The 115343-nt window shown below is 35.5% G+C and carries 102 protein-coding genes, 2 tRNA genes, 1 other RNA gene and 16 pseudogenes (2 of these 121 only partly in view); 63 read left to right on the plus strand and 58 right to left on the minus strand.

Features of this window, described 5'->3' with window-relative positions; genetic code table 11:
* From ABWU67_RS04345 to ABWU67_RS04355, 3 genes and pseudogenes are all read right to left on the minus strand, one after another.
* Window positions 1-567, minus strand: the 5' portion of a protein-coding gene (locus ABWU67_RS04345; RefSeq protein WP_353281764.1) for a hypothetical protein. 57 nt of this gene lie to the left of the window's left edge; 567 of the gene's 624 nt are visible here — the first part of the coding sequence; it begins with the start codon at window positions 565-567; its stop codon lies off the left edge, out of view.
* A 15-nt stretch (window positions 568-582) separates the two neighbouring features.
* Window positions 583-1441: pseudogene (locus tag ABWU67_RS04350) on the minus strand (IS630 family transposase).
* A complete protein-coding gene (locus ABWU67_RS04355; protein ID WP_353281766.1) occupies window positions 1414-2262 on the minus strand; it encodes a hypothetical protein in 849 nt (282 codons plus the stop codon). Before ABWU67_RS04355 ends, ABWU67_RS04350 begins: the two are co-directional and overlap by 28 nt.
* Before the next feature lie 50 nt (window positions 2263-2312).
* On the opposite strand from ABWU67_RS04355, the pseudogene ABWU67_RS04360 reads away from it, so the two are divergent.
* Both ABWU67_RS04360 and ABWU67_RS04365 read left to right on the plus strand, forming a co-directional pair.
* Window positions 2313-3171, plus strand: a pseudogene (locus tag ABWU67_RS04360) (IS630 family transposase).
* A gap of 139 nt (window positions 3172-3310) precedes the next feature.
* Window positions 3311-3460, plus strand: a complete 150-nt coding sequence (locus ABWU67_RS04365) for a hypothetical protein (RefSeq protein ID WP_353281768.1) — start codon at window positions 3311-3313, stop codon at window positions 3458-3460.
* 505 nt (window positions 3461-3965) lie between these two features.
* Here ABWU67_RS04365 and ABWU67_RS04370 read toward each other — a convergent pair.
* Entirely contained in the window at window positions 3966-5969 is a 2004-nt protein-coding gene (locus ABWU67_RS04370) for a heme lyase CcmF/NrfE family subunit (RefSeq protein ID WP_353281770.1), read from the minus strand.
* Window positions 5970-5991: 22 nt separating this feature from the next.
* Here ABWU67_RS04370 and ABWU67_RS04375 point away from each other — a divergent pair, with 22 nt between their 5' ends.
* The 8 genes and pseudogenes from ABWU67_RS04375 to ABWU67_RS04410 all read left to right on the plus strand — a co-directional run.
* Window positions 5992-6180 (plus strand): hypothetical protein, encoded by a 189-nt coding sequence (locus ABWU67_RS04375; protein ID WP_022626229.1) that lies wholly within the window; start codon window positions 5992-5994, stop codon window positions 6178-6180.
* Between the two features lie 80 nt (window positions 6181-6260).
* Entirely contained in the window at window positions 6261-7502 is a 1242-nt protein-coding gene (locus ABWU67_RS04380) for a hypothetical protein (RefSeq protein WP_353281771.1), read from the plus strand.
* Window positions 7503-7728: 226 nt separating this feature from the next.
* Window positions 7729-9054: a dihydroorotase gene (locus ABWU67_RS04385; RefSeq protein WP_022626228.1), complete on the plus strand. Its 1326-nt coding sequence runs from the start codon at window positions 7729-7731 to the stop codon at window positions 9052-9054.
* Window positions 9055-9356: 302 nt separating this feature from the next.
* Window positions 9357-10541: a dicarboxylate/amino acid:cation symporter gene (locus ABWU67_RS04390; RefSeq protein WP_010082165.1), complete on the plus strand. Its 1185-nt coding sequence runs from the start codon at window positions 9357-9359 to the stop codon at window positions 10539-10541.
* Window positions 10542-10544: 3 nt separating this feature from the next.
* Window positions 10545-11141, plus strand: coding sequence for an orotate phosphoribosyltransferase (gene pyrE / locus ABWU67_RS04395; RefSeq protein WP_006279657.1), 597 nt, complete (start codon window positions 10545-10547; stop codon window positions 11139-11141).
* Between the two features lie 105 nt (window positions 11142-11246).
* On the plus strand, window positions 11247-13076 hold the full coding sequence (gene typA, locus ABWU67_RS04400; RefSeq protein WP_010962447.1) for a translational GTPase TypA: 1830 nt from the start codon (window positions 11247-11249) through the stop codon (window positions 13074-13076).
* 122 nt (window positions 13077-13198) lie between these two features.
* Window positions 13199-14057: pseudogene (locus ABWU67_RS04405) on the plus strand (IS630 family transposase).
* Between the two features lie 33 nt (window positions 14058-14090).
* Window positions 14091-14336 (plus strand): annotated as a pseudogene (locus ABWU67_RS04410) (PD-(D/E)XK nuclease family transposase); the annotation flags it as partial.
* Window positions 14337-15324: 988 nt separating this feature from the next.
* Here the strand turns inward: ABWU67_RS04410 and ABWU67_RS04415 are convergent.
* From ABWU67_RS04415 to ABWU67_RS04435, 5 genes and pseudogenes are all read right to left on the minus strand, one after another.
* Window positions 15325-16183: pseudogene (locus ABWU67_RS04415) on the minus strand (IS630 family transposase).
* A 320-nt stretch (window positions 16184-16503) separates the two neighbouring features.
* Entirely contained in the window at window positions 16504-16629 is a 126-nt protein-coding gene (locus ABWU67_RS04420; RefSeq protein ID WP_264374313.1) for a hypothetical protein, read from the minus strand.
* A 59-nt stretch (window positions 16630-16688) separates the two neighbouring features.
* Entirely contained in the window at window positions 16689-16823 is a 135-nt protein-coding gene (locus ABWU67_RS04425) for a hypothetical protein (protein WP_007548509.1), read from the minus strand.
* Window positions 16820-16954, minus strand: coding sequence for an IS3 family transposase (locus ABWU67_RS04430; protein ID WP_007548354.1), 135 nt, complete (start codon window positions 16952-16954; stop codon window positions 16820-16822). The genes ABWU67_RS04425 and ABWU67_RS04430 overlap by 4 nt, the downstream gene beginning before the upstream one ends.
* A gap of 105 nt (window positions 16955-17059) precedes the next feature.
* Complete coding sequence (locus ABWU67_RS04435; protein ID WP_010082280.1) at window positions 17060-17770, minus strand: class II aldolase/adducin family protein; 711 nt, start codon at window positions 17768-17770, stop codon at window positions 17060-17062.
* Between the two features lie 280 nt (window positions 17771-18050).
* On the opposite strand from ABWU67_RS04435, the gene ABWU67_RS04440 reads away from it, so the two are divergent.
* Entirely contained in the window at window positions 18051-18674 is a 624-nt protein-coding gene (locus ABWU67_RS04440; RefSeq protein WP_353281773.1) for a hypothetical protein, read from the plus strand.
* Here the strand turns inward: ABWU67_RS04440 and tsaB are convergent.
* The 3 genes from tsaB to ABWU67_RS04455 all read right to left on the minus strand — a co-directional run bounded on the left by tsaB (window position 18669) and on the right by ABWU67_RS04455 (window position 21492).
* On the minus strand, window positions 18669-19244 hold the full coding sequence (gene tsaB / locus ABWU67_RS04445; protein ID WP_010962437.1) for a tRNA (adenosine(37)-N6)-threonylcarbamoyltransferase complex dimerization subunit type 1 TsaB: 576 nt from the start codon (window positions 19242-19244) through the stop codon (window positions 18669-18671). The genes ABWU67_RS04440 and tsaB overlap by 6 nt on opposite strands.
* Complete coding sequence (locus ABWU67_RS04450; protein ID WP_341821728.1) at window positions 19244-20374, minus strand: cation:dicarboxylate symporter family transporter; 1131 nt, start codon at window positions 20372-20374, stop codon at window positions 19244-19246. The genes tsaB and ABWU67_RS04450 overlap by 1 nt, the downstream gene beginning before the upstream one ends.
* 128 nt (window positions 20375-20502) lie before the next feature.
* Window positions 20503-21492, minus strand: a complete 990-nt coding sequence (locus ABWU67_RS04455; protein WP_006280119.1) for a ribonucleotide-diphosphate reductase subunit beta — start codon at window positions 21490-21492, stop codon at window positions 20503-20505.
* A gap of 131 nt (window positions 21493-21623) precedes the next feature.
* Here ABWU67_RS04455 and ABWU67_RS04460 point away from each other — a divergent pair, with 131 nt between their 5' ends.
* On the plus strand, window positions 21624-21962 hold the full coding sequence (locus tag ABWU67_RS04460; protein WP_006279908.1) for an outer membrane protein assembly factor BamE: 339 nt from the start codon (window positions 21624-21626) through the stop codon (window positions 21960-21962).
* A 697-nt stretch (window positions 21963-22659) separates the two neighbouring features.
* Here ABWU67_RS04460 and ABWU67_RS04465 read toward each other — a convergent pair.
* Window positions 22660-23280: a hypothetical protein gene (locus ABWU67_RS04465; RefSeq protein ID WP_022626225.1), complete on the minus strand. Its 621-nt coding sequence runs from the start codon at window positions 23278-23280 to the stop codon at window positions 22660-22662.
* A 172-nt stretch (window positions 23281-23452) separates the two neighbouring features.
* On the opposite strand from ABWU67_RS04465, the gene ABWU67_RS04470 reads away from it, so the two are divergent.
* The 4 genes from ABWU67_RS04470 (at window position 23453) to ABWU67_RS04485 (ending at window position 25750) form a co-directional block, all read left to right on the plus strand.
* On the plus strand, window positions 23453-24484 hold the full coding sequence (locus ABWU67_RS04470) for a YhcG family protein (RefSeq protein ID WP_038199734.1): 1032 nt from the start codon (window positions 23453-23455) through the stop codon (window positions 24482-24484).
* Window positions 24484-24624 carry a hypothetical protein gene (locus ABWU67_RS04475; RefSeq protein WP_007548500.1) on the plus strand — a complete coding sequence of 47 codons (141 nt, stop codon included), beginning with the start codon at window positions 24484-24486 and terminating at the stop codon, window positions 24622-24624. The genes ABWU67_RS04470 and ABWU67_RS04475 overlap by 1 nt, the downstream gene beginning before the upstream one ends.
* Window positions 24625-24690: 66 nt before the next feature.
* The gene (gene recO / locus ABWU67_RS04480) at window positions 24691-25413 is read left to right on the plus strand and encodes a DNA repair protein RecO (RefSeq protein ID WP_353281776.1); all 723 of its coding nucleotides are present in this window, start codon (window positions 24691-24693) and stop codon (window positions 25411-25413) included.
* A gap of 202 nt (window positions 25414-25615) precedes the next feature.
* Entirely contained in the window at window positions 25616-25750 is a 135-nt protein-coding gene (locus ABWU67_RS04485; protein WP_264374152.1) for a hypothetical protein, read from the plus strand.
* A gap of 122 nt (window positions 25751-25872) precedes the next feature.
* On the opposite strand, the gene ABWU67_RS04490 is transcribed toward ABWU67_RS04485, so the two are convergent.
* The 9 genes and pseudogenes from ABWU67_RS04490 to ABWU67_RS04530 all read right to left on the minus strand — a co-directional run bounded on the left by ABWU67_RS04490 (window position 25873) and on the right by ABWU67_RS04530 (window position 38238).
* Entirely contained in the window at window positions 25873-27255 is a 1383-nt protein-coding gene (locus tag ABWU67_RS04490) for a PleD family two-component system response regulator (protein WP_264705753.1), read from the minus strand.
* Window positions 27227-27523 carry a hypothetical protein gene (locus tag ABWU67_RS04495; protein ID WP_209472739.1) on the minus strand — a complete coding sequence of 99 codons (297 nt, stop codon included), beginning with the start codon at window positions 27521-27523 and terminating at the stop codon, window positions 27227-27229. Before ABWU67_RS04495 ends, ABWU67_RS04490 begins: the two co-directional genes overlap by 29 nt.
* A gap of 4 nt (window positions 27524-27527) precedes the next feature.
* On the minus strand, window positions 27528-32252 hold the full coding sequence (locus ABWU67_RS04500; RefSeq protein ID WP_353281779.1) for an NAD-glutamate dehydrogenase: 4725 nt from the start codon (window positions 32250-32252) through the stop codon (window positions 27528-27530).
* Between the two features lie 27 nt (window positions 32253-32279).
* Window positions 32280-33461, minus strand: a pseudogene (locus tag ABWU67_RS04505) (AAA family ATPase); the annotation flags it as partial.
* On the minus strand, window positions 33433-33612 hold the full coding sequence (locus ABWU67_RS04510; protein ID WP_353282242.1) for a hypothetical protein: 180 nt from the start codon (window positions 33610-33612) through the stop codon (window positions 33433-33435). The gene ABWU67_RS04510 and the pseudogene ABWU67_RS04505, both read right to left, overlap by 29 nt.
* A pseudogene (locus ABWU67_RS04515) lies at window positions 33609-34467 on the minus strand (IS630 family transposase). Before ABWU67_RS04515 ends, ABWU67_RS04510 begins: the two are co-directional and overlap by 4 nt.
* A 60-nt stretch (window positions 34468-34527) precedes the next feature.
* Window positions 34528-35433, minus strand: coding sequence for an IS110 family transposase (locus ABWU67_RS04520; protein WP_353281687.1), 906 nt, complete (start codon window positions 35431-35433; stop codon window positions 34528-34530).
* 403 nt (window positions 35434-35836) lie between these two features.
* On the minus strand, window positions 35837-36574 hold the full coding sequence (locus tag ABWU67_RS04525) for a hypothetical protein (protein ID WP_209473121.1): 738 nt from the start codon (window positions 36572-36574) through the stop codon (window positions 35837-35839).
* 527 nt (window positions 36575-37101) lie between these two features.
* Window positions 37102-38238 carry a cysteine desulfurase family protein gene (locus ABWU67_RS04530; protein WP_264373998.1) on the minus strand — a complete coding sequence of 379 codons (1137 nt, stop codon included), beginning with the start codon at window positions 38236-38238 and terminating at the stop codon, window positions 37102-37104.
* A 155-nt stretch (window positions 38239-38393) separates the two neighbouring features.
* On the opposite strand from ABWU67_RS04530, the gene ABWU67_RS04535 reads away from it, so the two are divergent.
* On the plus strand, window positions 38394-39092 hold the full coding sequence (locus ABWU67_RS04535) for an alpha/beta hydrolase (RefSeq protein WP_209473125.1): 699 nt from the start codon (window positions 38394-38396) through the stop codon (window positions 39090-39092).
* Window positions 39093-39330: 238 nt separating this feature from the next.
* On the opposite strand, the gene ABWU67_RS04545 is transcribed toward ABWU67_RS04535, so the two are convergent.
* Window positions 39331-40005, minus strand: coding sequence for an ABC transporter ATP-binding protein (locus ABWU67_RS04545; RefSeq protein ID WP_341821783.1), 675 nt, complete (start codon window positions 40003-40005; stop codon window positions 39331-39333).
* Between the two features lie 39 nt (window positions 40006-40044).
* Entirely contained in the window at window positions 40045-40506 is a 462-nt protein-coding gene (locus ABWU67_RS04550) for a HesB/IscA family protein (RefSeq protein WP_010081891.1), read from the minus strand.
* Between the two features lie 47 nt (window positions 40507-40553).
* On the opposite strand from ABWU67_RS04550, the gene ABWU67_RS04555 reads away from it, so the two are divergent.
* The 3 genes and pseudogenes from ABWU67_RS04555 (at window position 40554) to tnpC (ending at window position 44390) form a co-directional block, all read left to right on the plus strand.
* Complete coding sequence (locus ABWU67_RS04555; RefSeq protein WP_341821786.1) at window positions 40554-41753, plus strand: deoxyguanosinetriphosphate triphosphohydrolase; 1200 nt, start codon at window positions 40554-40556, stop codon at window positions 41751-41753.
* A complete protein-coding gene (gene ribD, locus ABWU67_RS04560) occupies window positions 41753-42835 on the plus strand; it encodes a bifunctional diaminohydroxyphosphoribosylaminopyrimidine deaminase/5-amino-6-(5-phosphoribosylamino)uracil reductase RibD (protein WP_353281783.1) in 1083 nt (360 codons plus the stop codon). Before ABWU67_RS04555 ends, ribD begins: the two co-directional genes overlap by 1 nt.
* A gap of 112 nt (window positions 42836-42947) precedes the next feature.
* Window positions 42948-44390 (plus strand): annotated as a pseudogene (tnpC, locus tag ABWU67_RS04565) (IS66 family transposase).
* A gap of 155 nt (window positions 44391-44545) precedes the next feature.
* On the opposite strand, the gene rpe reads toward tnpC, so the two are convergent.
* Together rpe and ABWU67_RS04575 are read right to left on the minus strand one after the other, a co-directional pair.
* Window positions 44546-45223 carry a ribulose-phosphate 3-epimerase gene (gene rpe, locus ABWU67_RS04570; RefSeq protein ID WP_038198978.1) on the minus strand — a complete coding sequence of 226 codons (678 nt, stop codon included), beginning with the start codon at window positions 45221-45223 and terminating at the stop codon, window positions 44546-44548.
* Between the two features lie 94 nt (window positions 45224-45317).
* Entirely contained in the window at window positions 45318-45746 is a 429-nt protein-coding gene (locus ABWU67_RS04575; protein ID WP_341815061.1) for a zinc-ribbon domain-containing protein, read from the minus strand.
* A 73-nt stretch (window positions 45747-45819) separates the two neighbouring features.
* Between ABWU67_RS04575 and dapD the strand changes: the two genes are divergently transcribed.
* Window positions 45820-46650: a 2,3,4,5-tetrahydropyridine-2,6-dicarboxylate N-succinyltransferase gene (dapD, locus tag ABWU67_RS04580; RefSeq protein WP_264339475.1), complete on the plus strand. Its 831-nt coding sequence runs from the start codon at window positions 45820-45822 to the stop codon at window positions 46648-46650.
* Between the two features lie 28 nt (window positions 46651-46678).
* On the opposite strand, the pseudogene ABWU67_RS04585 reads toward dapD, so the two are convergent.
* The 3 genes and pseudogenes from ABWU67_RS04585 to ABWU67_RS04595 form a co-directional block, all read right to left on the minus strand.
* Window positions 46679-47537, minus strand: a pseudogene (locus tag ABWU67_RS04585) (IS630 family transposase).
* A gap of 72 nt (window positions 47538-47609) precedes the next feature.
* A complete protein-coding gene (locus tag ABWU67_RS04590) occupies window positions 47610-47894 on the minus strand; it encodes a DUF2610 domain-containing protein (protein WP_010962783.1) in 285 nt (94 codons plus the stop codon).
* Window positions 47895-48266 carry a hypothetical protein gene (locus ABWU67_RS04595; RefSeq protein ID WP_353281786.1) on the minus strand — a complete coding sequence of 124 codons (372 nt, stop codon included), beginning with the start codon at window positions 48264-48266 and terminating at the stop codon, window positions 47895-47897. It abuts the gene before it with no gap.
* A gap of 101 nt (window positions 48267-48367) precedes the next feature.
* Here ABWU67_RS04595 and ABWU67_RS04600 point away from each other — a divergent pair, with 101 nt between their 5' ends.
* Both ABWU67_RS04600 and ABWU67_RS04605 read left to right on the plus strand, forming a co-directional pair.
* On the plus strand, window positions 48368-49417 hold the full coding sequence (locus tag ABWU67_RS04600; RefSeq protein ID WP_264329519.1) for a class I SAM-dependent methyltransferase: 1050 nt from the start codon (window positions 48368-48370) through the stop codon (window positions 49415-49417).
* Window positions 49418-49781: 364 nt separating this feature from the next.
* A pseudogene (locus ABWU67_RS04605) lies at window positions 49782-50640 on the plus strand (IS630 family transposase).
* Between the two features lie 5 nt (window positions 50641-50645).
* On the opposite strand, the pseudogene terL reads toward ABWU67_RS04605, so the two are convergent.
* From terL to ABWU67_RS04620, 3 genes and pseudogenes are all read right to left on the minus strand, one after another.
* Window positions 50646-52088, minus strand: a pseudogene (gene terL / locus ABWU67_RS04610) (phage terminase large subunit); the annotation flags it as partial.
* A gap of 853 nt (window positions 52089-52941) precedes the next feature.
* Window positions 52942-54516 (minus strand): penicillin-binding transpeptidase domain-containing protein, encoded by a 1575-nt coding sequence (locus ABWU67_RS04615; RefSeq protein ID WP_353281788.1) that lies wholly within the window; start codon window positions 54514-54516, stop codon window positions 52942-52944.
* On the minus strand, window positions 54471-55310 hold the full coding sequence (locus ABWU67_RS04620; protein WP_010962787.1) for a polysaccharide deacetylase family protein: 840 nt from the start codon (window positions 55308-55310) through the stop codon (window positions 54471-54473). The genes ABWU67_RS04615 and ABWU67_RS04620 overlap by 46 nt, the downstream gene beginning before the upstream one ends.
* A gap of 122 nt (window positions 55311-55432) precedes the next feature.
* Between ABWU67_RS04620 and ABWU67_RS04625 the strand changes: the two genes are divergently transcribed.
* From ABWU67_RS04625 to ABWU67_RS04640, 4 genes are all read left to right on the plus strand, one after another.
* Window positions 55433-56941: a YifB family Mg chelatase-like AAA ATPase gene (locus ABWU67_RS04625; RefSeq protein ID WP_341821790.1), complete on the plus strand. Its 1509-nt coding sequence runs from the start codon at window positions 55433-55435 to the stop codon at window positions 56939-56941.
* Between the two features lie 85 nt (window positions 56942-57026).
* The gene (locus ABWU67_RS04630; RefSeq protein ID WP_353281790.1) at window positions 57027-57545 is read left to right on the plus strand and encodes a hypothetical protein; all 519 of its coding nucleotides are present in this window, start codon (window positions 57027-57029) and stop codon (window positions 57543-57545) included.
* Window positions 57546-57790: 245 nt separating this feature from the next.
* Window positions 57791-58987, plus strand: coding sequence for a cell division protein FtsZ (gene ftsZ / locus ABWU67_RS04635; RefSeq protein WP_010962790.1), 1197 nt, complete (start codon window positions 57791-57793; stop codon window positions 58985-58987).
* A complete protein-coding gene (locus tag ABWU67_RS04640) occupies window positions 58987-59385 on the plus strand; it encodes an EVE domain-containing protein (protein WP_007549395.1) in 399 nt (132 codons plus the stop codon). The genes ftsZ and ABWU67_RS04640 overlap by 1 nt, the downstream gene beginning before the upstream one ends.
* A gap of 33 nt (window positions 59386-59418) precedes the next feature.
* Here ABWU67_RS04640 and ABWU67_RS04645 read toward each other — a convergent pair whose 3' ends face one another.
* Entirely contained in the window at window positions 59419-59598 is a 180-nt protein-coding gene (locus tag ABWU67_RS04645) for a hypothetical protein (protein ID WP_022626337.1), read from the minus strand.
* Between the two features lie 15 nt (window positions 59599-59613).
* Window positions 59614-59745, minus strand: coding sequence for a hypothetical protein (locus ABWU67_RS07260; RefSeq protein ID WP_255322244.1), 132 nt, complete (start codon window positions 59743-59745; stop codon window positions 59614-59616).
* 24 nt (window positions 59746-59769) lie between these two features.
* Between ABWU67_RS07260 and ybeY the strand changes: the two genes are divergently transcribed.
* On the plus strand, window positions 59770-60222 hold the full coding sequence (ybeY, locus tag ABWU67_RS04655; protein WP_010082473.1) for an rRNA maturation RNase YbeY: 453 nt from the start codon (window positions 59770-59772) through the stop codon (window positions 60220-60222).
* Window positions 60223-60308: 86 nt separating this feature from the next.
* Window positions 60309-61097, plus strand: coding sequence for a succinate dehydrogenase iron-sulfur subunit (locus tag ABWU67_RS04660; protein ID WP_010082472.1), 789 nt, complete (start codon window positions 60309-60311; stop codon window positions 61095-61097).
* A gap of 3 nt (window positions 61098-61100) precedes the next feature.
* Here the strand turns inward: ABWU67_RS04660 and ABWU67_RS04665 are convergent, their stop codons facing one another.
* From ABWU67_RS04665 to ABWU67_RS04680, 4 genes are read right to left on the minus strand one after another with little or no spacing between them, the layout of a single operon-like run.
* The gene (locus ABWU67_RS04665; protein ID WP_341821792.1) at window positions 61101-62237 is read right to left on the minus strand and encodes a hypothetical protein; all 1137 of its coding nucleotides are present in this window, start codon (window positions 62235-62237) and stop codon (window positions 61101-61103) included.
* 42 nt (window positions 62238-62279) lie between these two features.
* Window positions 62280-63059, minus strand: a complete 780-nt coding sequence (locus ABWU67_RS04670; protein ID WP_006280097.1) for a GNAT family N-acetyltransferase — start codon at window positions 63057-63059, stop codon at window positions 62280-62282.
* A complete protein-coding gene (locus ABWU67_RS04675) occupies window positions 63049-63531 on the minus strand; it encodes a phosphatidylglycerophosphatase A (protein ID WP_353281793.1) in 483 nt (160 codons plus the stop codon). The genes ABWU67_RS04670 and ABWU67_RS04675 overlap by 11 nt, the downstream gene beginning before the upstream one ends.
* A gap of 19 nt (window positions 63532-63550) precedes the next feature.
* Window positions 63551-64534 (minus strand): NAD(P)H-dependent glycerol-3-phosphate dehydrogenase, encoded by a 984-nt coding sequence (locus ABWU67_RS04680; protein WP_010962796.1) that lies wholly within the window; start codon window positions 64532-64534, stop codon window positions 63551-63553.
* Between the two features lie 325 nt (window positions 64535-64859).
* Here ABWU67_RS04680 and ABWU67_RS04685 point away from each other — a divergent pair, with 325 nt between their 5' ends.
* Window positions 64860-65630, plus strand: coding sequence for a response regulator transcription factor (locus ABWU67_RS04685; RefSeq protein WP_353281794.1), 771 nt, complete (start codon window positions 64860-64862; stop codon window positions 65628-65630).
* 51 nt (window positions 65631-65681) lie between these two features.
* Here the strand turns inward: ABWU67_RS04685 and rnpB are convergent.
* The 4 genes and pseudogenes from rnpB to ABWU67_RS04705 all read right to left on the minus strand — a co-directional run bounded on the left by rnpB (window position 65682) and on the right by ABWU67_RS04705 (window position 69267).
* Window positions 65682-66031, minus strand: an RNA gene (gene rnpB, locus ABWU67_RS04690) — RNase P RNA component class A.
* A gap of 157 nt (window positions 66032-66188) precedes the next feature.
* A complete protein-coding gene (locus ABWU67_RS04695; protein ID WP_353281796.1) occupies window positions 66189-66611 on the minus strand; it encodes a hypothetical protein in 423 nt (140 codons plus the stop codon).
* Window positions 66608-67466: pseudogene (locus tag ABWU67_RS04700) on the minus strand (IS630 family transposase). The gene ABWU67_RS04695 and the pseudogene ABWU67_RS04700 overlap by 4 nt, the downstream one beginning before the upstream one ends.
* Window positions 67467-67500: 34 nt before the next feature.
* Window positions 67501-69267: a hypothetical protein gene (locus ABWU67_RS04705; RefSeq protein ID WP_353281798.1), complete on the minus strand. Its 1767-nt coding sequence runs from the start codon at window positions 69265-69267 to the stop codon at window positions 67501-67503.
* A gap of 224 nt (window positions 69268-69491) precedes the next feature.
* Between ABWU67_RS04705 and nuoE the strand changes: the two genes are divergently transcribed.
* The 3 genes from nuoE (at window position 69492) to ABWU67_RS04720 (ending at window position 71716) form a co-directional block, all read left to right on the plus strand.
* The gene (gene nuoE, locus ABWU67_RS04710) at window positions 69492-69992 is read left to right on the plus strand and encodes an NADH-quinone oxidoreductase subunit NuoE (protein ID WP_010962799.1); all 501 of its coding nucleotides are present in this window, start codon (window positions 69492-69494) and stop codon (window positions 69990-69992) included.
* Entirely contained in the window at window positions 69993-71207 is a 1215-nt protein-coding gene (tgt, locus tag ABWU67_RS04715) for a tRNA guanosine(34) transglycosylase Tgt (protein WP_010082445.1), read from the plus strand.
* 191 nt (window positions 71208-71398) lie between these two features.
* Window positions 71399-71716: a hypothetical protein gene (locus tag ABWU67_RS04720; RefSeq protein ID WP_010082444.1), complete on the plus strand. Its 318-nt coding sequence runs from the start codon at window positions 71399-71401 to the stop codon at window positions 71714-71716.
* Window positions 71717-71722: 6 nt separating this feature from the next.
* Here the strand turns inward: ABWU67_RS04720 and ABWU67_RS04725 are convergent, their stop codons facing one another.
* Window positions 71723-72994 carry a M16 family metallopeptidase gene (locus ABWU67_RS04725; protein ID WP_010962800.1) on the minus strand — a complete coding sequence of 424 codons (1272 nt, stop codon included), beginning with the start codon at window positions 72992-72994 and terminating at the stop codon, window positions 71723-71725.
* Complete coding sequence (locus tag ABWU67_RS04730; protein ID WP_010082437.1) at window positions 72991-73611, minus strand: superoxide dismutase; 621 nt, start codon at window positions 73609-73611, stop codon at window positions 72991-72993. Before ABWU67_RS04730 ends, ABWU67_RS04725 begins: the two co-directional genes overlap by 4 nt.
* A gap of 936 nt (window positions 73612-74547) precedes the next feature.
* On the opposite strand from ABWU67_RS04730, the gene ABWU67_RS04735 reads away from it, so the two are divergent.
* The 6 genes and pseudogenes from ABWU67_RS04735 (at window position 74548) to ABWU67_RS04760 (ending at window position 82501) form a co-directional block, all read left to right on the plus strand.
* Complete coding sequence (locus tag ABWU67_RS04735) at window positions 74548-75954, plus strand: cytochrome ubiquinol oxidase subunit I (RefSeq protein WP_006280502.1); 1407 nt, start codon at window positions 74548-74550, stop codon at window positions 75952-75954.
* The gene (gene cydB / locus ABWU67_RS04740) at window positions 75947-76969 is read left to right on the plus strand and encodes a cytochrome d ubiquinol oxidase subunit II (RefSeq protein WP_010962802.1); all 1023 of its coding nucleotides are present in this window, start codon (window positions 75947-75949) and stop codon (window positions 76967-76969) included. Before ABWU67_RS04735 ends, cydB begins: the two co-directional genes overlap by 8 nt.
* 250 nt (window positions 76970-77219) lie before the next feature.
* Window positions 77220-78104: a GTPase Era gene (era, locus tag ABWU67_RS04745; RefSeq protein WP_010082484.1), complete on the plus strand. Its 885-nt coding sequence runs from the start codon at window positions 77220-77222 to the stop codon at window positions 78102-78104.
* Window positions 78097-78918 (plus strand): 3'-5' exonuclease, encoded by an 822-nt coding sequence (locus tag ABWU67_RS04750; protein ID WP_006279435.1) that lies wholly within the window; start codon window positions 78097-78099, stop codon window positions 78916-78918. The genes era and ABWU67_RS04750 overlap by 8 nt, the downstream gene beginning before the upstream one ends.
* Before the next feature lie 207 nt (window positions 78919-79125).
* A complete protein-coding gene (locus ABWU67_RS04755; RefSeq protein WP_010962806.1) occupies window positions 79126-81105 on the plus strand; it encodes a porin in 1980 nt (659 codons plus the stop codon).
* A 537-nt stretch (window positions 81106-81642) separates the two neighbouring features.
* Window positions 81643-82501: pseudogene (locus tag ABWU67_RS04760) on the plus strand (IS630 family transposase).
* A gap of 55 nt (window positions 82502-82556) precedes the next feature.
* On the opposite strand, the gene ABWU67_RS04765 reads toward ABWU67_RS04760, so the two are convergent.
* Window positions 82557-83389, minus strand: a protein-coding gene (locus ABWU67_RS04765; protein WP_353281801.1) for an IS5-like element ISWpi1 family transposase whose coding sequence is annotated in 2 segments (ribosomal slippage) — window positions 82557-83020 and window positions 83020-83389 — 834 coding nt in all. Because the reading frame shifts where the segments join, the coding sequence is not laid out codon by codon here.
* A gap of 58 nt (window positions 83390-83447) precedes the next feature.
* On the opposite strand from ABWU67_RS04765, the pseudogene ABWU67_RS04770 reads away from it, so the two are divergent.
* Window positions 83448-83735, plus strand: a pseudogene (locus ABWU67_RS04770) (phage BR0599 family protein); the annotation flags it as partial.
* Between the two features lie 31 nt (window positions 83736-83766).
* Window positions 83767-83853 (plus strand) — tRNA-Ser (locus ABWU67_RS04775).
* 106 nt (window positions 83854-83959) lie between these two features.
* Here ABWU67_RS04775 and ABWU67_RS04780 read toward each other — a convergent pair.
* The 3 genes from ABWU67_RS04780 to ABWU67_RS04790 all read right to left on the minus strand — a co-directional run bounded on the left by ABWU67_RS04780 (window position 83960) and on the right by ABWU67_RS04790 (window position 84886).
* Window positions 83960-84211: a hypothetical protein gene (locus tag ABWU67_RS04780; protein ID WP_022626339.1), complete on the minus strand. Its 252-nt coding sequence runs from the start codon at window positions 84209-84211 to the stop codon at window positions 83960-83962.
* Window positions 84181-84330 carry a hypothetical protein gene (locus tag ABWU67_RS04785; protein WP_285520262.1) on the minus strand — a complete coding sequence of 50 codons (150 nt, stop codon included), beginning with the start codon at window positions 84328-84330 and terminating at the stop codon, window positions 84181-84183. Before ABWU67_RS04785 ends, ABWU67_RS04780 begins: the two co-directional genes overlap by 31 nt.
* A 262-nt stretch (window positions 84331-84592) precedes the next feature.
* On the minus strand, window positions 84593-84886 hold the full coding sequence (locus tag ABWU67_RS04790) for a transposase (protein ID WP_080717625.1): 294 nt from the start codon (window positions 84884-84886) through the stop codon (window positions 84593-84595).
* Between the two features lie 359 nt (window positions 84887-85245).
* Here ABWU67_RS04790 and ABWU67_RS04795 point away from each other — a divergent pair, with 359 nt between their 5' ends.
* Genes ABWU67_RS04795 through ABWU67_RS04805 form a run of 3 tightly spaced genes read left to right on the plus strand, consistent with a single transcriptional unit; the run spans window position 85246 to window position 88653 of the window.
* On the plus strand, window positions 85246-86355 hold the full coding sequence (locus ABWU67_RS04795) for a PQQ-binding-like beta-propeller repeat protein (RefSeq protein ID WP_264707350.1): 1110 nt from the start codon (window positions 85246-85248) through the stop codon (window positions 86353-86355).
* Window positions 86348-87727: a dihydrolipoyl dehydrogenase gene (lpdA, locus tag ABWU67_RS04800; RefSeq protein WP_341821815.1), complete on the plus strand. Its 1380-nt coding sequence runs from the start codon at window positions 86348-86350 to the stop codon at window positions 87725-87727. The genes ABWU67_RS04795 and lpdA overlap by 8 nt, the downstream gene beginning before the upstream one ends.
* Before the next feature lie 2 nt (window positions 87728-87729).
* Complete coding sequence (locus ABWU67_RS04805; RefSeq protein WP_341821814.1) at window positions 87730-88653, plus strand: tyrosine recombinase XerC; 924 nt, start codon at window positions 87730-87732, stop codon at window positions 88651-88653.
* Here the strand turns inward: ABWU67_RS04805 and ABWU67_RS04810 are convergent.
* Entirely contained in the window at window positions 88598-89041 is a 444-nt protein-coding gene (locus ABWU67_RS04810) for a hypothetical protein (RefSeq protein WP_353281803.1), read from the minus strand. The genes ABWU67_RS04805 and ABWU67_RS04810 overlap by 56 nt on opposite strands.
* Before the next feature lie 50 nt (window positions 89042-89091).
* Between ABWU67_RS04810 and ABWU67_RS04815 the strand changes: the two are divergent.
* A pseudogene (locus ABWU67_RS04815) lies at window positions 89092-89950 on the plus strand (IS630 family transposase).
* Window positions 89951-89975: 25 nt separating this feature from the next.
* On the opposite strand, the gene ABWU67_RS04820 reads toward ABWU67_RS04815, so the two are convergent.
* The 6 genes from ABWU67_RS04820 to grxC form a co-directional block, all read right to left on the minus strand.
* Complete coding sequence (locus ABWU67_RS04820; protein ID WP_353282233.1) at window positions 89976-91127, minus strand: ankyrin repeat domain-containing protein; 1152 nt, start codon at window positions 91125-91127, stop codon at window positions 89976-89978.
* 183 nt (window positions 91128-91310) lie between these two features.
* Window positions 91311-92258, minus strand: coding sequence for a thioredoxin-disulfide reductase (gene trxB, locus ABWU67_RS04825; RefSeq protein ID WP_264329504.1), 948 nt, complete (start codon window positions 92256-92258; stop codon window positions 91311-91313).
* The gene (locus tag ABWU67_RS04830; protein WP_012673206.1) at window positions 92245-92844 is read right to left on the minus strand and encodes a peroxiredoxin; all 600 of its coding nucleotides are present in this window, start codon (window positions 92842-92844) and stop codon (window positions 92245-92247) included. The genes trxB and ABWU67_RS04830 overlap by 14 nt, the downstream gene beginning before the upstream one ends.
* Window positions 92845-93565: 721 nt before the next feature.
* Entirely contained in the window at window positions 93566-93697 is a 132-nt protein-coding gene (locus ABWU67_RS04835) for a hypothetical protein (RefSeq protein WP_353281805.1), read from the minus strand.
* Between the two features lie 125 nt (window positions 93698-93822).
* Window positions 93823-94695, minus strand: coding sequence for a hypothetical protein (locus ABWU67_RS04840; RefSeq protein ID WP_353281807.1), 873 nt, complete (start codon window positions 94693-94695; stop codon window positions 93823-93825).
* 115 nt (window positions 94696-94810) lie between these two features.
* The gene (gene grxC / locus ABWU67_RS04845) at window positions 94811-95149 is read right to left on the minus strand and encodes a glutaredoxin 3 (protein WP_007550037.1); all 339 of its coding nucleotides are present in this window, start codon (window positions 95147-95149) and stop codon (window positions 94811-94813) included.
* 68 nt (window positions 95150-95217) lie between these two features.
* On the opposite strand from grxC, the gene ribF reads away from it, so the two are divergent.
* Genes ribF through ABWU67_RS04865 form a run of 4 tightly spaced genes read left to right on the plus strand, consistent with a single transcriptional unit; the run spans window position 95218 to window position 99299 of the window.
* Window positions 95218-96150: a riboflavin biosynthesis protein RibF gene (gene ribF / locus ABWU67_RS04850; protein ID WP_353281809.1), complete on the plus strand. Its 933-nt coding sequence runs from the start codon at window positions 95218-95220 to the stop codon at window positions 96148-96150.
* Window positions 96147-96623, plus strand: coding sequence for a signal peptidase II (lspA, locus tag ABWU67_RS04855; protein WP_006279329.1), 477 nt, complete (start codon window positions 96147-96149; stop codon window positions 96621-96623). Before ribF ends, lspA begins: the two co-directional genes overlap by 4 nt.
* A 29-nt stretch (window positions 96624-96652) precedes the next feature.
* Window positions 96653-97993 (plus strand): M16 family metallopeptidase, encoded by a 1341-nt coding sequence (locus ABWU67_RS04860; protein WP_353281811.1) that lies wholly within the window; start codon window positions 96653-96655, stop codon window positions 97991-97993.
* Entirely contained in the window at window positions 97980-99299 is a 1320-nt protein-coding gene (locus tag ABWU67_RS04865) for a M16 family metallopeptidase (RefSeq protein ID WP_353281813.1), read from the plus strand. The genes ABWU67_RS04860 and ABWU67_RS04865 overlap by 14 nt, the downstream gene beginning before the upstream one ends.
* Here ABWU67_RS04865 and purN read toward each other — a convergent pair.
* Complete coding sequence (purN, locus tag ABWU67_RS04870) at window positions 99293-99859, minus strand: phosphoribosylglycinamide formyltransferase (RefSeq protein ID WP_341821810.1); 567 nt, start codon at window positions 99857-99859, stop codon at window positions 99293-99295. The genes ABWU67_RS04865 and purN overlap by 7 nt on opposite strands.
* Before the next feature lie 304 nt (window positions 99860-100163).
* On the opposite strand from purN, the gene ABWU67_RS04875 reads away from it, so the two are divergent.
* Window positions 100164-100580, plus strand: a complete 417-nt coding sequence (locus ABWU67_RS04875) for a hypothetical protein (RefSeq protein WP_006279382.1) — start codon at window positions 100164-100166, stop codon at window positions 100578-100580.
* On the opposite strand, the gene ABWU67_RS04880 is transcribed toward ABWU67_RS04875, so the two are convergent.
* Entirely contained in the window at window positions 100573-101103 is a 531-nt protein-coding gene (locus tag ABWU67_RS04880) for a Na+/H+ antiporter subunit E (protein WP_006280659.1), read from the minus strand. The two genes, ABWU67_RS04875 and ABWU67_RS04880, sit on opposite strands and share 8 nt — an antisense overlap.
* 158 nt (window positions 101104-101261) lie before the next feature.
* On the opposite strand from ABWU67_RS04880, the pseudogene ABWU67_RS04885 reads away from it, so the two are divergent.
* The 12 genes and pseudogenes from ABWU67_RS04885 to dapA all read left to right on the plus strand — a co-directional run bounded on the left by ABWU67_RS04885 (window position 101262) and on the right by dapA (window position 112235).
* A pseudogene (locus ABWU67_RS04885) lies at window positions 101262-102120 on the plus strand (IS630 family transposase).
* A 15-nt stretch (window positions 102121-102135) separates the two neighbouring features.
* Window positions 102136-102660: an ankyrin repeat domain-containing protein gene (locus ABWU67_RS07265; protein ID WP_410541760.1), complete on the plus strand. Its 525-nt coding sequence runs from the start codon at window positions 102136-102138 to the stop codon at window positions 102658-102660.
* Entirely contained in the window at window positions 102602-103678 is a 1077-nt protein-coding gene (locus ABWU67_RS04890) for an ankyrin repeat domain-containing protein (RefSeq protein ID WP_410529976.1), read from the plus strand. The genes ABWU67_RS07265 and ABWU67_RS04890 overlap by 59 nt, the downstream gene beginning before the upstream one ends.
* A 120-nt stretch (window positions 103679-103798) precedes the next feature.
* Entirely contained in the window at window positions 103799-104248 is a 450-nt protein-coding gene (gene smpB, locus ABWU67_RS04895) for an SsrA-binding protein SmpB (protein ID WP_007548863.1), read from the plus strand.
* Between the two features lie 6 nt (window positions 104249-104254).
* Complete coding sequence (gene lgt / locus ABWU67_RS04900) at window positions 104255-105046, plus strand: prolipoprotein diacylglyceryl transferase (RefSeq protein ID WP_010962823.1); 792 nt, start codon at window positions 104255-104257, stop codon at window positions 105044-105046.
* Window positions 105047-105736: 690 nt separating this feature from the next.
* On the plus strand, window positions 105737-107482 hold the full coding sequence (locus ABWU67_RS04905) for a type I secretion system permease/ATPase (protein ID WP_015589192.1): 1746 nt from the start codon (window positions 105737-105739) through the stop codon (window positions 107480-107482).
* 361 nt (window positions 107483-107843) lie between these two features.
* Entirely contained in the window at window positions 107844-109283 is a 1440-nt protein-coding gene (locus ABWU67_RS04910; RefSeq protein WP_015589193.1) for a hypothetical protein, read from the plus strand.
* Window positions 109284-109287: 4 nt separating this feature from the next.
* Window positions 109288-109896 carry a hypothetical protein gene (locus tag ABWU67_RS04915; RefSeq protein WP_065094800.1) on the plus strand — a complete coding sequence of 203 codons (609 nt, stop codon included), beginning with the start codon at window positions 109288-109290 and terminating at the stop codon, window positions 109894-109896.
* Window positions 109897-109900: 4 nt separating this feature from the next.
* Complete coding sequence (locus ABWU67_RS04920) at window positions 109901-110707, plus strand: hypothetical protein (protein WP_353282234.1); 807 nt, start codon at window positions 109901-109903, stop codon at window positions 110705-110707.
* A 13-nt stretch (window positions 110708-110720) separates the two neighbouring features.
* Window positions 110721-110794: transfer RNA gene (locus ABWU67_RS04925), tRNA-Arg, on the plus strand.
* Window positions 110795-110861: 67 nt separating this feature from the next.
* The gene (gene ssb / locus ABWU67_RS04930; RefSeq protein WP_155969077.1) at window positions 110862-111344 is read left to right on the plus strand and encodes a single-stranded DNA-binding protein; all 483 of its coding nucleotides are present in this window, start codon (window positions 110862-110864) and stop codon (window positions 111342-111344) included.
* A gap of 9 nt (window positions 111345-111353) precedes the next feature.
* A complete protein-coding gene (gene dapA, locus ABWU67_RS04935; protein WP_353281816.1) occupies window positions 111354-112235 on the plus strand; it encodes a 4-hydroxy-tetrahydrodipicolinate synthase in 882 nt (293 codons plus the stop codon).
* 38 nt (window positions 112236-112273) lie between these two features.
* On the opposite strand, the gene ligA is transcribed toward dapA, so the two are convergent.
* Entirely contained in the window at window positions 112274-114262 is a 1989-nt protein-coding gene (ligA, locus tag ABWU67_RS04940) for an NAD-dependent DNA ligase LigA (RefSeq protein ID WP_341821807.1), read from the minus strand.
* 214 nt (window positions 114263-114476) lie between these two features.
* On the opposite strand from ligA, the gene gltX reads away from it, so the two are divergent.
* On the plus strand, window positions 114477-115343 hold the 5' portion of the coding sequence (gene gltX, locus ABWU67_RS04945; RefSeq protein ID WP_015589198.1) for a glutamate--tRNA ligase. 456 nt of this gene lie beyond the right edge of the window; only the first 867 of its 1323 coding nucleotides appear in the window; its start codon is at window positions 114477-114479; its stop codon lies off the right edge, out of view.

Here is a 115343-nt window from a genome sequence, read left to right on the forward strand (position 1 = left end):
GTTAGGTACACTGCCATATCTTTCAAAACTTTCATGCTCTATAGCTTCCTCAACACTTTTTCCTCCTAAAAGACAGTTTTCCCCTAAACTTTTTCCCCTATTTTTTAACTCATTAAGCCTTGCTCTGTTTTCCCCATCAATCTCCACTTTTATTTTATTGCTGCCTTTCTCACTAGGACTTAGATAAATACTTATCTCTCCTACCTCAGTAGTAAAAGACATTTCAATACCACCTTTTGAGAAATCCATGTAATTTCTTTTTCCCCCTATTTCTTCTACATTTTCAACTCTTACTATACTTTCTCCAATTTTGAGTATGCCAACTCTTAAATTTAAGTCTTTGGCTTTTTCATTGTTTAGGATTTCTGCAACTTCAACAATACTATCTTGCGAGTACTCTATACAAAAATATCTATTATCCTTGTCTACTCCTAATACATTTTGAGTCTGCTTGCTTTTGTTTACAATACTTTCATATGCTAAACCTTTTAGCTTGCTTTCAATTTCCTTACATTTCTCAGAAAGACCATCATCAAATCCATTACAAGTAACTATAGCATTTCTCATAATAGTCCGAATAGGTCATAGGAAGGCAGAATCAACAGCACGACGAAAGGATTCGAATAGAGGAATGTTTTTCCTGGCTCTGTTTTTTATAGCAAACCAATGATGCTCAATTTTGTTAAAATCTGGAGAATAAGGCGGCAGATACAAAATTTCTGCACCGACTCCTTTAGCGAGCTTGATAAGCTTATCAGACTTATGAAAAGTAGCATTATCAAGAATGACAGTTTGTCCAGGTTCTAAGATCGGTGCCAAAAATTGCTCAAACCATCCATTAAAAATATCCATATTACAGTGGCCTTCAAATGTTAATGGAGCAACTATCTTTCTTCTACTTAAGGCTGCAACCATGCTGATTCGTTGAGTTTTTTTTCCAGATTTTAGGGCATAAAATCGCTGTCCTTTCTGGCAATACCCATATGGATAGTCCTCCGTGTTATCAATCCCAGACTCATCTATATACACTAAGTTTTCTGGTTCTTTTGTTGCTATAATTTTTAAGAATTCAGCACGTTTTTCTTCGTTCCTTTCCTTGTATCCATATGTCTTTTTTTGCGCGTAAATCCAATTTTTCTGAGAGCTCGGTGGATCGTTTCGATACTAACGTTGCCCCAAAGTTTAGCCATTTCCGACAGAGTTTTTCTACCGTGTTTTTTAGCAAATTCGATAAACTTATTCCAGTCGATAATTTTCTGATTGTAACCTCCATTACCGAGTTTTTTGACTGAAAGTCGCCTGTTTCTTTTTTTCTTTGCTTCCACTCCCACAAAGTAGTTCGTCCAATTTTAAATCTTGCTGCCACTGCTTCTCTGCTTTCCCCTTCGTCTAGTGCTTCCATTGCTTTTTTTCTTAAATCATAACTATATGCTGCCGGCATCCAACCTCCTTATCGCCATCTATCCTTAATCTTATCATATCCGGACTTCTGTGGAAAGAGCTATATTTAGCTACTATGCACTTAATACTTTCTGGAGTATTTTTTATATCTTTTTGTTCATTTTGTTCTGTTATACCTCTCACCTCCCCACAGCATTTATCAATCAGATCCTGTTTACTTTGAGTTAACGACATTTTTAGTTTCATAAAAAGTGAGTCTTTTAGAAAAGGATTATCATCTTCTAGGTCCCGATCATTTTCTGAATCCAAATCATCTGTTAACTCCATTGAATCAAGATTACCTGAACTATAGTACGAACCCTTTTTTGAGTCCGAACTATCTTCTGAGTTCCCATCACTATCTGACCAATTGTCAACTTTCAGAAATTCTGAGCTTTTCTGTTCACCTTCAAAAGTCTGATTACTACCACCAGCGCCCTTTGTCAAATTTTCTTTATTTTCACAAGAACCACCTAAAGAATAGCCTTGACCCTCTTCTTGATCTGAAGCACTTAATTTACTATAAGTTGCTTGACTATAACCATTGAAGTTATAACCTAAACCATTACTACCATGCTGTAAAGGATCGCTTTCAAAAGTTTGTGGATTATCACTTTCACCTAACAAACCACCATTTGTTGGATTACATACATTTTCTGTATATTTTTGATTATTTTGTGCTTCTATTTTCCTCTTCTTGTACAACGGTTCAAACTGATCAATTTCAATCGATCGTACTCGTTTCCTTGAAGGAAAGTCCTCTGGAATCTGATCCTCATCGTCAGAATTGTGACCTGAATCACAAATTATAGCTCTTTCCACAGAAGTCCGGATATGATAAGATTAAGGATAGATGGCGATAAGGAGGTTGGATGCCGGCAGCATATAGTTATGATTTAAGAAAAAAAGCAATGGAAGCACTAGACGAAGGGGAAAGCAGAGAAGCAGTGGCAGCAAGATTTAAAATTGGACGAACTACTTTGTGGGAGTGGAAGCAAAGAAAAAAAGAAACAGGCGACTTTCAGTCAAAAAACTCGGTAATGGAGGTTACAATCAGAAAATTATCGACTGGAATAAGTTTATCGAATTTGCTAAAAAACACGGTAGAAAAACTCTGTCGGAAATGGCTAAACTTTGGGGCAACGTTAGTATCGAAACGATCCACCGAGCTCTCAGAAAAATTGGATTTACGCGCAAAAAAAGACATATGGATACAAGGAAAGGAACGAAGAAAAACGTGCTGAATTCTTAAAAATTATAGCAACAAAAGAACCAGAAAACTTAGTGTATATAGATGAGTCTGGGATTGATAACACGGAGGACTATCCATATGGGTATTGCCAGAAAGGACAGCGATTTTATGCCCTAAAATCTGGAAAAAAAACTCAACGAATCAGCATGGTTGCAGCCTTAAGTAGAAGAAAGATAGTTGCTCCATTAACATTTGAAGGCCACTGTAATATGGATATTTTTAATGGATGGTTTGAGCAATTTTTGGCACCGATCTTAGAACCTGGACAAACTGTCATTCTTGATAATGCTACTTTTCATAAGTCTGATAAGCTTATCAAGCTCGCTAAAGGAGTCGGTGCAGAAATTTTGTATCTGCCGCCTTATTCTCCAGATTTTAACAAAATTGAGCATCATTGGTTTGCTATAAAAAACAGAGCCAGGAAAAACATTCCTCTATTCGAATCCTTTCGTCGTGCTGTTGATTCTGCCTTCCTATGACCTATTCGGACTATTATGAGAAATGATATACATGATCATTGCAGGTAGAATTATGCTCTTGACTAATCAAGAAAAGCTGAATTAGATTGCTAAAAACAATATTATAGCTCTTTTTACAATAATCCGAACAGACCGTAATATGCTACTGGCCTGCTATAGCCATAAACACATATCTTATCGCATTCGGACTATTATAAGAAAGGCTATATCTAGCTGTACTGAATCAGTACTTTCAAAAATTTGTGGATTATTACTCACGTCTGGCAAATCACCTGATAAACCAGTCTGATGATTATTTTCACCTACCCAACCATCAGTTGGTGTTGGAATGCATATTCCTGTATATCTTTGGCTATCAAGAGAATCATTAGTTAATTGTACTGCTGTATAAGTTGTCCGGTCATCCTCATCATCGGAACTAATACCTGAATCATGGCCATCACCTTCTTCAATCTTTTGAGTTTCTATATCGTGTTCATTTATTTCGCTCGACGAATCATAGTTGGAAGGGTTATACTGTTGATTAGGACGTTTAAAAATTTGACGCCAATCGCTGTAAGGCTCCTAAAATCGAAAGGAGTGCGTATAACTTTTTCCTTGCCTGATACCCCACCATTCATATTGTATAACCATTACTCACTAATCCCTTAGTGAATATCGTAATATATAGGTCTGTCAATAAAAAAATATAACTTTCTTTGGTTCTAACCTTTGCAAATCAGTATCTATAGCTCGGTAATTTCTCATACGTTGCACTCTGGACCTAGGAGCGTTGTTAATAAAATCCACGACAGCTAGACAATCCTTGCTCGTCCACTAAAAGGAAAAGCAGCAAGGAGCGAACCAAAAGCGATAAGAAAGGATCCAAGCCAGATTATAGACATTCCAGGTTTATAGTGCACTTTGGCTGCGATTTTGCTCTTACTCTTATCAATCTCTCCAATTACAACATAAATATCAGAAAGCAAATTGTGGTAGATACTGCTTTCAACATTTTTCTGACCTTCCGCAAGGTAAAATCTATATTCAGGAGTTACTTCACCTAATATCTTATTATTCAGCAAATTCCTGATATCCATTGTACCCCTCACTGCATGGAAATTTTTTTCTTTTATTAGCTCAATATTGCGTAAAGTAACTTTAAATTTATTGACTGTTATGCTATCCCCTATTTTTAAGTAATTTTCTTTTTTCTCCTGCCAACCAACTGAATAAGCTATACCAAGCACTAGAATTGCCACTCCAGCATGAGCAAGCATCATTGCATAGTAGGACTTAGAAACTCTTCTTGCTAATAAAATTGATTCACCAAATGCTACCTTAAATAAACGAATTCTTTTACTGTATGCTTCTAAAACAAAGATTAATAATGCTATGGAGATAGTAATTGATAGCACAATTATTAGCTCCATGTGAAAGATAAACGGCAAAATAGCTGCAGCACTGCAGAATGAAAATCTATATTCACGGAATATTGGCAATAGACTATTTCCCTGCCAACTGCAGTATTGCCCGATCATGGTGAGCACTAGAATAGCTAGTGCAATAGAGTTAAATAAAGAATTGTAATATGGTGCTCCAACTGAAATTAATTCACCGGTTAAATACTCAAGCACTGTAGGGTATAAAGTGCCAACGAACACGATGAAAAAGGCAGTGATGAATAATAAATTGTTCATCAGTATCATCGTAAAGCGTGAAAAGAATCTTCTACCCTCTGTCACTTGAGTAGCAAGTTTCTTTCTGGATTCCAGTGTCAAGCATTGGAATGACATCGCAGGCGTGTGATTTTTTCTCGTAAATACTACAAATATTACTAAGCTACTGACTGTAATTACACCAAGTAGAGCTAATATATATAGTCCATATCTTGGGTCATCTGCAAACGTGTGCACTGAGGTAAGTATTCCTGAGCGGACTAGAAATGTTCCAGTCACACTCAATATAAAAGTTGTAAGCGTAAGTAAAATAGCAAAGTTCCTTAAAACATTGAAATTCCGTACCACGAGCAACAAATGTGTCAGCGCTACTGCAATTAGCCACGGCATCAAAGAAACGTTTTCCACTGGATCCCAAAACCAAAATCCACCCCACCCAAGTTCGCGATATGCCCACCAGCTACCCAAGCTGATGCCCAAAGTGAGCAGCGACCAAGAAATAAGTACCCAAGGCCTGACAATTTTAGCCCAAACATTTCCTTCAGTATTTAAAATTAATCCAGCTATAGAGAGCGAAAAAGGAACGCTAAATCCAAGGTACCCCAAATATAATATCGGTGGATGAATAGCAAGGCCTATATCCTGCAATATCGGATTAAAACCCAATCCATCTGTTTCAATGCCTGGCATTTTAGTGAAGGGGCTGGATTCAATTAAAGTGAACAGCAAAAAACAAAAGCAAATCAGCCCATGAGTGATAAGAGATATTTTTTTTAATTTACTACCATTAGTTTGTTCTGGTGTCATTCCAGTGCTTGACACTGGAATCCAGTTTTTATTACACTGCCATTTGATGTACTCATTTGCAATTAAATTGTCTGGATCCCAGTGTCTGGGCACTGGGATGACAGAAGAAGAGACTGGGATGACAGAGGGGGAAACTGGGATGACAGAAGGTATATAAATATCCATTAGTAATAAATACATGACAAGCACTAAGGTCCAAAGCAACATGGACCCTTCTTTGTTTCCCCAAACACCACAAATCTTGTAGATCAAAGGTTTTGTTGTGTGTGAGTGGTAGTATACGTTTTCAAGTGAAAAATCATTTGTAATGTGGCAGTAGATCAAAATAGCCATTGACGCTGATACACAAAAAAATATGGCAGTGGTAATAAACCGACAAGAACTAAGCGGTAAAAACAAATATGTCAAAGACAATAAGCAGGCTAGCAATAGCAATATATTCCCAAGTTCAGGCATAAAAAATTATAGTTTTTATATAAACAATATTACTGATGACAAGTTAGAAGTTAAAGTGTTAATTGATGCTAGCATAATGCTCCCGTAGTTAGCTGTGCTAGTATTAATTAAAAATTAAATATTAAATCTTTATACTTTTATAGATAGCGTTAATATTGAGGTAACATTGTGGGTACAACTAAGATTAGTAAATTTCCATTCAATATAAAAGGTAAAGTGGCAAAACAACATGCCGAACCAATAATCGAAAAAAATCTCTATACTATTTTAGGATTCAAAGATATAGAAGATTTTGAAAATAAGACAAGTAAACTTGTTAATAAAAAAGTTTGGCAATCATTTGTTGACTGCTTTGCAAAAGAAATAGATTATGCAGCAACCGAAGAAGTTGTAAAAAACATCGTTTGTAACATTGCAAAGAGTGATCAAGGTAATGCTTTTACCAAAACTGAACATCTCATATTAAATGAAAAGCAAGATAATAAAAAGAGAGAAAAAGCGATTAGAAAAGCTATTAGTATTTTGAGAAAAATCAATCCAGAAAAAGCCTTTAATGAACTTTCAGTAATAAAAAAACAAGCTGAAGATTTTTTACAAACCGATTTTTGTAAAGCACAGAGTAAATCACTTCAAGGATTTGCTCCCTCTGGTGGACAGCTCTTTGCGGAAACTCTGAAATATATAGAAACACTAGAAAGATTATCCGAAGTAAAAAAAGAAGGGCTAGTTAGAGATTTCTTGTTAAATCATGTTAGTTTATTGAATAAAAAGTATCCTAAATCACAAGGTAAAAGGGAAGATGCTATAACAATACTATCAAGTGATGAGTTGAAGAATTTTTACAATAAAGGTGTAAAAGAAGGAATGTTACAACCAATGGCATCTTACAAAGGATGCAGAAACCTGTATGACAAAATGAACCAGATAAAAAATGAATCCAAAAGTATAATTAAAAGAGAAGAACGGGAAGAAAATTTAAAGAAAATAGATAAGTCGATAATCAGCGCAATTAATGACATAAAAAAACATAGAGAAGCAATCCTTAACTGTAAAGACTTTCAAAATTCTTACATAAAAGAGAAAAAAGAACATCCATTTAGAGGCAACGCATGTCAAAAAATGATTGATATATATCAAGAGAGAGTTGTTGGATATCAGGAGAAAATTCGTCAAAACTTAAACCAAATAAAAGCGATATTAAAAAGTGCGCCGCAAGAAATGGATGATGTGGAAGAATTCGAGGAAATAATTGATGATATACATGAAGCAAAGCAGTGTGATGAAATTTTTGATTCAGCTTTAATTTGTTTATCGAACATACAGAATGAGCTAGATATTCAGCTGGAAAATCCTTCAACAGAACTCAGAGCTTCACACATTAACGTTAAAACTGAGCTAACTAGGTTATAAGAACCAAATCTTTAGGATAATGAAAGCACTTTATAGCCTTTCTTATAATAGTCCGAATGCGATAAGATATGTGTTTATGGCTATAGCAGGCCAGTAGCATATTACGGTCTGTTCGGATTATTGTAAAAAGAGCTATAATTCAAGACAGCTCTTAGTCTGTGTTTTAATTTGGTTGTGTTTTATTAAAAAAACTTTAGATTTATTTTATAATCGATACTCAAATATAATGACTCAAACTTGGGATTTGTTGCAAACAGGGCAAAAGGAAGGCTATAAAATTGCGTATACTAATGCTCGTATTATCGACCCGGAAACTAAACTTGATATAAAAGGTTCATTATTGACTGAAGGGGATAAAATTGTTGACTTTGGTGAATCATTATTTTCAACAAGTGGAGTTGATGAAACAATAGACTGTAAAGGGCTTGTTCTAATGCCAGGCCTTATTGACATTCACGTACATTTTCGTGAACCAGGCCAGGAACATAAAGAAACTATATATACAGGCAGCAAATCTGCAGCTGCGGGGGGAGTTACAACTGTAGTTTGTCAGCCAAACACTGTTCCAGCAATTGATAGCGTTATTTTGGCTAAATATTTGAAATATAGAGCACTTGAAACTTCACATGTAAACGTTGAATTTTACGCTAAAATCACCACTTCGGAAGAACACCTGACTGAAATGGCACTTTTAAAGGAAGCAGGTGCGGTTGGGTTCACCGATGATGGCATGCCAGTTATGAACCCAATGATTATGAGACAGGCGCTGCTTTATTCAAGTATGCTGAATGTTCCTATTGCTCAACATGCAGAAGATTTAAATTTATCTGCTGGTGGCGCAATCAACGAAGGTAAAATTTCTGAAGAATTGGGAGTAAAGGGGATCTTGAGTGCGTCAGAATCGGTTATGGTAAATCGTGATATACTGCTAATGAAGGATATGGAAAATGTGCACTACCATATTCTACATGTCTCTTCAAAAGATTCACTTGATGCTATTAAACGTGCAAAAGATTTGGGATTAAATGTTACGTGCGAAGTAACCCCTCATCACTTCACTTTGACTGAAGATATAGTAAAACAACATGGAGCAATTGCAAAAATGAATCCGCCGCTTCGCACTGAAGAAGATCGTTTAGCTATGGTTGAAGGTTTAAAGACAGGTGTGATTGATTGCATTGCAACTGATCACGCTCCGCATGATCGTAGTTCTAAAGATCTACCACTTGAAAATGCTGCATTTGGTATTGTTGGTCTTGAAACAATGCTGCCCCTTTCACTTGAACTCTATCACAGTGGGCAAATGGGTCTACTTGATGTGCTTGCAAAATTGACATATAAGCCTGCAGATATAATACACATACCACGTGGTCGTATACAAAAAAACCTTGCTGCAGACTTAATTTTAGTTGACCTCAATCATGAATGGGAAATTAAAACTGACAACTTTGCTAGTAAATCAAAGAATTCTCCTTTCGATGGTCGCAAAGTAAAAGGACACGTAGTACGTACTGTTGTGTCCGGCAAAACTATATACTCGCAGAAGAGTTAGTTATCATATCTTATCTATTCCAATTTGTTATCACCAGAATGGGCTAAGTGCACCTAAATTTAAATTAAGAAATCTTACACTGTCTCCGAATAAACAAATCCTCTTATCTTTCCCTAATCTGTAAAGTTATAGCTCTTTTTACAATAATCCGAACAGACCGTAATATGCTACTGGCCTGCTATAGCCATAAACACATATCTTATCGCATTCGGACTATTATAAGAAAGGCTATATTTTGTCTATCAATCTGATTCCAAAACAGCAAAATTATTGTATAATGTTACTTTGAAGTTTTATTTTCAATGCACAAGTTTGCAATACTTTTTTCTATACTGCTTGCAATAGTTGCTTACTACCTAAACAATGAAATCATATTTGAAATAGCAAAGCTATTTAGTGATATCTTTATCAGCTTGCTCAAATTAATAAGCTTACCTCTGGTTTTTTTATCCATAGTTTCCACAATTTCCGGGCTCAAAGACTCAATTGAAATCAAAGTCTTAGTTAAGAAAACACTATTTTATACTCTGCTTACAACTATTATAGCTGCGTTTGTTGCATTATCGTTTTATTTGTTAATAGATCCAGCAAGAAAAAATTTCATAAGTAATACAATAGGGAGTATTAACAGCAATAACCACAGTTATTTTTCATATTTAAAATCACTCATTCCTTCTAATTTTGTGCAAGTTTTTCTTGAAAATAATATGATTGGTAGCATATTAATCGCTTTTTTGATGGGTGGAGCTATTGTTTCACTTTCAAAAGAAAAGCAGGATATATTATATCAAGTATTCTCTGCACTTTTTGATACGCTACTTAAAATTGCTCAAGGGTTATTAAAATTTATTCCGCTTGCTGTTTGGTCTTTTATTACATGTTTTTTGCATGAATTAAAAGGCGGTAGTGAGTTCTACAATCTTTTATGGTATTTTGTTTGCATAATGTCTGCAAATTTTGTGCAGGCATTTCTGATTTTACCGCTATTTATGTGGTATAAAGGCATATCACCAATTCAAACGCTGAAAGGGGTTATGCCAGCACTCACACTTGCGTTTTTTTCTAAATCATCCAGTGCAACATTGCCAACAACTATAGAATGTGTGCAGAACAAGCTAAAGGTGCCAAAGAAATTATCGTCTTTTATTTTACCAATATGCACAACAATTAACATGAATGCATGTGCTGCATTTATACTAATCACTGTAATGTTTGTTGCAGAAATGAACGGATACGTATTTTCCTTAAGCGAAATGTTGATATGGATTTTTTTAGCTACAGGGGCTGCAATTGGTAACGCTGGAGTGCCGATGGGGTGCTATTTTATGGCAACCAGTTATCTCATGTCGATGAATGTTCCTCTGCATATTATGGGACTGATTTTGCCTATTTATACAATCATCGATATGTTTGAAACTGCAATAAATGTGTGGTCTGATGTTTGTATCACTCAGATAATTAATAAAGAATGTAATAGTGAAACTTAAAAAATGATATTAGACGAAAATAACCTAATAATAAAAGAATTTAAAGAAGCAGAAGCAATTTTGCATGGGCATTTTGTTTTATCATCCGGGCTGCATAGTGACACATACATACAGTGTGCGAAGATTTTTGAAAATCCAAGCAGAGCCATGAAAGTTTGCGCATTATTAGCAGATAAAATAAAAAAAGAATTAAATAGCTCCATAGATTTAATATTATCTCCTGCAATTGGTGGAATAATTGTGGGTTATGAGATTGGCAGGCAGCTTGGAATAAAGACAATGTTTTGCGAGCGCGTTAATGGTAAGTTTGAATTACGCCGTGGATTTAAGATCAAAAAGGGTGAGAAAATATTGCTCATTGAAGATGTAATAACCACAGGTAAATCTTCACTTGAAGCAGTGGAATGTGCAGAAGGGGAAGGAGGTAAAGTTGTTGCTGAAGCTTCTTTGATAAAGAGAAATAGTGAAACGAAACTGCCTTTTCCTGTCATATCTTTGATTGAACTGAACATCAAAAACTACAGCGAGGAAGAACTTCCAAGTGAATTAAAACAACTACCCATAACAAAACCTGGGAGTAGGGAATATTTAACAAAGTAATCCTATAATATCTTGGAAACACAGCATTTATACACAGCTTTAGTTATTTACTCCAAGTGTATTTTATGTATACTTATTACTAAATTAATTTTGAAATGATAGAAAATGAACGAATTTAAATCGATCCGAAATATAGCAATAATCGCACACGTTGACCACGGTAAAACTACTTTACTTGATAACATGTTAAAACAAAGTGGCACATTCCGCGAGAATCAAGAAGTTCAAGAACGAGTGATGGATAGTGGTGATCAAGAGCGTGAACGCGGAATTACAATACTTGCAAAATGTACATCAATAATGTGGGGCGATGAAAAGATCAATATTATTGACACGCCAGGGCACGCGGACTTTGGTGGGGAAGTGGAAAGGGTATTGTGCATGGCAGATGGTGTGTTGCTGCTGGTTGACGCTGCAGAAGGTCCCATGCCACAAACAAAATTTGTGCTCTCAAAAGCACTAAAAGCAAATTTGAAGCCAATTGTGATAATCAATAAGGTCGACCGACCAGATAGCAGAATTGATGAAGTATTAAATGAAATATATGAGTTATTTTTTAACCTTGATGCAACCAACGAGCAGCTAGATTTTCCAGTGTTGTATGCTTCAGGTAGAAATGGCTGGTGTGCTAAGGAGCTTTCTGATGAAAGAAAAGATTTAAGCCCATTATTTTCAACGGTTATAGATTATATAAAACCTTCTGTTTATAATCAAAATGCACCTTTTGCTATGTTGGTCACTCTACTTGAGTCTGATAAGTTTCTTGGCAGAATATTGACAGGAAAGGTTTATCAGGGCATTGCAAAAGTCAATTCAGATCTTAAGGTGCTTGACCTCGATGGCAAAGTAATTGAACGAGGAAGATTAACTAAGTTGCTCTCATTTTCTGGCTTGAAACGCATTCCAGTAGAACAAGCTGTGGCAGGAGACATAATTGCAATTGCAGGGCTTGAGGAAGCTTCAGTTTCAGACACTATAGCAGCACCAGAGGTTACAACTGCAGTAAGCTCAACTCCAGTTGATCCGCCGACAATGGCGATTACTCTGAGTGTTAATGATTCACCTTTTGCTGGGCAAGAAGGTACAAAGCTTACCTCAACTGCTATAAAGGATCGCTTATACGCGGAGGCAGAAACAAATGTTGCAATTACTGTGACTTTAGCACCAAGCGGTGAAGCATTTGAAGTAGGTGGGCGTGGTGAGTTACAGCTTGGAGTGTTAATTGAAAATATGAGGAGAGAAGGTTTTGAGCTTTCGGTATCACGCCCTCGCGTGTTATTTAAAGAAGAAGGCGGTAAAAAACTTGAACCTATAGAGGAAGTAGTAATTGATGTAGATGATGAATATAGTGGAATCATCATGGAAAAACTCAGCTTCCGTAAAGGTGAAGTAACTGACATGAGACCTTCTGGTAATGGCAGGACAAGATTAACGTTTTTAGTGCCATCAAGAGGATTAATCGGTTATCAAGGAGAGTTTTTAACTGATTCTCGTGGCACAGGCATAATTAACCGTTTATTTCACAGTTATGCTCCACATAGAGGTCCAATTTCTGGAAGGCGCAATGGAGTTTTAATTTCTACAGATAAGGGTGAGGCTGTGGCATATGCAATTTTCAATTTGCAAGACAGGGGAATTATGTTTATTAAGCCACAGGATAAGGTATATTGTGGCATGGTTGTCGGCCAGCATAGCCGTGACAATGATTTGGAGATAAATGTGTTAAAGGGTAAGCAATTAACAAACGTAAGAGCTTCAGGTAGTGATGAAGCTATAAAGCTCACTCCACCAAAGATAATGACACTGGAGGATATGATAGCGTATATAGATGATGATGAATTGGTGGAAGTAACTCCAAAATCTATACGTTTACGCAAGAAATTCCTTGATCCAAATGAACGTAAGCGTGCAGGAAGGGCAAAGAATAAGGAGTAATCAGAGGTTGAACATTTGCGAAAAATAGTGTATAATTATTCGTCTCCTAATTGTATTTATAGCTCTTTCCACAGAAGTCCGGATATGATAAGATTAAGGATAGATGGCGATAAGGAGGTTGGATGCCGGCAGCATATAGTTATGATTTAAGAAAAAAAGCAATGGAAGCACTAGACGAAGGGGAAAGCAGAGAAGCAGTGGCAGCAAGATTTAAAATTGGACGAACTACTTTGTGGGAGTGGAAGCAAAGAAAAAAAGAAACAGGCGACTTTCAGTCAAAAAACTCGGTAATGGAGGTTACAATCAGAAAATTATCGACTGGAATAAGTTTATCGAATTTGCTAAAAAACACGGTAGAAAAACTCTGTCGGAAATGGCTAAACTTTGGGGCAACGTTAGTATCGAAACGATCCACCGAGCTCTCAGAAAAATTGGATTTACGCGCAAAAAAAGACATATGGATACAAGGAAAGGAACGAAGAAAAACGTGCTGAATTCTTAAAAATTATAGCAACAAAAGAACCAGAAAACTTAGTGTATATAGATGAGTCTGGGATTGATAACACGGAGGACTATCCATATGGGTATTGCCAGAAAGGACAGCGATTTTATGCCCTAAAATCTGGAAAAAAAACTCAACGAATCAGCATGGTTGCAGCCTTAAGTAGAAGAAAGATAGTTGCTCCATTAACATTTGAAGGCCACTGTAATATGGATATTTTTAATGGATGGTTTGAGCAATTTTTGGCACCGATCTTAGAACCTGGACAAACTGTCATTCTTGATAATGCTACTTTTCATAAGTCTGATAAGCTTATCAAGCTCGCTAAAGGAGTCGGTGCAGAAATTTTGTATCTGCCGCCTTATTCTCCAGATTTTAACAAAATTGAGCATCATTGGTTTGCTATAAAAAACAGAGCCAGGAAAAACATTCCTCTATTCGAATCCTTTCGTCGTGCTGTTGATTCTGCCTTCCTATGACCTATTCGGACTATTATGAGAAATGCTATAATTATGGCCTTTTCGAAATTTCTCGATCCAAAAAACAATTTCGCGTTCAAGAGAATATTTGGCACTGAGAAAAATAAAGATATTCTCATTCACTTTCTCAATGATATATTGGGCTTCGCTGGCAAAGATGAAATAGAAGAAATAGAATTTCTCAGCACTATCATGGATGCTGAGATTGCCTCTAAAAAACAAAGTATTGTTGATGTTTTCTGTACTGATTCTGCTGGAACCCAGCTAATTATTGAAATGGTGCGACCTGAAAGTCTTCGGTCATATTGTTTAAAAGGAGAGGAATTCCTTCAGAAAGAAACTAAAAGAGTTCTAAAACTTATTAAACCAGATGTTTTGCCATCTGAGTCTATGCATCAGTGCGAATCGGGTAACCGGTTGGTGCCAAGCGATGCGGACAATGAACCTCCTCTTGAAAAAGAAGATGCTCAATCGTGAAAGGAGCATAAACTACAAGCATCATGTGGTTGGAGAGCTAGGCTTAGTGGTATGGTGAACGTAAGTGAAGCTTCATAAGTATCGTAACGATTAAAGAGCTAAAGATGCTGATAAGCTCCGACCAAAAGGTAATGTGACATTTTTCATTTCTGGATGTACGCAAATCACCGGTATAGAGAAGTCACCTAACCCACTGTTGTATGACAGAAGGAACAGGGTAAGCCTGTATTTCCGCCTATATGGCAAGCAAACCGCAAGGAACGCTGATGAAAATGCAGGTAAAGGATAATGGAGAAAGCGAATGCCATTTTGTAACGAAATGTATAGAATTTGTAACATTAATTCGCGTGAAAACGAGCAGATTTCCATTTGGTCCCTCGTGACAAGAAACTTTGTTAACCACTTGAGGTAGAGAAGCAGATGACCTTACCCACAGAAATGATGAAGAAATTAGGAATATTTTTTACAAAAAGGACAATACTAACAAAAGAACTTTATTCTATTTAAAATATAAAGTTACAATAAATTTTCCTGTCATCTCCAAATAAATTACATTAACTTAGTATTGTATATTGTTAATAACTTAAATAATACAACCATTTTCAGCAACAAAAACCAAAGGTCTTGAGATACAAGATATTTGTATGGTTACTATGATAGTTCCTTTTTTAAGAAAGTTTTAAATTTCATACCTAACAATAAACAACTTTAGGTTTAAATTTATGAAATCAGTTGTTATATACATCAGCAAATACGAATTTATAGCATTTCTCATAATAGTCCGAATAGGTCATAGGAAGGCAGAATCAACAGCACGACGAAAGGATTCGAATAGAGGAATGTTTTTCCTGGCTCTGTTTTTTATAGCAAACCAATGATGCTCAATTTTGTTAAAATCTGGAGAATAAGGCGGCAGATACAAAATTTCTGCACCGACTCCTTTAGCGAGCTTGATAAGCTTATCAGACTTATGAAAAGTAGCATTATCAAGAATGACAGTTTGTCCAGGTTCTAAGATCGGTGCCAAAAATTGCTCAAACCATCCATTAAAAATATCCATATTACAGTGGCCTTCAAATGTTAATGGAGCAACTATCTTTCTTCTACTTAAGGCTGCAACCATGCTGATTCGTTGAGTTTTTTTTCCAGATTTTAGGGCATAAAATCGCTGTCCTTTCTGGCAATACCCATATGGATAGTCCTCCGTGTTATCAATCCCAGACTCATCTATATACACTAAGTTTTCTGGTTCTTTTGTTGCTATAATTTTTAAGAATTCAGCACGTTTTTCTTCGTTCCTTTCCTTGTATCCATATGTCTTTTTTTGCGCGTAAATCCAATTTTTCTGAGAGCTCGGTGGATCGTTTCGATACTAACGTTGCCCCAAAGTTTAGCCATTTCCGACAGAGTTTTTCTACCGTGTTTTTTAGCAAATTCGATAAACTTATTCCAGTCGATAATTTTCTGATTGTAACCTCCATTACCGAGTTTTTTGACTGAAAGTCGCCTGTTTCTTTTTTTCTTTGCTTCCACTCCCACAAAGTAGTTCGTCCAATTTTAAATCTTGCTGCCACTGCTTCTCTGCTTTCCCCTTCGTCTAGTGCTTCCATTGCTTTTTTTCTTAAATCATAACTATATGCTGCCGGCATCCAACCTCCTTATCGCCATCTATCCTTAATCTTATCATATCCGGACTTCTGTGGAAAGAGCTATAATTATCATGTTACTCATTAACCACCATGCGTGAATATAGGTCAATTATTGCCGCCAACAACCTTCTTTAGTTTTTATGTAGGTAATCCCAAACTTTATTTGGCTGATCAGTAGTAAAATTTTGATCCAATGTGTTCGGAGCCACAACTCGGTTGCTTATTTGCTGTTTTTTATTTTTGAACCTTCGTCTAAACTTGGCTTTAATGCCATTTTCTTGCATAACACTTTGTACTGTTTTAATTTTTGCCTAAAGCTTTTAATTCAGCGTGAATTTTAGGGGCTCCATATCTGCATTTAGAAGCTTGATTATTTTTTGAATATCTGCTAGAAGCCCTTCTTTTGCTAATTCTTTACTGCTTTTTTCCTTAGCAACCCATACCACCAGTACAAAACCCTACATAGTTCCTGTGTTTTATAGCAATTTCTATATAAAAGAATACTTTACTCTTTTTCTTTGCCCAGGGCTTTTTTTAAGATGTCTCTTTCTCTTATTAGCTCTTTTTTTAGATCAAATCTTTCTTTGTCATAAGGAGCCTTTGCCTGGAAATGCGTATGCTCCAGACATTTTTCCATCATATTTTCTTACTTAACATACTGCCATCTATACCTAGATCTTTTGCTATTTTTGTACTTGCTTGACCTGTTTCTTTAACCAGCTTAACAGCTTCTAATTTGAATTCTGCTGTATATTCTCTTCTATTTGTCATATTTTGAAAAAACGTTTTATTTTACTCCAAAAACGTCTTAACTTTCTCTCTACTTTTTCTGGGTAAGGTCACTACTTGGATGACAGATAGTAGTGCGAAAGTCTCTTACAACTTACTTTTAATTAGTCTAACCCATGCGTGCCAATCCCTCTCACCAAGATTGCTTTCAAAAGATAGGAGATCCTTTACAGCTTTTGAGCAAATTTCTTCACTTGGAATTGATAACTCCTTATTCATTGCTAACGTTAAACATTGAGTTTTGCACGCTTGTTCTAAATGATACGAGTAAAACATTGCTTCTTGTATAGTCCGACCACACGTTATAGATCCATGATTACGCATTAACATGACAAAATTTTCTTTCAGATCAGCTATTAACCTCTTTCCTTCTGTATCGCTAAGTGCTAGGGAATTATAATTATGGTAAGAGATTTTATTGTAAAAGTGCAGTGCCCATTGACTTATAGGAAGCAGCCCATCTTTGAGAGAAGAAACCGCTACAATAGAAGGTGTATGCAAGTGAAAAATTGCTTGAATATCTTTCCTTGCTTGATAAACAAAACCATGAATTATATAGCCAGTTCTATTATATTGATATTCTTTGCCTTCAATTACATCTCCATCAAATGATACTTTCATTAACGAACGTTCATCTACTTCATCAAAACGCATACCAAACGGATAAATATAAAACGACTTTTGATCTTCAGAACGCACTGAAAGGTGAGTATATGTATGATCATCGAACTTAAGGTAGGACAAAATCTGATAGGCATAGACTAGATCCCTTTTTACTCTGCTCTTTGTTAACAACACAATCCTCTGTTAGAATCTTCTGAAGGTTTATACACGAAAAGAGACTTGTAGTAAACTAATAAGTCTATGCCACTCTGTCTTGCTTTCTGAATACCAAACACTTTTGTGTTGTAGCTTGCTTAAAAATAGTTATCGTTATTATAGAGTTTATATACAGAATTTATGTTTTTAAATTACATAATATCTTAACTACAAAAATAATTTTCTATATAATATTTCATATGTTTTAAAGCTTCATTTTTATGTTATTATAAATGTAAGTTTCAAGATTGAAAATAATATGGTAAATATTAACACAAAAAAACAGCCAGCAGGATTTTTCATATATCTCTCTGGTCTTTCGGGAAGTGGTAAACTTTCCACAGCAATAGAATTATCTAATATGATAAACGCATTAATTGTAAATAGTAAGTTCTATAACAATGTTCAAGCTTGCTCTATATACGATGGTGTCTTTGAACGTGATCAAATACCTAAAGAAGTTCAAGATAGAATATATGGCATTATGCAAATTATGCTTCAGGTAATAGAAAATTATCCGATTCACTCAAAAAATTACATATTTATTGATGAGTTGATGGAAAATAATGACCAGAACATGAGGATGTATGATTCAATAGTAAGGCTTAGTAAAAAAATGAACACAGAAATCCTTCCTGTGGTACTTAGGTGTGATCTACCGACATTACAAAAGCGTATTGCATTAAAAAGGCAAAGAAAAAATAGGAAGGTGATTAATCTAAATAGCATTGTAGAGAAATTTAGGACTGACGATTTATTTATACCACCAAGTGCCATAGAGATAGAAAATTCAGATATGAGTATAGAAGAAGTAGCTCAAGAGATAGTAAACCAGATGCACAAGCTTAGTAACATTGCATGTACGCGAAAGAATAGTCTATAATGATTTCATATACTGAGGCTCATTTAAATATAGAGCTTCAACTTCATTTAATTTTTGCTTGTTCTCTAATCTATAACGGACTAATAGCCCTGCATGGCTAGCATTTAAATTGCAATCCATATGTGTACTGCTTGTAGCGTGACACTGGGATCCAGGTGCAGATAGTGGCAATAAATTGAAATCAAATAACTGCGTATAAAACCCTTGAGCATTTTTGACTATAGCTCTGATATTTTTTTTGTTATTCGTACAAAGCAAAGATATTGCGTAGGCTTGAACTTCCAGCGCACTAACTCCGTATAATGGCTTATTTGTAGCAAGATTTATACCTTGTGCAGCTGATATACCAACTCTAATTCCAGTGAAACTTCCTGGTCCAACTACTACCACTAAATGATCTATTTTATCATAATTATAGTTGTGCTTATCAAACAAAGTATTCAGAATTTGAAAAAATGATTCTGCATGATTGTTGCTGGCGGAATTGTGCTCTACAAAACAGTTACCATCATAATCAACTATTGCTATTGAACTACCAATACCTACAGTATCAATCGCTAAAATAGACATTACTTAAGCTTATCATAGAGTTTTGTAAACATTATAGCAAAGGCACCATTACCCATAACGTTTGCTGAAGTGATTATTGGATCAAACACTATATACAGTGCTGTGATTAACGAAAGCATTTCTGGAGAAAATTTGAGGTATTTCTCAAGAATAGGTAGCATTACCATAATTCCTCCTGCCGGAACTGCCACGATAGCAAACTTAAATAACAAAAAATAGAGAAGGAAAGTTACATAGTCTGTTGTGCACAATGAATAACCGGAGGCAATTATCATTGATAATATTATAATAAAAAAGCAATCACCTACTAAATGAAAGCTAGCAGTTATTGGCACAACAGACGATGCTATGTCAGGTTGCTTTACATTTTTTTTGCTTCCTTCAAGAGTAAGCGGCATAGTTGCATTACTAGACATTGTGCTCATTGCAGTAATAAATGCCGGTATCATATTGCCTATACTAGCTATCCAGCTTGTGATCTTGAATGAATTTGCTGCTCCATATAAGAGGAAAACATAAAGGTAGGTTGCAGATGCTATAATAATGAAAATTATTGAGTAATCCTTAAATATTATAGATAAAACTTGATCATGCTGCATTTTTAAAGCAAGCCCAAGTACAAATATTGGAATAATCGGCGTCAAAAACGTCTTCAAAATAAAGAGAGTTAAATCTAACATTTTGTTCGAAAGCTCTCTGCTTTTTTTGGGTAGCAGTGTGGACACTACTATGCTGGACACAAATCCACAAGCAAGGGCATAAAAATTAGAAAGCAATGCAGGCAGTCTAAACGACCATAAGGGAACAATTGTTTCTTCATACGTTATATCTTGTATTGAATAAGTGTTTTGTATGATAAAATGCCCAACAGAATAAGCTATTAAACTTGAAGCCAGATTCGATAAGAAGATCATTATAATAAGTAACAATATGAACTTTATAGCTGACTGCTTAAGATTGTTAACACTGCTAAAGATTAACGCAAAAATAATAAAAGGCATTATAAATAGCAAAACCTCTTTTATACTAAGGCTCGTTGAGTACAAGAAGGTTTTTACTTCCATTGGAGCTAAATGACCAAAGAATGCAGCTGAAGTGATGACCGTGAGTAAGATTAATAGTTGTAGCACGTTCTTATATACCAATGTCCTATGGACATATATATGGTAAGTTAGTTGTTAAGTAAAGCAAAACTGTCTAAACTGCACAGCAAATGGTGTAATGAAAGTGGAATGACAAAAAAGAGTGAAATTAGCATTCACTTATTATTCGTGTCATTTTCAGTAAAAGCTTCTTCCCACGTGCCTTGAGTTGCTGCGCGGCTATACTCTGTTACTCTATTTTCAAAGAAATTCGTATGTTCAACGCCATTTAGTATTTCATCAAGCCACGGAATAGGATTATCATTGACATCATATATGGACTCAAGACCTAATTGCATTAACCGTCTGTTTGCTACGTAGCGTATGTAATTGCGCACTTCTTCTGCGGATAGTCCTTCAACATCTCCTAAATCAAAGGCAAGCTTTATGAATTCGTCCTCAAGTTCAACGATGGTGCGACATGCAGAATATAATTCCTCTTTAAACTCGTTGTCCCAAATTTCATTATTCTCTTTAATAAATGTATTAAATAACATGATAATTGAATTGGTGTGCAAAGTTTCATCACGTGCTGACCAGGCGATTATCTGCCCCATTCCTTTCATTTTTCCAAAACGTTGGAAATTGAGCAAAATTGCAAATGATGCAAATAACTGCAACCCTTCAGTGAATGCACCAAACACTGCTAGAGTTTTAGCTACATGTTTTTTATCGTGTTTTTTGCTTTCCTCGAATTCCAACATATATTCATATTTCTTTCTCATAGCATCATACTTTAAAAATGCTTGATACTCACTTTCTGGCATGCCAATTGTGTCTAAAAGATAAGAATAAGCTGCAATGTGTATGGTTTCCATATTGGAAAAGCTTGCAAGCATCATGCATATTTCTGTTGGCTTAAATATATTTGAATAATGCCTCATGTAGCAGTTATTTACTTCAATGTCTGCCTGAGTAAAAAATCTAAAGATCTGGGTTAGTAGATTTTTTTCTACACTTGAAAGTTTAGTTTTCCAATCCTTCACGTCATCAGCGAGCGGAACTTCTTCAGGTATCCAATGGATTCTTTGTTGCTGCAGCCACGCATCATACGCCCAAGGGTAATTAAAAGGTTTGTATATTGGATCTGCTTCTAACAATGACATAAGACACCTATTATTTTCTAAAGTAAATATTATATTAAGTGATATTGAGAATCAGTCAATTTAACTTTTTTGAAATTTGACGGCAGATAATTTATTAGTGTATTATAGCTTCAAGTAATTTATCAACAGAAATGCGAGTATTAATATCTTTTATTTTATTATTTACAGTGAGCTGCACTCACACTATTCACAATCACGGAGCTCCTGGCATTAGTGTTGAATTGTGGAGCAAGATAAAAGTAGGTGACGATAAAGAAAAAGTGGTTCACACTTTAGGATCACCAACATTAGTATCAAAGTTCGATGACAATGTTTGGTACTATGTCTCATATAAAATTAAACAAGCCAATTTTTTAGGAAAAAGGAAGTATAGTAGTAAGTCTCTGCAAATTTCATTCGACCAGGACGGTAAAGTTGAAGATACAAAAGAAACTGACATCTTAGAGAGATCTTTGGCTGTTTCTGATTGAAAGTTTGCTCAGATCTTCCTACGTCATACCGCGGTTCATTCCATAACTGTACGAACATTGCGATTTGGGCCTACCAGAAGGGTGTCATGAAAGTAGCTGACACTAGTTCCTTTATGACGGCAGTGCCCAGACTACTTGGATCCAGGAAACTTAATTGCAAGTAATGCATTGGGTTTGGTAAGTATGGGTTTTGCGTTATAGAATGAAGCACTTTTGGTGAATTTGTAAAGAAAACTGGATCCCAGTGGGCTTTGTTGCATCGCTAGCTATGATGGATTAAAGATAAAAAAGATATGGAATATCAGTAGCTTATTATTCTGGTATTTATAACAAGAACGGTCAATGAATACCTAAATTTGAGTAAAAGAAATTTCACTACCATTTACCAATCCGGCTAAAATTCAAGAATTTCAATGCTTTAGCTATTTTCAATAGAATTAAATTTATTAATATAAATAACAAATTACTATTCTTAAATTTGATCAGATTGATTGCAAAAAAACAAGATTTTCAATAGGTTGCTTATAATCCTAACTATAGTTAGCCTTTCATAAGTAGCGATGCAACAAAGCCATCCCAGTGTCAAGCACTGGGATGACACCATTTGTTGTAAACTCACTTTTACTCTATGGTTATACTACCTTGCTGCTATCCTGAACAGATACAGTGGGCTTATTAAATTATAGAATTACTTTAGCTATAGAATAAAATCTAGTGTTACTTCACGCCAAATGTGGTGGTGCTGAGTAGGCAAGCCGGTCAATGGGCTACATTTATATACTGCACGCATTGCATTATCTGCTATCGACCTGAAAAGTGGATTATTTCGATAGGAATCACTGTCTGCTACATCCGCCATAATTATCTCGCCTTGACTGGATAACAATAAGTTAATTTTTATATTAAAATTTTCTTTGTAAGCTATGCTTTCAGGAATGCTCCAGCATTTTGTGAGCTTGTCTCTTATAGAGTTAATAATTTCTGTTACAACTAATTCATCCTTTTTGCTCTCAACGCTTTTTTCGTTTCCTATTTCATTTTTTGCCCCTCTAACATCCCTTCTTAGTTTTTTCTCTACACTTTTTTTTCTTTTTGGAATTGGAATGAATTCTTTACCCTCGTTAATAATGACTTCTTCTTGCATTTCGATAATTTGCCTCGGTTGTGCTACAACAGTGTGCTCAACTATTTCTTTTTTCCTTTGTGGTATAGGAACAGCTAACGTATCATTCGTTTGGGCTTTTGTTGAAGATAACGAAAAAAGCAAAAAACAACATAAAGACAAAAAAAGAATATAATTCGAATAGAAAAAACGCATATGTTAAGCAGCTTGTTTTACTGGTTTAAAGCTAATATTGCACGTAAAGTCAATATATTTTAGTTGATGGACGAGTTTGAAGTCAATAAGGAATCCCTTCAAAGCTGAAGGCAAGCGGAAGATTGTCTTCTCGACAGACAAAGGAATTGTATAATGGATTAAAAGGAACCGTATGACAAAAATTATAGCAAAAGAATATACAGAATTTTTAGAGCAATTGAAGGATCATATTGCAACAAACCGTTATAAAGCAGCACTTGCAGTAAATAGTAAGCTTATTTTGCTTTACCACCATATTGGTACAGAGATCCTAAAACGCCAAAAAGAACATACCTGGGGAGCTAAGGTAATTGATCAATTAAGTAAGGATTTGAGAAGTACATTTCCAGAAATGAAAGGCTTTAGCATGAGAAATCTGAAGTATATGCGTAAGTTTGCCGAAGAATATCCTGATGTTGAATTTGTGCAGGAGCCTCTTGCACAATTAACTTGGTATCACAATATCACTCTTTTGGAAAAAATAGAAAGTCATGAAATAAGATTATTTTATGTAAAAAAAGCTATTGAACATGGCTGGTCACGTAACATTATGGTGATGCAGATAGAACTTGGACTACATAAACGTCAAGGAAAAGCAATAACTAATTTTAAAGAAAAATTACCATCTCCACAATCCGATCTAGCACATTACACATTAAAAGATCCGTATATTTTTGATTTTTTAAGTATAGGTAAGGATGCTCATGAAAGAGAAGTAGAAAAAGGACTCGTAGGGCATATGGAAAAATTTCTGTTAGAACTCGGTGAAGGATTTGCATTTGTTGGTAGACAATTTCATTTAGATGTTGGTAATAAAGACTTTTATATTGATTTATTATTCTATCATTTAAAGTTACGTTGCTTCGTAGTGATTGAACTAAAAGATAAGGATTTTAAGCCGGAATATGCTGGTAAAATGAATTTTTATCTTTCTGCAGTTGATGATTTACTGAAGCACTCGACAGATCAACCTTCTATAGGGTTAATCTTATGTAAATCTAAAGACGATGTACTTGCTAAATATACACTCCGAGACATGAACAAGCCAATAGGGCTAGCAGAATATCGAATAACTGAAAATCTACCAGAGAACATAAAAACAGCTTTACCGACGATAGAAGAATTAGAAGCTGAATTATCCAAAATTTCAGACGAGGAAAAGTAATGTTACTAAAATCATTCAAACAATTATTTAGCAAACCAAAAGCTCAGTATGAAATGCATCAGGCTCAGGAAGAAGAGTGGCAGCCAATAACTTACTCTCTCATAGCCTTGAAACTTTGGAAGCAAACAGTAACGGAGTAAGTGATTTTTATGGATTACACGCTCTAGGTGCACTATCCTATATATCATACGGTCAATACACTCTAAATGAGATGGAAAGATGAAGGCATCATTATAGCTGCTAAAAAATACGGCGATAAAAACTTAATTCTTTCTCTGTTTACAAAAAATCATGGAAAGCGCAGGGGATTAACTAAGCTAACAAACAATAGCAATTATAAGTTTCAGATAAGTAATCTATTACATGCAGAATGGAGTGCTAAGTTACCTGAAAATCTAGGTTTTTTTAAGTGCGAATTAATCGAATCTCCATTCCATCATTTCTTTCAAGATAGGTTAAAAAGCATTACTATTGTTTCTTTCTCCTCTATTTTAGAAAAAGTGCTTCCAGAAAGTGAACCCTGTGCCATGCTGTATGACAATTTTCGATATTTCATCGATGTAATTAAACACAACAATCAGTCTTGGCAAAGCCATTATCTTAACTTAGAGCTTCTGCTTCTTACGCAATTGGGATTCAAGTTAGACTTATCCAAATGCGCTGTAACAGGTGTTAAGGAAAATTTACAATTTATTTCTCCAAAAACTGGTAGAGCAGTGTCAAAAAAAGTAGGAGATTATTATGCAGATAAACTCCTACCTTTTCCACAAATGTTACATGATGTATACAATAATAACCTACAAAACAGCTACTCATTCCAAGAATTTCAGTTAGGAATGAAAGTCACAGGATATTTTTTAAATAAGTATCTATTTTTGCAGTTAAACGTGAAATTTCCAGAGCTGAGAAACCTCATGTTGTCGCTTTAATTTTAGCAGTCCTACGTCATACCGCGATTCATTCGCGGTATCTCTTAGCATAGATCCAGCTAACAAGTAGCGGGATGACGAACTTATCGTCATGCCACCGCGAACCGTCATACCGTGATTTATTCACGGTATCTCTTAGCATAGATCCAGCTAACAAGCAGCGGGACGACGGTTGTCAGGGTGTCATCCCAGCGCCCCTATGATGTCATCCCAGTGCCCAGACACTGGGATCCAGAAAAGTTTGCTTGTGAACAAGCAAACTAGCATGGAAAGTGGTTACAACGTTTTCGATGAGATTATATGGAAAACTGGATTCCAGTGTCAAGCACTGGAATGACAAGGTATAAACCTTATCGTCATGCTGCCGCGAACCGTCATACCGCGATTCATTCGCGTTATCTCAGCATAGATTCCGCTAACTAGTAGCGGAATGACGGTTGTCGGCAAACTTAAGCCACTTTAGCTATAGCCAGTAACCACTCTATTTCTACCACTGTTTTTTGCTTTATATAAATATTTGTCGGCACGTACTATAAATTCTTTAATATTGTCAAGGTCAGATTCTTGCATTTCTGCAATTCCAATGCTCACAGTTACATCGTGGGTTGTATTTTTATCCGCAAGTATAAAAGGTTTTTTAGCAATAATTTTTCGTATTCTCTCCGCAATAGTATACGCATCTGATACATTGGTATCTGGCATTACAACAACAAACTCCTCACCACCAAACCTAGCTAGTAAATCTGTCACTCTGATATTTTCAGAAATTCTTTTCTGTATTTGCTTTAAAAGTTCATCTCCAGCACTATGCCCAAAACTGTCATTCACTATCTTAAAATAGTCTATATCAAGTATCATAAGAGACAACCTTCTATCCTTTTCCACAGAGTCCTTAACAATGTTTCTTAAGTGTGCATCAAAATATCTTCTATTATAACAGTTAGTTAATGGGTCCTTTATAGACATTTCCGCATTATTAAATAAATTCATTCTCAAGGCATCTTGATATCTTTTTCGTTTTACTTGCGAATTAACCCTTGCTATTAGCTCACCCTCATCCAAAGGTACTGTTAAATAATCATTAGCACCTACATCAAGTGCTTTTACTAAATTGTTTTTATCATAATCCTCAGAAAGAATCAGAATTGGTGTATAACGTGTTTCCACCTTACTACGAAACTCAGAACACAAACGCAAGCCGTCAGTTTTTGAAAATTGCATATCAGAAATGATCAGGTCGTAACCATTCTCAATACCAACCTTCAATGCTTCCATTGGATCACTCAGTATTTTAATTGACCTAAAGCGTTGCTTTAATATATTATATATCTGCTCTGCTTGATGAACATCCTCATCTATAACAAGTATGTTAGCATCAAAAATCTGATTGGAATAATCCATAATACTGTTTCCTGCGACTCCACCAATCTCAGCGTTAGTTTCTCCTCTCAAACGCAATTCATCGATAATCATCTTTAAGCGTGTGAGAGACTTAATTCGTGCAGATAAAGCAGTTTCGTTTATTGGTTTAGTCAGAAAATCATCCGCGCCAGCATTAATACCTTGCACTCTATCATGAGTATCATGCAGCGCAGTTACCATAATTATTGGAATATGGGTTGTCAAGGGATCATTTTTTAGCTCCTTACAAACTTCAAAGCCATTCATCTTTGGCATCATGATATCAAGTAATATAATATCAGGCTGCTGCTTTGCTACTAAATCTATAGCTTCTTCACCATCATGAGCTACGATAACCGTATAGTACTCTGCTTTTAGTCGAGCTTCTAAAAGCTTGACATTAGATAGTACATCATCTACTACCAGAATCTTTGCTGTCATTATCTTTAGATGTATTATCTATATCATAAGTAGGATAAAGCTTACCATTTTTACCAATTATGTAATTTACTTTCTCAGCATTACATTCTTTATATAAGTCTTCAATTCCGGCATCCTTCAATAACCTCCTAGCTTTTAACTTTACAATTATAAAATACCTATATATAGTCTTAATAAAATCAATAAATACAGGTACCTTATTTTTATCAAGAACAATTATGCTCACTAAAGCTACAACTAAAATTTCTGAAAGACCTATATTGAACATTTTCCTATGAAGCAAGTACTTTAATCCTTCTGATTATAAATATTAATTTGCTTAAATCAAGTTTAGAAGCAACCATCTCATCTAAAAAACTATTATAACGTTCTATGTAGTCCTTATCATTACAAGCCCAGGTTTGAACCTTATCTTCGGGGTTATCAGTAGCTTTTATGACTTTAACAGTTAGCTTGTGATGGTAATTGCTTAAATCGTCCAATAAATCATTAACTAAGCTGCGATCCCAATAAGAAGAGCGGCTTTTCATCTTGATGGCAATTGTTCTAATCAGATCGAATCTTAACAGCGACTTTAACTCAAAGTATATTTTACCAGCATCAAGAATGGACAAAGATGTCTGTTCAGCAACAGATATAATATCCAGTGCATAAGTAAGAACGCACAGGTCAGCAATTTTTTTTGCTAGATCTTTATCTATATTAAGTTCCACTAAAGAAGTGTATCCATGATTATAGACCTTTAACAGGTGTTCATCTAAAACATCATGGCCTAAAGTTTCAATTGCATCTTTAAATTTTGTAACATCATCCAATTCTACAAAGCTAAGATTTTTTACTAACCAAAACGATACTCTGCCAATAAATTTCTGCACGTTCCTCACTATTTGTAAGTATGAGTTAACATCAATTTTTCCATCCAATTCATCAATTTTCTGCCACAGGCTGTTTAAATCATACAGGTGGTTAACAACAATATATATGTTAACCGCTTCTTGTATCTTAATTCCAGTGTTCTCAGCCAAATTATTGATGAATATACAGCCCATTCTATTCACTACATCATTTGCAATGCAAGTAGAGATAATTTCTCTACGAAGTTGGTGTTTTAATATGAAATCCTTAAACTTTGTTACCATCTTTTTAGGAAAATAACCTAGCAAGTAGTCATGAGATATAAGATCTTTTTCAGACAGATCGGAATGTATAATTTCATTTTTTATTGCTGTTCTAGCATAAGACATTAGAACAGAGAGCTGAGGAGAACTGAAACCTTCTGCACCAGTTAACATCCTTGCTATCTCTTCTTCAGTTGGAAGAAATTCTACGCTTCGGTTTAACAGCCCAGATTTTTCTAAACTGAGCAGTAACCTGTGGTGCTGCTCCAATCTCTCTTTAGCTTGCAAACACTCAAGAAGTAATGCTTTTGTTTCAATTTTGTTGTGGTTCTCAAGCACTTTGGATGCAACTTCATCCACCATACTTGCCAGTATTTCATTCCTTTTTTCTAAAGAAATACCCCCTGCTTTCATAGCTGAAACAAATGCAATCTTAATGTTAACTTCAAGGTCTGAACATATCACTCCGGCTGAATTATCAACAAAATCTGCATTGATATATCCACCTCTTTCAGCATATTCTATTCTTCCAAGCTGTGTACAACCAAGATTTCCACCCTCTATAAACATAGAAGCTCTAATATCCTTACCATTTACTCTCAGCTCATCGTTTGCTTTGTCACCGACCATGCTATGATTTTCACTCTTTGCCTTAACAAACGTGCCAATTCCTCCATTCCATATGAAGTCCACTTTTGCTTTCAACAGATATCTAATCAAATCACTTGGAGGTAGCATATCTTCTGTTATATCAAAGCATTTTTTCATTTCTTGAGAAAGATTTACTTGCTTGCTGCTACGCTCAAATACCCCGCCACCCTGAGAGATCAAATCTTTGTTATAATCCATCCAGGTTGAAAATGGTAACTTAAAGAGACGTTTACGTTCTGTGAAACTCTTTTCTGCATCAGGATTTGGGTCAACAAAAATATGCATATGGTTAAATGCGCCGATTAAATGTATATTTTTTGAAAGCAGCATACCGTTTCCAAATAGATCGCCAGCCATATCTCCAATTCCAACAACAGTTGCATCCTGGTAAATATCCTTATTCATTTTCCAAAAATGCCTTTGTGCTGCAATCCATGCACCTCTTGCTGTAATACCCATTTTCTTATGGTCGTAACCTACTGATCCACCAGATGCAAATGCATCGCCAAGCCAAAAGTTATATTCAGAGGCTATCTGGTTGGCATAATCAGAAAATGAAGCAGTTCCTTTATCAGCAGCAACCACGAGATATGGATCATCTTCATCATACCTAATCACATTCTCTGGTGGAATTATTTTACCATCAACCACGTTATCAGTAATATCAAGCATTCCTCTGATAAAACTCTTATAGCACTCAACACTTTTCTCTCTTAAAATATTCTTATCTTTATAAGCTTGCTTTATTACAAACCCACCCTTTGCACCAACAGGGACAATAACCGCATTTTTTGTCATCTGAGCTTTCATGAGCCCCAAAACTTCAGTGCGAAAATCTTCCGTCCTATCCGACCACCTTAAGCCACCACGGGCTAATTTCCCTCCTCTTAGATGTATTCCCTCAAAAAGGTTTGAATAAATATACAATTCACGATACGGACGAGGATCAGGTAAACCATTTATTTTACTTGAGTCAAATTTTGTAGATAAATATGGTTTATCGTCTTGATAATAACTGGTCCTTAAAATAGCCATTATCAAGTTAAATATCGAGCGCAAAACGTAATCATGTGAAACATTGCTGATCTCTTTTAGAAGTTCCTCAATTTTTTCTCTGACAATGTCCGTAGTTTCTGCTCTATCAATGTCTATGTTAGGATCAAATCTTGCATGAAATAGTTGTATCAAATACTTTACTATTTTTGGATGCTCTGAGACTACCTTTTGGATATATTCTGGATTGTAGTTAAATGACGTCTGCTTTAGGTAAGCACTTAACGCTCTAACCAGAAGCACTTCTTTCCACTTGAGCCCAGCAATAATGATCAAACTATTGAAATAGTCATTTTTAATTTCCTTGCTAAACACTTTCGCAAGTGTTATTTCAAATTGCTCTTTTAGAGTAATGTTGTCTATTAATTCATCGACTCTTGACAACACAAAATGGTGTATCCATATTCCGCCGTTAATTTCTATGTAATAGCCATTATGAGATAGAATCTTAGCTCCCAAATTCTTAGTAATTCTTAATATCTTCGATAATTCAAGACCTCCATTGCTCGAAGTGTAAACCTTTAATTGATAATTAAGATTGTCACGAGTAAGTCTTAAATCGACCTCGCTAACTCTTTTTTTCCTCACTATCTCCAATTTTTTCATATCGTAATATGCGTCATGAGGTTCGAAACTCTCTTGATAGCTTATTGGAAATGCCTTGCAATAACGGATGAATATATCCTCAACAGTGCTAAAAGTATTATATAAATTGTCTATAAAACGATCTTCCCATTTTTCCGTAATGTTCCTTAATTTGTTTTCGATACGCAAAACTTCATCATCAGGAACACTAGCGTTTTTAGCCTTTAGCACCACGTGCAATTTCATTAAGTCATATTCGTTTATAATGTGGTGGTTATAAATATCTGAACTTTCTGCATTTATCTCATCCTTCAATATATTGCTTATCTTGAGCATTAGCCTGGAGCTAGCATAACGCATCGGTATCAGCACTATACAACTAGTAAACGCTCCCTTACTTCTTAAGCATAACTTGACTCTTGGTCTTATTGCAAGGGACATAATAGAAGTACAAATTTGAAATAATTCTTCCTCATTAGACTGGAACAATTCATCACATGAGAATACTTGTAAAATATAAATTAGAGCTTTGTTATTGTGGCCCCCGGTTACAAACCCTGCATTTTTTTCTATAACTTTAACTTTATCTCTTATTATTGGAATAGTTCTAATATCTTGGACCTCCGCTACAGAAGTAAATAGCCCGAAAAAACGCCGTTCCTTTACCACATTACCCTGGTCATTAAATTCTTTTACTCCTATACAATTCATGTATGTACGCCGATGGACTATTGAGATTAGATCTGATCTCAATATGTATAGGGAATCAAGGTTTGCAGAAGGAATCAACGTACTTTGACCTACTCTCATCAGGCCAAGGTCCTTTTTGCTGTCACAGACGAGTTTTTCATCTTTACCAGCAATATATTCTTGATAACCTAGAAATACGAAGTTATTATTCTTTAACCAAACTAGAAAATCTTTTTGCTCTTGATTTCGGTCTGGTGTCATTCCAGTGCGTGACACTGGAATCCACGTGTCCTTTTCCTGGATCCCAGCTGGGATGACAGAAAGACTTGCCTCATCAAGTTTCTTGAGCATTAAGTGCCAATCTTTCACAACGCAATTAACCGCTTTCAGCGTTTTCTGTAGAGATTCTTTTAATGTATCAACAAAGCTGTCACTTATACCTTTGATAATTACATATATGACTGACTCTTTGACTCCATTGCTTTCTTCCAAAGAGTAAATCTCGTCTATTAGGCCATCTTTTCTTTTAATGTTAATTATGCTGTTGCTGTAATAGCATATGGTTAAATCGTGCGACTTAATAGTTGCAATAACGGAGTCAACCAAAAATGGCATATCATCGTTTGTTATCTTAATCGTGGTAAAATCGCCTTCTATTCCTGGTATATCATCTATATTGCTTACTACTAACTTACTTTCATCTTTCTCTTTTTGAGAAACAAAATTGTAAGCATCGTTTACAATATATAGCAAAAACTTATCATTGGCTTTTAGGTCGCTTTTATAAACAAAACTATAAAAATACTTAATAAACTTTTTAATTTTTTCTTTATCTTGCTGATTTTCTTGATCAGCTAACTTAAATAAAGACTCAGTGTCAACATTATGATCTATACACATTTTTTTTAACAAAAATACACAGTGAACTTAAACCTTTTTAACTAAGATTTCATTATCAAGAGCGTACACTATTAGCTCATCATTTTCTACTACTTCCCCTGATAAAACTAATTTAGCTAAATTATTTTGAATACACTCTTGTATAACCCTTTTTAAGGGCCTTGCTCCATATTCAGGGTCATAGCCAGTTTGTGCTATTAGTTCTTTAGCTTCCTGCAACAAACTTATACTCAGTTTACGCTTAGCAAGTGTTTTTTGTAAATAAGAAAATTGAACATCTATAATTTTATAGATGTCATCTCTGGTTAAACTGTGGAATATAATAATTTCATCCAGCCTGTTTGAAAATTCTGGACGAAATGCTGATTTAACTATTTGCATCACTTCATTTCTTACAGAATCAACATTCCCTTTTAGCATTATCTCAGCGCCAAGGTTAGAAGTTAAAATCAGTATGGTGTTGCGAAAATCAATTAATTTACCATGACTATCAGTGAGTCTACCCTCATCCAAGATTTGCAGCAATAGATTAAATATATCTGGATTTGCTTTCTCGATTTCATCAAACAGAATAACCTGATATGGCCTTCTTCTTACCGCTTCAGTTAATCTGCCACCTTGTTCATAGCCAACATACCCTGGAGGCGCGCCAATTAGCTTTGAAACAGAATGTTTTTCCATATATTCTGACATATCAAAACGCAGAAGCGCTGATTGATCGTCAAACAGAAATTCAGCTAAGGCTTTCGCAAGTTCGGTTTTACCAACCCCGGTTGGGCCTAAGAATAAGAATGAACCAAAAGGTCGATTAGTATCTTGCACCCCAGAGCGGGAGCTCCTAACTGCATTACTTATCGCTTCTATTGCATCTTTCTGCCCTATTACTCTTCTTCCTATTTCATTCTCCATGTTAAGAAGTTTTTCCTTTTCACTGTGCATCATGTTATCAACTGGAATTCCTGTCCACTTTGAAACAATGTTTGCAATATCATCTCCAGTCACTTCTTTCTTTAAGAAACTATCAGTAACCTTTTCCTGATTTTTTAATTCATTCTCAAGCTGAGGGATCACACCATACATCAGCTCTCCTGCTTTTCCTAAATTTCCACTCCGCTGAGCCAATTCCAGCTCTTTTCTAGCGTTATCTAATTTTTCGGCTGTTTCTTGTATTCTAGCTATTTTATTCTTTTCCATCTGCCATTTTGTATGGTCCCAGAGTGTGATGGTGTGGATTTAGTATAAATAATTCTGGAGACTGTGTCCACTGATAACATATAAATTCATAAGGAGTAAGACCCTTAAGAGTTTTGAGTCTCTTTGCATAATTATAGCATTTCTCATAATAGTCCGAATAGGTCATAGGAAGGCAGAATCAACAGCACGACGAAAGGATTCGAATAGAGGAATGTTTTTCCTGGCTCTGTTTTTTATAGCAAACCAATGATGCTCAATTTTGTTAAAATCTGGAGAATAAGGCGGCAGATACAAAATTTCTGCACCGACTCCTTTAGCGAGCTTGATAAGCTTATCAGACTTATGAAAAGTAGCATTATCAAGAATGACAGTTTGTCCAGGTTCTAAGATCGGTGCCAAAAATTGCTCAAACCATCCATTAAAAATATCCATATTACAGTGGCCTTCAAATGTTAATGGAGCAACTATCTTTCTTCTACTTAAGGCTGCAACCATGCTGATTCGTTGAGTTTTTTTTCCAGATTTTAGGGCATAAAATCGCTGTCCTTTCTGGCAATACCCATATGGATAGTCCTCCGTGTTATCAATCCCAGACTCATCTATATACACTAAGTTTTCTGGTTCTTTTGTTGCTATAATTTTTAAGAATTCAGCACGTTTTTCTTCGTTCCTTTCCTTGTATCCATATGTCTTTTTTTGCGCGTAAATCCAATTTTTCTGAGAGCTCGGTGGATCGTTTCGATACTAACGTTGCCCCAAAGTTTAGCCATTTCCGACAGAGTTTTTCTACCGTGTTTTTTAGCAAATTCGATAAACTTATTCCAGTCGATAATTTTCTGATTGTAACCTCCATTACCGAGTTTTTTGACTGAAAGTCGCCTGTTTCTTTTTTTCTTTGCTTCCACTCCCACAAAGTAGTTCGTCCAATTTTAAATCTTGCTGCCACTGCTTCTCTGCTTTCCCCTTCGTCTAGTGCTTCCATTGCTTTTTTTCTTAAATCATAACTATATGCTGCCGGCATCCAACCTCCTTATCGCCATCTATCCTTAATCTTATCATATCCGGACTTCTGTGGAAAGAGCTATACTATGATTTTTCGCATTAGAGCTGTTATAGCTACCATCTTCTTTTTACCTCTACCAATAAGATCAGAATAAAAAGCACCAAGTGCAGATTTAGATCTTGCAGCAGCCATAGCAGCTGTGAAAAGCTTTGCACGAACATTGCTTCTACCACCTGTTATCCTTCGGTAACCAATAGTTTTACCGCTTTCTTTTGGATGTGGAGCAACTCCAGCAAGACTTGCAACTTCTTTTTTGTTTAGGTGGCCAAGTTCTGGCATTAGACACACAAAAACTTGTGATAACTTGAGACCTATTCCTGGCACTGTTCTCAAGATTTTTTGACGCTTTTGTAACTCTGGATTTTTATCAATAATTCTTTGTATGGCATCGTTGAACTCATTTATCTGACTGGTAAAAAAGTCTATTGTTTTTTGGCAACTTTCCTTTATATAGTCGTTTTCAGGTGCTGCAAGCCTACATTTCTCTTGAGTTCTCATTTGCGTAATGTCATCACGACGTTGACAGAGTGCAACTAAGGCGGTTTGTTCTTTTGACATAGGCACAAATAGAGATAGAGCACTATAGCGTTCAAAACCATATTGAGCAAGGGCTCTTGCATCTGATTGATCTGTCTTTGCTAAAGTTCCATGTGATATGATAAAACTTTTTACTTTACGAGTATTAGCTCGATGTACAGCAACATTCTTATCAACAAGAAAATGTGCTAAGCCAAGCTCATATTTTCCAGTGTTTTCTAAAGTTACTAGAGAATTAGGTAGGATATCTGAAAATTTTTGAAACAACTGTTGCCAACCAGTAGCATCATTGTCAAACTTGATAGCGCTCCTTTGGTTATAAGCTGCAGCAACATTTTTAAATTTTCCGATATCAATGCCAATGAAATTTTGATAAGATGTAATCATAATAAATAACCTCGATAGTTTAATTAATTTAAGATTGTAAACGGGTGCATACATATGTCCCATGCAACTATTCAAACGTATCGAGAGATGGGGCTAGTTTACCTTGATGGCTACGGTTGTAATACCAACTTTCATTCGGTCGCACACGCCCGTGATAGCCCTATTCCTATAGTGAGTAGGGTTATCTTTCCCTCTTATCTCTTTTATATCACATTTTTAACTTACAACTTTTATGCTCACCAACTTAGTGCCCAATCCAAATTCCTGGATTCCAGTGTCAAGCACTGGAATGACACCATCTACTACTCAAATTATCTGCAAATTGCAATGTTCGTACACCAAAAGAATGAATCGCGGTATGACGGTTCGCGGCGGCATGACGTAGGAAAACCTGCACTATAAGCTAATCATCATCTCCAAATATAGAGCTAATTTTTTTGCCCCCAGGAGAAAATTTATTAGTCCAACTGCTTTGCACTTTGGTTACATCTTTAAAGACAGTTTTATTGCTGTATTCCTTGATTTCTTTATCTACTCTCTCCATTATTTGTGGATCCAGGTAGCTCTTTTTCCATTGGTCAGTAGCAAGGAACACTTTGTTTAAGTCTTGAGTGCGGATTAAGTATTCTTTATCTTTAGGGTAAACCTCCTGCGCCCAAGCAAATAGCTCAAAATAGCGTGCAAATAATTCAGATGCGCGTGATTTTGCAGTTTGATAAGCCTGTATCTCCTTAAATATAACTTGGCCGATAATTTTCTGCACAAGAATATTTGCTTGCTTTAGGTTCTGCTCAATATCCTGGTAAACTTTATGGAGAAATTCCTGTTCCAAACTTAAGTTCAGTTCATTTTCAACCATGTGTGAAAGTTCATGCACTATAATGTATGGGTTTGACTTCCTCAGTACAATAACATATCTATTTACACTGGAAGACCTGATTGTCTTACACACTCCCTCTTCCATATCCACTAATCCCTCTTGGTATATTTCAAATGAGAGCCTGTTTTGCTTTATTAGTGATAAAGTGAGGTTTAATGTGTTTCTAAACTTCTCAAATTGATAGAGATATTCGACATACCGTATTGCATTTTCACTGCTTCCTACTTGAGTTGCTTGTTTTATTAAATTCCTGATTAGCATACCTTATTATTAAAGGAATTCTTTTTATACTCAAGAATTGATTGGCTACAAAGTGTTTTTAGGAAGCCTGATTGCATAGCTAAAGTAATTCATGTTACTGATAACCGTCATACCGCTGCTTGTCAGCGGGATCTATGGTGAGATACCGCGAATGAATCCATAGCTGTACGAACATTCATTTTTGAAGGTAAATTGCACAGCAAATGGTGTCATTCCAGTGCTCTTTTTTTGTCATCCCAGTCTGGGATCTATTTTGCATGTAACTCCAATTGTGTTTTGGCATAAAACGCGACACGTATTAGACTTATTTGCAAGCAAAGCTTGCTAGATCCAAGTAGTCAGGACACTGGAATGACACCATAGGGGCACTGCCGTCATAAAGGAACCAGTGTCAGCTACTTGGATGACAGCTAGCCTAATAACCGTCATCCCGCTGCTTGTTAGCGGGATCTAGAGATACCGCGGGGTTGTAAAGTAATTTTTTACATCTAATGCTCGGCCAGTGCCTGCATGATACCACGTATTATCTATACCAAGGTGTTCTGCTTGTAGATATTATACCAACAATCCACTATTTTTTTTATGTCTTGTGGTTTAGTTTCTGGACCTATACTGATTCTAATTGAACACTCTGCTTGCTCTTTTGTTGCCCCCATTGCAAGCAAAACATGGGAAGGCTCAACTTTTCCAGAAGAACATGCGGAGCCATTACTAACTGCAATATGATTCAAGTCAAAATGCATAAGCTGCACATCACTCTTTACTCCTGGCATATAAATAAAACTTGTGTTTGGCAGCCTCTTAGAGTTTTTACCGAAGATTCTTATGTCACTGGCAAGATTTAATAATTCACACTCTAATTGATCACGTAGCTCCTTTACTTCATCCATTTTTGATAGAAGGTCTGGAATATTTTGCAGTGCAGCAGAAAGGCCTGCAATCGCAACAATATTTTCCGTACCACCACGAAATCCCTTCTCTTGTCCACCACCTATTATAATAGGTTCTATCGCAAGTTCTTTATTGAATATTAAAACTCCACTGCCTGCTACACCGCCAAATTTATGGGCGGATAAAGTGAGTAAATCCACTCCTAAATCTTCCATATTAACTTTAATTTTCCCAACACTTTGAGCAGTGTCAGTGTGGCAAATTGCTCCAAACTTGTGTACTATTTTAGCCATTTCCTCAATAGGTTGAATAACTCCGGTTTCGTTATTTGCCATCATAACTGAAACTATTGCTTTGTTTCCTTTAAGTTCGCTTAGAATTTTTTCTAGCTCTAAAAAGTCAACAATGCCCTCCTGATTAACAGGTATTATATATGGATTACATGCAGAATTAAGAATTGAAGGATGCTCTATAGCTGAAATTATATGCAGGTAGCCTTTCATTCCTCTCATAACAAGGTTATTCGCTTCAGTTGCACCAGACGTAAAAACTATTTCTTTATCACTTGAAACGCTAATAGCACCACGTACGTTATCTCTTGCATCCTGAAGAATCTTCCTCGCTTCTTGTCCTCTCTTATGTAGTGATGATGGATTGAGCGTTTGTTTTGACAAGACCTCAAATATACTTTTTTTTACATTTTCACTAATTGGAGCAGTTGCATTGTAATCAGCATATACGCAACCACTATTTTCTAAAGAGAATGGACTCATCTGTCACTTAAATAAGTTTACCATCAACTATAGCCATAACTATGTACGTTAGCTTTAACACGATAAAAAATTTATTGCAAAAACAGCGAAATTAATACATAATTAATAACTCACGTCATTAATACCTGTCAAGCGGGTTCTTATTAGGGGTTACCATGGTTGAAGTTTTTTTGAATAATGCAACAAGAAAGATAGAAGGTGAATACCACCAAAGCAAAGATGCCAACGCGCCGGTTGTGCTGGTTTTACATCATCATCCTCAATATGGTGGTAATATGGATAGTAAAATTGTACATAGTACATATACGTCTTTTATCGATAACAATTTTTCTGCATTGAAAATTAACTTTCGTGGTGTGGGAAAATCTACCGGAACTTTTGATAAGGGTATAGGAGAATTAACTGACGCTGCGGTAGCCATTGATTGGCTTCAGGAACATAATCCTAGCAATGTTCCAATTTGGATCGCTGGTTTTTCTTTTGGAGCATGGGTGGCTATGCAGCTAACAATGCGCCGCCCTGAGATAGTGGGTTTTATTGCTCTTTCTCTTCCGGTAACTAAGTACGATTTTTCTTTTCTTTCTCCCTGTCCAGTTTCTGGGCTTATAATACAAAGCAGTAATGATACAATCTCAGAAGAAAGCGATGTAACAGAATTAGCAAAAAGGTTGATAAATTCAGTAAGAAGTGATCACATGAAATACTATATAATAGATGATACTAATCACTTTCTAAAGGATAAAGAAGAGGAAGTGACTCAAATCGTGGACAATTATATAAAACTGCGCTTGAATAGTGCAACTATTTCTTCTCAAAAGGTCAAAAAAGAGGTAAGGGTAAAAGAATATGCCTAATCTTTACAAACAAGAGAAATGAGTGTAGTAATATAAATGAAAAGGTTTTGTTATGTTTAAAAAGCTATTATTTTTTGTTTTAGCTGTGTTTATGTTATCGGGGTGTTCCCTAAGTAAACAGCGTAAGTTAAAAAGTCCGTGTATAAAAGGCAATGAAAGCATTTCATGCGAGTTGTACTCTGTTAATGATCATTGGTTAGATAAGTATAGGGCATAGAAATTGTGCTATTTTTCCTATTCACAACTTCACTAATGATCGATCTCTCAATTGGAAAATGCAGTCTGCCTTTTCTGCAAGGAGATGATTGTGTGTTACTATAAGCATAGAGCTGTTATTTTCCTTTACGTATGAATGTAGCAGCAAAAACACCTTAAAAGAATTTGTTGGATCTAAATTTCCTGTTGGCTCATCTGCAAGTAAAAGCTTTGGAGAATTTACAATGCTTCTTGCAATTGCAACTCTCTGCCTTTCCCCACCCGAAACTTCAGATAACATGCTACTTGCTTTGTTTTCCAGACCAAATTTTTCCAACATTGCTTGCGAATTTTTTTTTGCTTCAGCTTTGCTTTTTCCTGCAATGAGTTGAGGAAGCATAATATTTTCCAACACCGATAACTCTTGTAACAAATAGTGAAATTGATAAACAAAACTAAGAAAATTTCTTCTTACATGAGTTTTATGCTTATTACTGGCTTGTGTGCAATTTATTCCATCTATCGTAACTATACCTGAAGTTGGCTTGTCCAACAAGCCTGCGATTTGCAATATAGTTGTTTTCCCTGCACCTGAATCGCCAATCAGCGCTACTACTTGCCCTCTTGTGACACTTAAGTTGATATCCTTTACAACAGCAGAATTGTTCTTGAAGCTTTTATCTACGGAAGTTAGTTCTAGTGCTACATTACCACCCATGTTTAAAAGATCCAGAAGGCATCTAAGTTTTAGTAATAATTAAACCGAAAAACTGTTACCACAACCACATTGAGACTTAGCAAAGGCATTCTTTATTTGAAAACCAGAACCACTGAGATCCTCAGTATAATCTATAACTGAGTTATTTAAAAATTTTGCTGAACAATTATCAACCATTAATACAGGGTTTCCATTTTCATCATTAATTACTATATCTTTACCTTTTTCGCTAAAACTGGAGTGGCTTCTATAGTCCTCACTTTCTTCATAGTCATCATCTTCGTCTTCGTCATCAAACTCATCATCGTAATCATCGTCTTCATCATCCAAAGATAGATTTTTATTCATTTGATCCATAAGAAAATTGTATTTGAAGCCAGAACATCCACCACCTGAAACTGCAACCCGTAAAATGGAACTCTTATCCCCTTCCTGCTCTGCAAGAGAGTGGATTTTTTTTAGTGCATTATCAGTTAAGTTGATGTTGTAATTTGTTGACATAGTAACCACCGTTTATTATTGATAACTTATTATAGTAGAAATTTTACATGTCAAACAATAATTTTCTATTAAATTATGCATGTTTTCCAAGCAAAACAAAAGGGAGATACTTCAAAGAGCCAGAAGATGAGAATCGCAGCTGCTTTCAGCGTGATAGGGACCGTATCATTCACTCTAATGCGTTTAGAAAATTGGAGTACAAAACACAAGTTTTTATCAATTATGAGCACGACTACTATCGCACTCGGCTTACTCATAGCCTTGAAGTTGCACAAATTGCAAGGTCCATTGCGCGTAGACTTGGCTTAAATGAGGATATCACTGAATGCATAGCGCTCGCACATGATCTTGGTCATCCTCCATTTGGTCATGCAGGTGAAGATGCTCTAAAGAAATCAGTTCAAGATTTGAATCTTGATAACGAGAAGTATGAGTTTGATCATAATGTTCAAGCTATAAGGATTTTAACTTACCTCGCACAAAAACATGCTGATTTTGATGGTATGAATCTAAGTTGGGAGGTGATTGAAGGAGTTGCAAAACATAACGGTCCCTTGCTTGGTCAAAACGCGGAGTCTTCTACAAATAATCAGCTGTTATTAGAATACAACAAAAAATATGATCTAAAACTTGAAGAATTTTCAAGCATTGAAGCGCAAGTTGCTTCAATTGCCGATGATATTGCTTACAGTGTTCACGATCTTGATGATGCACTCAGGGCGAATTTAGTAACCATCGAAGATTTGCTGAATGTTCCTTTAATTGAAAAAATGTTTAAAGACATAAGGAGCAGATATTCAGAATTGCCTCAGAGCAAACTCATACATGAATCACTGAGTGGAACTATAGGAACTATGATAAGTGATGTTGTTTCTCAGACTGAAAGAAATATTGAAGATCACAAAATAAAAAGCGTAGAAGACGTAAGAAGTCTAAATAAAATGCTAGTCACATTTTCACCAGAAGTTGCGAATGCTACAAAAGAAATGAAAAGATTCAACATGGAGAAAATATACAGAAGCTATAAACTGAGTAGAACGATGAACAAAGCAAAACGCATAATACAGGAACTCTTTCAATGTTTTTATGAAAACCCAGGATTACTTCCCACAGAGTGGAGCAAACTCGCTTGTGAATCTCAGCGTTCAGTAATAATATGTGACTATATCTCAGGTATGACAGATAGATTTGCTATACACGAGCACAGAAGAATTTTTGATACCTCATACGAAATGACTTCTTTCTAATGACTGATGATCATTTCATGTCAATTGCATTAAGGCTTGCAGAAAAAAATCTTGGAAATGTTGCACCAAATCCTGCTGTCGGGTGTGTTATTGTAAAGGATGGTACAATTGTTAGTGAGGGATACACAGGGATTGGTGGGCGTCCGCATGCGGAGGTAGTCGCTTTGCAAAACGCTAAAGATTCAACTCATGGCGCAACTATATATATCACTCTTGAGCCATGTTGTCATCACGGAGTCACGGGGCCTTGCACTGCAAAAATCATAAAAGCTGGCATAAAAAGAGTAGTAATTGCAACTATTGACCCAGATAGTAGAGTTTCAGGTGGAGGCATTAAAGCTCTGAAAGAAGCAGGAATTGAAGTTGAGCAAGGTATTATGCAAAAAGAAGCAGAAGAACTGAATGTCGGTTTTTTCACCACTAAAGAATTACATAGACCATTTATAGCTTGCAAAGTCGCAACAACTCTTGACGGAAAAATCGCAACATTTACAGGCGATAGCAAATGGATAACAAGTGAAAATACGAGAAACTGGGTGCATGAGCTCAGAACGAAATATGATGCAATTATGATCGGCAGCAATACTCTTATTAATGATGATCCACTCTTAACTTGCAGATTACCAGGACTCGGAAGTAGATCGCCAATAAGGCTAATTATAGATAGTCAAGGGAGATTAAAGGAAGAGCATAACATTGCAAAGACTGCAGACAAAGTAATAACTTGGGTCATCACAAATAAAGAAGTAGAGAAAAAAATAAAAAACATTAACTACTTGAAAGTCAATTCAAACGATGCAGGCAAAGCCTGCCTAAAGGACATGGCATTAAAACTTGTTTCAGAAATCGGTATAACAAGGTTATTAGTTGAAGGTGGAGGAGTGTTAATCACAGAACTATTAAAGTGTAATTTAATCGACAGGTTGATAATATGCCGCAGTGGTAAAATTTTAGGCAATGATGCCACTCCTTTTGTAGGAGATTTAGGGATTCAATTCATTAACAACTGTTATCAGTTTAAAAAAACAAAGATAATAGAGTTTAGTGAGGATATAGTTGAGGTTTGGGATAGGTCGTCATAATCCTTACATACTCAAACAGTAAAAAAAAGGTATCCGTTCAGCGGAGCGGTAAAATAAAAAGTAGACAAGGAGTGCTAAAAACATAATATCACAAGTAGTATGTGTGGTAAATATGTCTGATCTACTAGCTAGTCTTCTCAAGCTCTGTGAAAGCTTTAAAATAGAGATAGAGCAACTAAAAGCAGAGATAAAGAGGTTAGAGATAGAAAACGAAAATTTTAGATCTGAGAATAAGGCGCTAAGAATCGAAAATGCTGAATTGAAAGAAAGACTAGGTCTGAATTCACAAAATTCATCGATACCGAGCTCAAAAGAGTTATACAAGCTAAAGAAGAAAAAGAAAAAAAGTGACAGGAAAATAGGGGCACAGATTGGGCATGAAGGAAAGTATCGCCCTAAAATGGAGGCAGATGAAGTGGTGAAAATAGAGTTCTTGCAAGTGCGGAGGAGAAATTGCGATATCGAAAGAGCCATACATTCATCAAAAAGTTGATTTGCCAGAAATTAAGCCTTATGTTGTGGAATACCAATGGCCGCTGTTGCAAGTGTGGAAAAAGAAAAAGTAGCAGGCTACCAGAAGGTGTTACTGCGGATACATTTGGTCCAAAAGTTAAGTCAACAATCGCGGCGCTGAGCGGATTTTACAAGAACTCGAAAAGAGAAGTAGCAAATATTATAAAAAATATTTTCAACCTGGACATCAGTGTTGGTAGCGTGTCAAATAGCGAGGCTAGAGTTGCAGAAAAATGCCAAGAAGCATATGAGCAAATCGAGCAAGAAGTAAGTAAAAGTGAAGTTCTGCATATCGATGAAACGAGCCATTATAACAAAGGTAAACTTGGTTGGTGCTGGATGTTTGCCAGTAATACAACAAGTTTTATAAAATTGACAGAGTCAAGAGGAATGAAGGTTTTACAAAATAGTAAGTTCTGCAATCGCAATAGCTTACGACAGGTACGCAGCATACAACTACTTTGCCGATAAGAACAGGCAAATCTGTTGGGCACATTTATCAAGAGATTTTGAAAGATTAGCACATAGTTGAAGTTAAAGTTCTGGGCTGTTACTTAAGAAACGTAGCCACTGAATTATTTGCACTAAAAAAGGCCTTGCTAAAAAATGAGATAGATGTTTTTAGATTTACCAGACGTGCCAGAAAGTTGCGAAAACGTACAAGGTATAGCTCTTTTTACAATAATCCGAACAGACCGTAATATGCTACTGGCCTGCTATAGCCATAAACACATATCTTATCGCATTCGGACTATTATAAGAAAGGCTATATTACTTGAAGCCGCTTACCTGAAGCAATTGGAGCTTCTCGAGTTGCAAAAAATATTTTGAAATCTGAAAGAATAATGTGGAATTTTTTAGATGACCCAGAAAACATTCCGCTGACAAACAACCATGCTGAACAGCAGATACGGCATTATGTCGTTTATCGCAAAAATTCATATTTTACCCAATCGAAGTGGGGAACTTGAACGGATAATTTCGTTATACTTAACATGGAAACAAATGGGCTTTCCAAAACCTTCTATCTATTGTTTCTTAAACCACTCTCCTGAACTGATACAACCCAAGAAAGGTTTTTCTACGTCATACCGCCGCGGTATCTCAGCATAGATTCCGCTAACGAGTAGCGGAATGACGAATTTGTTGTTTTTCAAATTGTAGGTAAACCTAAGCCACTTTAGCTATATAGGATTACTACGATGGATTTTTAAGATAGTTTATGGCCTTCTTAATATCTTCAGCCTTGAATATCGCCGATCCCGCAACTAAAATATCTGCACCTGCTTTTATTATATCAGCTGCGTTAAAAAAGTTAATTCCACCATCTACTGAAATTTGTGTTTTAAGGTTACGCTCTTGTATCATTTTTTTTATAGTAGATATCTTGTTCAACTGTGAATGAATGAATTCCTGCCCTCCAAAGCCAGGGTTGACTGTCATAATCAGCACAATATCTAGCTCATGTATTATATATTCAAGCACACTTGGAGAAGTTGAAGGAACAATTGAAACTCCAACTTGAATCGGTTTTTTTTCGTCGTTTACATTTTTGTATGACTTTATCTTTCTTATCAACCTCTCAAGGTGTGTCTCTGCTTCTGCATGTACAGTGATAATATCAGCACCAGCATTTATAAAGCTTTCAATGTGGTTACCAGGAGATTTGACCATTAAATGCACATCAAAAGGAAGATTGCTATATTTACGTATTGCAGAAACAACGCTAGGACCAATTGTAATATTTGGAACGAAATTCCCATCCATAACGTCTATGTGTATGTAATCCACACCTAAATCGCTAATTTTTCTTACTTCTTCCCCTAATTTTGCAAAATCTGCTGAAAGTATAGAAGGTGCAATTTTAATACTCATGAGCTGCCTTTTTTGCTAAAAAATAACTTATTTTTAAAACTCTGTCACCCTAAGCACCATCTGAGTAGCTAGAGACCGATATCGGTATGCCTATTTAACTAGATCTTAAATTAGATAAAAAAAGGTAGTCTTGATAAAACTTATTTACAGCAAGTTTTTTTACATTTGGACTTTCTGTTTGTTCTTTTTTGTACCCTAATTTATAGCTTATTGAATCCTTATATGAACTGATCGTTTTGTATGCTTTGTTCATCTCTCTAGGAAAGATGCCGTTAGCAATTACGACGCATAACCCTGTAGCTGTTGCAAAAGCTAGAGTGGTAAATGCTAGATTTTGTAAAAAATTCCTTCCACTAACTTTTTTTTCCTGTATATTAGCAGAGTGCTGTTTGTTTGACACTTCTTCTAGATATTCATGCCATATGTGATTGCAGTTCGTACATTTTACCTTTCTTCCAGATGCACCTATTTGCTTAGGAGATACTAAGTAAGTTTTAGTACAACTATTACATTGTATTTTCATAGCACTTACATATAAGTAGTAACAAGCCCAAATGATACGAGCTACAAATTTAATATCAATATATATATAACAAATGGAAGGTTTGCAACTAAAAAAAACACAGAGTGAGATAAAAGATATTTGGAAAAATAGAGAAAAATTTAATGACTGTAATCTAAAGAAAACAGCAAGAATAGCAATTAAAGAGGTAATTGAGCTCCTTGATAGTGGCAAAATTAGAGTAGCAGAAAAGCTATCAAGTGGAGAATGGGTAGTACATAAGTGGATAAAGCAAGCAATATTATTACATTTTCTCACTGAAGAAAGCAAAATAATAGACAATACCAATTGCTGGTTTGATAAGATCGGTAACAAGTTTAGTGAATGGAATGAGGAGAAATTTCGCCGGTTAAAAATTAGAGCAGTTCCTGGGTGTTTTGTTCGCCGATCTGCTTATATAGGTACAAATGTTGTTCTAATGCCAAGTTTTATCAACGTTGGTGCATATGTTGATTCAGGAACAATGATAGATACCTGGTCAACGATTGGTAGCTGTGCGCAAATAGGAAAAAACTGTCATATTTCCGGTGGAGTGGGAATAGGTGGAGTTCTTGAGCCTATTCAAGCTTCACCTGTCATTATAGAAGATAATTGCTTTATTGGAGCACGTAGCGAAGTGGCCGAGGGTGTGGTAGTGAGAGAAGGATCAGTCCTTGGCATAGGCGTGTTTATTGGGGCATCAACAAAGATTATTGATAGAGAAACTAGCAAGGTATTTTACGGCGAAGTGCCACCTTATTCTGTAGTGGTACCAGGGTCTATTCCATCTAAAAATAATATTTCAACCTATTGTGCAGTCATAGTAAAAAAAGTGGATGAAAAGACGAGATCGAAAATCTCTATAAATGAAATATTGAGGGATTAATAGCATTTCTCATAATAGTCCGAATAGGTCATAGGAAGGCAGAATCAACAGCACGACGAAAGGATTCGAATAGAGGAATGTTTTTCCTGGCTCTGTTTTTTATAGCAAACCAATGATGCTCAATTTTGTTAAAATCTGGAGAATAAGGCGGCAGATACAAAATTTCTGCACCGACTCCTTTAGCGAGCTTGATAAGCTTATCAGACTTATGAAAAGTAGCATTATCAAGAATGACAGTTTGTCCAGGTTCTAAGATCGGTGCCAAAAATTGCTCAAACCATCCATTAAAAATATCCATATTACAGTGGCCTTCAAATGTTAATGGAGCAACTATCTTTCTTCTACTTAAGGCTGCAACCATGCTGATTCGTTGAGTTTTTTTTCCAGATTTTAGGGCATAAAATCGCTGTCCTTTCTGGCAATACCCATATGGATAGTCCTCCGTGTTATCAATCCCAGACTCATCTATATACACTAAGTTTTCTGGTTCTTTTGTTGCTATAATTTTTAAGAATTCAGCACGTTTTTCTTCGTTCCTTTCCTTGTATCCATATGTCTTTTTTTGCGCGTAAATCCAATTTTTCTGAGAGCTCGGTGGATCGTTTCGATACTAACGTTGCCCCAAAGTTTAGCCATTTCCGACAGAGTTTTTCTACCGTGTTTTTTAGCAAATTCGATAAACTTATTCCAGTCGATAATTTTCTGATTGTAACCTCCATTACCGAGTTTTTTGACTGAAAGTCGCCTGTTTCTTTTTTTCTTTGCTTCCACTCCCACAAAGTAGTTCGTCCAATTTTAAATCTTGCTGCCACTGCTTCTCTGCTTTCCCCTTCGTCTAGTGCTTCCATTGCTTTTTTTCTTAAATCATAACTATATGCTGCCGGCATCCAACCTCCTTATCGCCATCTATCCTTAATCTTATCATATCCGGACTTCTGTGGAAAGAGCTATAAACTATCTTACTCCTTGTCGTCACTTTTTTTATCATTATTACTAACCACAGTAATGGCATACGCGCATAACTCTGAGAAAGAGACTCCATTTTCTTGAGATAATTTATATAATTTTTGCAGACTTTCTTTTACTTTATTAGGGATATTTCCTCCACGTTCTTTTACAAGCCAGGAATCTTGATGATGAATTGGATGAGCATCACTTTTTGGATTTCCTATGTATATTGCAAAAGGTGAACTTTGTCCTTTGAAGTCACATTGTACAGTAAATTTTTTTATAGATTCAGCCATCTAAAGACCTCTACTTTTCTTTTTGGTCGATTTTATAGCAGGTGGAAGAGGTGGTTTCTTTATAAAATCTTGTCTATTGACAACACTTTCTCTACCTTCCAAAGCTCGGCGAACATCAGCTCTGCTTAATTGCGACTCTTTTGCTACCTTCATTCCATGCTTTGCCATAATATTAGCACATGCTAGTACTTTTTTTACCAACTCTAGATCACCATTTAGCATTTGAACTAGCACTTGAAACACTTCCGCTAAAGTTAGCCCATTAGCATTTATAACCTTGTTTTCTATAAAATTGACAGCTTCTTCAAATTTGTATTCAATACTATCATCTTGAGGTATAAGGGCAACATAATCGGTGTTTTTGTCGTCCATAACTCAAGCACTATTACTCACAAACTTAAGTTTATACTATATATATAAATACTCTACTATTTTATATTATGGCACGCTATAGTTAAACATTTATTAATAACATGCTCACTTATATACACGAATTAATTGACAAAAGTCAAGGATCAATATCCATCAGTGATTTCATGAATGCCGTTTTGTACCATGAAAAATACGGCTATTATACAAGTAAATTACCGCTTGGTAAGGATGGTGATTTTACTACCGCACCTGAGATCAGCCAATTATTTGGTGAAGTAATTGCAGTTTGGATAATGCATACATGGGAAAAATTAGGAAAGCCATCAAAATTTTCTCTAGTTGAACTTGGGCCAGGCAAAGGAACACTCATTCACGATATAATAAGAGTCACTAAAAAATACAGCAGCTTTTTTAATTCAATGTTGATCCACTTAGTTGAAATAAGCCCTACTTTACGGAAGATACAAAAGGAAAAATTAAAAAGCTTAGATGTTAATTGGCACAAAAATATTGACAACCTACCAGAACAACCAACCATTTTTTTAGCAAATGAGTTCTTTGACGCTCTTCCGATAGATCAGTTTGTATATCATGATGAGGGGTGGTATGAAAATATGGTGACAAAACAAGATGATGGCAGTCTCTTGGTGTCATGCCAGTGCGTGACACTGGAATCCAGAAAAAAAGAATCATGGATTCCAGTGTCAGCTACTCAGATGACAAATGGAAAATTTTTTAATGGTGCAGTGGTGGAAATATGTTCAGTTGGGGTTGAAATATTAAAAAAACTTGAGAAGAAGATATATAATAATAAAGGAGCTGCTTTGATTGTAGATTACGGTTATGTATACCCCGCATATAAGAGCACTTTGCAATCGATAAAACAACATAAGTATGCTAATTTTCTTGAGAATGTTGGTAATAGTGATATTACCGCACTTGTGAACTTTCAAGCGTTAAGAGATTCATTAAAGCATGTAGATTGTGAGATTTTAACTCAAAGGGAATTTTTATATCTTTTTGGCATAAAAGAAAGAACCCAGGCTTTAATGAAAAACGCAAGTGATGAACAAAAGAATAGGATCTTTAGTGAATTCTTAAGGTTGACTGAAAATATGGGCACTCTTTTTAAAGCAATGCTATTGATATAGCTAACCCAAGAAAGGTTTCCCTACGTCATACCGCCGCGATATCTCAGCATAGATTCCGCTAACAAGCAGCGGGATGATGAATTACTATGCCGCCGCGAACCGTCATACCGCGATTCATTCGCGGTATCTCAGCCGCTAACAAAGCGGTATGACGAGCTTATCGTCATGCCGCCGCGAACCGTCATACCGCTGCGGTATCTCAGCCGCTAACAAGCAGCGGGATGACGGTTGTCTCCTAGCTGTCATCCCAGTACTGGTAGACTCAAATCACAATGCTCGTATAGCTGCAACCCTGGAGGTATAGCTCTTTCCACAGAAGTCCGGATATGATAAGATTAAGGATAGATGGCGATAAGGAGGTTGGATGCCGGCAGCATATAGTTATGATTTAAGAAAAAAAGCAATGGAAGCACTAGACGAAGGGGAAAGCAGAGAAGCAGTGGCAGCAAGATTTAAAATTGGACGAACTACTTTGTGGGAGTGGAAGCAAAGAAAAAAAGAAACAGGCGACTTTCAGTCAAAAAACTCGGTAATGGAGGTTACAATCAGAAAATTATCGACTGGAATAAGTTTATCGAATTTGCTAAAAAACACGGTAGAAAAACTCTGTCGGAAATGGCTAAACTTTGGGGCAACGTTAGTATCGAAACGATCCACCGAGCTCTCAGAAAAATTGGATTTACGCGCAAAAAAAGACATATGGATACAAGGAAAGGAACGAAGAAAAACGTGCTGAATTCTTAAAAATTATAGCAACAAAAGAACCAGAAAACTTAGTGTATATAGATGAGTCTGGGATTGATAACACGGAGGACTATCCATATGGGTATTGCCAGAAAGGACAGCGATTTTATGCCCTAAAATCTGGAAAAAAAACTCAACGAATCAGCATGGTTGCAGCCTTAAGTAGAAGAAAGATAGTTGCTCCATTAACATTTGAAGGCCACTGTAATATGGATATTTTTAATGGATGGTTTGAGCAATTTTTGGCACCGATCTTAGAACCTGGACAAACTGTCATTCTTGATAATGCTACTTTTCATAAGTCTGATAAGCTTATCAAGCTCGCTAAAGGAGTCGGTGCAGAAATTTTGTATCTGCCGCCTTATTCTCCAGATTTTAACAAAATTGAGCATCATTGGTTTGCTATAAAAAACAGAGCCAGGAAAAACATTCCTCTATTCGAATCCTTTCGTCGTGCTGTTGATTCTGCCTTCCTATGACCTATTCGGACTATTATGAGAAATGCTATACTGTTTCTCACCCACTGGAGATATTGCACGGTACTATCTACTTGATCATCATGTCGAGTTTCAGGAAACATTAAAATCTCATACTCAAAATCGTTCAGCCATACTGCTTGATGTGGCAGAAAAACCTTGCCAGACTCTATAATCGGAACAATTTGATGAAATCGAGTGAGCTTGTCATCATGTGGCACTATTTCAATAATCGGTAAATCACTGTTTGTCTTTAGCTCTTGCACCAATTGTTGACCACTTGTTTTTGCTTCGATTAAAATTGCGTGTGGCGTCCATCTTGCAGCTAGTGACAAAACCTGTTCTTTAAGCTTTGGATACTCAAGCTTTGCGCGATATACATCAAGTAAATAGAATTTATTATCTATTTTTGCCCAGGTGGTGCAGACACTAAAGTTGCTCATGTCGCTTGTTGAAACCGCAGTATCCCAACTTTGTGTTACATGCGAGAGATTATCAGGAACATTTTTATAGCGCTTTAGCCACTCTCGTTTGACTATACCACTTGAAAGCGGCAGAGGGTTTTGTTGATATTGCGCAGCAAAAGCATAACTCCCAAGTTCAACTTTTATCGTCTCAACTTCTTCTTTTCCTCCATCGAGGGGATATAGCAACTGACCTTCTTCTCTTGAATATAATATCCTTACAGGTGACGCTGGTTTATTATATAATCGCCTGGTCGCACAGTGCTGAGCTACTCGGATGATAGGAACGGGAGGCATTGGCTTTTTGATTGAATAAATAACCTGCTTATTTTCAGAAATCATTGGCAAACAAATATGATGCCATATGTTTTTTGGCTTGGAGAGAAGGTGTCCAGTTAAGTCCTCCTGGTGTAGCCTGTGCATTACAAGAACGATGACTCCTTTTTTTCTATCGTTCAGCCTGGTTACTAAAGTCTGATCAAACCAGTTTGTGGCACGCTTTCTAAGCGTTTCACTCAAAGCTTGAGCAGAACTGAGCGGATCGTCCACAATGATAAAATCACCACCTTCACCAGTTAGTGTTCCACCAACTGATGTTGCGATTCTGTATCCTCTCTGCACTGTTTGAAATTTATATTTGGTATTCTGGTCTTTGGATAGTTCTATCTCTGGAAATAGCGCTCTATACCAACTAGACTGCATCACGCACCTGGTGTCGAGCGAGTGCTTTTCGCTGAGCCGCTGAGAATAACTTGCAACTATTATTCTCGCAGTTGGTTGGTTTCCCAGTATCCATGCGGGCCACGCAACGCTTATGCACATGGACTTCATCGAGCGCGGAGGCATATTGAATATTATTCGTTTCACTTCACCAGCGCTCGCTGCTTCCAGCCTGTCTGCTATGACTTTTATATACTGATAATCATTATACTCACACCCCGGCACTACCGTTTGAAAGCACAGTTCAATGAATTTTAGAAAGTTCATGATATAATGTTGAAACCAACGCGTGACGCTGGGATGACAAAAAAAGGAGCACTGGAATGACACCCTACTTAACCGTCATACCGCGATTCATTCGCGGTATCTCTTAACATAGATCCCGCTAACACGTAGCGGGATGACGAATTACTTAACCATCATTACACCGTCATACCGCGATTCATTCGCGGTATCTCTTAACATAGATCCCCTACTATACCTTAACATAGATCCCGCTAACAAGCAGCGGGATGACGAATTACTTAACCATCATCTACACCGTCATACCGCGATTCATTCGCGGTATCTCAAAGCATAGATCCCGCTAACACGTAGCGGGATGACGGTTGTTGTTTAGCTATAAATATTAAGAAATTTACCAAATAAAAAAAAAGGCAAAAGAAGCCCCGTGGTTATTATCCGCTTTAAAATATTGGCGTTTTTTATGTTTTAAACGCTTGACAAGCGAGATTCAGCCGCTTTTAATTGCAACTAACTTACGCTGCAAATGTTTAAGAAATTTACTAAGCAGAAAAAAAGACAAAGAATCCCCGAGTTAGCTAGTCTTTTACTATCTCTGTCGAGTATTGGCATTTTTTGATGTCTTGTAACGCTTTATAAGCGCGTTCAGCTTATTTAGATAAAAATCTAGATGTAGATGAAGTTTTGTAAAGACATACAGTATCTATATACTGCAAAAAATTGAACATAAGACGCCGATACATTAATTAATCCTTACCTTTTAATCTGCAGATTGGCGAAAGCAAATACAATAGCTTCACTATCATGATAAGGGCGCTGGCGAAGGGTGTCAAGTAAGTTTTTTCGTTTCTATTCCCAATAAAAGTTTGTTATATGGTTATGCAAGAAGTTTAATACTCATAGTTTCAAGCATATACTGAAATATCTCATTAGCAATTGCAACATCTTGGCGTGGGGCTTTGCCGTGTTCTATAAACACAGAGATTGCATAGCGCGGGTTATGGTAAGGGCCATAGGCGATAAATAACTTATGACTTTCGCCCTTAGAGTTTATTTCTGGTGTACCGGTTTTGCCAGCAATTTGTATACCGCTTAGCCCTTTCTTATAGGTTCCAGTTTTAGAATTCACCACATCAAACATAGCTTTTCGAACTATGCTAAGATGCTCACAATCCACATCAATATCGGGAAAATCTTGTATCGTTTCATTCATCTTAATGCGGAGAATTACCTCTTTTCCTGTTGCAATCCTCGCTGCAAGAACTGCAAGCTGTAGTGGTGTTGTAAGCATATACCCTTGTCCTATAACTAAGTTGATAGTGTCACCTAAATACCACTGCGAATATAGCTTTCGTGTACGCCAATCTCTATCTGGCAACAACCCTGGAGCTTCTTCTTTAAACGTTCCAATCAGTGGCCCACTTCCAATACCAAATTTTCTGGCCATTTCTACTAGAGAGTCTACACTTATTTTTTTCCCTATATTATAAAAGTAAGTGTTGCATGATAATGCCATTGCCTCATTTAAAGATACATACCCATGGACTTTGCTTTTCAGACAACGAAATTTCCGCTCACCTATTTTCATATAGCCCTTGCACGAGAATTTCTCTTCTGGTGTTATTATCCCGTCTTTTAAACCCGCAAGCGCAACTATTACTTTAAATATTGAACCAGGTGGAATTTGATATGATAACGCACGATTCACGAGCGGCAATGAAGGAGCATTCAAGCTCTCCCAAGTCTCATTTGATAGCCTGCTAGCAAAAAGATTATTATCGTAAGAAGGTGAATTATATAATGCTAAAATTTCTCCATTATTTACATCAATTACCACTGCGGAGCCTTGGTGATCTTTAAATACCTCTGCGGTTTTCTCTTGCAGATTAATATCAATTGTCAGTTGTACATCTTGTCCGTCTTGTTGTGGTATGCTTGATAATTCTTTTATGACGCGTTTTTTAGAATTTATTTCCTGCTCAGATTTTCCTGACTTGCCTTTCAATATATGATCATATGTATATTCAATACCGCTGATTCCTACTTCGCTTATGCCTTGCTGTCTTTTTGTATATCCGATTACATGAGAACACATTGAACCAAACGGGTAATAACGTTTATAAAGAGCAGTTATTTTTTCTGACGATTTTGCTATTTTAGACTCGACTTCTGATAATGTCTGCAAATCAACTTCCTTACCAGAACCATCAAACAAAACAACATACGAAATTTTGTTCATCGCAAGTTCAATGCTATTCCTATCTAAAATTTTGCCCCGCTTAGGCATAATAGTAGCAACTCTTATTCTATTACTATTAGATAGTGCTTCGTACTTTTGTCTGTTTCGTATTTGTAAATTATATAACCTGCAACTAAAAACCGCAGAAATGGTAAGCTGAATACCACCTAATATGAATGCTCTGCGGTTAAAGACTTTGTTTTTTGTCCACATAACATTCCTTCAAAACACACTTTTTTCCCCTCTTTTATTGTTACACTTCTGGCTTTTACCGTATTACAAACCCTTTTTTCCCACTCACTTAAGGTCACAAACTTATAACCTGATTTTTTTAGTATTTTAATAATATGAGGTAAAGCTTCAATTGTGTTTGACCTGTTATTGTGATCATGAAACAGTATAACTGCTCCATTATGTACATTACTTAAAACTCTTTCAACTAAAGTTTCTGGCTTATCACCTTGCCAATCTAGCGAATCAACTGTCCATAATATTGAATACATATTTAATTGATCAGTATTTTCAATCAGATTATCGTCATAACATCCATATGGCGGACGAAACCATTTTACATCTTGTTTTATTGCATTTTTAATTGCTGTATTTGTCTTTTCCAATTCTTGCAATTGTTCCTCACTTGAAAGTGATGTCAACTTCCTATGCGACCAAGAGTGATTGCCTAACTCATGACCTGATTCATGAATTTTCTTTACTATTTCAGACGTTTTTTCATTTATACGTTCACCAAGCACAAAAAATGTTGCTTTTGCTTCATAGCTTTCCAGAACATTAATAATATCGTTTACTCTATTGTTAGACGGTCCATCATCAAACGTAAGCGCAACAAACTTATCGTCGTTATTCAATAATTTTTTTATATTACTTAAATTTCTATATGATAGATCTAGATTACAACTGAGCCCACAGTATGGTAAATTAAAATTACAATCACTACAAAAAGCCGTACTTGAATATAGTAAGAAAAAAGTGATTATCCTTATAAACATTTGTAATCAGCAAAGTGATAGAATACTACACTTTTTTGCTAAGTTAAGCCATCTTTAATTGCTGTAGCCTTTACTTCATCGCTTCTTTAATATATTGTATTAACAATTTTATATAATATATTATGATTGCAAATATAAATACCGTTGCGCTTCAGGGAATTAGCACAGTAAATGTCAATGCACAAATTCATATGGCAAATGGTATTCCAGCTTTTAATATTGTTGGATTGCCAGATAAAACTGTTGCGGAATCCAAAGAACGCATCAGAGCAGCGTTAAATTCAATCAATCTACTGCTACCTCCAAAAAGAATTACAGTTAATCTCTCCCCTGCGGATTTGCTGAAAGAAGGCAGTCATTATGACTTGGCTATTGCTATTGGACTACTTGTTGTAATGAATGTGATAGCAGTTGAAAAAGTTCAGTCTTATATCATTATGGGTGAGCTTGCCCTTGATGGCAGAGTTATTCCAGTTTCAGGAGTGCTGCCAACAGCGATCAATGCAAAACAGGCAAATAAAGGAGTAATTTGCCCAAGGGGAAATGGAGTAGAGGCTTCATGGGTAAAGAATGTTTCAATTCTAGCTATAGAGAAATTAACTGATATTATCAGACACTTTAAGGGTGAACAATTAACTCAGCCAGTAATTTTTAAATATAGTGATGCACCCAAAGAAAAAAGATTGGTTCCCGATATGAAGGATATTAAAGGCCAAGTTGTTGCAAAAAGAGCAGCTGAAATTGCAGCAGCAGGTGGGCATAATATGCTTCTTGTTGGCCCTCCTGGTACTGGAAAATCAATGCTTGCTAAGCGCTTTATAGGATTGCTGCCTGATTTAACCGAACAGGAGATGATTGATGTTAATATTATTTCCAGCATAACAAAAACTGGTAATGAAATATTCAAAGTAACTCGTCCCTTTCGTGAACCTCATCATTCATGCTCTATGCCAGCGATGATAGGGGGAGGAAAGAATGCAAAACCTGGAGAAATTACCATGGCTCACAATGGCGTGTTATTCCTTGATGAGTTGCCAGAATTTCCAAGACTTGTGCTTGATTCTCTGCGCCAACCACTTGAAGATAGAAAAGTTACCGTTGCAAGGGCAAATGCTCACATAACCTACCCTGCAAATTTTCAACTGATTGCTGCAATGAACCCTTGCAGGTGCGGTTATTTAGGTGATGCAAGCAGATCGTGCAACAAAGCTCCAAAGTGTGGCACAGATTACAAAAACAAAATATCAGGCCCATTGCTTGATAGAATAGACATATGCATTGAAATGCCAAACGTTAGCATACTCTCTCCTGAAATCTCTGTGGAGGGAGAAAGTACTAAAATTATAAGAGAAAGAGTGATAGCAGCAAGAAAAGTTCAAACTGAGCGCTATAGTGAATTAAATATTCGTTGCAATTCAGAAGTAAGCGGTGAAGCATTTAATAAATTTACTGAACCAGATCAGGCAGGGTTAGAATTGCTAAAATACGTACTGAAAGAAAATTACATTTCCAATCGAGGCTACACACGCGTATTAAAAGTTGCAAGAACTATTGCAGATCTTGCAAAAAGTGAAGAAGTAAAAAGAGCACACATTGCTGAAGCGCTGAATTACAGAATCAGATTATACTAATAAATTAAATTACTTGACAGGCAGCTTTTTTTTACTATATATTATTCTTAATGAAATTTTAATATTCTATTTAAGGAGTAGAGTTATGGCAAGAATTGAAGTAATAAAACAGAAATATAGTCAAGAGGGCCTTTGGTCAGCAACTAAAGAAGTTCCTGTGCAAGGTTGGAATCTTGTAAAAGAAAATCCATACAAAACGGCCGCGACTTTTGTAGCAACTGCAGCAGCAATTTCGCTTACAGCTGCTTATTTTTTGAGCCCAGCTTATGCGGCTTTCGTTGGTACAGTTGGAACAAAAGCTGCAACACTCGTTAGTCCTGCTATTACTGCAATGTCTACATTTGCAGTTGCTCATCCGCTAGTTGCTAGTTTGATAGTTGTTGCTGCGGTGGCGGCTTTAATAGCTGCACCTGTGTATGCATATAAGAATAGTAGTAAGGCAAATCAAATTGATGCAGTGAAAGAAGAGATTCTTAAGGTCTGTGAAAAAGATGGTGATAAGCCTAAAATTGATAATGATAAGCTAAAATTTATTGTTAATGATGCATCAACATCCTTGAATAATGTTGCGGTAGCAGTTGGATTGGTACCAGCAAAAGCATAATAAAGTAGCTTAAACAGAATAAAAAGGGATAGTCTCTGTCCCTTTTTATAAACATTTTCTATTTTTTTGCATCAGTAGAATGATACCTTCTAAAAATATAAAGTTATTATCTGTTATTTTAAATGTTATTAAGAATAAGTAAATCCCGTTTACTGTTTACGCCTATAGAAGTGAAAAGTATTTGCATATTATTAAAAAAGCAGTAACTTATTATCAAGTGAATTCGCTAAATTTGAGTAATTTAAATGTCTATTGATCTTAGTCTGCCGGAGTTACCTATATTACACCCAAGGATTACCGTTGTGGGAGTGGGTGGTGCTGGTGGAAATGCTGTGAATAACATGATCCAATCTAATTTGCAAGGAGTGAATTTTGTTGTCGCAAATACCGACGCTCAAGCACTAGAAAAGTCGTTATGTGATAAAAAAATTCAGCTTGGCATTAATTTAACTAAGGGTCTTGGTGCTGGTGCTTTGCCTGATGTTGGCAAAGGTGCAGCAGAAGAATCAATTGATGAGATTATGGAGCATATAAAAGATAGTCATATGCTTTTCATCACAGCAGGAATGGGCGGTGGTACTGGAACCGGTGCTGCACCGGTAATTGCAAAAGCAGCCAGAGAAGCAAGAGCCGCAGTTAAGGATAGAGCGCCAAAAGAAAAAAAGATATTGACTGTTGGAGTTGTAACTAAACCGTTCGGTTTTGAAGGTGTGCGCCGTATGCGCATTGCAGAGCTTGGACTTGAAGAACTGCAAAAATACGTGGATACACTTATTGTCATTCCAAATCAGAATTTATTTAGAATTGCAAATGAAAAAACTACATTTTCTGATGCATTTAAACTTGCTGACAATGTTCTGCATATTGGCATCAGAGGAGTAACTGACTTGATGGTCATGCCAGGGCTTATTAATCTTGACTTCGCTGATATAGAAACAGTAATGAGCGAGATGGGCAAAGCGATGATTGGCACCGGAGAGGCAGAAGGAGAAGATAGAGCAATTAGTGCTGCAGAAGCTGCAATATCCAATCCATTGCTTGACAATGTATCAATGAAAGGTGCGCAAGGAATATTAATTAACATTACTGGTGGCGGAGATATGACTCTGTTTGAAGTTGATGCTGCAGCCAATAGAGTGCGTGAAGAAGTAGATGAAAATGCAAATATAATATTTGGTGCTACTTTTGATCAAGCGATGGAGGGAAGAGTTAGAGTTTCTGTTCTTGCAACTGGCATTGATGGTCGCAATAATAAATCAGAAACTTCACCTATAAGTCAGAGCGAAGACTCAGAGAAAGAGAAATTTAAGTGGCCATATAGTCAAAGTGAAAGTACACAAGACAAAACACTGGAAACAAAACCAGCTGAACAGGTAAGCGAAGGAGCTAAGTGGGGCAGCAATATCTATGATATACCAGCTTACTTAAGAAGAAAAAAATAATGCAATTTTGGCTACTTAAGTCAGAGCCAAGTGAATACTCATGGCAAAAAATGGAAAAGGAGCAGGTAGTTGAGTGGGATGGTGTGCGCAATTATCAAGCTCAAAATTACATGAAAATTATGAAAGCAAGCGATCTTGCGTTTTTTTATCATACAGGTAAAGAGAAAGCAATACTTGGAATCGTTGAAGTATTTAAAGAGTATTATCATGTTAATGATCCCAAGTTCGGATTAGTGAATGTAAAGTTTTTGAAACCTTTAAATAACCAAGTAACGTTAAATAATATAAAACAAAACCCACTTTTGAAAAATATGACTATATTAAAACAACCACGTTTATCAATTGCCCCAGTTTCGGAAATTGAATGGAATGAAATAATAAGGATGAGTGATGTGTAATACCTGTCATTTCAGTTCCTAAATGATGTCATCTCAGCACACAACGCACAGCTGTATGAATATTTGTCTCGAAGGCAGTGCATTAAACGTTATAGCCGATTTTGCATCAAACACAAAGGTGTCATTCCAGTGCTTGACACTGGAATCCAGCCTTAATGCAACCACATTAAAGCCGTTGTGTTTTAATATAAGATTAGCTACTTTTATATTCACTAACTTGATGTCTAATCAAAATTCCTGGATCCCAGTGCCTAGACACTGGGATGACATCCTTCTAGTGTACAATATTCGTACAGTTGTGTACATGACACAAGGGTCTATAACTCTTCTTTTTTGGATTCCAGTGTCAGCTATTTGCATGACACCCTTACTGATGTGTCACTCATGTTAGAAGTAAATATTCTTGACAAGAAATGGTGCAGCATTATAGAAAATCCTAAAAATTTTGTATTAGGTGTCATCAATGCTTCTCTAAAAGAATTAAAAATAGACCACTATAAACCAAATATATCAATAGCTCTGGCTGATGATGACTTGCTACATCAACTTAATTTAAAATTTAGAGAAATGGATAAGCCAACTAACGTACTATCATTTCCGTATGAACAATTGTCTAATGAGTGCGATTTAGGAGACATAGCAATTTCAATAGACACAATAAAAAGAGAATCGCATGAGTATTATATACCCATTCTTGCTCACATTGCACACATGTTAGTGCATGGATTACTGCATTTACTTGGTTATGATCACCAAAAAAAAGATGAAGAAATTATAATGAAAAATCTAGAAAGAGAGATTTTAGCTTCGCTTGGCTACAATATGTGTGCGATTTAAAAGGAATTTAATAAAAATATAGTAGATGATAATAAAATATGTTATCTACAAAGGGTTTTAGCTATAAACAATAAAAGGTAAGTGATATGGTTCAGTTTTCTTTGCCAAAGAATTCTAAAATTAATCAAAAGGGCAAAATTTATCCTATTCCTGCTAGAGCAAAAAACATCAGAAGATTTCAAATTTACCGTTGGTCTGCTGATGACGAGAAAAACCCTAGAATAGACACATTTTTTATTGATATGGATAGTTGTGGCCCTATGGTACTTGATGCATTAATAAAAATAAAGGATGAAATAGATTCGACTTTAACTTTCAGACGTTCTTGTAGAGAAGGCATATGTGGATCTTGTGCCATGAATATTGACGGAACCAATACTCTTGCATGTACTAGATCTATACATGATATAAAAGGTGACGTAAAAATATATCCATTACCTCACATGTATGTAATAAAGGACCTAGTCTCGGATTTGAGCCAATTTTATGAGCAATACAAATCAATTAAACCTTGGTTACAAGCAGATAAGCCTGCCCTACCAAATAAAGAATACTCTCAATCTTCTGAAGATAGAAAAAAATTAGATGGCTTGTCCGACTGTATATTATGTGCTTGCTGTTCGACTGGTTGCCCAAGCTACTGGTGGAATAGTGATAAATTTTTAGGACCAGCAATACTATTACAAGCTTACAGATGGATTGCTGACAGCCGTGATAATAAGACAGGTGAAAGACTTGATGTTTTAAACGACCCATTCAAGTTGTATCGTTGTCATACAATAATGAATTGCACAAAAACTTGTCCTAAAGGACTTAATCCAGCAAGAGCAATAGCGAAAGTAAAACAGCTCATGGTAGAGAGAGAAGGAGTTTAAGTATTATCTTTTGCATTCTTCGTAAGAGAACAGCAAACCTTCCGAAGCGTAGGGTATTGTTAATACCCTGAACGCTTTTCCGTTTGTGAAGTGCATCGTATCATCGTACGATTCAAATAATTTTTTGAACAACTCATGTCTTTGGTTACTAATAGTTTGAAAATCCTCTTTTTCTAAAAGCTTTTTAGATTCGAAGAGGTAAAGCATAACTTCGTGATAAGTTGGGTAAGATGCCAAAAATTTTGGGTCAAATTGAAAGGTTTTTATAAAAGCATTATTATAAAATTTTAGCTTTTGATTCTTACTATATATTACTATAGCAACCGGTAACCTCTCAAGCAAATTTTTCTGTGTAGCTAAATAACTGTTTAATTCAGTATATAATTTCTCTGCATCACTAACATCTTTCCCATACATTACTATGCTACCAGAACCTTGTATTGGAATTTTAACAAAATCGAAAACCTTAGGTTCGTTCTTATAAGTTATGACATGTCTTACTGGTTTTGTGCTATGAGCGCTACCGGTAATAGCAAATTTCTTAGAACCATCTACATATTTATCATAAAACAAGTTATAAAATTCCACCTTTCTACTCTTGTTATATCTTAGTATTGGAAATGGTAAAGAGTTGAAAACGTTTTTATAGCTCTCCACTTCCTGTGTAAGCTTACTATTTTCTAACTCAAGTCCGTTAGCCTTTATCTTACAGTCTGAGACATTCCTTATCCATAACAGCACACCTATCACATTGTTAGAATCATCTATTATGCTTCTACCGTAACATATGCAATAAACCTCACTGTCTTTTGACTTTAAATCTAGAGTAAAAGATTTATTTATTTCCTTTGCCTCAACAAAATTTTTGATTAAGCTTTCTGATTGCTCAAAAAAATTCACAAACTCATTAAATGAGTAAAAAACAGTATTAAGCAAAATTAGTAAATTGGGAGAGAACTTTTCTATACGTTTTTTTGCATCCCAAATATAAAACCCATCATTCACAGTATCAATTAAATTATTTATGATAACATTTTGATGCTGTAAGTTCTTAATCTTATTACTAATTTTTAATTTAGAATAAGAGAGAAAGAATAATATTAGAATCAATATTAAAACCACTTCATACAAAAAAAACATAGCACTTTTAAAACAAATGTAAAAATTTGTAACCGCTCAGAATTATGCTGAAGAGGTATATAAGTAAAGATTGCCTAACATTTGAAAGCCCAATCTCTTATAAAGGTTCACAGAAGATTTCATACAATGTGCTACTATATATTTGCATTCAAGCTGTTTAGCTATCTTTATTCTTTCTAAAACCATTTGGGTACCTATTCCACGATTCCTGTAAATTGGTAAAACTCCATCACTATAAAAACCAGCTACGCTATCTTGAACATAAAGACCGCATGTCCCAATAATTTCATTATTTAGTGTTACAAGAAAAAATCTTAATCTTGAGTTCTTATCATCATAATTTGATAATCCGCGAAAAAATGTGCTGACAATTCCAACGCCATGATAAAAAATTTTAGAAGTGTGTAGATCTAACTGTTCTAAGAGGTTGCTACCATTCACAGCATTTAACCTCAAGTTTGGAATAACATCAGCAGGTAAAAAGTAATTTTTCATATTAAGTAAAGCTTTTTTTGGTGTGCTAACGTGTTTTATTTCACACTTTTCTAAAATATCTCTTATTTTCATATGTGAATTTATTACCCATGTTGCTTCTATATCTCTTGTTCTGAGATAATCTAGAGTTTTTTGTATAGAAAGCTCGGTACATTGATCTCCACAGAACACAAAATTAAATAATGACTCCCTGGTACCATTTATTGTAAATATGATGTTATCAAATTCATCGTGTACTTCCCACTCAGATAAATTCGCTGTGTACAGTATATAATCCTTTAGATTTTGAACAATTAAGCTTGAATAATAAATTTTTTTATCCTGCATACACCAACAATAAACAATAAAAGGCTCCTATAAGAACACAGGCTAAAATTGCAGCTATAACGTCATCTAGCATAATACCTAAAGGACCTTTGGTATTTTTATTGATTAAATTTATAGGCCACGTTTTTATTATATCAAAAAACCTAAAAGAAAAAAAGCACAACAACAATGAAGAACAATTCATCTCTTGGCTTAACAATATCGAAACTAAAAGTATCGTCAGCAATTGACCAACCACTTCGTCAATTACTACCTCTTTTGGATCACATGAAGTCTTGTAATGTTTTATATAATTACCTGTAGACCATAATCCAATTAAGAATAAAAAAGAAATAATTGCTGCACCTAAAATTTTGTTGCTCAGGATTACAGGAACAAGCGGAAAAGAAGCCAAACTACCCACAGTACCTGGCATTTTTTTTACTGTTCCAGACAGCCACCACGTTGATATTAATTTATATAAAAATTTCACAATATATCCAAATACAAAATTAACTTATAAGAACAGAAAGAGTATCCTCTATAGAGGCGCTTTCATACAATAATCTATAGACCGCTTCACATATAGGCATTTTTATCTTTAGCTTTCCTGCTAAATTAAATATGGACTCAGCAGTGCTAAAACCTTCAATCACTGACTTGCCTTCTGACAAAATCTGCTGAACATTAAAGCCATTGTCACTATTACCTATTTTAAACCCAAAAGATAAGTTTCTTGAATTCAAGGATGTGCATGTCATAATTAGGTCACCCAGACATGCTGGCCCAAGTAGTGTATTTATATCCACACTACCGTCACCAATTTTTGCTGAGTATAAAGCCTTAATTTCGCTCATACTTTTCGTAATCAATGCTGCATGAGCATTAAACCCAAGTTTACTACCTAGAACAATCCCACACGCTATAGCAAAAACGTTCTTTAACGCTGCACAAATCTGTACTCCTATAATGTCGTTACTAAACTCCAATTTAACATTTTCTTGTTGCAGCTCTGATACTAGCTTTGAACCTAATGTGTTATTTTGGCATGCAAGAACCATTGAATAGGGTAATTTTCTTGCAACTTCTACAGCAAAGCTAGGACCTGAAAAAATAGCAATAGGATTGTTAGGTAAAATTTCATTTACTATTTCACTAGGTAATTTTAATGTAGACTTTTCTATTCCCTTACAAGCTAAAATTATTGCTACATCTTTTTTCAGATTACAATTATGCAATTGCTGACATACCTTCCTCAGAGACTGAGTGGGAACAGCGAGGATTGTTACTGAAGCATTAATTATGTCTTCAATAGCCAATTTTACTGACACATTATCAGAAATTCGACAACCGGGTAGCTTGTCACTTTCTCTTTTCCCGTTGATTGATTCAAATGTAGTTTCATTGTGAGTCCACAAAATCACATCTTTCTTACTACCTAATGAAATTGCGATTGCTGTACCCCATGCACCAGCACCTAAAATTGATATTGCCACACAATATTCCTGAAAATATTACTTATACTTTAAAATAGTAGGATAAGTAAATTAAAAATATAACACAGACATATAGAATAGTTAAATATTTATTAACCGAAGTATTCTTTTAATAATAGTAACTTTAATTCAATATTTACTAAAAATATTATTACTATCATGGTATGTCTATTATATTTTAGATCTATTTATATAACTTTGGAACAATATATTTACTATTAATTAATAAGTGTAATTTTGATCATTTGTTAATAAAAATTTGATTTATTACTTTCCTTAGTTATATATATTACTAAAATTATAAATTATTTATGGGGTGTAAAATATGCGTATATTATTAATTGAAGATGATCAAGTAAGTGCAAAGACTGTAGTTAACGCCTTAACTTCTGATGGACACTTCTGTGACGTTGTTACTTCTGCACAAGATTATAACAATAATATGGTTTCCTCAAACGGAGATTACTATGACCTAGTTATTTTAGATATACACTTACCTGGTGATATTGACGGATATGATATATTGTTAAGACTAAGAAGTGCAAAAATCAAAGTTCCTGTCTTAATACTTTCATGCATATCCGCTGTCAATCACAAAGCTAAAGGACTCGGGTATGGTGCCGATGATTACTTAACCAAGCCATTTCATAAAAGCGAGTTATTAGCTCGAATTAAGGCCATAGTGCGTCGTACTAAAGGCCATCCTGAATCGGTGATAAAGATTGGTAATATAAATATCAATTTTGATCACAGGGTTGTTGAGGTGAAAGGTAAAACGGTTCACCTTACTAATAAAGAGCATTCTATGATAGAATTGCTAGCACTGCGTAAAGGAACAGTACTAACAAAAGAAATGTTCTTAAATCATCTTTACAATGGCTTGGATGAACCTTCAGATAACAAGATAGTTGATGTTTTTATGTGCAAATTACGTAAGAAACTTGAAAGTGCAAATGATGGAAAAAGCCACATAGAAACCGTTTGGGGCAGAGGGTATGTTCTGAAAGAGTATATTGATGATGATGAATATTCTAATGTTAATGTAGGCGAAAGTAGTGATGGCTATCAAGCAGAACAAGTGAAGGACAACGCATGAAATGCCTACACATTTAAATATAGCATGGCTTATATCACACGTATCATGTGAACGCCTAGGTGAAATATAAGCCGAGTTCTGTTTATGTAGCTATTTATCTGGAGTAAATGTTACCATTTACCGCATGCGATTTACCCGAGTAGATATGAGGAAAACATAAAATCTACTTCTATTTAATCTTGCTCCTAGTGTTGGTTACTCGACTACCAATGTTGCCATTGCCATGGTGTGCTCTTACCACACCTTTTCACCCTTACCTAAAAATATTTTAGGCGGTAATTTTCTGTAGCCCTATAACTGGAGTTACCTCCGGCGGGCATTACCCGTCACTATTTTTCCTTGGAGCCCGGACTTTCCTCTGCTATGTTTATCACACAACAGCAGCTACTTATTTCACCTAGGAATTATACTTTAACATGAAAATCACAAAAGCAAAAGACAATTTCCTAACAGGAGACATATTAAAAACATTTAGACAAATAGCTAAAGGTGATATTCCGGCACATCATCACTATCCCAAGATAAGCTTTTTTCACTTTTAGACTCCGCTTCAGTTAGTCAAGAGCCTGGTCCACCGCTTGAAGACGATGAGCTACTTCTTGATCGACTACTACTTTCTACTGATATACTATTTAGCACTGTTTCAGATTGATATATAGTTCGCATTCTGTTACCAGTGGTAAAAATTTCTTCATCGCTACTTGAAGATGATCGCCTTCTATAACCCAAATCAGTTAGTTCTAATACAGGAGCAGCATTACGACCCTTAACATATCTATATGCTATGAATCCTATAATTCCAACAATACCTATTGCTCCAACCAAAGATCCCCCTATCATTCCTGCCTTATTAGACCCTATAGCAAGTTGAGTAGGTTGTGGTGAAGAAGTAGACTGAGGAAGTAAAGTCGTGGTGAATATAGGAGTTGTTGACTCTTTTGTTCTAGTATAGCATTTCTCATAATAGTCCGAATAGGTCATAGGAAGGCAGAATCAACAGCACGACGAAAGGATTCGAATAGAGGAATGTTTTTCCTGGCTCTGTTTTTTATAGCAAACCAATGATGCTCAATTTTGTTAAAATCTGGAGAATAAGGCGGCAGATACAAAATTTCTGCACCGACTCCTTTAGCGAGCTTGATAAGCTTATCAGACTTATGAAAAGTAGCATTATCAAGAATGACAGTTTGTCCAGGTTCTAAGATCGGTGCCAAAAATTGCTCAAACCATCCATTAAAAATATCCATATTACAGTGGCCTTCAAATGTTAATGGAGCAACTATCTTTCTTCTACTTAAGGCTGCAACCATGCTGATTCGTTGAGTTTTTTTTCCAGATTTTAGGGCATAAAATCGCTGTCCTTTCTGGCAATACCCATATGGATAGTCCTCCGTGTTATCAATCCCAGACTCATCTATATACACTAAGTTTTCTGGTTCTTTTGTTGCTATAATTTTTAAGAATTCAGCACGTTTTTCTTCGTTCCTTTCCTTGTATCCATATGTCTTTTTTTGCGCGTAAATCCAATTTTTCTGAGAGCTCGGTGGATCGTTTCGATACTAACGTTGCCCCAAAGTTTAGCCATTTCCGACAGAGTTTTTCTACCGTGTTTTTTAGCAAATTCGATAAACTTATTCCAGTCGATAATTTTCTGATTGTAACCTCCATTACCGAGTTTTTTGACTGAAAGTCGCCTGTTTCTTTTTTTCTTTGCTTCCACTCCCACAAAGTAGTTCGTCCAATTTTAAATCTTGCTGCCACTGCTTCTCTGCTTTCCCCTTCGTCTAGTGCTTCCATTGCTTTTTTTCTTAAATCATAACTATATGCTGCCGGCATCCAACCTCCTTATCGCCATCTATCCTTAATCTTATCATATCCGGACTTCTGTGGAAAGAGCTATACTTGGTATACTAAATACTGTTTGTGTAGTTTTCTCTGAGCTTGTTGTTGGCGCAGTTGGCTCCACTGTTACTGTGCTTGTTTGAGTCGTTGACTCTGTTGAAGGTTTATTCGTTGTAGAAGTAGGTGCAACGGCTTCTGTTGTTGGCTTCACTGTTACTGTACTTGTTTGAGTCGTTGACTCTGTTGAAGGTTTACTCATCGTAGAAGTCGACGCACCAGTCGCTGCTGTAGGTTTTACAGTACTTATTTCAGTTTCCGAAGGCACATTAGTTGACGTTGCAGTAATCGTGGTTGCTTGTGAAGTAGCAGTTGTTTTTGTTGCTGTTGTTGGCTCCACTGTTACTGTACTTGTTTGAGTCGTTGACTCTGTTGAAGGTTTATTCATTGTAGAAGTAGGTGCAACGGCTTCCGTTGTCAATTTAGTAGTCTTCACAGCGTCGGTTTCTGCTGTGCTAGTAATTGCAGCAGTCGGCGTCTTCTTAGAAGTCACAACCGTTTCTGCAACAGTTATAGGAGCCACGGTACTACTAGAAATAATATCTGGCGTTAATCGACCGTTAATGATATTAACAAAATCACTGAGAGTTTTGATGCTATTTGCCGGTATTATTGTTGCTTCAGAAGATTTTCCAGAGCCGTTTTGATTAAAAGTTACAATATTTTCTCCACTTACCGCAGTTACGATAAAACCACCCTGACCGTTGCCTTTAATATATAATTTCTCTATAGGATCTGTAAATTGATAGATAGGAAAATCTGACACTGATCCATTTTTAAGTAGAGTTGCTATATGTAACCTCTGCTCATTAGCTGATTGGTCATTTTCAAGAAAAGCAACTAGATCATTTCCTTCCGTTTGTTCAACATACTGCAAAAAGCTTATTTCATGTTCTCTAGAAAGAGATAGTGCTTTATTATCTATTTGACCTTTTCGATTACCAAGTAAAAAGCCATTAACTCTATCCTTCAGACCCTGAATCACTTTAGCCATATCAAATTTAAAAATACGTGTTTTTCTCACCTCTTGATTTTCCTTAGTAATCCTTTTGCTCACTTGCGAATAAAGCATCGTGTTTCCATTTAATGCCAATTGCCCCTGATTATCAAAATTGAACAATTTTCTTTCTGTAACACCTTTTTCTCCAGTCAATACCTTAAATTTTCCGCTCTCGCTTGACTTTAAGTACCAAGAAACTAAAGTTTGATCCTTTAAGTTATGGGCGATTACAATTACGTCACCATTACCAACTTTCACTGCTCTTGGTTGAAAGTAACTATTGCCCACATTTGCAAGACTATTATTATCAATATTCTTTTGTAATTTTCTTTTATCTAAATGTTCAACTGAAGGAGTATTAACTGATTGTTTAATTCCGTAAGTGTTAAAAGATAAGCCTTTAACGCATTTTTCTCCTTCTTCGCTAATTCCTTCTTCAGGAAAGATAACTCCAACTTTATCTGTTTCAGCTGAATCTTCTATTAATGTGAGAGATAATTGATCTTTGAATTCATTTGCTACGCTGATATTTGTACCACATTCGTATGTTTTTGATTGATATAATGGACTAATAAGTAATTTTACTTTACTGCTCCCATTACCATTATCTTGATAGCTGAGTCCGTAAGCAACTCCATTCCCCTCAATTAATTCTACGTTTGTTGGATTAAAACCTATCGCTTCTTTAATTTCCGGTGTATTTGAGTTGATCCCGAGCAATCTTCTTAATATAGACATAATTTTATTTAAAATATTAATAAAATGCTATTATGATTACTCCTGTGTGTTAATGTCAATGAAAATTTTAACTAAAATTAAAAAATTAATATAATATTTTATACTAAAAGGTAAATATAAGCTTGAAGAGGGCTAAGAAGCTTTATGCTATTTCTCAAAAAACCAACAATTGCAATCATTGGTTCTACAGGTATAATCTGTTAAAGTTTACACGAGTCTCATGAATGATAGAAAAAGAAGAGCAGTTTAGTTTTACATCAGAAAACCTCAAGAAAGCGGGAAAGTTTATAGAGATGTATCCCAAAGGTAGAGAAGGTAGTGCTGTTATGCCTTTACTATATCTGGTTCAAGAGCAATGCGGATGGGTTTCTGAATCTGCTATGCGTTATGTTGCTGATATGCTGCATATTCCACATATTCGTGTATATGAAGTGGCAAATTTTTACACCATGTATAATTTAAAACCAGTAGGCAAATATCTAATACAAATTTGTAGAACAACTCCTTGCTGGTTGTGCAATAGTGAAGAAGTTTTAAATACCTTTAAAAAAAAACTTGGAATCAATATCGGTGAGACTACTAAAGATAATTTGTTCACTTTAAAAGAAGTTGAATGCCTAGGTGCATGCGTTAATGCTCCCGTTGTGCAGATCAATAATGACTTCTATGAAAATCTTACTCCTGAGAAAGTAGAAAACATCATAACAGAACTTTCAGGCAAATAGATGAAAGAAGAATTTTCATTCAAGAGAATCAAGCAATCAGGTTCTGCAAGAGTTGGAACAATTAAAACTCCAAATGGAAGCGTAGAAACCCCCGCTTTTATATTCTGCGCAACAAAAGCTGCAATTAAAGCTGCAGATATTGAAAGAATAAGTGAAGCTGGTACCCAAATCATACTTTCCAACACCTATCACCTAATGCTTCAACCAGGAGAGAATACTGTTGCAAAACTTGGTGGTTTGCGCAAGATGATAGGATGGAATGGGCCAATGCTAACTGACTCAGGTGGATATCAGATATTTAGCTTAGGCCACGGATCAGTTTCGGAAGAGATAAAAGGAATAAGAAAAAAACAAAAAACTTTGATCAAAATTAATGAGGATGGGGCAATTTTCCGTTCTTACATTAATGGTAAAATTTATTGCTTAACTCCTGAAAAATCTGTACAAATTCAACAGAAATTAGGTGCAGATTTAATCCTAGTTTTAGATGAATGCACTCCATTTCACGTAAGCAAAGAATACACAGCAAAATCAATGCTCATGAGCCACAGATGGGCTGAACGTTCTTTAAATGAATTTGAAAAAAACAATAATGGCAAGCAGGCACTGTATGGAATTAGTCAAGGCGGAGTGTATCAAGATTTACGTAGAGAAAGTTGTGATTTTATCAACGATTTGCCATTTTTTGGTCAAGCAATAGGTGGATCACTTGGTCAAAGTAAAGAGCAGATGCATGATGTAGTTTCTTTCACTATGGACCACCTGAAAAAAGACAGGCCTACTCATTTGCTTGGTATTGGTGGAATTGTGGACATCTTTCGCGGAGTAGAGCTTGGAATTGACACGTTTGATTGCGTGCATCCAACCCGCTTAGCAAGGCATGGTGGCGCACTTGTTAAAGTAAAAAACAGAAATTCTATTTCTTCAAAGTGCAAAGAGCATATTAATTTGCGGAATCAACGATTTGAGCTGGACAACAACCCAATTGAAAGTGACTGTTTATGTTTTACCTGCAGAAAACATTCAAGAGCTTATATACACCATTTACTGAAAGCTAAAGAGCTCCTGGCTTACACGCTCGTTACCATTCATAATATTTTCTTTATGAATAAGTTAATGGCATCAATAAGGCAGGCTATATTAGATGATAGGCTAGATCGGGAGAAAAATAATTGGATTAGTGAGACACCACTACACTGTGAATTATACACCTAGTTCATATTTTTCTACGCTTATTTTATATTCCCTAAAACAGAAAAAGCCTTCCTCTTCCTACTCTTTCTTCCTTGGCTAATCCATAGTTAGCGTTTTTTGCACATGTGCGTTGCATTTTTTAATCTTCTTTAAAAACTTGACAATACATGACAACACTGGTATGTTAAAAATATAGTTTTTGTGAGGTATTTATGGTTAACAATAAAGAAAAACATCAAATAGCGTTTTGCGTTTCAGCCGTTACATTCTTAGCTGGGTTATCATTAATCGCAACTGCAATTGCAGTGGGTACCGTACCTGCTATAGCTGCTTGTCTAGTGATAGGAGGAATTTTGACTGTCTTGTCTGGTGTGCAAGCAGTAGAAAGCTATTTATTTTTACGAAACAGCGAGAAAACTTTGAATAAACTGATAAGTAATATACGCGATGAACCAGAAAGCAAACTTTTTATAGAAAGGATTTTGCAACCGTTCATTGAACTTTTTAGTGAGCTTAAGCAACATAATTAAAGTACACTAAGCTTTAAGCATAGAAACCACTTTATCGTAACTTGGCAATGATTCAATTTCTCCAATTGCAGCTAGAGTGGTTTTTTCATGCTGAGATAACAATTCTTCTGCTGCTTTTTTTACGTTAGCAGTGGTAACTGCACTAATTTTTTCTATTAATTCATTTTTACTGATGTACCTATTATAGTTACCGTAGTAGTGTCCCAATGTTTCAGCACGTGAGCTAACACTTTCGCGTGACATTAAAATTTGGGATTTTACTCGCTCTTTCACTCTATTTACTTCTTCTTCCTTCAGATCATCTGTAGACAACTTCTTCAACTCTGTCGTTATAGATTTTAAAAGCTTATCTAAGTTACTACTGTCTGTACCAGCAAAAATGGAAAACATTCCTGTATTAGTATAGCTGGAATTAAATGAATAAACAGAGTAAGCTAATCCCTGCTTTTCCCTTACTTCCTGAAATAAACGTGATGACATTCCGCTCCCTAATATAGAATCAAGCACTTGAAACGTGTGATATTTATCGTCATGGCGAGAAACACTAGGTAGACCAATTAGCAAGTGTACCTGATCTAATTTACGATGTTCTAAATACTCACCACCAGTACAGCTCGCATTTTGGCTTTTTTTCAGCTTTTTAGAATGAATCTTTGAGAGAAAATCTTTGGTTAATGCAACAACTTCTTCATGTTCAACATTTCCTGCAACGGCAAATAGCATATTCTCACCAAAGTAATGCTCATTTATGTAATTATCTAGATCTCCTCGAGTAAAAGATTTTACAGTATTTTGCGTGCCTAAGATTGACCTACCAAATGGTTGGTCTTTATAAGCTGCCTCAAAATATTTGTCGAAAATAATGTCACTTGGTGAATCATTAGTTTGAAAAATCTCTTGTATTACAACACCCTTCTCACGTTCCAATTCATCTTCTGGAAACGTGGAATTCATCAATATATCTATTAATATATCAATACCAGTTTTTATGTCTTTCTTGAGGACTTTTGCATAATAGGTGGTGCTTTCCCTACCGGTGCTAGCGTTGAAAACTCCACCTATGTCATCAAAAGCTTTTGCAATTTCAAAGGCAGTTCTTGTCTTCGTCCCTTTGAAAGCCATGTGTTCTAAAAAATGGGATATTCCATTTTGCTTTGCACTTTCTGCTCTACTGCCAACACCAACTCGTATGCTTAAAGCTACGGAATCAATATCACGCACCTGCTCAGTTATTATGCGCAGACCATTATCTAATTTTGTTACCCGGGGTATATTCATCTCATATATTCTTCTAAGTTCTCTTCTGCAAAATCCCAATTAATCAAATGATCAAGGAAAACTTTTATGTAGTCAATTCTACGGTTTTGACAATCTAAATAATAGGCGTGCTCCCACACATCCATAGTGAGTAGTGGCACTTGGCCATAAATTATTGGCAAATCTGCATTTGGAGTCTTGGTGATTTTGAGCTTTCCTAACCTACCTTTTTCGAGCACTAACCATACCCATCCACTGCCAAACTGGCTTACTCCATGACTCGAAAATTCTTCATAAAATTTATCAAAGCCACCGATATCGTCTTGAATTTTTTTTGCTAGAAGACTACCATCTTTAGGCTTACCACCACCATTTTTTTTCATTGAATTCCAATAAAAAGTATGGTTCCAAACTTGTGCTGCATTATTAAATATAGGCAAGTTGCCGCTATTACCATGCACTTTTGTTATTAATTCCTCAATTTTTACATGTTGATAATCCGTATTTTCAACTAGCTCATTGAGTTTATTTAAATATCCTTTATGGTGCTTATCATAATGAAAATCTAAGGTTTTTGCAGATATATAAGGCTCCAAAGCTGTTTTATCGTATGGTAATTCAGGTAAAGTAAAACTCATAAAAACCTCTTTATTTCTAACCTACTTGGATGGTAGGGCAATATATGCTTTTGTGCAACATATAATTAATAGCTAAAACATTTAGGTATCTATTGCATTATTCTAAATTATACTACAATAACGATTATTATATAAGCCATAGAAATGGATTAAATGCAAAAGTTACTTGACACCCTTCGCCAACCCCCTTATCATGAAACTGAAGCTATTGTATTTGCTTTCGCCAATCTGCAGATTAAAAGGTAAGGATTACTTAATGTATCGGCGTCTTATGTTTAATTTTTTGCAGTATATAGATACTGTATGTCTTTACAAAACTTCATCTACATCTAGATTTTTATCTAAATAAGCTGAACGCGCTTATAAAGCGTTACAAGACATCAAAAAATGCCAATACTTGACAGAGATAGTAAAAGACTAGCTAACTCGGGGATTCTTTGTCTTTTTTTCTGCTTGGTAAATTTCTTAAACATTTGCAGCGTAGGTTAGTTGCAATTAAAAGCAGCTAAATCTTGCTTGTCAAACGTTTAAAACATAAAAAACGCCAATATTTTAAAGCAGATAATAACCCCAGGGCTTCTTTTGCCTTTTTTTTCATTTGGTAAATTTCTTAATGTTTATGGCTAAACGACAACCGTCATCCCGCTGCTTGTTAGCGGGATCTCTTGTTAGCGGCTGAGATACCGCGAATGAATCGCGGTATGACGGTGTAATGATGGTTAAGTAATTCGTCATTCCGCTACGTGTTAGCGGGATCTAGAGATACCGTGAGGGTATGACAAGGGAGAACAGTTGTATTCCTGCACAATTTATTCTCATGACAAAAACGTCTTAACTTTCTCTCTACTTTTTCTGGGTAAGGTCAATTTTGTGAAAAAATGGATTGAATTATAGGCAGATTTGGCTATTATTTGTAATACATGGGTATTAGGTAAAATGTTTAAATTTGATCCTTTATTATTAGCTCGAATTCAGTTTGCCTTCACAATAGGCTTTCACATTATATTTCCTGCTTTCACGATCGGGCTTGCAAGTTTTCTAGCCTTTTTGGAATGGTGTTGGCTTAAGACTGGTGATACACGTTTCCGTGATGTTTATAAATTCTGGATCAAGATTTTTGCCGTTGCTTTTGGCATGGGAGTGGTATCTGGAGTTGTAATGTCATATCAACTTGGTACCAATTGGTCGATTTTTTCTGACCGCATAGCCAATGTTCTCGGCCCTCTATTTTCCTTTGAGGTTTTAACAGCCTTTTTTCTGGAGGCATCTTTTTTGAGTATTATGCTATTTGGATGGAATAGAGTAAGTTCTCGTATGCACTTTGCTTCTACTTGTATTGTTGCAGTGGGAACGCTTATTTCAGCTTTTTGGATTATTGCGGCCAACAGTTGGATGCAAACACCCGCTGGATTCACGATTGGTGAGAATGGTCTCCTATATCCAACCAATTGGTTAGAGATTATTTTTAATCCTTCTTTCCCTTATCGCTTTATTCATATGGTAACAGCAGCCTATCTTACAACAGCTTTTGTGGTTGGTGGTGTAGGAGCATTTTATCTTTGGAGAAAACGACATGCTCCTCAAGCAAGAATTATGCTTGGTATGGCAACCATTATGGTAGCTTTAGCTGCACCATTTCAGCTGTTCATGGGAGATAGGCATGGATTAAATACACTAAAGCATCAACCTGCTAAGATTGCTGCAATGGAAGGTATATGGGAAACCGAAAAAGGGGCTGGCTTACTTTTATTTGCTTATCCGGATCAGCAAAATGAAATTAATCACTACGAGATAAAAATTCCTAATCTTGCCAGCTTGATCTTAACACATGATTTTTTAGGAGAAGTAAAAGGATTAAAGGAATGGAAAAAAGAAGATAGACCACCTGTAGTATGGGTATTCTGGTCCTTCCGTATAATGGTTGGAGTTGGAATTTTAATGATCATAATTGGGTCAGTAAGTGTTATACAGTATCTTCGTGGCAAATTATTCCAAAGTTGTTTCTTACATGGATGGTGGATATCAATGATGCCGTCTGGGTTCATAGCGTTACTTGCAGGTTGGTTTACTACTGAAATTGGCCGTCAACCTTACACTGTATATGGAATTATGCGCACAATTGAATCATTTTCATCTGCGATTACCGGTCCTCAGGTTGCATGGTCTTTGATTGCATTTATCGTTATGTATACCCTTATATTTGGAGCAGGTAGTTACTATATTCTGAAACTTATATACAAAGGAATTCCTGTCATTAAAGAAGAAGAGCAATTTTATAAACACGGTATTGGAGCTTCAGTGATTGATGCTGGTACATCTGGAAAGGACAACAATCATGTTTGATTTTTCTTCCTTAATTAATTTACCCCTAATCTGGGGATTACTAATTGCCATAGCTGTTTTACTGTATATTTTAATGGATGGGTTTGATTTAGGTATTGGTATTTTACTTCCTTTTGCACCGTCAGATAAATGCCGTGATCACATGATAAGCTCAATTGCACCATTTTGGGATGGAAACGAAACATGGTTGGTATTGGGTGGTGGAGGGTTGTTTGCTGCTTTTCCTCTTGCATATTCAATATTAATGCCTGCTTTTTATATTCCAATCATTATTATGCTGCTTGGCCTTATAGTGCGCGGAGTATCCTTTGAGTTTCGTTTTAAGGCAGAAGGAAAATACAGGCGATTATGGGATTATGCCTTTCATTTTGGGTCACTTGGTGCTGCATTTTGCCAAGGCATGATTTTAGGTGCATTTATACATGGTGTAGAAGTAAACGGACGCAACTTTTCTGGTGGCCAATTTGATTGGGCAAGTGCTTTTAGTGTAATGACAGGCATTGCTGTGATATTTGGATATGCACTTTTAGGTTCTACATGGCTCATAATGAAGACAGAAAATATAACACAAGAATGGGCACGCAAGGTTGCTTCTTATACGCTTGGTTTTGTAGGTATTTTCATGGGACTAGTGAGTGTAGTGACACCATTTTTAAATGAACGTATTAAAAACTTTTGGTTTAGCATGCCAAATTTTTATTATTTATTTTCTATTCCATTACTCACATCTTGGCTATTTTTCATGCTGTGGTTTGATCTTCAGAATACTAAACGGGAGTACCGTCCATTCTTTCTCAGTATTGCTATTTTTTTTATGGGATATTTAGGTTTAGGAATTAGTATCTACCCATGGATTATACCTTTTCAATATACCATTCTGGATGCAGCTGCTTCTGGGCCAAGTTTATCTTTAATGCTCATTGTTATAATACCGCTTTTACCAATCATTTTAACTTACACTGGTTATTGCTATTATGTCTTTCGTGGAAAATCAAATTATGAACACACATATTAAGGAGTTAGTGACCTTATGGTTAAAACGTTACCCTTAAATCAAGCAGTCGTTCAGGCAATGGCGTCAACTCAAGAGCCTTCATTAGCAAACCCTCCTATGGATTTTCTGAAAAGTTTTTGAGTATATTGTATTTTTAATTTGTAGAATAAGTTTTTTTCCTTTTTGCATGCTAACCAAAAAGGGTTCTGTCATCCTTCTTGTCATATAAGTAGCTTGACGCGGGCATTCAGTTTTCTTTATAATTTTCTTTGTGAAAGAACAAAAATGCTTATTTGTAACCATAGCTGGCTTACCAAATGCTGGGAAGTCTACATTAATTAACAGCATCATAGGCAAGAAAATTGCAATTGTCACCCCTAAAGTGCAAACAACAAGGACGCAAATAAGGGGTGTTGCAACATGCAACAACACACAAATTGTCTTTACTGACTCCCCAGGAATTTTCTCAGCAGAAACAAAACTTGAAAAAGCTTTAGTCAAATCTGCATGGTCGGCAGTTAAGGATAGTGACATCACTTTGTTGCTTGTTGATGTAAGCAATTATTTGAAAAATATAGAAAGAATTAAGACTATATTTATGCGGCTGCAGCGCACAAAAGGCAGATGCATTTTGGTTATCAATAAAACTGATTTGGTAAAAAGGCCTGAATTAAAGATGGCGCATGAGCATCTGAATTTGCTTTATAAATTTGAAAAGGTTTTTATGATATCAGCATTAAAGAATGATGGACTTTCTGATTTGATGAATTACTTGTCTGAAGTTGCATCGGTGAGCCCCTGGTTTTATGAAGAAGATCAAATAACCGATTCCTCGACAAATTTTTTATCAGCAGAAATTACGAGAGAAAAATTATTCTTGAACTTGCGTGAAGAATTGCCATACTCTACAGCTGTTATAACTGAACAATTTGAGGAAAAAAAAGATAAGAGTTTAGTCATCAAACAGATCATATTTGTGTTGAAAGATAGTCATAAAAAAATAGTACTAGGAAAAGATGGCAGTAATATTAAAAAAATTAATATCGAAGCGCGTGCTGAACTAGAAAAATTATTTGAGTGCAAGGTACACCTCTTTTTATTTGTGAAAGTGCGACCTTGGATCGACCGTCCGGAGGAGTATATAGGCAATGCTTAATTCTTTATTGGTATTTGATATTGAAACTATACCAGATGTAAATTCCTGCAAAAATTTACTCAATATTAGTGATGATAGTAGTGTAGAAGAGAAGAGGGATGCATTAACAAAATATCATCTTGAAATAACAAACGGGCAAAACTCTTTTCTGCGTCAGCCTTTTCACCTTGTTGTAGTTATTAGTTTTTTACTTTGCAATATAAGCTACCAGAGTGGTTATGAGGTGTTCACACTGCAAGAAATAAGATCTGGAGGCACACTAAATTCCAGTGAAAAGGAGCTAGTGAAAGGATTTTTTAACTACATATCAGAGAAAAAGCCAAGATTAGTTTCGTTCAACGGACGCACTTTTGATATACCAGTGCTGAAGTATCGTGCTATGGTCCATGGCATTCAAGCAGAATATTTTCATAAAGCTGGCGATAAGTGGAATAGTTACAATCAGAGATATAGCAGTGATTGGCATTGTGATTTGCTTGAATCCCTCTCTGATTTTGGAGCTTCTGCGAGAGTAAAAATGAACGAAGTTTGTGCAGCATTTAATCTTCCTGGTAAGATTGGAGTTGATGGGTCACAAGTTATGGACTTATACGATAGCGGCAAGATACAAGAGATTCGAGATTATTGTGAAACAGATGTAATTAACACTTATTTGATTTACTTAAGGTTCATGCATCATCAGGGAAGGATTACTACTGAAAGCTACAACAAAAGTGTGGAAGAGCTGCTTTTAGAGTGCGAAAAAAAAGAATACCTAAAGAAATTTAAAGAAGAATGGCAAATAACTTGTGGTGGAAAAATTTTACTTCCATAGAATAAATAGTCGAGTTATAATGCACTAACAAGCGAACCTCTGTACTAAATTTTGGTTAATATACACGTTGAGCATATTAAGAAAGTTGCTTTTAAGGTATTGCATTTTACTTTTATTTTCGTTATAAGGTTGCTTTAAGTTGAATTTTCAACATTTTTATACTATTTACATTTAAGATATGATTTCGAAATTTTTTGGGGGCACTTCATGAAAAAGTCTATGTATACTAGAACTGCTCTAGTTTCTTTATTAACTTTATGTTCTTTCAGCAGTTTTGCAGCTGACTTTCCTGATGAGAGTATGAAGGAAATAAAAAAGCAAGAGAGCACAAAAACTTCTGGAAAAGTGGAAGTTATGAAAACATCAAATAAAAAACTGAAAGAAAAGATGGACAGAATATGTAATGCTGATCCAAGAAAAAAAGCTGAAGAGCTTAAGAAAAAAGAGGAGCTAAGATTAGCAGCCGAGCAGAAGAAAAAAGAGGAGATCAGGCTAGCAAATGAGAAAAAAGCAAAGCTTATAGAGGATTCAAAAGCGAAAGCTCTAAACGCTAAGAATTCTAATATAGAAAAAGGTAAAGTTTCAAAAACTAAGCGTTCTAAAACTAAGAATGCTAAAGTTGAAGCTAAAGATGTAAAGAAGGATATAAAAGTTGTTAACAAAAATACAGAGGAAAAAGGTAAGGCAAGTCCTGTTGTTTCAGTTGGTGGAGTTGATATTATCGATACCAATCAAGGGCAAAGTAATTTAAGAATAACTTTTGGTGGTGTTGTTGATGCTCAAGGTTATGGCAAAGCTGGACCAAGTGGCGCAGATTATAAACGTTATAACGTTATGCCAAACAGATCTACAGAGTATTATAATGCCACTCCAGATATAACAAGAGGAGCAAATCCAATATTCTATGAAGGAATAGGAAATATTGGTGATTACAGCAACGATATGGGTATGATTGCTGACGCGATATTGCACCTCAGAGCAGAAAATAAGAATGAAGATTTAGGTCTTCTTTATGGTGCTGACGTGCAGTTTCATGTTCCAGTGACCGAAGGTAAGGGAGCTTCACAGGGTGTTTATGCTGCAAAAGGCAGAAGTGCGCATGTGTTTGTTAACTCAAAATATGGTGACGTGAAGCTTGGTTACCAATTTGGTCCTGAGGCTCTGATGAGGCTTGATGCAACAAGAATTGCGACTGTTGACGGAGCTGCAGATAGTGACTGGTTCAGAAAAGTGAACTTAGAAGGAAGCGCTGCTAGCTTTCCATTTTATGTAACACCACGTCTTTACACTGAAAGTTTTTCGAGTGAAAGTGAAAAATTCTCTTTCCGCATGGCAGGGAAATATAACAAAGGCGTTATGACTACACTGCCATTTAGAGTTGCTTACTACTCACCAAATTATATGGGCGCAAGATTTGGTATCAGCTACTCACCTCGTTATGATAGTGGTTTGTTTACTGTAAAAGAAACAGTTTCAGAAGATAAAGGCGGTAAGATAGAACATAAGGAAACGATAAAGCATGTCGGCCCAGACTATGAGCACATAGTAAGTGCTGGTGCATCATATGAATATGACTTTGATAAACATAACATAAAAGTTAAAACTTCTGCAGTTGGTGAATATGGCTTTCCAAAGCAACCAAGTAAAGATAAGCATCTTTATAAGGAATTTGTGGAGTATAATGACCTGATGGGTGTTAATTTTGGTGTAAGCGCTGATTATAAGATTAATGAAGATCAAGGCGTAAAGTTTGCTGCCTCTTTTGCATACTTGGGCAAATCTGGTCAACCGAAGGGTATTAAAAAATTAATTGGTGATACCTATACGGAAATTGATAGTAAAGATGCTACTGATGGCAAAAGAGTGGAAGGGCTGAAAGCTCAATTTGGTAAAGATAGTATAGATACCATGTATTGGACTGTAGGAGCTGGGTATCAACATGAGAATATCTACACAAGTTTGACGTATTTTGGCAGCAGAATGAATGACAAAGATATGCTTCATGATGGTGCACTTGGCGTTCAATATGATCTGTCTCCTGCATGCAGTAAGAGCAAATTTGTTCCTTACGCAGCTCTCCATTATTTTATGACTAACGAAACAGGTAAGCTGAAAGATGAGTCTGATGCTGATGTACCTTCTAACCAAGGAATTCTCCTTCTTACTGGTGTAAAGTTTTCTTTCTAACCAGCCAGTACACACCACAGTTAACTGTGGTGTATTCTTGTCTGTTAGTGTTTATTTGTCGATCAAATAAACATATGGTTCCTCTCTCCTGTCATCCCAGTGCGTGACACACAACTGTACGAACATTGTGATTTGAGGACACTCCACCAAGAAGGATGTCATCCCAGTGCCCAGACACTGGGATCCAGCTTTCCATGCAACTTCATCAAAAGCGTTTATTCAGCATAAGATCAGCCACTTTTTATGCTCACCAAATCAGTTTGCTTACTTACAAGCAAAATTTCCTGGATTCCAGTGTCAAGCACTGGAATGACACCCTATGGTCACCGGAATGACGCTTTATGGCTACTTAGATGATGAGAAAAGAACACACTGCCCTTATTCTACTGGCCGTATAGCTACTTTCAAATTTAATCAATTAAGCAGGAGGCCCCTATGCAAACCACACTAAAAAATCATTTAGCTGGAGAATTATAGCTCTTTCCACAGAAGTCCGGATATGATAAGATTAAGGATAGATGGCGATAAGGAGGTTGGATGCCGGCAGCATATAGTTATGATTTAAGAAAAAAAGCAATGGAAGCACTAGACGAAGGGGAAAGCAGAGAAGCAGTGGCAGCAAGATTTAAAATTGGACGAACTACTTTGTGGGAGTGGAAGCAAAGAAAAAAAGAAACAGGCGACTTTCAGTCAAAAAACTCGGTAATGGAGGTTACAATCAGAAAATTATCGACTGGAATAAGTTTATCGAATTTGCTAAAAAACACGGTAGAAAAACTCTGTCGGAAATGGCTAAACTTTGGGGCAACGTTAGTATCGAAACGATCCACCGAGCTCTCAGAAAAATTGGATTTACGCGCAAAAAAAGACATATGGATACAAGGAAAGGAACGAAGAAAAACGTGCTGAATTCTTAAAAATTATAGCAACAAAAGAACCAGAAAACTTAGTGTATATAGATGAGTCTGGGATTGATAACACGGAGGACTATCCATATGGGTATTGCCAGAAAGGACAGCGATTTTATGCCCTAAAATCTGGAAAAAAAACTCAACGAATCAGCATGGTTGCAGCCTTAAGTAGAAGAAAGATAGTTGCTCCATTAACATTTGAAGGCCACTGTAATATGGATATTTTTAATGGATGGTTTGAGCAATTTTTGGCACCGATCTTAGAACCTGGACAAACTGTCATTCTTGATAATGCTACTTTTCATAAGTCTGATAAGCTTATCAAGCTCGCTAAAGGAGTCGGTGCAGAAATTTTGTATCTGCCGCCTTATTCTCCAGATTTTAACAAAATTGAGCATCATTGGTTTGCTATAAAAAACAGAGCCAGGAAAAACATTCCTCTATTCGAATCCTTTCGTCGTGCTGTTGATTCTGCCTTCCTATGACCTATTCGGACTATTATGAGAAATGCTATAAGAGGTTGTCCGGAAACTAGTAAATTCAAGCATATTCCCTCTTTAACATAACCCTACTCATAGCTAGGTATATGAAATTCTCAGTGGATGTTGTGAGTAAATCATACTCCTTCGATAGCCTTCTATTCCTATTAACCCAAGCAAAAGTCCTTTCTACAACCCATCTTCTTGGCTGTACTTTAAACCCTTGTTCTCTTGTTGGTAGTAGCTCAGGTGGAGTATCTTTGTGCACCCAAAATCTACATGGAGGCCTTTTAACAATTTCAATATCTATGTCATATTCTTCCTTTATGTGATTCTTTAAATTTCTTCCTTGGTATCCCATTTCAGCCCACATTTTTTTAACTTTAGTATATTTTGTTCTCATATTGTTTAATGCTATTTTAATACCATCTCTATCATTTTCGTTAGCAGCGCCTACGTAACAACCTAGTATAAAACCCTGAGTGTCTGTAATTATATGCCTTTTTCTACCCTTTACTTTTTTACTTCCATCATAGCCTTTGATCCCCCCTTTTCTGTAGTCTTTACAGATTGACTATCTACTATACAGGCACTCGGCTGCTCATTCATTCCTATTTTTCTTCTACTATATTTTGTAATTTCATAATTCATTTTCTCAAAAATTCCCTGCTTCTTCCATTGCCTGAACTGCTCATACACAGTCTTCCATAGCGGAAAATCATTTGGTAAATACCGCCATTGACACCCTGTACGCAATACATAGAAAATTGCTTCTAATATTTCTTTTTTGCTATACTTTGGCGGCCTTCCTCCTTTCTTGTATGATACTCTGAAGTGTTTTTCTATTCTTGCCCATTCCCTTTCGCTTAGATCTGTTGGATACTTTTTTCTCATCTTTACCCCGTACTAAAATTTCAGATATTATAGCCTTTTACTTGTTTCCGGACAACCTCTAATAGACGAAAGAAGATTTGAAGACACGAATTTAACTGAGAGTGATGAATATTATAAGCACGGAGTAGTAAAATTCTTTGGCTCAATAGCGTTTGAAGGTGTAGTAAAAGAATATAAAAATAAAGTAGTTACGTTGTTTACTTCGCCTCCATACCAAATTTTTGCTGGAGATAAATATTCAATACTCGCAGGTTGCGATAAAACATTTCCAACTTGCAGAAGCAAGTTTAACAATACTGTGAATTTTCGTGGTGAACCCTATATACCAGGTTTTTATATTGTTTAGCAGTACAATTTTCAATATTATGAATAAGCATGGAAAGGTGGCTGAGTGGTCTAAAGCACACGCTTGGAAAGCGTGCACATATGAAAATATGTCGGGGGTTCGAATCCCCCCTTTTCCGTATGTTACTTCTAGAATAGTATAAAACCCCCGGTCGCGCACACAACTGTACGAACATTGTAATATGGTACAATGTTACAACTATGCGGTGGTAATTTACGATAAATTCATGTAGCCATTTCAAATTTAGCCATACCAATGTCAGTAAATTGATTAAGCAAATAACACTTGAGTAGCAGTTCCTTCCCACGATTAATTTCAGATTTGTTCCGAAAATTAAACCCGAATGTTTGTTTCAGTCGCGAGAAAAAACTTTCTACATAAGATCTTTTTCCGTAGTTTGTTTGCCTTTTCCACCTCTTCATTCCATCTTCGCTGTATGACTTTATTAGTCTAATTGCAGCATTTCTCTCTGCCATACTTTGGATGCTCTGCTGCATTGTTTTTTTGGAGGAATTTTTGTCTTTATGCCGCATTCATCACACAATTTATAGAGTTTATGTCTGTCATATGCTCTGTCTGCATATAGTGCTTTTATGGCATGCTGAAAATTAACTCCTTTAAGTAAATCGCAAGCTCCATAGTGATCAGACCGTTACTGTATTCTGCAGCTATGGCTTTTTTGCTGTTTATATTCAACATTACATGCAATTTTCTTGTCTGTTCATAGCCACGATATTTTCTGTCAGCGCTATTTTCCTTGCTGTGTGTTGTTATAAATGCTGATGCTTGTGCTATCTATGGCAATTTCGATATCTTCCATATTATTTTTATCAATTCTGCAATCATTGATCTTAATATTAAGTTTTTTTTGAAGCTTGCGAATAGCTGATAACTGCCAAATCTCTTCCTATTTGTTGCAAATATCCTTTTATAAACCCGACTGTTTGTCTTAAGCCAATTCTAAAAAGATTAACGATTATATGCACTAAAATCACAACTTTATCACTATAAATATAGTTGCCGCCCTGCATTTTTGGACTATTTTCATACCAATTTTCGATAGCTTTATCGATGTAACGAAAAATATTTCCTCTTTTTTCTAGAAATTTGTTATATTCATGGCAGTTACTAACTCTCATTTTTTGTGGCATATTTTTCCTTAAGCGGTTAAATGGCTATTTTATAATGAATTTTGTCAGTAGCCACCAGATTTTTTCAGTTGCGATGCAACAGAGCCATCCCAGTGTCAAGCACTGGGATGACAGGAAAAGAGGCTATTTGGATGACATCTTTCTTCTTGGTATAAATTACTTTTATATCTTAATGTTCGTACAGCTATGCACGTTGCCGCATAGTGGATGAGGTGTACTACCTCTAAGAGTATACATTATCTCACATAATAATATAATATTTCGTTCATAAATCAACGTTTTTAACATGCAGCAAGAACATTTCCGTTGTAATTAAGGTTCTTAAGATGTATATTAATGAATCTTGTTTTCAATAAATAATGAAAGTAATAATTGTCATGATAATGTTATTGTGTAGCAGTTACACAATGGCAAGCGAGAGAATAAGTCTAGTGGATAAAAAACTATCTCAAGGATATGTAGCTCCAGTGCTTACAGAAAATAGCGTTATTTTATCAGACAAGCACGGCGCTTTATATTCCTTTGATATTGATAACTCAAAGGCTATGAATTGGAAATTACACCTCTCACACAGAAAAAAAATTAGTAACATGAGCCTATTGCGTCACAGAGGAAACGTTTTCTTTATAGTGGATAACGTTCTACACACAATAGATGCAAAAACCGGCGAGATTCAGTGGGAAAAAGAATTGAGAGCTCCAGTAAGAGGGAAAGCAGCAGTAATAAACAATAAATTGGTAGTATTGACTATTGATAATTATCTGTACGTGTTTGATATAAAAGATGGCAGCTTCGTTTGGACTTATCAAAACGGCATCAATGAGGTTCGAGGTTTGTATTCCATATCGCCAGCAATTTCTAATGATAAAATAATAGCACCATTTTCAAATGGTGAGTTAATAGCTTTTAATGAAGACGGTAAAAAATTGTGGAGCCAAAAATTGGCTACAAACCTTTTGGATACACAGCTCACAGATGTAACTACTACACCGAGAGTGCTTGGCGATACTTTAATAGCTACAAATAATTCTTATATTTATGGTATTGACGTAAAATCAGGAAATATTTTATGGTCAAAGTCACTGCAAGTAAAAAGTGTATCAGACATTGAATCATATTACAGTCCTCTTATTCCTCCAAAGGAGCAAAAAGAAGGCGGAAGAATTTTTATAGTTACTAAAGACGATAAAATAATTGGCCTGGATATAAAAAATGGAGAAACAGTCTGGGCATCTGATTTAATAGAAAATACGCAATTGTTTGCTCCAATTATGCATGCCCATACACTGTGGGTGACAAGCAATAAAGGTTCAATGTTTGCTTTTCCGGGATCTGAAAATGCAGGAAAGGTAGTCAAAGTACCTGGCAATGTGTTTCACACTCCAGTGTTTACTCACGATAAAATATATGTAACAACTGAGGGAAAAGGTGTTTATTCTTTAGAAAATAGGTTTGTTCTTTATGATTGATTATGACCTGATTGTTATAGGTGGTGGTCCAGGTGGTTATAAGTGTGCTATCGCTGCTGCAAAACTTGGATTGAAAGTTGCCTGCATAGATAAAAATAGCATTTTTGGTGGTACGTGCCTGCGGGTTGGGTGCATACCCTCCAAAGCATTGCTCCATTCTTCCTATCAGTATGCTCACACGAAAAATGATCTGTCGAAGTTTGGCATAAAAATTAAGGACGCAAGTTTCGATTTAAAAGAAATGCTAGGTTATAAGGACGCCAGAGTTCAGGAACTTGGAAAAGGTATAGAATATCTGTTTAACCTTCACAAAATCACTAAAATCAATGGGCTTGCTTCTTTTGACCAAGGTAATCTTGAAGTTTCAGTTGAAGGTAAGGTGCTGAAGACAAAAAATATAGTAATTGCAACCGGTTCTGATGTTATTTCTTTGCCAGGAATTAATATCGATGAGAAAGACATTATTTCTTCCACCGGTGCACTATCTTTAACTGAAGTACCAAAAAAACTTGTCGTAATCGGAGCCGGGGCAATAGGGCTTGAAATGTCTTCTGTATGGAGGAGGCTAGGGTCTGAAGTCACTGTAGTAGAATTTTTTGATAGAATCGCTGCAGCAATGGATGGAGAATTAAGTAAGTCTCTACTTTCTAGTCTACAAAAACAAGGAATAAAATTTTTACTTAGCACTAAAGTTGAGGAGATAAAACAAAGTAGTAATTCTTTGAGTGTGAAAGTTTGCTCTGTAAAAGATAATCAAACAAACACTATAGAGGCGGATAAGGTATTGGTGGCAGCAGGACGCAAACCATGCACTGAGAATCTTGGTATTGATGAAAAAATAGAAAAAGATAATCGCGGTTTCGTTCAAGTTAACAACAGATATGAAACTAATGTGAAAGGAATATTTGCTATTGGTGATGTGATCGGTGGAGCAATGCTTGCTCATAAGGCAGAAGAAGAAGGAGTGGCAGTTGCAGAGATAATCGCTGGGCAAGTACCTCACGTTGATTATGAAATTATACCATCTGTCATTTACACTCACCCTGCGGTTTCTTCAATCGGTAAAACTGAAGAGGAACTCAAAAATGCTGGCCGTAAGTACAAAGTTGGTAAATGTCAATTTGCTGCAAACGGCAGAGCAAAAATCACTGATGATGCTGAAGGATTCGTGAAAGTGCTGACTTGTAGCAGAGCAGATACAATACTAGGTGTGCATATCATAGGAGCATACGCTGATACGCTAATCAATGAAGCAGCGGTTGCAATGGCATATGGCGCAGCAGCAGAGGATATATACAGAATTTGTCACTCTCATCCTGATATAAATGAAGCCTTTCGAGATGCGTGCATCGATGCTTTCTTTAAAAAATAATTGTGGACCTCGGTTCGATCATTGAAAAATGGTATGAGTGGCTGAGGTGCAACAGATCTTATTCACCAAACACTTTGGAATCATACATGAGGGACTTGAAGGATCTTATAAGTTTCCTAAATACTCACATTGGTGGAGAAGTAAATGTTGGTACTCTGAAAAATTTAAGCATACCTGAGTTAAGAAGTTGGCTTACCTCTCGTTACGCAAGAGGTGTAAACGCAAGATCCAACACTCGAGCACTCTCAGTAATCAGAAATTTCTTCAAGTACATAAAAAATAACCACAATATAGACAATGAAGCTGTATTTTCCTTATCAAGGCCAATTCAGAGAAGAACTCTGCCCAAAGCATTATCAATACCTAATATAAAAACTTTATTGAAAGAAATGAAACTATCCGACCTGGGTGAACCTTGGGTGGTAAAAAGAGAAATTGCAATTATCGTCCTGCTATATGGTACAGGCTTAAGAATCAGTGAAGCGTTGAACCTTAGGGTTAGTGATATTAACAATGAAAGTTTAATAGTAACAGGTAAGGGAGATAAACAAAGGCAGGTATTCATTCTCCCAGTAGTAAAAAAATGTATACAAGAATATGTAAAAGCCTGTCCTTACCTTGATGAAGCACAACATCTTTTTGTGGGAGTAAGAGGAAAAAAATTGGGAAGAACTTATGTGGCCAATCGTTTGCAGAAAATAAGGAGAATATTAAATCTGCCAGAAATTTTATCTCCACATGCATTTCGTCATAGTTTTGCTACTCATTTGCTTCAGGAAGATATTGATATAAGATCAATACAACAACTGCTTGGTCATTCGAGTCTTGAGACCACTCAAGTTTACACTCACCTCAATTATCAAGATGTTTTTAATATGTATAAGAATTTCCAACAGAGTTTGGAGAAGAAGCCAAAACCCTTGTAACTTGAGGATTATCTGTGGCACTACCAGGTCCTATGTCTTTTTCATCTCCTTTGTATAAAAAATATCCTACTAAAAGAAGAACAAGTGCAACTGCTGCAAGACAAGCACCTATTACTGGATAACCGTATAAAACTGCTAAACATGCACCAACAGCAAACGCTCCAGACAACACAAAAGAAGCAGAAGCGTAGTTGCTTTGTTTTTTACCAGGAGAAATTGCTTGCGAGGATTTTTCGTTTTTATTACTACGGAGCAGTCTATTTTCTGATGAAAGCCTATCTCTTTCTTCCCTTACTTGTTTCAAATCTCTTTTTAATCGTGAAATTTCGACAGTGTCGCTTGCTCTTCCATACACAATTCTATTAAGTCGAGTTATAGCTCTTTCCACAGAAGTCCGGATATGATAAGATTAAGGATAGATGGCGATAAGGAGGTTGGATGCCGGCAGCATATAGTTATGATTTAAGAAAAAAAGCAATGGAAGCACTAGACGAAGGGGAAAGCAGAGAAGCAGTGGCAGCAAGATTTAAAATTGGACGAACTACTTTGTGGGAGTGGAAGCAAAGAAAAAAAGAAACAGGCGACTTTCAGTCAAAAAACTCGGTAATGGAGGTTACAATCAGAAAATTATCGACTGGAATAAGTTTATCGAATTTGCTAAAAAACACGGTAGAAAAACTCTGTCGGAAATGGCTAAACTTTGGGGCAACGTTAGTATCGAAACGATCCACCGAGCTCTCAGAAAAATTGGATTTACGCGCAAAAAAAGACATATGGATACAAGGAAAGGAACGAAGAAAAACGTGCTGAATTCTTAAAAATTATAGCAACAAAAGAACCAGAAAACTTAGTGTATATAGATGAGTCTGGGATTGATAACACGGAGGACTATCCATATGGGTATTGCCAGAAAGGACAGCGATTTTATGCCCTAAAATCTGGAAAAAAAACTCAACGAATCAGCATGGTTGCAGCCTTAAGTAGAAGAAAGATAGTTGCTCCATTAACATTTGAAGGCCACTGTAATATGGATATTTTTAATGGATGGTTTGAGCAATTTTTGGCACCGATCTTAGAACCTGGACAAACTGTCATTCTTGATAATGCTACTTTTCATAAGTCTGATAAGCTTATCAAGCTCGCTAAAGGAGTCGGTGCAGAAATTTTGTATCTGCCGCCTTATTCTCCAGATTTTAACAAAATTGAGCATCATTGGTTTGCTATAAAAAACAGAGCCAGGAAAAACATTCCTCTATTCGAATCCTTTCGTCGTGCTGTTGATTCTGCCTTCCTATGACCTATTCGGACTATTATGAGAAATGCTATACTTCACTATTTAGATCATTGATTTTTGTTTTTTGAGCCGATTTTTCCTGCCTTAAATCTTCTTCTAACTGTGAAATTTTGTTAATGCCTCTCGTTCTTTCGCGTACGACCCTATCCAGCTCTCGTTCTTTTTCTATGAGTTGAGCTTTCGTTCTTTCAAGTTCACCTTTAAGTTCTTGTATAACTTGCTCAGAACCTACCGGTATATCATTCGTACTTGCCAAAGGTTGTAATGTATTTGCAGGAAATTTTTCATTTAGATAATTTGTAATAGATTCGATTGGATTATTAACACCCCTCAATGCAGCAGTAACAATTGCATGACTCATGAAGCAATTATCTTCTACTAATTTTTTTACATCATCTAAATCTTTTTTATTAATAGTAGCGGTTAATCGCTCTGTAATGGCTTGTTCAATTATTTGCTTCACCCACGAATTTTGCTCTATAGCTTGTATTGGCTTTATTTGACTAAAATCTAGCTCTTTATGTTTTAAAAGTTTTGTCAATACTTCTTTGTTATCTGATGTTATTCCTTGTAAACATGATTGAATAATTAAGCTAAGCGGCGTTTCTATTTCTTCATTTCGGCTTCTTTTCCAGCAATTAGGGTTAAACTCTTGATTTAATGGTCTTTTCGCTTGGTAAATGTTTCTGCTAGAAAGAGCACCTAACAACTCGTTTGCTTTTTGTGCTTTTTTAAATTCTAATTTTATTACGCGCTCAAATCCTCTTGCAATACAATCTTCAGGGCTTTTATATTCATAATTTTTGATATCAGTTTTTATATCTGGGTGCGTGAGCAATATTTTTACCACATCTTTAGCCCCAACTTGACAAGCAATATGTAAAGCTGTGTCTTTGCGCATATTAGATGTTGTTATAAATTCTGATATTTCACTTTGTGTACTAGGATCATATCTCGTCCGTGTTGTAGACACAGATTGCTTACTCTGAGCATTAATATTGATACTTCTGTTTTGTATAAGCAATTTAGCCATTTTCTCTAACGTAGCCTGTCCATCACCGCTGACAGCGCAGACATTGACAATAGACATCAAAGGTGTCATGCCCTCCTTATCAAACGCATTAACATCCGTACCTTCTTTCAGAGCTTGTTTAAAAGCTTCCGGGTTTTCGTTATCAATAGCCTTAAATAACTTTTGTGTTGGTTCATCGGCTGTCTTGAAGTTGTCTGATTATATCTATAACCATTAGTATTTATCCCATCCCCTCCATAAAGCATATTAAACCTACCTAATAATTTACTAATATAATTATGAAAAAGAAAAGGAAAATTGCAAGCGATTTATTCAAAATCCTAGAATTAACTACGACTCTAAAAACTTTTCTGCATCAAGCGCAGCCATGCATCCTGTTCCTGCTGCAACTACTGCCTGACGATATACCTTATCTTGAACATCACCTGCAGCAAACACTCCTGCCCTACTAGTTAAAGTTGTTCCAGGTTTTGTAATGATGTAACCCTGCTCATCCATTTCAACAAAGCCTTTAAAAATACCCGTATTTGGTGCATGCCCGATTGCAATGAACACTCCATCCACTTTTAATTCTTGGGTTTTATCGATCTCTGCTGATTTAATCGCAATACCAGCAACCCTTTTTGGATTTTCTTCTCCAAGAATCTGCTCTACGGTATGGTTCCACATTACTTTTATTTTATCATTTTTAAAGAGCCTATCTTGCATTACTTTTTCCGCTCTTAATTTATCACGCCTGTGTATTAATATCACTTCTTTGGCAAATCGAGTTAAAAATATTGCTTCTTCAACAGCAGTGTTTCCACCACCAATCACAGCTACAACTTTATTCCTAAAAAATGCACCATCGCAAGTCGCACAAGCTGAAACCCCATAACCCTGAAATTTCTTTTCACTTTCTAAACCAAGCCACTTCGCTTGCGCACCAGATGCAATGATAATTGCATCTGAATAGTAGTCATTGATATTACCAGAAGATCTAAATCTATACTCATTAAAGTCCTCAAGTTGTTCAACGCTTTTTATCTCATCATCTATTATTTTTGCTCCAACCTTTTCTGCATGCAACCTCATTTGCTCCATTAGTTCTGGACCCTGTACTGAAACAAAACCAGGATAATTTTCAACATCTGTAGTAATTGTAAGCTGACCACCAGGCTGCATTCCCGTTACTACAATTGGCTCTAAGTTTGCACGTGCTGCATATATAGCAGCAGCATAACCCGCTGCCCCGGATCCAATAATAAGAACTTTTGTACTAAACTTATAATTCTTCACTATATGAGTTTAGATAATCAGCTACTCCTTCATCGCTTGCCTGCATTGCTGGCTTACCTTTTTTCCACCCTGCTGGACACACCTCACCATGCTCTTCATTATGTTTAATTGCATCAACGATTCTAACGAATTCATCGATATTACGCCCTAAAGGCAAATCATTTATCGATTGATGACGTACAATAAATTTATCATCAATAACGAAAGTTGCTCTCAGCGCAATTGAGTCATCATATAAGACCCCATAGTCTCTTGATATAGACTTTTTGATATCAGACACTAAAGTGTAGCTAATCTCTCCAATACCACCATCATTAACTGGAGTGTTTCGCCATTTATAATGTGAAAATTTTGAATCTACACTTATTCCTATCACTTCAACACCACGCTTTGCAAACTCATTTATTCTATTATTGAGCGATATCAATTCAGTTGGGCAAACAAAAGTAAAATCAAGTGGATAGAAAAAAAGGACAGCATACTTATTTTTTATGCGCTTACTCAGACAGAAATCATCAACAATTTCTCCGTCAGAGAGAACAGATGAAGCAGTAAAATCGATAGCAGATTTTGTTACAAGATTCATAATTAACCTATTCTTTTAAAATAACTTTAATTTTACATCTTGATAAACTTATATGCAAGTTTTCTTTGGTTTTAGTCCTATAAAAACTTCCTAAAATAGCTCTTCTTTTTTACCGATAAGATACAATCCAGGTTGGAATACTGAGTTGGTGAGTATAAAATTCTACGTCATGCCACCGCGAACCGTCATACCGCCACGAACCGTCATACCGCGATTCATTCGCGGTATCTCTAGATCCCGCTAACAAGTAGTGGGATGACGGTTGTCGTTTAGCTATAAATGTTAAAAAATTTACCAAACAAAAAAAAGGCAAAAGAAGCCCCGTGGTTGGCTAATTACTTACATTATACTTTCAAGTATGGCGTTTTTTTATTCTAAACGTTTAATAACCGCGATTCAGTTGCTTTTAAGCCGCAACTAATCTAAATTATAAACATTAAGAAATTTACTAAACAGAAAAAAAGGCAAAAGAAACCCTAGGGTAGCTAGTTATTCACTATCCATTTTTTAAGTTGGCGTTTTTTTATGTTTTAAATGCTTTATAAGCGCATTTTAGCTTATATTAGGTAAAAACCTAGAAGTTTTATAAAGACATAAGGTGCACATAGTGCAAAAAATTAAACATGAGACGCCAGATACGTGAGTTTTTTTGTCATTTAATCTGTACAGAGAAGATAAATAAATAGCTTCAGTTTCATGATAAGGGAGTTGGCGGAGTTTGTCAAGTAAGTTTTTCGCTTCTGCGGGCTACTTGAATAACGGCTACAATGTTCATACAGCTATGTATAGCCTTTCTTATAATAGTCCGAATGCGATAAGATATGTGTTTATGGCTATAGCAGGCCAGTAGCATATTACGGTCTGTTCGGATTATTGTAAAAAGAGCTATACATAGCTGGAACCCAAAAAAAGAACCAAGTAGCCAAGCTACTTGGATGACAGAAGGTAATATAAGAAGTCTATTGGCTCTCGTATACCTTAGTGAAACTTAACAAGTTTATCTATAGTTTTAGTGATGATTCTTGGAGTATCCGGAGAAACTGCTGAGCTCAGCCTATTTAGTCGCTCTATAGCAAACTCGCTGTTCTCATTTGTTATGAAATCACATAAAATATTTTCTATATCCTTAGTAACACTTTCATGCTTCCTCAGAGGATGATTATGTGGATACCTATTGATGGTTCTGATGCTAGAATACTCAACAAAAGCTTGATCCTTAAAAGCAAGTTGTCTCAATTTCTCTTTGAATTTTCCTTCTTCCTCTTTTGCTAAAAGGCGAGACTTTATCAGTGATTTTATAATCAAATTTATAGCTTGATGCATTTCAGAATGCACTATAACTTTAATGGTATTTTCTTCTGCTATACAATCATAAATACTTTTTTCGCTCTTTAGTGACTCTATAAGCGTTCTGCTATTTTGTGAATTCAATTCCAAATTCTCTTCACTCATAGGAGTTATTATGAAGGTGTTCTTATTTACTCTGATGTTAAATTGTGGAAATCCTTCAGAAAAGGAAAATGCTACATCCTTAGATTCAAGTGCGTGATTGCATGCAGAAAAAAGGGTATGTGCTATGATGCTGCTGGGCACTTCCATTCCGTGTTTACTCAGGTGATTCAATACATTTTCAATATCATGATATGTAAAGCCTGTATCTTTTAGCAATTCAACAACTTCTTTGCCGTTGTGCTGCTTGTACTCTATTTTCACTTCTTCTGTAAAAAGTGTTTTAGCTGCTATATGTTTATCAAGCACTGTGAAAATCTTGATGAAATTCTCTAAATCTTGTTTGTTAACTAATTCGATACTAATTAAGTTTCTGCTAATAGTTGAAATATTTTTTGTCATTTTTTCCCACTAAAAAAACTCACTGAATGAATTGTATTTTTAATTCATTAAGAATTGTTTAAAGTGAGCATACTAGTTTTCATTTACGTATTACACGACAAAACAAGATAAAAAGTTACATAAAATCATCATGTGGTATAACACACTCTCCACATTCATCATTGCTGTTTGTGTAGGTTGTGACATCAGTGTGATTGTCATTATTATTTAGCATATCATCCAACTTTCCTTCTTTTTCAAGATCCATCAATTTGTCACACCCCCCAATGTGCTTATCGTTGATAAAAATCTGTGGAACTGTTCTAACGTTATACTTTGATTTTATGTCGTTAAATAGATCTGAGTTTTTGAGCACATCAATTTCTTCATACTTCACACCTTTTTTATCTAGTAAATCCTTTGCCCTTATGCAGTATGGACAGCCCTTCTTTACATATATCACAACATTTTTCACAATTTATCTCCGTAGCTTACTAAAATATAGTTATTATATATAAGAAACATGTAAAAACATCAAATTGTATGAAAATTATTTATAATTGTGAGCAAGGAATAGAAAATAATATAGCACTAACCTTCGGAAATTTCGATGGCATTCATTTAGGACACGAGTTTGCAATTTCTACTCTAAAGAAGGTAGCACAAGAAAGAGGATTACCCTCTGCAGTTTTAACTTTTGAGCCTCACCCATCAACTGTTTTATTTGGTAGAAACAATTTTAGGTTAATAGACCAAGAACAAAAAAAGGAACTAATCAGCAGCTATGGTATAGATTACTTATATATTATTAATTTTAATAGAGGTTTTTCTGAGGTTAGCTGCGATGACTTTATCAGTGAGATTTTAATAGATAAATATGGCGCTAAACACATAATTGTCGGAGAAAATTGCACTTTTGGTCACAAACGATTGGGTAATATATTAACTCTAGAGAAATATTCTGAAATATATGGATACTCTTTGACTAAATTAGAGCCATTAACAATTGACGGCAAAATTTGCTCTTCTTCTTCAATAAGGGAGTATGTACAAAGGGGCGAAATAGAAATTGCTAATAAATTGCTCGGCAGGCCTTATCAAGTTTCTGGTGTTGTGACAAAAGGTGCATGTAGAGGTAGAGAAATAGGATTTCCAACCATAAATATTCCTATAGAAGATTGCATGATAAAACCTAAGTTTGGCACATATTACGCTAGAGTGACTTTTCCTGATAGTAATCCAAATTGGTTATATGGAGTAGTCAATATTGGTATGAGACCTACTTTTAAGGATCTGAAAAAGCCTATAATAGAAATGCACATATTCGATTTTGATGAAGACGTATATAGTCATAAAGTCAATATACAACTTTTAAAACTCATAAGGTCAGAAAAAACATTCCATAGTATTGAGGAGTTAACAAAACAGATAAATTATGATATACTTAAAGTTTATAGGTTAAAGGCAAATTTATGAAAAAGTTATGCTTAGTTGTTATATTAATTATAGTATTGATTGACCAAACGAGCAAATTGTACATAAACTCATTGATTGATGAAGGAGAATCAATTGAGATCGCTAGTTTTATAAAACTAGTTGAAGTTTGGAATTCAGGTATTAGTTTTGGAATGTGTAGCGCTTTACCACATGGCGGTTTCTTTTTTTCAGCATTTTCAATACTAATAATTGGTATACTTGCATATTTGATATACAAGTCTGACGATCAGTCAACTTACCTTGGTTTTTCTCTGATGATTGGTGGAGCAATCGGAAACGTAGTTGATAGGATCTATTGGGGAGCTGTATATGATTTCATATATTTTCATATTGATGATTGGTATTGGCCAGCCTTTAATTTAGCAGATTTATCTATAGTTTGTGGAATGTTTACATTGTTATATAAGTGGTATATATACGATATGCTTATTTCTAAACAAAATGAGGAATAAAATAATTGTTTTTATATTAGGTCGAAATAATGCTTCATAAGTTTTTTAGTTTTCTTATACTACCTGTACTTTTTTTTACTTACCCAATTTCTTCGAATGCTTTAAACATAGAGCACAACATAAAATATACTAAACTCAGTAACGAACTAGATGTTTATGTTGTTTCTAATCATCGGATTCCAGCCGTTTTACATGCAGTAATATACAAAGTTGGGGGAATGGATGATCCAATCGGCAAAGCAGGATTGGCTCACTACTTTGAACATTTAATGTTTGAAACTACAGGAAAGTTCACAGATATAGAAGCCACTATGAGTAGCATTGGGGCTAAATTTAACGCGTTTACCACTAAAGAATATACCTGTTATTATGAGTTGGTCCCCAAAAAAGATTTACCACTGGCAATGGAAGTTGAAGCAGATAGAATGGGAAACTTTAATGTTACTCAAGACAAAATAGATAGAGAAAAAAACATTGTACTGGAAGAAAGAAAAATGAGATTTGATAACCAACCTCATAACTTGTTGTGGGAAGAAATGGATAGTGCATTTTACCGTAATGGCTATGGTAGATCTGTTATTGGCTGGGAGAGCGATATCAAAACTTACAATCAGGATGACATAGTGAGGTTTCACGATAGTTATTATCACCCTGGTAATGCAATATTACTGATTGTGGGTGATGTGGAACTTGATGAAGTAGTGAAATTAGCAGAAGAAAAATATGGCGAAATTAAAGCTAAGCCTGTAATGAGAAATTACCCAAATCAGGATCCAGTGCATAATGCAGGTCTATCGGTGACCTTAGAGAGCACTGAAGTAAAAGAATCAGTTTTATATTTTCGTTATCGTGTTCCCTTATTTGATCACATAAATGAAGCCTCTGCTGCTCATTTAGCGGTTGACATTTTAGGTGGCGGCAAATCCAGCAAACTGTATAAAGATTTGGTTTTAGATAAAGATGTGGCAGTATCAGTGTTTGCTTATTATAATAGCCTAGCTTTTAGTGATGGCTACATTGATATTATGATAATTCCAAAAAGTGGCGCTAATTTAGATATTGTTGAAAGAGAGTTAGATAATACTATTAATGGCTTCGTATCTAAAGGGGTGACGAGCGAGGAATTACAAAGCTCAAAATATAGATACAAAGCAGCACAGTTTGATAATCTATCTTACTTAACTCATATAGCAATGTTTTATGTGCCGCACCTAGCACTTGGCATTCCACTTGATGAAATAGATATTTCATATAGCAAGATTAATGATGTCAATCTAGAGGATGTAAATAATAAAATCCGTGCTATTTTTTCTGCTAATAAGTTAATTGGTCGTTTATTACCAAAAGGAGATAATAATGAGAATAAGTAAAATTATATTTCTATTTTTTTTCTGTCTAGGCTTTAATTTACAAGCAAGTGGTAACCTAAATATAGAGGAGGTCACTACCCGTAAAGGATTTAAGTTTTTATTTGTAGAAAATCATGCTTTACCAAAAGTTTCACTGAATATATCATTTAAAGATGCAGGTTATGTGTATGAGAGTGCAGAAAAACAGGGGCTTGCTTGGTTTACTTCTCTTGTAATCCAAGAAGGGGCAGGAGAAAATGACGCTAAGGATTTTGCAAAAAAACTGAAGATCAAAGGAATAAATTTACTTTTTTACCCCGATTTAGAAAGTTTCGGAGTGTCATTAGAAACTTTGTCTGAAAATTTAGAAGAAAGTATTTCACTACTTAGCGATGCTATAATACGTCCTAAAGTTGACTCTGAAGGGTTGAATAGAGTTTTCGAGAAAGCCAAAGTTGATTTTAATAATCTTGAAAAAAATCCTTATTTTGTTGCTGGAAAAGAATTAGATACGTTATTGTTTAAAAAACATCCTTACTCAAAAAGTGTGTACGGTACTCTTGATACTATAATGAGCATTACTAGAGACGATGTTTTAACATACATAAAGCGTAATTTTGCTAAAGATAACATAGTTATCAGTGTTGCTGGTTGTACAAAAAAAGAAGAAATTATTACGCTATTAGATAAATATTTATCTAAATTGCCGTCAAAAAGATCAAAAGTTAGAAAAATACCTGTGAAAAATGATTTTGGTTCTGCAGAAAGTAAGAACATTTTTATGGATATACCACAAAGTGTGATACTTTTTGCTCAAAAAGGTATAGCTTATGAAGATCCAGACTACTATAATGCTCAAGTTTTGGTTAATGCGCTTGGTGGTATGGGGCTGAATTCAGTGCTGATGAAAGAGCTAAGGCAAAATTTTGGAATTACTTATGGTATTAGTGCCTCTATGGCTAGTTATACGCATGCAAATATTATAGCCGGAGGTTTAAGTACTGATAGCTCTACTGCCAGTCAATCCATATCTGCAATAAGAGATACATTGAGCAGGATAAAAAAGGAAGGAATTGATGAACAATTATTTAAAGATACAAAAATTAGTATGGTAAATAATTTTATCTTTTCCCTATCTAATAACGCAAACACAGCAGTGTTCTTGGCTAGTATGCAGGTACGTAATCGCGATATTAATCGTCTAAATAATTTTGTAAGTCTCATTAATGACGTAAAGCTAGAAAAAGTAAACGAGCTGGCAAGTTCTTTACTGGAACCCGAAAATTTATTTTTCGTTGAAGTTGGAAAAAACGCTCAGGGTCAATAATTAATACTTTCTGCTATTGATCTTACTGCTTCTACATAGCACTTATGCTCCTCAGCTAGAATGCGTTCTGAGAGGCTTTGAATATCATCAGCTAGTAACACTGGTACAACAACTTGAGCAATTATGGCTCCAGCATCAACTTCAGGAGTGACATAATGTACAGTACAACCTGTAATTTTTACACCTGCTTTTAGAGCTTGCTCTTGAGCGTTTAGGCCTTTAAAAGACGGAAGTAAAGAGGGATGAATATTTATCACCTTGTTATGCCATTTACTCAGAAAATCAGCTTTGAGAATTCTCATAAACCCTGCAAGGCAAATTAAATCAACCTTATGTTGAACAAGTATTTCGTGAATTTTACCAGCATCAAGCGGTTTATCTTTAACAATAAACGCTGAGATTCCTGCTTGCTCTGCTATTTTCAGACCAGCAGCTTCGCTATTATTTGTGATAACACATGCAACTTCTGCGGAAAAATTCTGATCTTGACATGCTTCTATTAAGGCCTGCATATTCGACCCCCTACCTGAAATTAGTATTCCGAGTTTTATCTTTTTCATTATAGCACAGTTAGTTTAGAATTTAGTTAATACTAACAAAACAGCTCAAAAGGAAAACTTATTTTATAGCAAAGAAGGCAGACTAAACTCTTTATATAAGTGGACCTCTAATTTTGAACCTCACTGGACAACACAAAATAACGAATAGCCCCATGTACCCAGCTAAAACTAGCTTTAATGCTTAGATATTGTGCTATTTTTGTATAATATACTACTATAAGTATATATTTTTGTAATCGCGTTATTATTTATTTAACAAAGTATTAGTATAATTTATTACACTGGATTAAATGGAGAAAGTTCAATGAGTAAATTACCGAACAATGCAAAAATAGGTAAATCTCAGGTTACTCAGTGGGAGGTAATAAAAAATTGTGAATATGCTGATAATTGCTTGTCAAAAATAGTAACTTTGTACGTTATTAGAATAACTCAGCTATCAGATTTTTATACGAGTGACGAACCTGAAATTAACACTGTTTTAGCAAGAATAAGCGTGACAAGTGAAAATGTATTTTTAAACAAGGCTACTACTATTGAAGTTATGGAAGGTATTTTTCCTTATAAATTCAACAGCAAGAAGAGAAATAACATATTAAGGTTAGAAGATTTGTATAATTATTTATGTTCTATTGTTAACAATAGCCTTCCAAAAGAAATGCTTGAAAGTCTTGTAAGGGAATATAAGGATGCTGTTAACTTATTTAAAGCAATTACTTAACTGAACGTAGTATTTTTAAGATTTTATTTTCTATTTCAGAAATGCCGCTTTCAAGATCTTTATCTATCAAATACATGGTAGAGAAATATGTTTTCTGCTTACTTTCAACATTGATAGTTAAAGTTCCGGGAGTGATTGTGACTGAATTGGCAAATAACGCAATGCTTTCGTCATTATGCCCTTTGCATTTTCTTAGGATAATAATCGGTTCAAGCTTAGATTTGAGTTGTAGCACCTTTTTTGTTACATAAACACTTGATAAAATGATTTGGTACATTAACCATGGTATATAACTTACTAACTTATAAAACGACAGTCTACTCGTACTATTTAAAATCTGGCTAAGAGCTCTTTCAGCGTTTATCAACCTTCTAAAGATAAACGATGTGAATATACAGGAAAACACTCCACAAAAAATAAAAAACGGCTCAAAATAACCAGACAATACAGTCCATAGAACAAATAAAATTATAAATGACAGAGAAAAAAACTTGATTTCCTTCCTAAAGTTGAGGTTTTTCATAGTCTGTAATATAACTAAAATGACTCTTTAAGGAAAGATAATAACGAATATTTAGGTTCTTGACTTCTATGTTAAAAGATATAACAACTAAGTTATAGCTCTTTCCACAGAAGTCCGGATATGATAAGATTAAGGATAGATGGCGATAAGGAGGTTGGATGCCGGCAGCATATAGTTATGATTTAAGAAAAAAAGCAATGGAAGCACTAGACGAAGGGGAAAGCAGAGAAGCAGTGGCAGCAAGATTTAAAATTGGACGAACTACTTTGTGGGAGTGGAAGCAAAGAAAAAAAGAAACAGGCGACTTTCAGTCAAAAAACTCGGTAATGGAGGTTACAATCAGAAAATTATCGACTGGAATAAGTTTATCGAATTTGCTAAAAAACACGGTAGAAAAACTCTGTCGGAAATGGCTAAACTTTGGGGCAACGTTAGTATCGAAACGATCCACCGAGCTCTCAGAAAAATTGGATTTACGCGCAAAAAAAGACATATGGATACAAGGAAAGGAACGAAGAAAAACGTGCTGAATTCTTAAAAATTATAGCAACAAAAGAACCAGAAAACTTAGTGTATATAGATGAGTCTGGGATTGATAACACGGAGGACTATCCATATGGGTATTGCCAGAAAGGACAGCGATTTTATGCCCTAAAATCTGGAAAAAAAACTCAACGAATCAGCATGGTTGCAGCCTTAAGTAGAAGAAAGATAGTTGCTCCATTAACATTTGAAGGCCACTGTAATATGGATATTTTTAATGGATGGTTTGAGCAATTTTTGGCACCGATCTTAGAACCTGGACAAACTGTCATTCTTGATAATGCTACTTTTCATAAGTCTGATAAGCTTATCAAGCTCGCTAAAGGAGTCGGTGCAGAAATTTTGTATCTGCCGCCTTATTCTCCAGATTTTAACAAAATTGAGCATCATTGGTTTGCTATAAAAAACAGAGCCAGGAAAAACATTCCTCTATTCGAATCCTTTCGTCGTGCTGTTGATTCTGCCTTCCTATGACCTATTCGGACTATTATGAGAAATGCTATATGTATTTTAAGTGAGGAAGTTATGGAATATGATAAATTTATGGAAATATTAAAAAAAATAAATGACCTTTCAGATTTGAGCAAGGACAATATAGTTGAAAAAATAAAAGCTAAGTTACAAGAAGAAGATCCAGATTTATGTCAAGAGTGGGAAAAGAGTAAACCTGACAATGATAGTGGATCTAGCATAAATTACATATTTACTATATCTCGTGGTCAAAATTCTAAGGAAGTCAAATTGTTACATCTTGCTTCTTATTGGAACTGTGCAAATGTAGCAAAAGCTCTGATTGAAAACGGAGCAGATATTAATGCAGAACATGATAATAAAATTACTCCTTTACATATTGCTGCTCACTATGGCCACGAAGATGTAGTAACCATTCTAACTGGAAAAGGAGCAATTGTTGATGCAAAAAATGGTGATGGATGGACTTCTTTACATTTTGCTGTTGAAAAGGAACCACAAAAATGTAGTAAACACTCTAATTGGAAAAGGAGCAAATGTTAATGCAGAAAATGATAAAGGATGGGCTCCTTTACATCTTGCTATTACAAATGGCCACAAAGAGATAGTACAAGTTCTATCAAAAGCAGAAGGAATCAACGTTGATGCAAAAAATAGTGATGGGTGGACTTCTTTACATCTTGCTGCTGCAAATGGCCGCAAAGATATAGTAGAAACTCTAATTGAAAAAGGAGCAGATGTTAATGCGAAAGACCATTATAAATGGACTCCTTTAACATTTGCTTCTCAAAAAGGCCATAAAGCGGTAAAAGAAGCTCTATTAAAGGCACAAGAGAACATCAAAGCTTTGCATTCAGCTGTTAAACATAATAATGAGGAGAAGGTGAAAAACCTATTAAATAAAGGAGTAAACGTTAATGCAAAAGATGATGATGGATGTACTCCTTTACATCTTGCAGCCAGAGAGGGCCATAAAGATGTAGTAGACATTCTAATCGCAAAAGGAGCAAAGGTTAATGCAAAAAATGGTGATAGACGTACTCCTTTACATCTTGCTGCTGAAAATGGCAAAATAAAAGTGGTGGAAGTTCTGCTACACACTGAAGCAGACCCTTCATTAAAAGATGTTGATGGAAAAACGCCAAGAGACCTTACTAAATATCAAGGTATAATTCAGCTTTTAGAGGAAGCGGAAAAAAAGCAAACGTTAAAAAATGAGAATAAAAAAACGCCAAAGGATCTTACCGAAAATAAAGATGTAATGCAGCTTCCAGAGAAAAAGGAAGAAAAACAAATTGGAAAAAATGCAATTGTGAAAGAAAAAGAACAATCTGCAAAAAATGCAATTGTAAAAGGTGTTATTGTGTGTTTTGTAACTGCAGTGATAGTTGGTGTTGCACTTGCATTTGCTACTGCCCTATCTGTACCAGCAATAATTGGACTAGCTGCAGGATCTGCGCTCATAGTTGGTGCTGGTCAATATATAATGTCAAAGCCTAAAACTGAAATGAAAGAAGTAAAGGAACTTGTGCCTAGAGAGACAGAAAAAGCACTTACTTGATTTTTGTTATCCTGTTGCTATCAGACTAGCCTGGCACCTTATATTTATTGGGATAACTGTTTTATTATGAATTAAGTCAAAAACTCTGTAATATATTGAAGCTTAAAGATATCTTTAGATATGGAAGTTATTGCAGAAAATAGGAAAGCAAGGTTTGAATATTTCATCTTAGAAGAATTTGAAGCGGGTATGGTCTTATTAAGCAGTGAAGTTAAATCGCTAAGAGAAAGAAAAGTAAATATTTCCGACGCCTACGTTGTTGAAAAGAATAGCGAAGTATGGCTGCACAATATGCATATTGCAGAATATAAAGCTGCGAACCGAAAAAATCATAAACCAAAAAGGGAACGTAAATTACTCTTGCATAAAAAGGAGATAAATAAACTAATTGGTCAAATCAAGACTGCTGGGATAACTGTTGTGCCGCTTTCGGTCTATTTTAACGATAAAGGATTTGCAAAAACTAAAATTGCCATTGTAAAAGGAAAAAAACTCTACGATAAGAGAGCAACCATAAAACAGAGAGAGTGGGATCGTGAAAAAAGTAGATTGTCTAAGAATAATTTATAGCAAAATATGTCTTTAAATCCAGTAATTTTCAGCATCGGTCCTGTTTCTATATATTGGTATTCCTTAGCCTACGTTTTGGGTATAGTGTTTGCATATTGGTATTTACATAAGCTAGATGACCAAAAAATATTTACTAAGAATTTTTACGATTCGTTATTAACAGCCACTATTGTAGGTATTATCCTTGGAGGTAGACTTGGCTACGTATTGATATATGATCCAGTTCTTTATATAAGCAACCCTATTGAGATATTGAAGACCTGGGAAGGAGGGATGTCATTTCATGGTGGTGCTATAGGAGTTTTGCTTGCAGTAATAATTTCGTGTAAAAGACATAATATCCCTACATTTTATGCACTGGACCTAGTTTCTTGCGGAGTTCCCATAGGTTTATTTTTAGGTCGCATAGGCAATTTTATAAACGGAGAGTTATTTGGCAGAGTTACAACTATGCCATGGGGTATGGTATTTCCAGAGAGTGGTGATAATTTGCTGCATCATCCAAGCCAGCTTTATGAGGCACTTTTTGAAGGACTGCTACTTTTTGCAGTTGCAAATTCACTGTTTTTCTTAACTAGAATAAGACTGTATCACGGTGCGTTAACTGGTATTGCAGTTATGTGGTATGGAATAGCACGTTTTTTCGTTGAGTTTTTTCGCGAACCAGACTATCAAATTGGCTATTTGTGGCTTGATTTAACTATGGGGCAGTTGCTTTCTATACCTATGGTTTTGCTAGGAATGCTTGTATATCTAGGCGCATTAAATTTAAAATTTAATACGAAATCTGTCACATAGAGAAAAGGTGAGTTCAATAGAAAAATGTAGCCAGAAGCCCCACATTATGCACAATTGTACGAATTTTCTGCGTTGCAGTAGAATGAATCGGTGGGCTTTGTTGCATCGCTAGCTATGATGGATTAAAGATAAAAAAGGTGGAGAATATCAGTAGCTTATTATTCTGGTATTTATAACAAGAACGGTCAGTGAATACCTAAATTTGAGTAAAAGAAATTTCACTACCACTCACTAATCTGGCTAAAATTCAAGAATTTCAATGCTTTAGCTATTTTCAATAGAATTAAATTTATTAATATAAATAACAAATTACTATTCTTAAATTTGATCAGATTGATTGCAAAAAAACAAGATTTTCAATAAGTTGCTTATAATCCTAATTATAGTTAGCCTTTCATAAGTAGCGATGCAACAAAGCCATCCCAGTGTCAGCTACTTTCATGACACCATTTGCTGTGCAGTTTACCTTCAAAAATGAATGTTCGTACAGCTATGGAATGAATCGCGGTATGACGTAGCTTCGCTATAGGCAATGAAGGAAATATTAACTATACTTCTTTTTACCATTGTTTATATTTCCTATTCACATATATTAATATTTTACTCACTTAAAGTAAGCTAACTACCGTTATTAATATTTTTGTAATAAAAATTGTATATGGTGCATGTAATCAAATTAAGAGGAAGATTGTGGAAATTACGCCATCAATAAAAAAAGAATTGAAGCAAAGTACTCTATATGTTTGCCTAGAAAAATGCAAAAGTGCATTTTGGTTTATCTTTTGGTTTAGTGCGGGAATCAATTTATTAATGTTATTCCTACCACTTTATACCTCTCAAGTGCTTGATCGGGTGATATCGAGCGAAAGTGTATCAACACTAACTATGCTGACAATTATCACTTTATCTGCATTTGCATGTTCTGCAATGCTTGAAACTTGTCGATATTTAGCCATGGCAAAAATAGGTGATTGGATCGATAAAACTGCAACACCAGATCTGATAGTAAGGTCAATCAGGCTAACGTCAGTGCAGAGCTCAACTTCAAGTGGTGAAGCAATACGAGATCTCGGAGTGATAAAAAATTTCATTACAGGAAATGGTATATTCTCACTGTTTGATACTCCATGGTCGTTAATTTACCTTGTTGTGATTTTCATGATACATACCTCCACGGGGTTTATAGCTATTACTGGAATTATTATATTAGTCTCTATGGCAATATGGAATGAACTTGCCACTAAACGAATATTACAAGAAACCAACGAAGAAACTATACGGAATATCAATGCTATAGATGTTGCAACAAGAAATGCAGAAGTGGTTGAAGCTATGGGCATGTCAGAATTCATAGTCTCTGATTGGTGTAAACGAAATGATCAGAATCGAGCAATGCAAATTAAAGCACAAAATCGCTCTAATGTAATTACTGGAATCACTAAGTTTTTGCGCTCAACTCTGCAAATATCAGTAATTGGAACAGGTGCATTACTTGCAATCACAGCTCATAAGACTGCCGGTAGCATCATCGCTGCTTCAATTTTAATGGGTAGAGTATTAGCACCATTTGACGCTGCGGTTCATACTTGGAAGTTTTTAAATCAGGCTAGAATGTCATATGGAAGGCTACAAAGACTTATATTAACATCGCCAAAAAGAGAGCAAACGATGGCTCTACCAGAACCTGAAGGAAAATTGGAATTTGATAGAGTATTTTTTACTCCTTATGGAAGCAATAAGCCGACAGTAAAAGGAATATCATTCATTATAGATCCTGGAGATGTAGTTGGTGTTATTGGTGCAAGTGCTTCTGGTAAATCCACTATCGCAAAATTAACTGTTGGTGTATGGAAGCCAATATCTGGTGTAGTCAGACTAGATGGCGCTGATGTATATACTTGGAATCGAGAAAATTTTGGTAATTATGTTGGCTACTTACCTCAGGATATTGAGTTATTTAACACTAGTGTCAAAGCTAATATTGCTCGCATGAGGCCAGATCCAAATCCTGAAGAAATAATCAAAGCAGCAAAAATTGCAGGAATACATGAACTAATACTAAGCTTACCAAATGGATATGATACAACAATAGGAGGTCCTGGAGGAGTAACGCTCTCTGGCGGCCAAAAACAGCTTCTTGGACTTGCCAGAGCTTTTTATGGTCACACAAAACTTTTAGTACTTGATGAACCAAACGCTAACTTAGATAGCAATGGAGAGGCATGCTTAATTAATGCAATTGGCATTGCAAGAAAACAAAATACTACTACTGTTATCATCACTCACAAGCTACCGTTATTGTCCGTAGTTGATAAGGTGATCCTCATGTCAGATGGTGTCATTTACGCTATGGGACCAAAAGATGAGATTTTGAGCAAATTAGTTGCTCCATCATCAAGTACCACAGAAGATGAGCGCTCTTCAGCAAATGGTTAGTTTACTTACAATAAATTCTGTATCTGAAATAACAACTGTTCCAGAAAAATATATATTTCTTTACCATTAGAAATAATATTACAAGAATAGTAAATAGATTAATAACTCTTATTAATTAAAGTCAATCGGCAGATATAGCTAAAGTGGCTTAGGTTTACCTACAATTTGAAAAACAACAAATTCGTCTTAATGAATTTTCTTAATTTGTTATCTAAATAACTTAATATTAGTGGTAATTTTATAAAAAAATTATAATATAAATAATGTTGCTGCGAAAATTTATAACAATATTTCCCTCTAACGTTTAATGAATTTCAATAAATTGCCTTTTTAATTCTAGATAAGTATATGCTTTGTTAATATGTTTAGTTCAAAATCCAAAAGTAAGTTTATGCTTTCTATTGGAGAAGAAGGCATAATGTTACTATATTTTAAAAATAATACTTTAAATAAAAGGTATTTTGTTAAGGGCAAAAACGATAAAGCAGTTTCCGATTTAATTTCATGTCTTTCGTCAGATAAAAAAGCACCTTTATACCTGGTGCTTAATCATGCAGATCAAAATTACTCGCTACAGTTTATTACAAGGGCAAACAAGATTAGTGCCTATCTATCAGCAAAAACAAAGATGGAGCATTTTTCTCGTAATAATGACATAAGTTCAGTTTTTTTGGTTGAGAAGCCAAACAAATTCAATCAAAACTGGTGCTATCTTCTTGTTTCATCAAAAGCAAAGCATTTAGTAGAATATTGGTTGAATGTGTTTATTGAGATAGGCTCCAACTTTAAGGGAATATTAATGTTTCCTATAGAAATAAGTAATATAACAAAAAAGATTCTACATAAAGATCCTAATAATTGGAAAATTATAGTTGCTGCAACTAAAACGGGAGGCTATAGACAAGTGGTTCTTAAAGAGAATAAAATGGTATTTACGCGCTTAACATCATTTACTAATGATAATTTACCAGGAATTATCGCTGGTGGAATATATCAGGAAGTGCAAGATACTATTCGATCCTTAACTAAGTTTGGGTTTGAAAAAAATAACCCTATCGACCTTTGTATCATAGTGTCAGAAGATATCAAAGCTAGTTTATCAGTCATAAATTTTTCAGAGAACAGTGTGAACATATTAACTCCATATGAGTTAGGCAAACTATTAGGAGCAGAACTAGCTATAAGTGAAAAAGATAACTTTTGCGATACCATAATTTTGTTTCATAGCTTTAAGAATAAATTAGCAGCTATTTTTAATACAAAGGAAACTAAAGAATTTTATCTATTCAATTACCTTTATTTAAACTCTCCTCGAATTTTTCTATACTTCGCCCTGGTTTTAGTTATAACAAACACCCTTTGTTTACTAAATTTGTATTCAAATTTCAATGTCGCTGATAATTTATCAGCAAAGCAGAACACCTTAAATAACCAATTAACAAAACTTAGCCAAAGCTATAATGTAAAAAAAATAGATGAAATTTATGATTTTATTAATATCAATAATATTTTATCAAAAATAGAATACTCTCCTCTTACACAAGTTAAGTATGTAGAAAAGTTAAAAATACCAGGTATAGAGCTTCGATCATTTGAATGGAATTATAATGAGGCAAAAAGTTATATTACCACAACTTTAAAGTTTAATTTTCAATCCGGTAAAAATATTTCTCATCAATACGAGAAACTACGAAAAAATTTAAACGATAATTTTCGTACCTATGACATTAATATTTCTAGCTTACCTGCTGCTAAAGAGCAAAATCTATCTATTGATGTTGAAATAGGAGAGGCAATGTAGATTAATGACTATCTCTCAATTAAAAAGAAAAGCTACAATTCAGTTTATATCGTATTTGTTATTATCTGTTGGATTAATAGGGTTATTAACATATGTTGTTATCTATAACGAAAAGATTTATAATAAAAACCAAATTGCGATTGATAAAATACGTTCTATTAATTTACAGATTACTGGAATTCAAAAAAAGGAAGTTGTTCTAAATAAAAACCTAGATTTATGGAAAAAAATTTCTTCTTCAAATTTACATAGTAGCAGATACATTGCAAATTTAAATTTCGAGCTTAGCAAGTTATATAAAAAGTACTATATATTAGAACCTGAAATATCAATTTCTATACCCGAAGAAGTTGAGCTCCACAACAAAAGTGAACGCACAAAAGTAATAAAAAGTGAAGTGGTCCTAAATTTAAGCTCAATCAGCGATAAGCATATTTTTTTATTTCTACAGTCTATTCCAAATCTGCCCGGTTATGTTATGATCAAATCTCTTATTTTAAATAAGCAGAGAAATATTGATGCTGCAACTATGAATCAGATTTTGAATGGTAATATGATAGAGATAGTGAGAGCTAATATAGTCTTTGATTGGTATACTATATTAAGTAGATAAGGTGATGAACATAAAGCTGTTTTTTATTTTTACGCTACTCATTTCCAATGTTAATGCATATTGCAGTTGTGAAGATATCATAGAAAGCATAGAAATTTGTAAGGAGTATTCTTGCCGACAATATATTGGCAATGAAGATTTTATTGAGCATAAAATATTAGGATTAAATAGTGGAAATTTATGCATATATATAGAAAAACAAGGTAATGATGAAATGGTTTGTCATCATTCTCAGTATGGAATGATGATAGAAAAAAGATATTTTGAAAGTATTCTTAAAGTTGGCAATCAAGAAATCGACGATTTTATTGATATAGCAAATTTGCGTGCAAAAGAGTGTTTCTTTATCAACAATCAAAAACTAAGCTATACAGATCGGGACGATATAATAAGAGAAGCAGTGGAAAGTGACTTTGACGTTTTGTCACAATATAGTAACGTAAAAAGCATTTTTTTTGATGAAGAGCCAGTTAATAAAATGGTTCATGAAATGGAAAAGTTCAATTTATGGTCTTCAAAAGCTGCGAAAGAGGAGAATTTCAACTGTAAGGTAGTGAGTTTAGACTCAATTTTATATCTTTCTCTCGATACATGGAAAATATGGGTAAATGGAAAGTTGTTTATAAACACTAAGGATTTAAAAGTGCACTCAGTCACTGAAAATTATGTAACTTTTGTATGGACCGTAGATCAAAAAGCAATAAAGAAGCATGCGAATGATTCTCAAAATGTATATTTTGGATATGGGAGTATTATGTTTACGCTTTATCCAAAACAAAAATTTGACTTGGATGGCTTATCTATTAAATAACTTAAATATATATGCGCTTGTAGCTCAGTTGGATAGAGCGTTGCCCTCCGGAGGCAAAGGCCGTGGGTTCGAATCCCTCCAAGCGCACTTTTAATTAAATTTGACAATAGTATTTTCACATAAGATAATAAAAGGATTTATTTAGAGCATAATTATGTCTGGTGGTACCATAAACAAAGTCATACTAGTTGGTAATTTAGGAAAAGATCCTGAAATTAGGACTACACAAAATGGAAAAGAAATGGCAAGTTTTTCAATAGCCACGTCTGAAAGTTGGACTGACAAACTTTCCGGTATGCGCTCTGAAAAGACAGAGTGGCATAATATCGTAATTTTTAGTGAAGGATTAGTAAAAATCGTCAAAGATTTTGCACGTAAAGGCAGTAAAGTTTATGTTGAAGGTTCTTTGAGAACTAGAAAATGGACTGACCAAAACGGTGGTGAAAGATACACAACAGAGGTGGTTCTATATAATTTTAATAGCGCTCTTACTCTCTTGGATTCACGAAATAGTGCGCCAAATCCTGATTACAAGCCAAGTGAATACAAACAAGGTGAAACAGGACAAAAAGATAAACACGAAAGTTTTGACAATGATATAAAAGATGAACTACTCGATGATGAAATACCATTTTAACAATTTAAATTGAAATCTACATTTTTATGGACTGCTTGTGTTACTCCTTTTAATTGCAATGGAGATAGTGTAGATTATAGCAGTTTGCAGCGTTTACTGACAATGCAAGTTAAAGCTGAAAATGGCGTAGTGTTGCTGGGTAGCACAGGTGAAGGCCTATCGCTTACTGATTCTGAAAAACGCGAGTTAGTTGAATTTGTATGTGAGCTAAAATTAAATACAAAAATTATAATTGGCGTACCAGGAGTGAATCTATATCAGACTCTTGAATGGCTTGATTTTTGCAAGGGTATGCCTATTCATGGCTATCTAATGACAACTCCCATTTATGCAAAGCCCGGAATTATGGGGCAGACTTTATGGTTTGAAAAGCTGCTTGAGAAAGCACATGTGCCGGTTATGTTTTACAATATTCCATCAAGAGCAGGAATAAATCTTCACGCTGAAACTGTACGCAACTTATCCAGCCACGAAAAATTTTGGGCTATCAAAGATTCAAGTGGCACTGTTGATACTTTAGCTCAGTATAAGAAAGTTGCACCAAATATTGAGGTCTTTTGTGGAGATGATAATATGATATCCGATATGGCCGCTTATGGTGCGGCTGGCCTGGTTTCCGTTGCTTCCAATGTTTGGCCATATGTAGCACATGAATATGTTAAGAAGTGCCTCAATGGCAGGAACCCTCAGGCAGATATCTGGCAACAGGCTTGCGAAGCGTTATTTACTGCCAGCAACCCAATACCTACTAAAGCACTTTTGCATGATATTGGTCTTATAGAACATCAAACTCTCCGCCTACCGCTCAGCACAGAAGACTTGCCTTCTGTTGAAAAATTGAGGCAAGTCAATAAAATGATTCTTGGATGGAAAGAATTGGCTACTCTCTAAATAGTCTTGCAACTTTGATTTAATATACAATCCAAGTTTCATTTGAACACTCCCAAACTTATCACTTTATGCCACTGGTCTTCATCTAAAATTTCTACACCTAATTCCACTGCCTTTTTATATTTGGATCCTGGTTTTTCTCCTGCAATTAGGTAGTCAGTTTTAGCAGAAAGATGTGAGCTGACCTTTGCTCCTAGAGTTTTGGCTCTTACTTTTGCCTCTCCTCTACTCATAGCAAGTAGCTTACCAGTAAACACTATAATTTTATTATTTAAAACAGAGTCACTAGAGTTGGAGCTCACAGGAAGAATTTGAAGACAAGCAGTAAGATCATTTAACATTTTGATGTTATGTTCCTTAGAAAAAAATGATTCCAAAGATTCAGCTACTTTTTTTCCTATGCCGTCTATACCTACTAGCTCAGTATTATCTGATGACAGTTCAATCATCGAATTATACCAATTATCATAAGAAACATAATAATCTGCAAGCAATTCTGCTGCAACTTGGCCAATAAATCTAATACCTAAAGAAAATATAAACCTATCTAGAGTTATTACCCTTCTGCTTTGTATAGCATTTAATAAATGAGCTATTGATTTCTTGCCCCAACCAGACTGTTCTTCCAGATTAAATTCATCCAATTTTTCTTCTAAAGTAAAAATATCATGGATTTGTTTTATCAGACCAAGGTCGTAAAAAAACTCTATCTGCTTATCACCAAGGCCAACAATGTCAAATGCATCTTTCGATACAAAATGCTTTAGTTTTTCTATCATTTGAGCTTTACAGGCAAATTCCTCAGGACACCTTACTGCCGCCTCTCCCTCAACCTGACGTACTTTACTACCACATTCAGGGCATACTTCAGGAAACACAAATTCAGGTGTATTTGGAAGACGAGAATCTCTGCTTACTTCAACGATCTGGGGAATTACATCCCCTGCCCTTTTGATTGTTACAATATCTCCCTCTCTTATGTCTTTACGTTTTATCTCATCTTGGTTATGCAGACTTGCTCTACTAACTAGCACCCCACCAACATTGACTGGCACTAAATCTGCAACTGGAGTTAAAACCCCTGTTCTGCCCACCTGTATAAATATCTTGTTTAACTTTGTTTTTGCATAAACCGCAGAAAACTTGTATGCAAGTGCTGAGCGCGGTGCTTTGTGAGTATTCCCTAGACGATTTTGTAGTACCAAATCATTTACTTTATAGACTATTCCATCAATATCATAATCCAAGTTATAGCGACAGTTATAGACTTCATTATAGAACTTCAGCATTCCATCTAAACTACTCGTTAAGGACTGATGCTCATTTACGCAAAAACCAAGTGCCTCAAGCTTATTTAGTACCTCACTTTGACTTTTCTCTGCTCCACCAATCAAAGAATAAGCAAAATATCTAAGAGGTCTGCTTGCTGTAATGTTTGCATCCAATTGCTTTAGAGAACCAGCAGCTGCATTTCGAGGATTGGCAAATTCATCGTTTTCATTTAACTTTAAAAAGTCGCTGTTACTGATGTATATTTCACCTCTGACTTCTAGTCTTCCTTGCACACCTTGCAAAAACTTAGGAAAGCCTTTTATTGTTGCAACATTGTGAGTGACATCTTCCCCTACAAAACCATCACCTCGAGTTGCAGCTTTAACAAATCTTCCATCCTCATAAATTGCAGAAAACGACAACCCATCAATTTTTGGTTCACATAATATCTCTATTTTGTCCTCAATTAAAAACCTCTTTATTTTAGACAAAAATTTCTCTACACCTTGTTCATCATAAGCATTCTCAAGGGAAAGCATAGGTTCTTGATGTTCCACCTTAGAAAACCTCTCATCAGGTGGAGCACCAACACTATCTTGTGTCGCATAAATTTCTGGCTCTATTTCAGCTAACTTTTTCTTCAGTTCATCATATTCAGCATCACTTATTTCTGGCTTATTTTTTTGGTGATACAAAACATTATGATAATTTATTTGATCTTGCAGTTTTTCTCTCATCTTTTCTAAGTTAGTCATGATACCAATATAATGCTACATTAGCCTTTGCCGTCAAGCTGTGAATTTTCTTGAATTTATCATATGGTCTTAATCCATCAAATATCAAAGGTGCCACAATGCTATAGCCATACTTATTCTTCTCTTGCTCAATTGTATTAGCAGATCTCGCTTGCTCTAGCCATATATTTATATAAAATTAAAATAAATTAGAGTAAACAATATTGCTATTTAAATGCTAACAAGATTCGCTCCAAGCCCAACTGGCTACCTCCACGTAGGAAACGTACGAACTGCCTTGGTTTGTTGGATGTACACACGCAATCAAAATGGAAAATTTTTACTCCGTTTTGATGATACTGACCTTCAGCGTTCAGATGTCAAATATATAAATGATATCATACAAGATTTGAAATGGATTGGTATCAATTGGGATGCAAGTTTCAAGCAATCAGAGCGCTTTGAGCGTTACAATGAGGTGTTTTTGCAGTTAATAAAAGAAGGGCATATTTATGCATGCTATGAAACAAGAGAAGAGTTAGACATTAAACGAAAATTGCAGTTAAAACAAGGACTTCCCCCTGTATATGACAGAAGCGCGTTACTTCTAACTGAGCAAGAGAAAATTAGTTATGAGCAAGAAGGAAGAAGACCACATTTTAGATTTAAGTTGGATAGAAATGAGGTTGTTAAATGGAATGATGAAGTTAAAGGTGAAATAAATATTGCAACCAGTAGCATAAGTGACCCTGTGGTAAAAAGAGAAGATGGAATTTACACATACATGTTACCTTCTGTTATTGATGATGTTGACTTTAATGTAACCCATGTTGTACGAGGGGAAGATCATGTAACTAATACCGCAGTTCAGCTCCAAATGATTAAAGCATTAAAAGCGAAAATCCCTACATTTGCTCACCTTTCTCTGCTACATTTTGATGATAGCAAGATATCCAAGCGAGCCGGCGTGCTAGATATCAAATCTATAAAAGAAGATGAAATTGAACCGATGGCACTAGTTAGTTATTTAGTGAAGCTCGGAACATCCAATCCAATTGAAGCTTGCGCCTGTATGCAATCTTTGATTGATTCATTTAATATT

It is taken from the genome of Wolbachia endosymbiont (group A) of Aleiodes leptofemur, from assembly GCF_964028465.1.
GTDB lineage: Bacteria > Pseudomonadota > Alphaproteobacteria > Rickettsiales > Anaplasmataceae > Wolbachia > Wolbachia pipientis.

What these genes read in the sequence shown, in the direction of transcription:
- ABWU67_RS04365 (WP_353281768.1), top strand. Translation starts at nt 3,311, where the DNA reads ATGCTACTGGCCTGCTATAGCCATAAACACATATCTTATCGCATTCGG.
- ABWU67_RS04370 (WP_353281770.1), bottom strand. Translation starts at nt 5,969, where the DNA reads ATGGCTATTTTGATCTACTGCCACATTACAAATGATTTTTCACTTGAA.
- ABWU67_RS04375 (WP_022626229.1), top strand. Translation starts at nt 5,992, where the DNA reads ATGGCAGTGGTAATAAACCGACAAGAACTAAGCGGTAAAAACAAATAT.
- ABWU67_RS04385 (WP_022626228.1), top strand. Translation starts at nt 7,729, where the DNA reads ATGACTCAAACTTGGGATTTGTTGCAAACAGGGCAAAAGGAAGGCTAT.
- ABWU67_RS04390 (WP_010082165.1), top strand. Translation starts at nt 9,357, where the DNA reads ATGCACAAGTTTGCAATACTTTTTTCTATACTGCTTGCAATAGTTGCT.
- pyrE (WP_006279657.1), top strand. Translation starts at nt 10,545, where the DNA reads ATGATATTAGACGAAAATAACCTAATAATAAAAGAATTTAAAGAAGCA.
- typA (WP_010962447.1), top strand. Translation starts at nt 11,247, where the DNA reads ATGAACGAATTTAAATCGATCCGAAATATAGCAATAATCGCACACGTT.
- ABWU67_RS04425 (WP_007548509.1), bottom strand. Translation starts at nt 16,823, where the DNA reads ATGATGGAAAAATGTCTGGAGCATACGCATTTCCAGGCAAAGGCTCCT.
- ABWU67_RS04430 (WP_007548354.1), bottom strand. Translation starts at nt 16,954, where the DNA reads ATGACAAATAGAAGAGAATATACAGCAGAATTCAAATTAGAAGCTGTT.
- ABWU67_RS04440 (WP_353281773.1), top strand. Translation starts at nt 18,051, where the DNA reads ATGGTAAATATTAACACAAAAAAACAGCCAGCAGGATTTTTCATATAT.
- tsaB (WP_010962437.1), bottom strand. Translation starts at nt 19,244, where the DNA reads ATGTCTATTTTAGCGATTGATACTGTAGGTATTGGTAGTTCAATAGCA.
- ABWU67_RS04455 (WP_006280119.1), bottom strand. Translation starts at nt 21,492, where the DNA reads ATGTCATTGTTAGAAGCAGATCCAATATACAAACCTTTTAATTACCCT.
- ABWU67_RS04460 (WP_006279908.1), top strand. Translation starts at nt 21,624, where the DNA reads ATGCGAGTATTAATATCTTTTATTTTATTATTTACAGTGAGCTGCACT.
- ABWU67_RS04465 (WP_022626225.1), bottom strand. Translation starts at nt 23,280, where the DNA reads ATGCGTTTTTTCTATTCGAATTATATTCTTTTTTTGTCTTTATGTTGT.
- ABWU67_RS04470 (WP_038199734.1), top strand. Translation starts at nt 23,453, where the DNA reads ATGACAAAAATTATAGCAAAAGAATATACAGAATTTTTAGAGCAATTG.
- ABWU67_RS04475 (WP_007548500.1), top strand. Translation starts at nt 24,484, where the DNA reads ATGTTACTAAAATCATTCAAACAATTATTTAGCAAACCAAAAGCTCAG.
- recO (WP_353281776.1), top strand. Translation starts at nt 24,691, where the DNA reads ATGAGATGGAAAGATGAAGGCATCATTATAGCTGCTAAAAAATACGGC.
- ABWU67_RS04485 (WP_264374152.1), top strand. Translation starts at nt 25,616, where the DNA reads ATGTCATCCCAGTGCCCAGACACTGGGATCCAGAAAAGTTTGCTTGTG.
- ABWU67_RS04490 (WP_264705753.1), bottom strand. Translation starts at nt 27,255, where the DNA reads ATGACAGCAAAGATTCTGGTAGTAGATGATGTACTATCTAATGTCAAG.
- ABWU67_RS04495 (WP_209472739.1), bottom strand. Translation starts at nt 27,523, where the DNA reads ATGTTCAATATAGGTCTTTCAGAAATTTTAGTTGTAGCTTTAGTGAGC.
- ABWU67_RS04500 (WP_353281779.1), bottom strand. Translation starts at nt 32,252, where the DNA reads ATGTGTATAGATCATAATGTTGACACTGAGTCTTTATTTAAGTTAGCT.
- ABWU67_RS04510 (WP_353282242.1), bottom strand. Translation starts at nt 33,612, where the DNA reads ATGACCTATTCGGACTATTATGAGAAATGCTATAATTATGCAAAGAGA.
- ABWU67_RS04520 (WP_353281687.1), bottom strand. Translation starts at nt 35,433, where the DNA reads ATGATTACATCTTATCAAAATTTCATTGGCATTGATATCGGAAAATTT.
- ABWU67_RS04525 (WP_209473121.1), bottom strand. Translation starts at nt 36,574, where the DNA reads ATGCTAATCAGGAATTTAATAAAACAAGCAACTCAAGTAGGAAGCAGT.
- ABWU67_RS04530 (WP_264373998.1), bottom strand. Translation starts at nt 38,238, where the DNA reads ATGAGTCCATTCTCTTTAGAAAATAGTGGTTGCGTATATGCTGATTAC.
- ABWU67_RS04535 (WP_209473125.1), top strand. Translation starts at nt 38,394, where the DNA reads ATGGTTGAAGTTTTTTTGAATAATGCAACAAGAAAGATAGAAGGTGAA.
- ABWU67_RS04545 (WP_341821783.1), bottom strand. Translation starts at nt 40,005, where the DNA reads ATGGGTGGTAATGTAGCACTAGAACTAACTTCCGTAGATAAAAGCTTC.
- ABWU67_RS04550 (WP_010081891.1), bottom strand. Translation starts at nt 40,506, where the DNA reads ATGTCAACAAATTACAACATCAACTTAACTGATAATGCACTAAAAAAA.
- ABWU67_RS04555 (WP_341821786.1), top strand. Translation starts at nt 40,554, where the DNA reads ATGTCAAACAATAATTTTCTATTAAATTATGCATGTTTTCCAAGCAAA.
- ribD (WP_353281783.1), top strand. Translation starts at nt 41,753, where the DNA reads ATGACTGATGATCATTTCATGTCAATTGCATTAAGGCTTGCAGAAAAA.
- rpe (WP_038198978.1), bottom strand. Translation starts at nt 45,223, where the DNA reads ATGAGTATTAAAATTGCACCTTCTATACTTTCAGCAGATTTTGCAAAA.
- ABWU67_RS04575 (WP_341815061.1), bottom strand. Translation starts at nt 45,746, where the DNA reads ATGAAAATACAATGTAATAGTTGTACTAAAACTTACTTAGTATCTCCT.
- dapD (WP_264339475.1), top strand. Translation starts at nt 45,820, where the DNA reads ATGGAAGGTTTGCAACTAAAAAAAACACAGAGTGAGATAAAAGATATT.
- ABWU67_RS04590 (WP_010962783.1), bottom strand. Translation starts at nt 47,894, where the DNA reads ATGGCTGAATCTATAAAAAAATTTACTGTACAATGTGACTTCAAAGGA.
- ABWU67_RS04595 (WP_353281786.1), bottom strand. Translation starts at nt 48,266, where the DNA reads ATGGACGACAAAAACACCGATTATGTTGCCCTTATACCTCAAGATGAT.
- ABWU67_RS04600 (WP_264329519.1), top strand. Translation starts at nt 48,368, where the DNA reads ATGCTCACTTATATACACGAATTAATTGACAAAAGTCAAGGATCAATA.
- ABWU67_RS04615 (WP_353281788.1), bottom strand. Translation starts at nt 54,516, where the DNA reads ATGTGGACAAAAAACAAAGTCTTTAACCGCAGAGCATTCATATTAGGT.
- ABWU67_RS04620 (WP_010962787.1), bottom strand. Translation starts at nt 55,310, where the DNA reads ATGTTTATAAGGATAATCACTTTTTTCTTACTATATTCAAGTACGGCT.
- ABWU67_RS04625 (WP_341821790.1), top strand. Translation starts at nt 55,433, where the DNA reads ATGATTGCAAATATAAATACCGTTGCGCTTCAGGGAATTAGCACAGTA.
- ABWU67_RS04630 (WP_353281790.1), top strand. Translation starts at nt 57,027, where the DNA reads ATGGCAAGAATTGAAGTAATAAAACAGAAATATAGTCAAGAGGGCCTT.
- ftsZ (WP_010962790.1), top strand. Translation starts at nt 57,791, where the DNA reads ATGTCTATTGATCTTAGTCTGCCGGAGTTACCTATATTACACCCAAGG.
- ABWU67_RS04640 (WP_007549395.1), top strand. Translation starts at nt 58,987, where the DNA reads ATGCAATTTTGGCTACTTAAGTCAGAGCCAAGTGAATACTCATGGCAA.
- ABWU67_RS07260 (WP_255322244.1), bottom strand. Translation starts at nt 59,745, where the DNA reads ATGCAAATAGCTGACACTGGAATCCAAAAAAGAAGAGTTATAGACCCT.
- ybeY (WP_010082473.1), top strand. Translation starts at nt 59,770, where the DNA reads ATGTTAGAAGTAAATATTCTTGACAAGAAATGGTGCAGCATTATAGAA.
- ABWU67_RS04660 (WP_010082472.1), top strand. Translation starts at nt 60,309, where the DNA reads ATGGTTCAGTTTTCTTTGCCAAAGAATTCTAAAATTAATCAAAAGGGC.
- ABWU67_RS04665 (WP_341821792.1), bottom strand. Translation starts at nt 62,237, where the DNA reads ATGTTTTTTTTGTATGAAGTGGTTTTAATATTGATTCTAATATTATTC.
- ABWU67_RS04670 (WP_006280097.1), bottom strand. Translation starts at nt 63,059, where the DNA reads ATGCAGGATAAAAAAATTTATTATTCAAGCTTAATTGTTCAAAATCTA.
- ABWU67_RS04685 (WP_353281794.1), top strand. Translation starts at nt 64,860, where the DNA reads ATGCGTATATTATTAATTGAAGATGATCAAGTAAGTGCAAAGACTGTA.
- ABWU67_RS04695 (WP_353281796.1), bottom strand. Translation starts at nt 66,611, where the DNA reads ATGACCTATTCGGACTATTATGAGAAATGCTATACTAGAACAAAAGAG.
- ABWU67_RS04705 (WP_353281798.1), bottom strand. Translation starts at nt 69,267, where the DNA reads ATGTCTATATTAAGAAGATTGCTCGGGATCAACTCAAATACACCGGAA.
- nuoE (WP_010962799.1), top strand. Translation starts at nt 69,492, where the DNA reads ATGATAGAAAAAGAAGAGCAGTTTAGTTTTACATCAGAAAACCTCAAG.
- tgt (WP_010082445.1), top strand. Translation starts at nt 69,993, where the DNA reads ATGAAAGAAGAATTTTCATTCAAGAGAATCAAGCAATCAGGTTCTGCA.
- ABWU67_RS04720 (WP_010082444.1), top strand. Translation starts at nt 71,399, where the DNA reads ATGGTTAACAATAAAGAAAAACATCAAATAGCGTTTTGCGTTTCAGCC.
- ABWU67_RS04725 (WP_010962800.1), bottom strand. Translation starts at nt 72,994, where the DNA reads ATGAATATACCCCGGGTAACAAAATTAGATAATGGTCTGCGCATAATA.
- ABWU67_RS04730 (WP_010082437.1), bottom strand. Translation starts at nt 73,611, where the DNA reads ATGAGTTTTACTTTACCTGAATTACCATACGATAAAACAGCTTTGGAG.
- ABWU67_RS04735 (WP_006280502.1), top strand. Translation starts at nt 74,548, where the DNA reads ATGTTTAAATTTGATCCTTTATTATTAGCTCGAATTCAGTTTGCCTTC.
- cydB (WP_010962802.1), top strand. Translation starts at nt 75,947, where the DNA reads ATGTTTGATTTTTCTTCCTTAATTAATTTACCCCTAATCTGGGGATTA.
- ABWU67_RS04750 (WP_006279435.1), top strand. Translation starts at nt 78,097, where the DNA reads ATGCTTAATTCTTTATTGGTATTTGATATTGAAACTATACCAGATGTA.
- ABWU67_RS04755 (WP_010962806.1), top strand. Translation starts at nt 79,126, where the DNA reads ATGAAAAAGTCTATGTATACTAGAACTGCTCTAGTTTCTTTATTAACT.
- ABWU67_RS04780 (WP_022626339.1), bottom strand. Translation starts at nt 84,211, where the DNA reads ATGGCAGAGAGAAATGCTGCAATTAGACTAATAAAGTCATACAGCGAA.
- ABWU67_RS04790 (WP_080717625.1), bottom strand. Translation starts at nt 84,886, where the DNA reads ATGCCACAAAAAATGAGAGTTAGTAACTGCCATGAATATAACAAATTT.
- ABWU67_RS04795 (WP_264707350.1), top strand. Translation starts at nt 85,246, where the DNA reads ATGAAAGTAATAATTGTCATGATAATGTTATTGTGTAGCAGTTACACA.
- lpdA (WP_341821815.1), top strand. Translation starts at nt 86,348, where the DNA reads ATGATTGATTATGACCTGATTGTTATAGGTGGTGGTCCAGGTGGTTAT.
- ABWU67_RS04830 (WP_012673206.1), bottom strand. Translation starts at nt 92,844, where the DNA reads ATGAATCTTGTAACAAAATCTGCTATCGATTTTACTGCTTCATCTGTT.
- ABWU67_RS04835 (WP_353281805.1), bottom strand. Translation starts at nt 93,697, where the DNA reads ATGCTACTGGCCTGCTATAGCCATAAACACATATCTTATCGCATTCGG.
- ABWU67_RS04840 (WP_353281807.1), bottom strand. Translation starts at nt 94,695, where the DNA reads ATGACAAAAAATATTTCAACTATTAGCAGAAACTTAATTAGTATCGAA.
- ribF (WP_353281809.1), top strand. Translation starts at nt 95,218, where the DNA reads ATGAAAATTATTTATAATTGTGAGCAAGGAATAGAAAATAATATAGCA.
- lspA (WP_006279329.1), top strand. Translation starts at nt 96,147, where the DNA reads ATGAAAAAGTTATGCTTAGTTGTTATATTAATTATAGTATTGATTGAC.
- ABWU67_RS04860 (WP_353281811.1), top strand. Translation starts at nt 96,653, where the DNA reads ATGCTTCATAAGTTTTTTAGTTTTCTTATACTACCTGTACTTTTTTTT.
- ABWU67_RS04865 (WP_353281813.1), top strand. Translation starts at nt 97,980, where the DNA reads ATGAGAATAAGTAAAATTATATTTCTATTTTTTTTCTGTCTAGGCTTT.
- purN (WP_341821810.1), bottom strand. Translation starts at nt 99,859, where the DNA reads ATGAAAAAGATAAAACTCGGAATACTAATTTCAGGTAGGGGGTCGAAT.
- ABWU67_RS04875 (WP_006279382.1), top strand. Translation starts at nt 100,164, where the DNA reads ATGAGTAAATTACCGAACAATGCAAAAATAGGTAAATCTCAGGTTACT.
- ABWU67_RS04880 (WP_006280659.1), bottom strand. Translation starts at nt 101,103, where the DNA reads ATGAAAAACCTCAACTTTAGGAAGGAAATCAAGTTTTTTTCTCTGTCA.
- ABWU67_RS07265 (WP_410541760.1), top strand. Translation starts at nt 102,136, where the DNA reads ATGAGAAATGCTATATGTATTTTAAGTGAGGAAGTTATGGAATATGAT.
- smpB (WP_007548863.1), top strand. Translation starts at nt 103,799, where the DNA reads ATGGAAGTTATTGCAGAAAATAGGAAAGCAAGGTTTGAATATTTCATC.
- lgt (WP_010962823.1), top strand. Translation starts at nt 104,255, where the DNA reads ATGTCTTTAAATCCAGTAATTTTCAGCATCGGTCCTGTTTCTATATAT.
- ABWU67_RS04910 (WP_015589193.1), top strand. Translation starts at nt 107,844, where the DNA reads ATGTTTAGTTCAAAATCCAAAAGTAAGTTTATGCTTTCTATTGGAGAA.
- ABWU67_RS04915 (WP_065094800.1), top strand. Translation starts at nt 109,288, where the DNA reads ATGACTATCTCTCAATTAAAAAGAAAAGCTACAATTCAGTTTATATCG.
- ABWU67_RS04920 (WP_353282234.1), top strand. Translation starts at nt 109,901, where the DNA reads ATGAACATAAAGCTGTTTTTTATTTTTACGCTACTCATTTCCAATGTT.
- ssb (WP_155969077.1), top strand. Translation starts at nt 110,862, where the DNA reads ATGTCTGGTGGTACCATAAACAAAGTCATACTAGTTGGTAATTTAGGA.
- ligA (WP_341821807.1), bottom strand. Translation starts at nt 114,262, where the DNA reads ATGACTAACTTAGAAAAGATGAGAGAAAAACTGCAAGATCAAATAAAT.